This is a genomic window from Chryseobacterium nakagawai (assembly GCF_900637665.1).
Lineage (GTDB): Bacteria > Bacteroidota > Bacteroidia > Flavobacteriales > Weeksellaceae > Chryseobacterium > Chryseobacterium nakagawai.
In genome coordinates this window covers 1-115,343 of record NZ_LR134386.1, presented here as the reverse complement: position 1 = coordinate 115,343, position 115,343 = coordinate 1, and the positions used below count along the sequence as shown (strand labels likewise).

Below are 115,343 nucleotides of genomic sequence, written 5' to 3'. Positions count from 1 at the left end.
GGAAAGAAATTTGATTTCACTGAATTATACGAAGCAAGAAGTGAATTTCGTCAGGAAATCCTTGATATTATCGGAACAGACTTAAATGGCTATGTTTTAGATGATTGCGCGATAGATTATCTTGAGCAAACTTCCATAGATAAATTAGATAAGGACAATATCCTTGATTCTGAAGGGATTAAAAAAATCACAGAACTTACAGCAACGCAAAATATTAAAGCGAATCAGGTTCGTCGTGATGAAGAAAAAACCATTACAAAACAGAACGTAGAAGCTCGTGAGGCCATTCTGGAACTGGAAAAACAATTGGCAGAAAAACAGGAATCTCAGAAAAGGGAAGTGGCCAATATTAAAGCCCGTGAAAATGCCGAAATCTTAAAAGTAGAAGAAGAAGAACGTCTGAGATATGAAACCGTTCGTATTGCAACAGAAGAGAAATTGCAGATTGCAGAAGAAAATAAGCTTCGTCAGGTGGTGATTGCTGCTAAAAATAAAGAACGTGCAGATCTGGTAGAAACAGAAAGAGTATTAAAAGACAAAGCTTTAGAAGCTACAGAAAGAGAAAGAATTGTTTCTCTTGCACAGATTGAAAAAGAGAAAGCAATAGAACTCGAAAAGAAAAGTATTCAGGATGCCATCCGTGAGCGTCTGACCATGGAAAAAACAGTGGTGGAAGAACAGCAGGGAATTAAAGATCTTGAGGCCTTCAAAACAGCAGAAAGAAACAAACAGGTTGAAATTACGGTTGCTACTCAGGAAGCGGAGAAAAAACTGATCGAAGAAACAAGAGCGGCAGAATCGAGAAGATTAGCGGCCGAAAAGGATGCACAGAAATACGTTATTGAAGCTCAGGCAAAAAGAGATGCCGCAGAAAAAGAAGCGGAAGCTCGTAAGATCATTGCTGATGCTCAAGCTAAAGAAGAAGCTACTGTAGGTTTATCTGAAGCTCAGGTGATGCATGCAAAAGCAGACGCAGCTGAAAGACAAGGGATTGCAGAAGCCGTGGTGATTGAGAAAAAGGCAGAGGCTGTGAAAAAAGAAGGAATAGCACAGGCAGAAGTGATTAAAGAAAAAGCATTGGCAGAAGCTGCAGGAATCAATGAAAAAGCAGAAGCCATGAAGAAGCTGAACGACGCAGGAAAAGATCACGAAGAATTCCGTCTGAAACTGAATAAAGAAAAAGAAGTGGAACTGGCTGAAATTGCGATTCAAAAAGAGATTGCAGAAGCTCAGGCTCTGGTGTTGGCAGAAGCATTCAAAACAGCGAAGATTGATATCGTAGGAGGAGACAATACTTTCTTTGATAATGTAATCCGTCAGGTATCCGCAGGAAAAGGACTGGATAAATTCGTAAACCATAGTGAAAATGCACAGTTGGTGAGAGAAAACCTGTTGGGTGACGGTGAAAATATCATTGCTAAAGTAATGGGAATGGTAAACAAATACAATATTTCATCAGACGACATCAAAAACATGAGTATTGCTTCCCTGATCTTTAAACTAAACGGTGTTGCCAATCAACAGGAAAAAGGAATTCTGGAAAGAGCCCTTGATATGGCCAGACATATGGGGGTAGAACATAAACCGGTAAACAATAACCATGTTTAATATATAAAACAGTTAATCTATTGATAATCAATTTAAAAAATAGGTTGTCTGTTTGCATGACAAACCTTATAGGTTTTCAAAACCTATAAGGTTTCCATGAAGATAAAAGTAAAGCATGATAAGTTCTACACAAAGAGATGCTGCTCATCAGCAGTCATGACAACTTAACCCAACACTATGTCAGAACAACTTAATTCCGGAACCTACGAAATTATTCAGAATCGTCTGAATGAGCAGAAGAATGACCTTATAAAAAGGCTTTATCAGCTTAATGAAGACCGAAAAAATATATTCGGTGGAATAGATTTTTCGTTGATTGCCAATGAAAGAATTTCCACAGACCATAATTGTATAGCCAAAGATATCTATTCATTAGGAGATTATTTAATATTTGGTTCCAATGCTCATTTAGGCTTACAAACTGAAATTAATATTTCGGACGTTTTTTCCATCTATACCATTAATAATAACAGGTTTGAACCTCAGGATTATACCCTTATCAATGATGAGGTCTTTATTGATGAATTTAAAAACCTTTACAAATACTATAGAAATACATTCTTTGCAAGATTTAGCTTTACAGAGAACTATCTCTATATGGTTTTCCAGCTTTCGGAAAGCACTACAGACATTAAAGCATTCAAATGGCTGATCAAAGACAATAAGCTTGTTTATGTAGATTCAAGGAGTGCTTCAGAAACAGGATACCCGCCTCAGCATGGTTTTGCTTGGACAAAAGCGACAAGAGACATGCAGCGGTCTGGAAGATATCCACATATTTCTTTGGCTGATAAGGTTTTCGTGGAAAGTATTGGTGGAGATATTACCATTAAGGTTGAAGATAATACAGATACGGGAAAAGGAATCTATTCCGAAGATGTGATTCATAAAGATCAGAATCTTGATGATGCTGAAATCCATTTCTGTGACCTGGACAATCTTGTTTTGTTCAAAATTAAACCCTATCAGGAAACAGAACGCTATTTCATTTACAATCATAAAGAAAAGACCGTTTCAAGGGCTGATGCTCTTAAATATTCCGGATTGCTGCTCCCAGAAAACCAAGGAGTACTGTTTTCAAACGGGTATGCTCTCCAAACAGGAGGATTAAAGGTGATTTCACAGGATCAGAACAGGTTGTATTACCTTAAAACCGTTCCAGAACCTAACGGAGAGAACTTTTTATATGTTTTTTATGATGATAAAACAAATAATTATCAGCTGATTTCCTATAATATCATCACTCAAACGATAGAAACACCTATCCGATGCAATGGTTTCTCCCTTCTGAATGATGGAAAATTAATATACCTTCGAGAAAGTGTTGAAACAACCAAGCATCATCTTGCTCAAATCTGGCAGACTCCTTTCTCTAAAGAATTGATACCGAATGCTGAAAAAGCAGACAGCCTGATCTATAAAATCGGAAACAAAGATATTGTAAAGGTCATGGCAGAGAGCCAGGAACTTATTACGCTTTTGAATAAAAAAGATTCCTACAGCGGATTATACGATGATATTGTAAAGCTTTCCACCTTTATTCTGGATACCTATTATTTTTTGGGTGAAAATGAAGTTCAGAAGTTAGATCAGCCACTTAAAGAAATTCGAAAAATTGCCCATTCAGCGATCAATGAATATGAAAAAGTAGTTGAACAAAGGAAAACTACAGCAGAAGCTTTAGAAAAAATAAAACACACCTGTGATAAAATCCTTGATGATACTAAGCGGCTTCATTACTCTCAGCTCACAGAATATATTGATGCTCTTTCACAAATAAGAGCGCTAAGAGGAGAGGTTACAGGAGCAAGAGAATTGAAATATGCAGATATAAACTTATTAGATTCCCTTGAAAATGCACTTGCAGACCGCTATACTGAACTTTCCAATGCCTGTGTGGATTTTCTATTGCAGGAAGGTGCTTTATTGCCTTATGAGGAGAAAGCACAAAAGATTTCAGAGGATATTGTTTCATTACAAAAAGCTATTGATGCCAAAACTATCGATGAAAATATAAACACCTTATCTGGACAATTGGAGCTGTTGGTAGATATCGTCAATAATCTTAAGATTGAAGATACTTCCCAGTCTACCCAGATCATTGAAAACATATCTTTGATCTTTGCGCGATTGAATCAGGAAAGACTTGAGCTCAGCAAAAGGAAAAGAGAAATCTCGGGTAAAGAACTGGCTTCCGATTTTCAGGCACAAATTACCTTATTTGATCAGTCTGTGATTAATTTTCTGGAACTTTCTCAGACTCCGGAGAAATGTGATGAATATTTAACCAAACTTTCTATTCAATTGGAAGAGATGGAAACGAAATTCATTGATTTTGATGAGTTTATTCAGCAGATAGGAACCAAAAGAGAAGAAGTTTACGGACATTTCCAGAATAAAAGGGTACAGCTTACAGAATCAAGAAACAAGAGAACCCAAAGTCTCTTTGAGGCAGCCCAAAGAATCCTGAAATCCGTTCAGACCAAGGCAGAATCCTTTGACTCTGAAAATGAAATCAACGGTTATTTTGCTTCAGATCTGATGGTAGAGAAAGTAAGAGACCTTTCAAGACAATTAGCGGAATTAGAAGATTCAGCAAAATCTGAAGAGATACAAACTCTTTTAAAAACATGCCAACAGGAATCCGTAAGAAAGCTTAAGGATAAAAAAGAAATCTATGTAGACGGGGAAAGTATTATAGCATTAGGGGATTATAAGTTTGCAGTCAATCAACAGAAACTGGATCTTACCCTTGTCCTGAGAAATGCCCAATATTACTATCATCTTACCGGAACAAGCTTTTATGAACCCTTGAACTTCACTACAGCTGATGAATTCAAAGAAGTCTGGAACCAGGAATTTGTTTCAGAAAATACCAAGGTAAAACGGTTTGAATATCTTGCCTGGAATGTGTTTTCCAATCATAAAGAAATTGCCGCAGAGCCCCAGAACGAACAAGAAGTTCAGCAATTTACAGCAGAGCATTTTGGTGAAGGTTTGGTAAAGGGAATCCATGATAAAGATGCGCATATTATCGTCACCAGGCTTCAACAGATGCATAATGAACTGGGATTGATGCGGTTTACCGCTCAGGAAAGAGCTCTTTCACAGCTTTTTTGGTTTTTCCTGAATTCTGAAAGAAAAGAATATTACAGCAAACAGTTTGAAGCAACGGCTATCATTGCTCAATCCTTTGCCGTAAAACAAGGTTTTGAATACCTAAACAGGGAGTTGGCAGAAGAGATGAAATCTTTTGCATCATTGAATGGTATTTTTCCCGAGACAAAGTATATCAATGCAGCGGAATATCTGAAGCAGGAAGACAAAGAAAACTTCCTGGTCTCAGAAAAAGCAGGGGCTTTGTATGGTTTATTTTTAAAAGAGCTTAAAGAAAAAGGCAAAGATCTGGAGTTTTTTGCTCAGATAAAGGCTATGTATCAATATCCTTCAGCATGTTATTATATTGCAGAAGGAGCATTAAAAGCTTTTGATCCGGATGCAGAAAAAAATATCATAGATGAGGTGCTTGGATTTATCATTACCCAGAAGTTTGACCCGAAAAATATCAGATGTATTTCCTATGAAGCGGGGATTAAAGATTTGAAATCCCTTGAAAAAGATACAGAATACCCTTTGAATTATTTTGAATTTGTATCCAGATTGAGCCATTTCAATACAGTTACTGTTCCAAAATACAAAAGGCTTCAGGAATTGAAATACAGTTGGGTGAGTGATAAGAAAAAAGCACTGAAACTGGATACTTTCCAACCACAGATATTAAGTTCATTTGTCAGAAATAAACTGATCAACGATGTCTATTTTCCTTTGATTGGAGCTAATCTGTCAAAACAGTTGGGAACAGTGGGTTCGGATAAGAGAACAGACAGAATGGGAATGTTACTTCTGGTATCTCCTCCTGGGTATGGCAAGACCACCCTGATGGAATATATGGCAGAACGTATGGGACTGGTATTTATGAAGATCAACGGACCTTCTTTAGGACACGATATTGTTTCTACAGATCCGAATGAAGCTAGAAATGCAGGAGCAAGACAGGAATTGGAGAAACTAAATCTTGCTTTGGAAATGGGAGATAATGTGATGTTGTACCTTGATGATATTCAGCATTGTAACCCTGAGTTTCTGCAGAAATTCATTTCCCTTGCCGATGGTCAGAGAAAAATAGAAGGAATTTATAACGGAGAAAGTAAAACCTATGATTTGCGCTCGAAAAGATTCTGTCTGGTCATGGCAGGAAACCCATATACGGAAAGTGGAGAGAAATTTAAAATTCCGGATATGCTGGCAAACCGTTCAGATACTTATAATTTAGGCGAAATATCAGGTTCAAAAACAACCCTTTTTGATTTAAGTTTGATCGAAAACTCTCTGATGTCTAATGAATACCTTACAAGACTGACTCAACCAGGAATGGAAAACCTTTACGAGCTCTATGATTGTGTGGTAACAGATAATCCTGCAGACAACCTGAAAGGAAATTTCAGTTCTAATGAAATATCAGACTTCAGAGCAGTACTGAAAAATGCCATCAAGGTCAGAAATATGATTCTGAAGGTCAATAAAGAATATATTGCTTCAGCAGCAATGTCTAATGATTATAGAAATGAACCTCCGTTTAAACTTCAGGGATCGTATCGTAACATGAATAAGCTGATTACTCAGATTCAGCCTATTCTAAAGGAAAATGAAGTGATTCAGATAGTCTTGAACCATTATCAGAATGAATCCCAAACGCTGACAACTGGCGCAGAAGCGAATATGCTGAAGCTGAAAGAACTGATAGGGAATATCTCGGAAGAAGAAACAGTACGTTGGGAAGAGATCAAGAAGACCTTTGTAAAAAATAAAACCTTAAAAGGACTTGGAGAAAACGATAGAATGTCTCAGATTGTTGCACTCCTAGCACAGTTTGGAGATGGCCTTGAAGGGATAAAAGAGGTTTTGAGAAAAGAATAGTAAACCTTACTTTATCATAAAAGTAAAAACAGCACCCTGTATATATGGGGTGCTGTTTTATTACTATTTATTGACGAATAACTTTGGCGTTTTTATCGGATAACTTTTCCGAGAGCCATTGTTTCATTTTTTCTTCTTGCTCCTTTTCTTCTTTTTCAGATCGATAAAGGATTACGGTGCTTACATTGGCACTGTCTGTATTGGGGAAATTGGTTACTTTACCAATAGAAATATGGTTAAAATCCGGGAATAGAATATGTATTTCCTTAATAAGGCTTGAGTCTTTTACCGTGTATTTATCCAATTGTTGTCTTAATTGGTTGATGACAAGGTCTTTTTCAGACAATACATTATTCCGTTGCCCAATTTCGTTAAGTATTTCGGATTTAATATCGGTAGCATCCTGTTTAATAACCAATTTTGTATTGGCAATTCCGAGATCTTTAATTTTTTTATTAATGGTATCTAATTCACTTTTATTAAATTTTTTAGATAAAAAAGCCAATTCCACTGTTTTTGGAGAAGAATTATAGTTTAATTTTTTATAAATGAGAGTATACCCTTTCTGAGTAAATTCACTATTGATGAACTGATCAATATTTTGAGTAAACTTCTTCTGGTTCAAAAGATTATAAGCCAGATAAGAACTTGGCACAATCATAATAATGATCAAAGCCGTTATGCCATATCGTATCTGTCTTTCATACTTTCTGTCTACCAGTTCAATAGGTTCATACCTCAGATATTTAATAATAAGAAACGTTGCGATACAAATGAAAAAGCAGTTGATGGTATAAAGATAAAATGCTCCTGCAAAATAGCTCCAGTTTCCTATAGCAAGTCCGTATCCTGCCGTACAGAGAGGAGGCATTAATGCCGTAGCAATAGCAACTCCCGGTATTGGATTACCTTGTTTCACACGGGTGATGGCTATAACCCCTACAAGACCACCAAAAAAAGCAATAAGGACATCATAAATATTCGGAGATGTACGGGCTAATAGCTCAGATTGAGTTTCTTTAAAAGGACTTAAGGAGAAATAGATAAAAGATACCAATAAACTGACAATAGTTGCAATAAGAAGATTCTTAGCTGATCTTTTAAGTAAGTGAAAATTATAGGTACCTAAGGCAAAACCCGCTCCTACTATAGGTCCCATAAGAGGAGATATAAGCATTGCCCCAATGATGACTGCCGTAGAGTTTACATTGAGTCCCACGGACGCAATAACAATCGCACAGGCTAAAATCCATAGATTCGAACCCCGGAACGAGATATTATCGGTAATGTTCTCCAGAACTTTCCCTTTATCTTCTTCCCCGAAATGAAGATTAATAAATCTCAAAAATTTTCCCATCATTGTTTATTCACTTGTTTAGATTCAAAAATAAAAATACATATTTATAGATTATTTTACACGAAAGCTTTAAAAATTTTCATTGTAGCTGAGACTTGTTAGCTTATTATCTGTACCCATAATATTCTATTCTTCTGTATCTGTATCCAAACTGAGAGACTCCATAATTTTGTTAAGGTAAAGAAGAAATACTATGGAAACAATTGCACAACATCAGGAACAGCTTCAATATGCTGAAGTATATATTTCAGACATGTTAGCATTGAAAAACATATTTTTACAGACACAGAGTACTTCTAAGACGGCTTCCGATTTTGGAATTCCATTCCTTTTAGCAAAGAAAAAAAAAGAAATTGTCTTATTTGCCAGTCTTATCATTAATGAGAAAGGAGAAATAACATTTGTAGTATATGATAAGAAAGAAATAACTGAAATAGAAAAGAGATCCTTTTCTGTAAGAGTTGAAAACTACTTTAAAAGGAATACAGCCCCCAATTTCAGAAATCCCAAACAATTAAAAAGCAGCATCAAAAGTATGATGAGCTGGCTTGAACTTCAGTAGGACCTGAATAAAATTGTACATTTACTTAAAACTGTAATTCAATGTTGAAAGATGTTTTATACCTCAAAATAGCGAATTCTGTCACGGAGCAGATCAAAAGTGAGACCCTGCAATTTGGAGACAGGCTACCCTCGTTGAGGAGCGCCCAAAAACTTTACAATGTCAGCCTGAATACAGTAAAACAGGCTTATATGGAGCTGGAAAGCCGTTCTTTGGTTGAGTCCCGTCCTAAATACGGATATTATGTAAGCCAAACTTCGCAACGAAAGTTGGCATTGCCTTCTATCACCCAAATGAAAGTGTCAGAAGGGAAAAATACACCACAAGATCTTATTGATAAAGTGTTTGGAACGATTGGAGGAACAGACGTTACGCAGTTTGCATTGGGTATTCCCGGGAAAAGCCTTCTTCCGGTAGCCAAGATGAAAAAATGTATGATTGATGTGATAAAGCGGAAAGGGGATAGTGGAACCAACTATGAACCGGTACAGGGAAGCGAATTGCTTCGCCGTGAAATTGCCAAATGGTCTATCGTAATGGAAGGGAGAATTACAGAAGATGATCTGGTGATTACATCAGGAGCGATGAATGCTGTATACAATTGTTTAATGGCAGTAACACAGCCGGGAGATTTAGTAGCGGTGGAAAGTCCTGTTTATTTCGGAATCCTTCAGGCTATTCAGCTATTAGGATTGAGAGCTGTAGAAATTCCTACCCATCCCATTACAGGAGTAGATTTGGATGCCTTAAAAAAAGTGCTTCCCAATCTTTCAGCCTGTTGTTTTGTGGTGAATTATAATAATCCGCTGGGGTTTCAGATGCCGGATGAGAACAAGAAAGAACTGGTAAAAATGCTTACTGAGTATAATGTTCCTCTGGTGGAAGATGATGTTTATGGAAATATTTACTTCGGGGCTGGAAGACCTAAACCCTGTAAGTTTTATGATGAGGCGGGAATTGTAATGTGGACGGGATCGGTCTCTAAAACACTGGCTCCCGGATTTAGGGTAGGATGGGTAGCTCCCGGAAAATTTAAAGAAAAGATCATCCGTCAGAAATTGGTTCAAACGGTAAGTGGCCCTTCCTTATTTTCGGATGTGATTGCCGACTTCCTTGCTCATGGGCGTTACGATCATCATTTAAGGATGTTCAGGAAAAAGCTGTATGCTAATTATCTTCAGATTCAGAAGTCGGTAACACAGTATTTTCCGGATAATACAAAGATCTCAGAACCAAAAGGAGGGTTTATGTTGTGGCTGGAACTGGATAAAAGAATTTGTACCGAAGATTTATATGATGAAGCAGTCAGCCAGAAAGTAAACTTTGCCCCGGGAAGAATGTTTTCACAATACAATCAGTACCAAAACTGTATGCGATTAAATTATGCCCTCGAATGGACAGACCGTGTAGAAAGCGATCTCGAAAAACTGGGAAAAATGATAAAAAACAGAATATAATATACCTAAGCGATGAATGATATTAATAATGAAGTAAAAATTATAGGCTATGAACCTCAGTATAAGGAAGCCTTTAAAACTTTAAACGAAGAATGGATCAAAACATTCTTTGTTATGGAATCCAGTGATTTTAAATTGCTTGATAATCCTGAAGAGCATATTATTGACAAAGGCGGATATATTGCTTTTGCTTTGCTGGATGGTGAAGCTGTAGGTACCTGCGCCTTGGTAAGAGCTCAGGAAGAACCTCTTGCTTTTGAATTGTCAAAAATGGCGGTAAGCCCTAAAGCACAGGGAAAGAAAATCGGTTATCTGTTGGGTAATGCTCTTGTAGAAAAAGCTAAAGCTTTAAAAGCCGAGAAAGTATTCCTGGAAACAAACTCTATATTGGTTCCTGCCATAAAGTTATACGAAAAACTAGGGTTTAAACATACTGAAATTACCAATCCGGGCTATGATCGTGTAGATGTGCAGATGGAGATTGATCTTAAGTCATAGGCAAAAAAAATATTGGAACTCGGATCATCATATCCTTGTTCCAATATCAAAATTTAAATCTAATTGCTTTACTGTTTTATTTCTTGATAAAAGCTTTGGTCAGAGATTTTTTACTTCCTTTAAGTTTAATAAAATACATTCCTGAAGGAAGCCCTTCAATATTGATTTTCTCATCATAATTTCCGTGGGAAGACTTTAGGCTTTTTGTGGTAATAAGTGACCCTTTAGTATCTATAATTTCTGCTTTAATTTCCTTATCTCCAGATTGATATCGGATGCTTACATAAGTAGATGCAGGATTGGGATATATAATAAAATGATCTGTTGTTTCTTTTACTTCCTGAGTTGCCAAAGTTCCTTTTGAACATTCAGGGATTCTGTTTACACCATCAATTCCCCATGAAGACAGGACCGGAATACACAACCAGTTCAATACCGTTGGGAAATGATCTGTTTCTCTCGTTGTTGAGGTGTAATCATAGATTTTAAAACTATTTGAGGTATTAAGAGCATAAGTTGGAGATCCTGTGATCGTCATAGGATTGGCATTAGAGCTGGAATCAGTCAAGGAGTTTCCTGAAGTTTCATTACATGTCCAATTTGCCAATAACTGAGAATAATAAGGATGAGATGTTGTAATATCCTGGTTAGCCCAGTTCGCGATCACATCATTAGGAAGGGCAGATTTCCATATTCTTACGTCTTTGTAAGAAGCGGCAAGAGTCACTCCGTAAGTATTGGTTCCATCCTGATTTAATGTTAATGGAAGTACAGAATCTATATTTCCTATAGTACTCATTTTAGCAAAAGTTACGGGAACACCGTCCTCATATAAGGTAACAAGACCATCTCTGTCAAAGCTCGCTGCAATATGTTTCCATTTATTAGTTTCCAATTTTCCACCAATAAGGTCAATTCGGTTGGTACCATCTGCAATATTCATTTTAAAAGTTTGTCCGGAGTAGCCGGAGAAGATAATCCCTTTGTTCTTTCCATTGGCCCAGTTTTTATTTCCAATAAATACAGGATCACTGGAATAGGCTGCATTGGGCTTTATCCAAAATTCAATAGTGAAATCCTGATTGGCTCCAAAATTAAATGGAGTTTGGTTGGCGGGCTTTGCATAAGCTCCTGCAGGAAGAGTAAGCTGATTAAAAGTCTTATTGGATTCCAGAATAGTTTTACTGATCTGTTGAGGGGTAAAACCGGGATTAGAATAAATCGTGAAAATATCCCGTTCAGAAAGATTTCCGCCACCGTGGGAAGTATCTGTTGCGCCATGATCTGTTGTTAAAACAACCATCCAATCCTCATTATTGTAGGTGGATCTGTTTTTCATAGCATTCACAATCTCTCCAATGTAAGCATCCGTAGTCTGAATAGAAGAAACATACTGGGGAACAGCAGAAGAAAACCCATACGAATGACCAGCATGATCTACATCATCAAAATCTACGAAAAGGATATCAGGATTATCATTCTGTAAAGCATTTACGGCCGCATTTTTTACGGCAAGATCGCTTCCTAAGTTAGATTTTATATCTGCATTCTTTACAATTTTGTCGTTGATTGGAGCCCAATTGGCAAGGGAAATCGTTCTAAGGTTAGGATTATAATTTTCTGCTCTGGTTAGAAAATCAGGATAATTCACATAATTTGGGTTGGTAAAATTATTGTCCTGTACATTATGTTTAGTATGCCATACACCGGTAAGCATAGTACTCCAGCCATTTCCACTCCAGGTTGTGGCAGCACATAATCCATCAAGAGAATAAATAGACTGGCTGATGAGGTTTTGGATGTTAGGTGTGTTGGTAGACATCATGACATCTGCACGACAACCGTCAATACCAATAAAAAGAACTTTTTTGGTTTGGGCACCAAGGAAACAGCTTATTATAACTGCCATTGAGAATAGTTTTGTTTTCATGGGATAAAGCGTTTGAAAAGTAAAAGTTTACAAATAGTAATTTATTTTTTAATAATTGTAAAATTAGTTTACTATTTGTAAATATACGTGAACTGAAAATTAATTAATTGATAATTAAAAAAGTCATTTGAAATTGAAACGCGGATAACTTAAAACTGTTTACAACTATAAGTATATTAATGTTTTAATACTTAAGTTGTTTTTAAGTAAAATACTTTGTGTTAGAAGCTTGCTTAAGAATCAGGAGAATTTTGAAAGTTGATAAATACTCAATTTTATTCTAAACTTATAGATGAATTTTAGAGGTGAGATTCTTCGCTTCATTTCATTTCGCTCAGAATGACAGTGGGTCAATTGAAATATTGGGCAAAGCTACAGTCGAAAGCGTAATAATTCCCCTTCTCTGAAGGGGTGGTTTCAAAAAGACACAAATGCTCTCATTAGAAAACATTTGTGCCATAAGTATTAAAAAAGAAGTATCTAAATAATTCCCTCAGCTTCGGAAATCGTATTGAAAATATAATCAGGTTCAGCCTTTTCCAGCGCTGCTCTGTTTTGAGCTCCGGAAAGCACTGCGACAGTGAGTCCACAACCGGCATTTTTGCCCTCTTCAATATCGATCACGGAATCTCCGGCTTTTAAAACCTTTTCAGGTTCCAGGATATTAAATTTTTTCATAGCCAGATTGATCATTTCCGGACTCGGCCTGCTTTCTGAAACATCATCAGCGGTGATTAAGGCGTCAAAATGTATATTTTCTTTCCACTGCAGTTTATCCAAAAGCTGTTGAGCGATTTCATAGGTATAACCGGTATTCAGAACCACTTTTTTATGCTGAGCTTTCATTTTAAGGAGAAAATCTTCCGTTCCGTTGATAGGTTTTACCTCAAGATTCTGATAAGCATCCTTTAGTTTTCCAGAGAAGTTTTCAAAAATAGCAGCAGCATCTTCTTCATTTCCATTGATTTCTTTTAATAAGCTTGTAATAGCTTCCAGTTTTTCCATTCCGGCACAGGTGATAAGTACCTGTTCCAACTTAACTTCATAACCATATTCATTAACAGCTTTAGTTAGCGTTTTATACACTACATTATCTTCATTCACTGTAGTTCCGGCCATATCCAGAACCAATAATTCTATATTTTTCATTGAAATTTATGCGTAAATTTTTTCTATGTTAAACTTAGAGAAGCCTCCGCTTCCTGTCATTCCTTTTCCACCGATACCCGTTACAATATGAATGTTCGGAGAGGGACTGTGTTCAAAAATATCCTTTGTTTTGCATTGAGAATATACTCCAAACCATCTTCTCTGGATTTCATAAGTGGGAAGATCAATGATTTTCTTAGCTTCAAGAATCATAAATTCATCAATTTCCATATTAAGGTCAAAGCCAAGATCGTCTGCATTTTTAGCACTAGCGTATTCGTGGGAATCTCCAAGAATGATAGAACCGTCTAATGCCTGCTTGAACAGGATGTGAACTCCATATTTCTTTTCAAATGAATTCGGATCTTCTAACGATTTGATTTTCTGAAAAGAAGGACATTCACTAAAAGACTCATATCTTCTGATAGAAAGCCCTGTCAGAATGTTTCCCTGAAGAGAATAAATTCCCTGAGGCTTAGTTTGAAGCATTTGAAGCTTGCTTACTTCCAAATCACTTTCATTGAATACGTTAGGATATAATGTTTTGAACTCATGTCCACCACAAATAATGATCTTCGAAGCCATATATTCTTCTCCATCCGCAGTAATAGCGGTACATTTCTGATCGTCTTCATGCGTTTCAACAACCGTAGTATTGTAAATGATTTGTAAACCCATTTTTTCCTGTAAAAGCTTGTGAAGTTTTACAATCATATCTGCTGAATCCACAGAAAGCTCCTGAGGGAAGAATAATCCACCTTTACAGTAATCGGAACGAAGGCCGTCAAACTTCTTGATGCAGTCACTTTTGGAGAATAAAACTGATTCATAATCATTATTTCTGTTGATCTCGTACAGTTCTTCAATAAGCTGAAGTTCCTCATCATTGGATGCGATATAAACAGAGCCGTTTTGCCTGATCGTAAGATCAGCCTGATTATGAAGTTCATTATATATTGCGAGACTTTCTCTTCCGAAGTTTTGCCATTTAAGATCCATTCCGGAAGGAACTACCTGTCCGAAATTTCTTACCGTGGCACCCTGAGGAACAGAATTTCTTTCCAGTAAAGCTACTTTAAGATTTTTCTTCAGGGCATGATAAGCATGGAATGTTCCTAAAATCCCACCTCCCACAACGAGTAAATCAAATTTTGTTGTCATTGTACTATAATTTATAAGATTTTCGAAGTATCGAAATTGATGTATTGATTAGAATTTGAATTAGGTTTTGCTTTTTTTCTAAATGCCAGAAAAGCAATGATTGAAAGAATTAAAACACTGATAGTAATAATATAATTTAAACTAATATAAAAGCTAAGCCAGGAAGTCTGGGACGATCCAAAATTCTTATAAAGAAGGATCAAAACGCTCCCCAGGTATCCAAACGAATCTACAATATAGATCAGAAAGCCTACATTTCCTTTAATATCAAAGGCTGCAATCATTCTGTCAAAGTAAATTCCGTTAAAAGGAATATAACAGATATACATTCCAAAGCCGGAAACGGTCATCCATAAAAATGGAGATAATGTATTCTGTTGGAATAAATAAGTGGAAAGCCCTACAGTCAGAATTCCTGCAAAAAGAATGTAATGATAGTAAGCAAAAGCCTTTTTGTTATTTTTTACTTTCACCATGAAACTCATGATGAGAAGAACCATGATGGCAATCGGGATTTCTGTAAGGGTAAAAATAGAACTGTCAAAACTAAAATGAAGTCCATCCCAGATCTCACGGTTGAAATTATCTCTGAAATCTCTTAAAACAGTAAGACAGATGTAAAGAAAAATAATACAGACAATAGGAACGAAGAATTGCTGAATAAGCGCTTTCCTTTCCGTTCCGTTCAAAGGCTGTCTTTTGCTTTTAAGCATAACATCTTCCTCATTAGGCTTGGGGATTCTTTCTAAAAGGATTCCAAAAAGAAATAATGGAATAATAAAAATCAATCCTGCTGAGAAAGGCATCCAGAATTCTGAAACAGAAAAAGTATCCATCAAAAACTTTCCTACAGACTTGGTGAATCCTGAAGAAACCACAAAGCTTGAGCAAAGGAAAAGCCCGATGATTTCTGTTGTTTTACGGCCTTCAATATATGAAAAGACAATCCCCCAGATCATTCCCAACGGAATCCCGTTCAGAAACATAAAAAGAATGTTGTAAGGAGCAGGAACTACCGCAAATCCTAATAAGGAAAGCTCTGCGATGGCAATAAAAGAAAATAGATAAGTCAGTCTTTTCGTTGGTTTTAATTCGGATATAAATTTAATTCCAATAAACTTGGAAATAAAATATCCTACGGCCTGTGCGATGATAATCAGGATCTTATAATCCACTCCAAAATAGGAGAGCCCTTCAAAAGAAGCTACGGTAAAAGGTTTTCTGAAACCGTACATGCAGAAGTAGATACCAAAGGCAGCAAAGGCAGCCTTCAGTGTTACTAATGTTTTTGTATTGATCGTTCTGGCCATGGTGATGGTTTAGAAGTTTAATTTTATTCCAAGGTTACATCTTACTCCATAATATTCTACCTGTTCAGGACGGTCTTCACTTTTTCCGAAGTGGTAGATCAGAGGTTTATTCAGAATATTATTGATATCCATATATAGTCCCAGATTTTTGGTAAACTGATAAGATCCCCCAAAATCTAAGCTGCTGTATTTTCCATAGTAAGAATCATTGATGTCATCTTCAGCATATTCAACCGCATATTTTCCTTTATAATTGTAGGCCAGTCTGGCATTGAATCCCTTTTGCTCATAGAATAGCTGGATGTTATACAACTCTTTAGCCTGATAAGGAAGGGCAACTTTTCTTCCGCTTGGTTTTTCCATTTCTGAAGTCATAAACGTTGCGTTGACCTGAGCTCCGAAATATTTAAGAAAGCCTGGCAGGAAATCAAATCTTTTGGTAATACCCAATTCAAGACCTCCCAGCCATGCTGCACTACCGTTATTAGGAGCAGAAAACTGTACCCCGTTCATTCCATTATAGTTTCCAATAAAAGAATCCTGAAAAATGGGGTCTGTAATGGATTTATAAAAAACACCACCACTCAGAATCCCAACATTTGAAAAATAATATTCTCCCATCAGGTCAAAATTCAAAGAATAGGTAGGATTAAGGTTGGGATTTCCTCCTTTGAATGCATTATCAGCTTCAATATAAGTTCCGCCAGGAGTCAGATCTCCGAAGTTAGGCCTTGAAAAAGTTCTTGTTGCTGCAAAACGAAGATTGGTCTTATCATTTAAGGCATATTTCAGATGAATCATTGGGAGAACAGCCAGATAATTTTTAGTATGCTCAACTGGTGTTAGCACATCATCAACCACATTATATCCTTTTACTTTTGTATTGGTATTCGATAATCTGATTCCTCCTAAAAAGGTAATTTTATCATTCAGTTTGTAAGTGGCCATCCCGTATGCATCCGCATGTTTTTCAAAAACATCAAAGTTTCTTCCTAGTGCCTTATTGTATTCCAAAGCTTCGGAATCAGTGGTGTTGATCTTTAAATTTCCTTGATTATCATACCAGAACTGGTTCATTCCTCCTGTAGAAAGTACGGGTCCGAATGTATTTCCGATATGAGCATTCATTTCACTTAAATACTTTCTTCCGTTAGGCTGAGTCGTAATATATTGGGTGTAATCAGATAACAGAGGTGCCGTTCCGTTGCTCCAGTTGTAGAAAATATCAGAGAATTTAGCATTACGTTCCTTATCCCTGTATTTGAAACCATACTTTATCGTTAGGTTATCAGAAGCATTAATTTCATGATTAAAAGCTGCTACAATCTTATCTTTTTCTTCTACAAATACTTTATAAAATTCCAGATCAGTAAATCTCATCTGAGTAGCATCCATTTTAAAATCGGGATTGCTGTAGAAACCGAATAAAGCATCCGGATTTTTATAATCTAATTTTCCACCATCAGCTTTCCAGTAGGCTCTTGGCCCATTTCCACGGTCAGCTATATAATCTGGGTTGATGCCTACTCCAGATTGGGTATATTTAATGACATAATAAGAATTGTTCTGTTTATCAGGAATATTTCCATATTTAAACTGGTTATCATAATATGAAAGATCCCAATCAATTTTTCCTTTATTCAAATTATGAACTCCACCTAATGAAACAGAAGTAAGCTCTGTAATCAGTAAGTTGTGAATGTTTTGAAGCTCCACTCTTGCCGTATTATTGGCAGCACTGAACTTATCAAATCGTACTCTGTGTTTGTAATGGGTTTCATCATCAGATAATGTTCCATACATTCCCTTCAGATACAAAGTATTTTTTGGGGAAAGTACATATTCGAAAGCAGCATTAATTCCGGTAGTTTTTCTTACCCCGTTATAATCACGCAGTTCCATTCTGAAAACCCCTTCATCACCACTTCTTCTTGCTTCGAAATTATCCGTTGACCAGTTTCTGATGAAATGGGCAAAATTGAATAAATACCCGAATTTTTTATCCTTTGTTCTCCCTCCATACAAGAATCCAAGATTATAGACTCCTTTATCCGCTTTGGCATTGTAACCACTTCCTAATGTTGCTTTAAACTCCGTTTTCATAGGTGGAGTTTTCGTAATAAAGTTTACTCCGCCACCAATTCCGTCGGCTTCAATATCAGGAGTAAAAGATTTATTGACATGCACATAAGAGATCAGTTCTGTTGGAAAGAAGTCAAAAGCAGTAGCTCTGGAAGTCGTTTCCTCTTCTGCTGTAGGAAGTCTGTTTCCATTGATGGTGGTAGATGCCCAGAATGGAGGAAGTCCTCTTAGAGAAACAAATCTTCCCTCTCCTTGATCCCTTTCAATAGAAACTCCCTGGACGCGCTGTACGGTTTCCGCTGCATTTCTGTCCGGTAGTTTTCCGATTCCGTCAGAAGCAATGACATTGGTAATGTTAATTGCATTTTTCTGTAGATTTAAGGCTCTTGCCTCGGTATTCTTTAAAGTTCCGGTAACCACTACTTCATCAATATTCTTCCTCGGTTGAGATAGCTTTATGGTTCCAAGATCTGTAGTCTCGTCAGATTTTAAATTAACCGTAATATCCGTTGTAGCATAACCAATATAGCTAATTTGTAGGTTGTATTCACCTTCTTTGATATCATTGATTGTAAACTTTCCGTCAACATCCGTGGTTATGTTTTTGGATAAACCTTTTATTTTAACGGTCGCACCGGGGAGCGGCTGGTTGTCATCAAGAACAGTTCCTATAATTAACTGCTTTTGCGCTGAAACAAAAGTGATGAAACAGACAGAAGCAAGGGTAAGTATTTTCTCTAAATTTGTTTTCATTTTTACATATATTAAATTTTTTATGCAAATCACGCTAATAATTTTAATATATATAAATATTTTGTATTAAGTATTATTTAACAAATCAAGCCGGTTTATTACCCAAATTTTACTTTCCAAACATGTATCAAGAAGAAAAGCAAATAAATTGTGGTTTTTATAAGTGTTTTATTTTTAAGGTGTTATAGCTCTGTTGAGAACTGGTTTTCTGAATCAGTATTTTCTGTTGAAATGGAGTTTTTGATTAACATACCGTTCATTTTAAGCCAAAATAAGAAAACCAAAAGTTTACAAATAGTAAACTTTTTGATGGGATATAATTGTGTAGATACTGATAAAATATATTTTTTGCCATGAATGCTTGAATACAATCAACAATGCATAGCTCTAAAAACTATGTATCTGTGTGGTTGAAAAAAAATAACCACATAGGCGCATAGAATAAAATTATTCGTGTATTCGTGGCTAAAAATTCTGTGTAATATGAGGATCTAAGCAGTATAAAAATAAAGAACAAGCATCACGCAGCTTTCATTACTGATGCTTACTGGAACGTGCGGAAACTTTCCATTGAAGTATAGAGAATCGCCTTCTTTCATGATGACTTCTTCATTATCAATGATGTATTTTACTTCTCCTTTCAGAATATATTTGAATTCCCAGGCATCTGTAATAACTTTTTCCCTTTTAGAATTGGGTTCAAGAGTTAGCAATACTGCTTCAAATCCTAAAGAATGAAGACTTTTGCTGAAGATATGCATATATTTAAAGCCTTCAGCTTCAACCTCTTTTTCTATAACCTGCTGGCTTTCTTTAGGAACATAAATGAATTTTGCATTGGACTTTTTTTCCACTCCTTCAAAGAAGTAACTGGCATCAATATCCAGTGATTGAATCAGGTCCAGTAAAACAGGAAGCGAAGGAATTGTTCTTCCATTTTCAATACGGGAAACAAGACCGTTGCTTACATTGGCTCTAAAAGCCAGTTCGTTAATGGTCAGGTTGTTTTTTTTTCTAATATCCTTTAATCTCTTTCCGATTCCTATTAAAAAGTCATTCATGTTGTAGTCAATGAAAAGCAAAGGTAGTATTATTCTATATAGGTTGTATGGCAAAAAGAGGAATTCACAAAAAGGTAAAATTGTAAAAAAGTGAAAAAATAAAAACGTATGGCTCTCAAGCTGAGTAATTATGTTGTTTTTTTACGATGGTAAGAGTAAGCCTCGCTCAGCATAGAATATGGAGCCTATTGCTGAGTGAAACGCTTTTGCGAATATTTTATAAGCATCATTTTTAAGATTCTTTGCGTACATAGCGTTAAAAAAAACAATGAATAATCTTCAGCTCTACATTGTTCTAAAGAAACATCCAGCTTCCAGCCTCCCTCTTCCAGTCTAAAAAAAGCTTTTCCTTCCAATGCTTTTATCCCAATAAAATTTCACTATTTTTGTAAAACTCCTTATTTCATTTATGAAAAAAATAATTCTTATCGAAGACGAAACCAGTGTAGTATCTTTCATTAAAAAAGGACTTCAGGAAAACGGATATGAAATTTCTGTGGCTTTTGACGGCCGTACGGGGGTACAGCTGGTACAGGCTAATGATTTCGATTTGGTTATTTTAGATATTATGTTGCCGGAAATGAATGGATTAGATGTCTGTAAGGAGATCAGGAAAACCAATCAGAGTGTTCCGATTTTATTTTTAACAGCTTTAGGAACTTCTGAAAATATTGTGTTGGGATTAGAAAGTGGGGGCGATGATTATTTAGTAAAACCTTTCAAATTTATTGAGTTGGTTGCCCGTGTAAAATCTCTTCTGAGAAGAAGCCATAATAACGGCCCACAAGAAATTTCGGAACCAGAACCGGATAATGAACATGTATTTCAATTTTCAGATTTAACGGTCAATGATTATACGAAGAAGGTAACCCGCGCAGGAGAAGAAATTACATTGACTTCTACAGAATATAAATTGTTGGTGTATTTCCTTAATAACCCTGAAAAAGTAATTTCCAGAGCTGAAATCTTAGATGCGGTCTGGGGTGTAAATTATGAACTGGGAACCAATGTGGTAGACGTGTATGTGAATTATCTGAGGAAAAAATTGGACAGTCATGACGATAATAAGCTGATTCACACTGTGATAGGAATGGGTTATGTTCTGAAAAAAACATAAAGGATGTTTAACAAAGTGATTACAAATCAGACCAAAACGATGGTGCTTTTAATGTTGGTTTTTACCGTCATTATTTTATTGTTCAGTGGTTTGGTTTATTTTTCAATCGTTAATTTTTCCCATCAGAGGTTTTATGAACTCTTAAAAATTCGTACGGCCACTATTGTTCAGATAGAAAAGAGTAAAGATCATCTGGATCTTCCTGAAAATTATATTCTCAGCAATCTGAATGACGAGGAACTTCCGATGGAAAAAGATTATGTTTTTGCCGTTCCAACAGATTCTAATTTCAAAAAAATCTCTCAGGAAGTTCATATTCCCGATTATTTCTTTAAAAATGTTCTTAAAAAAGGAGAGGACAATTATAATGATAAGGAATTCTATTACATCGGGCAGAGCTTTAAATATGATGATAAAGATTATATTGCTATTGCTTCAGCCAAAAACCATTATGTAATTTATTACCTTGGATTTTTAAAAAGAACACTGCTTACCTGTATTGTGCTCTCTTTGTTTTTCAGTATGATATTCTCTTTTTATCTGTCTAAAACATTATTTAAGCCGATCCTGAAAATAACAGGAAAAGTAAAAGAGATTAGTTCAGAAAATCTTCATTTAAGACTAGAGCCACAGCCTGATAATAAAGAACTTAATGAATTAGTAGACACATTCAACGGGATGCTCAACCGTATTGAAACTTCTTTTGAAACCCAGAATCATTTGATCGGAAATGTTTCCCATGAATTACGAACTCCTCTTACTTCGATTATGGGAGAAGCCGATGTTGCTCTTTCTATAAGCAGAACACCCGAAGAATATAAAGAAACCCTTGAAATCATTCTGGATGAAGCGGAAAAGCTTGACAGAAAGATTAAAGCCTTATTGATGATCGCACAAACCGGGTTTGACGGTAAGATCCAGAAAATGGATAAAGTAAGAATGGATCAGCTACTTTGGGACGTTATTGAAACCCTGAGAAAAATTGATGCCAGAAATAATATCTATCTGGATATCAGTATGCTTCCCGATAATCCTAAAAAATTGAAAGTACAGGGGAATGAGCAGCTTCTACATCTTGCCGTTGCCAATATTATCAGTAACGGCTGTAAATATTCTAATTTCCAGCAGGTGAAAGTTTCCTTGGGAGCTACAGATGCAGACGTTTATATTATTGTAAAAGATAATGGGATTGGAATTCCTCAATCGGAGATGAACAAAATCTATGACCCGTTTTTCAGGGCATCCAATACTAATAATTATGAAGGTTATGGGATTGGACTTCCTCTGGCCAGAAACATTGTAAGAATGCATCACGGTGAATTGATCGTTACTTCCAGTGAGAACGAAGGAACTACCGTACAGATGCGCTTTCCCAATTTTTATAGTACACAAAAAGAGATTGTATAACTTTAAAGATTATAATCAGCAAAGAACTTACTCAAACCTTTATGTTTCTATGTGGTTTTATTTTTTTAACTACAATGGAACATAAAATGTTGTTCCTAAAAACATTTTAAAATCAATAATTGTTTGATAATGTGACTGTTAATTGGGTTTTTGGCTGGTTCTATTCCCAGTCATTTTTTCCCATATTAATACCCCTTAACAATTTTCTAATCTCATTTTAATCTCTTTAATGACATTTTAATTCCATTCCAAAGAACTTCTAATCTGACCGTTCTAGTTTTGTATCATCAAAAAAGATAAACACAATACAAAATAATAAGAACATGGCTAAAACAATTCTAATTGCAACAGATTACTCCCTTGAGTCATTAAACATATTAAAAAAAGTTCTGAGAGAAAAGGATGCTTCTGAAGATCAGAACCAATATAACATCCTCTTGGTTTCAGGATATGATTCAGGAGATTCTATCAGAGATCTTCTATTCAATACTAAGACAACAATTTTCAACAAGATCAGACCTGTAGAGTTCTGTGATGGCTATGAAATCATTAAGAATAAATATCCTCATTTAATTGATAGAATTATCTGTGATGTCTTTACAGGAAGCTTTCAGAGAACATTTAACCAATATGTGGAGGTAAATGCTATTGAAGAAGCTTACTATTCTGATTCTATTAAAAGTAAGGGTAAAGGAAAATTTGATCTTGTTCCTTATATCAAAAAATGCAAAGCGCTTCAATCCGGGGAAATTACCCTTGAGATTAAAGAAAGGCTTCCGGAAAGAGGAAGGCTGGCAGAGATCTTTGTAGAGGTCTAATCATCATCAACACAATCTAAAAAAATAAAAAATGTTAAGAAATTATAGTAACAGCAGAACATTGGGAGACAATATCAGGTTGGGGACGCTGACTGCCTTTACGGCGGGTACTATAAATATTGCATCCCTACTCATATTTCTCTCTTTTACATCCAACGTAACAGGTCACTATGCTATTTTGGCCGCAGAAATCAGTAAAGGAAACTGGTCTCAGGTGGCAATAATGGGCAGCTGGATATTTTTATTCTTCTTCGGAAGCTTCCTATCTAATTTCATTGTGATTAATTTTAACAAAAAAAGTAAGTATTTTGCCCATGCAATGCCTCTGGTACTGGAAATCATATGTTTGTTTGGAGTAGGAGTATATGGACAATTATATTATCAAAAGACATTGGCGGAAACAGAAATTTTAGTAGCAATAATGCTTTTCGCCACAGGGCTACAAAATGGTTTAACGGCAAGTATTTCCAACTTCTCCGTTAAAACAACCCACCTTACGGGAACAACAACCGATTTAGGAATTCTGGTGTCTATGTTTACTCAAAAGAAATACAGGAAAAATGGTGAATTAATTGGAAGAGCAAAACTGTTGATGAGTATTATGGTAGCTTATGTATTAGGAGCTGTATTCTCAGGATTAACTTATTATTATCTGGAATTTAGAGTATTCTATGTCATTAGTGCGTGTCTTATGATTGTGATTGGATATGATGCTTATAAAATTCATGTAAGACACTTCAATACAAAGTACAGATACAACAGAATTTATAAAAAACCGAATCTTTTGGCTTATCTGTATGAAAAGATCCACGGGATTCCTAAAAGTAAAGAGAATAGAAAACTGGTCTTTGAAGACTAGGATTAGATACCTGGTGCAGGGTAAATATCACTATTAATTTTTTGTATAAACTAGCTGGTTCAATCCTCTATTGGTATAAAAGCAATAGGGGATTGTTCTCTATGAAAAGATAATATCACAAACAGTTTGGAGCAGAATTTGCAGAAAGCTGTATTGTTGAAATGTTGATAATTAAATATTAATTCCCGATTTTAATGTTTTAATTCCCATTTTCATTGACTATTTTTGTAAGTTGATTTACGTTTTTATGTCAGATATTATTCAGCTTTTACCGGATCATGTAGCCAACCAAATTGCGGCAGGAGAGGTGGTGCAGAGACCTGCATCCATCGTGAAGGAACTTTTGGAGAACGCTATAGATGCAGATGCAACAAAGATTGAACTGATTATCAGGGATGCTGGGAAAAACCTTATCCAGGTCGTAGATGACGGAAAAGGAATGTCCGAAACAGATGCCAGACTTGCATTTGAAAGACATGCTACCTCCAAAATCAGAGGGACGGAAGATATCTTTAAGATCTCAACAAAAGGATTCCGCGGAGAAGCATTAGCTTCTATTGCTGCCGTTTCACAGGTGGAGCTGAGAACAAAGCAAAAGGAGGCTTCCATTGGAACCAACATATATATTGAAGGTGGAGTTTTCCAGTTTCAGGACCCTATACAGACTGCAGAAGGATCAAACTTCCTGGTAAAGAATCTTTTTTATAATGTTCCTGCCAGAAGAAAGTTCCTGAAAAATAATAATATTGAATTCAGACACGTTATTGATGAATTTCAGCGTGTTGCGCTGGCACATGAGGGATTAGAATTCTCATTGTTTCATGATGATGAAGCTGTTTTCAGATTAAGAAAAGGAAGCCAGATGCAGCGTATTGTAGATGTTTTCGGAAGAAAATTACAACCGCTTTTGATTCCTATCAAAGAGGATATTATCTGGTGTAAACTTCACGGATTTGTTGCCAAACCTGAAGGGGCTAAAAAAGCAAGAGGAGAACAGTTTCTTTTCGTAAACGGGAGATATTTCAAGAGTCCATATTTCAATAAAGCGGTGCAGGAAGCCTTTGAAGGTCTTCTTCAGCCTGGATATGTTCCATCGTTTTTCCTTTATCTGGAGCTTGATCCGGAGAAAATTGATGTCAATATTCATCCACAGAAAACAGAGGTGAAATTTGAAGATGAGCACCTTATTTTCGCTTTGCTGCGGTCCACAATTAAGAGATCACTGGGAATCTATAATGTTTCTCCAAGTCTTGATTTCGACAGAGATCCGGAACTGGATGAAATGATGAATAAACCTATTCCAAGCAAAGGAAACGGTGGTGGTGTTATAAAAATGCCAGAGATAATTGTAGATAGAGATTATAACCCTTTTTTAGAAGAAAAAAATGTGGTACATCCTGAAGAAATTCAGAATCTCACGGAAATGTATCATCAGAATATTACTGCAGAGCCTTCAAAGATCAATTTGTTTGAAGATGAAGACTTTGATGAAGATTTGATGAGATTGCCCAACGGGTATTGGTTATTCAATAAAGGAGATGTTACCCTGATGCTTGATTTGGGAAGAATGCACAGGTTGTTGGTTTCAGAAAATAATAAATCTACCAGGAAAACAAATGCAAATACAAACAGTCATGCCTTGCTGTTCTCTCTGGAGTATCATATGAATGAGATTGAAAAGAATAAATATGAATCCATCAAAAAATATCTTCCTGAGCTGGGGTTTGACATGAAAATTGCTCATGAAAGTGTACTGAGAATAGATTCACTTCCGGAAGGACTGAAAGAAACACAGGCGATGAAGTTCCTGGAAAACCTTTTCGAGATTCTTGATTATAAAACAGAAGGTGAATTTATGCAGTATTATCATAACCAATGGAGCAAAATGCATTCGAAGTCAAGATTTGACTTTATTTATAAAAAAGATGCGGAACAGGTTATCAAAGACTTTACAGCATTAGGCTTCCCTGAGTTTTTGCCAGATGGGAAGAGATGTTTCTATGAAGTTCCGTTTAATGATTTTAAAAACAAATTTTAAAAAATATGTTTAACAATATACCACCCATTACAAGGAATATTATCATTATCAATATTGTAGTCTACTTGATAGCGAATTTTTTATACTATCCAAGTTTATACAATACGCTTTCAGGGTTCTATCCTTTTTCTCCTAATTTTAAATCGTGGCAGATTATTACACATATGTTTATGCATGCTCCATTTAGGGAACCTGGCGGGTTTATGCATATTTTATTCAATATGTTTACATTATTCAGTTTTGGGCCGGTTTTAGAACAGGTTCTGGGCGAAAAAAAATATATATTATTATACTTTGCCAGTGGATTAGGATCGTTTTTCCTATTTAATTTATGGAATTTTGTAGAAGCACAGCAAATCATTTCGGCTTTACAAAGTTTGGGATTAAATACAGATGCTTATATATCTGGGGCAGGGGTACAGCTGTCAGGAAATGCTGATACTGTTCTAAAACAAAGAGATTTACTAGGGAGTTTAGATGCTATTTTAAAAACTCCAATGATGGGAGCTTCTGGCGCTATATTTGGTGTAGTTGCTGCCTTTGCAACACTGTATCCTGATGCAAAAATTGGAATTATGTTTATTCCAGTTCCGATTAAAGTAAAATATTTATTGCCAATTATTGTCGTTATTTCTATTTATTTGGGAGTTTCCGGGAATGGAGGTGGAATTGCTCACCTTGCACACGTTGGTGGTGCTTTAGTAGGCTGGCTTTTAGCTAGAAACTGGAAGAAGCATTTATATAGATTCAATTAATCATTTTCTGTGAAGATTTTCCGACTTATAGTACTGATCCTGCATATAGGAATCCTATGTCTATTGCTGGGTTCTCTATTGAATGCTTATGTCCTGCCTAAAATATTTCCGTGGTTTAATTTGCTGTCTTTAGGATTTCCTGTTCTTATTATCCTGTATATTATCTTAACCGTATTTTGGGTATTGAGCTGGAAAAAAAGAGCTTTTGTATTCATTTTGGTAGGATTAGCATTTGTTAATCCTGTAAAACGATGGGTTAATTTTTCCTCAGAGAAAAAAGAAAGTTCCAGTGCTATAAAAATTGTATCTTTTAATATAAAAGCTGGGCTTATGGGTAGGGACGAGGTATTAAATTATCTCAGAGCTCAAGATGCGGATGTTATTCTCTTACAGGAAGATGGAGGGATGGAATATCCAACACTTAAAGGCTACAATAGAACCAAATCTAATGGAATTTTAACGATTCTGACGAAGTATCATTTATCCAACGAAAAATTAATTTTTTCTGAAGATGAAAGTATGAACTTACAAAGTGGTCTTCAGGCAGATATTGAAATAAAAGGTAAGACGTATAGATTTGTAGACGTTTATCTTTATCCGTTTCAGTTTGAAAAAAAGATGGTTAAACTTGATGGAAATTCCGAAGATAATGAACAGAAAGTAAAGGGCGTTGTAAGAAAGCTTATTCCCACCTTTAAAAAACATCAGGATCAGGTAAGAAAAATTAGTGAAACGATAGAAAATTCACCATATCCGGTGATTGTTGCAGGAGACTTCAACTCTGTTCCTAATTCTTATGAGTACTATCACTTGTCAGACGGTCTTGAAGATGCATTTATGACAGCAGGAAAGGGGAGCGCAACCAGCTTTCATGATTATAAATTTCCGATCCGGATAGACTATGTTTTTTATTCAAAATCGTTGAAGGCTATTTCCTATGCTGTTGACCGTTCTGTCAGTATTTCAGATCATTATCCAGTTGTTTCGAGGATTTCTTTAAACGACAAATAATCATAAAAATAGTTAAAGTTTGGATGCTTGGTAGGGTTTTTGCTTAAAAAAATGGGTACCAAGAATGTTTTTTCATGAAGTCGAATCAGATATTACTATTTATACATATCGCTATTGCTGTTTTACTGCTGTGCACATTGGGGAATGCATGGGTTCCGCCTAATATTTTAGGGAACCTTAATTTACTTTCTCTTGGTTTTCCCTATCTGATATCTGCGCATATCCTTCTTACTTTGGTATGGATTTTCAAAAAAAATAAAATTGCTATCGCTTTTGCACTTGGAACATTACTTTTTTACAACCCAATCAGAAGATGGGTGAATTTTGTTCCTAAATCAGATAAAGAAAAGACCATAAGAGATATCAAAGTTCTTACTTTTAATGTAAAATATGGTGATTACGGATGGGATAAGGTGAAAAACTATATCAAAGAGCAAGATCCGGACATTATTCTGGTACAGGAAAAAGACACTAATCGTGCTTTAAGACAAGATCTTGTAAAATACCCTTCTGTAATCCTAAAAACAAAGCATAAAATTCTAAGACAGGCAGAGATCATAGAAGATAATTCAAGAGGAAACTCTTTCTATGCAGATGTTGACATCAATGGAAAGATTATCAGAATTGTCAATGTGTACCTGGAGCCTTTCAGACTTCAGAAAACAATGTTTACAAAGCTTGATGCTATGGGAATTGGAAATGTATCTAATCTTCTTTCTCATATGATTCCTACTTTTCAGGCTCATGAAGATCAGATTAAAAAGATCAGAAAAGCTATTGACTTTTCTCCTTATCCGGTAATTTTAGCCGGTGATTTTAATTCGGTCCCGAATTCATATGAATATTATAGCCTGGGAAAGGATCTTCAGGATGCCTTTTTAACGGCAGGAAAGGGAAGTGCTTCCAGTTTTCATGATTATAAGATTCCTTTAAGAATTGATTATATTTTCAGTTCAAAATCCATCATTCCACTAAGCTATAAAGTAGATCAGTCTGTGAAATTATCGGATCACTATCCTGTAATTGCAGAATTTCTGCTAAATTAGTTCCATGAAAAATTTATTGTCTGCCATTTTCATTTTTGTACTTCTTTTGACAGCTTGTTCAAAGAAAGAATCTCCAGGATTTGGAGCTGAGCAGGATTTGAAAATTCATTATGATACAATGGCTGTTGATTCTTTCTCCAATGGGGCTGTTACGGTAGATATTGCCCGTAAGATTAAAATGTCTTCGCCTCAGTATCTGGACTCTGTAAAGCAGGCTAAAAAAGCCCTGGCAGAAGAACAAAAACTGAAAGCAGAGCTGGAGAAAGAAAACAAAAAGAAAGAAGAGGATGAAAAGAAAAAAGCAGATGCTGAAAAACAGAAAAAAACTGCTGAAACTCCTCCTTCTACTAATACCAAAACAGAATAAATTCAAAAACATCTTTAAAAATATATAATATGAAAAAGCAAATTCTTGCAGCAATTGCGATCTCAGTATTCACAGTTGCCTGCACAAAATCAACATCAAAGACAGAACAGGTAGAAAATGCAGATGGATCTGTTACTACCACTACTACAACGGTTTCTGAAACATCTCCTCATATGGTTGATTCGGCAAAAGTTAACGAAGCCAAGGAAAAAGTTGATGCCAAATTAGATCAGGCTGGAGATAAGATTGATAATGCCGCTCAAAAAGCTAAAGACAAAATTGATGCTACTGCAGATAAGACAAAACAAGATCTTAATAAAGCAGGGCAGGATATCAAAAATGAGGCTAATAAAGTTGGAAAAGATATCAAAGCCGGAGCACAAGACGCCGGAAAAGATGCAAAAGACGCTGCCAGAAAAGGAGCTGCGAAAGTAGAAGACGCCGCTAAAAAATTAAAAGAAGATTTAAGTAAATAAAAAGAAACCCGCAGTTGATTTTAGCTGCGGGTTTTTTATTGAGTGGAAGTTAGAATAGGAAAGCTTGAAGTATCTCTAACGATTGTATCTAAGACTCTGTTTATGTTTTAATTACAAAGTATAGGTTGTATGAAAGTCTTTTGAGTTTCCATATGCCAGCCCCTGTCTTCCTATGTGCTATTTATTATTAAGTTCTAATAATGGATCTATATATTCCCGGTCGTTACTCAATCTTGGAACTTTATTTTGTCCACCAAGTTTTCCTCTGGATTCCAGCCAATGATAGAATAAGTTGTCCTTTGCAATATGAACAATAGGTCGTCTCAATGTCATATTATTGTATCTTTTCGCTTCATAATCCGAGTTAATTTTTTTCAAATGTTGGTCAAAAGCATCAATGAAGCTATCCAGGTTATCAGGATATTGGCTGAATTCAAAGATCCATTCATGGGCACCTCCTTCATTTTCTTTCATAAAAACCGGAGCCCCTGTGAAATCTGTAATCTGAGCCCCTGTTAGCTCACATGCTGTGGATAATGCAGATTCTACATTGGTAATCATTAATTCTTCTCCAAAAGCATTGATATAATGCTTCGTTCTTCCTGTTATTTTTATTCTGAATGGATTGATAGAAGTAAATACAACCGTATCACCAATCAAATATCTCCACAATCCGCCATTGGTAGTGATCACCATAGCATAGTTTTTCCCGATTTCCACATCTTCCAGACTTACAACTTTTGGATTGGAAAAGTGGAACTGATCCATAGGAATAAATTCATAGAATATACCATAATCAAGCATCAGAAGCATTTCATCACTGTTGGATCTGTCCTGTATTCCAAAGAATCCCTCCGAAGCATTGTATATTTCGTAGTAATTGATGTTTTTTCCGATGATCTTGCGGTATTGCTCCCTGTAGGGCTTAAAACTGATTCCACCGTGAAAAAACACCTCTAAATTAGGCCACAGCTCTGAAATATTATCTATACTGGTCTCGTTCAATACTCTTTGAAGAAGAACCAACATCCAGCTTGGTACTCCAAGGATGCTTCCTACATCTTCGTTTTTTACTTCAGAGGTAATCGCCCTAAGCTTGCTTTCCCATTCGCCCATCAAAGATACCTTCTTACTTGGGGTTGTTGTAATCTCTACCCAGAACGGAAGGTTGTCAATTAAAATCGCTGACAAGTCTCCAAATTTTGTATTAAAATCTGCATATAGCTCAGAACTTCCGCCTAAACGTAAATTTTTATAATTAAAAAGCTGGTTTTCCGGATGATTGTTGGCGTAAATGGAAACCATATCCTTTCCTGCCTTCATATGACAATATTCAAGGCTTTCTGCAGAGATAGGGATAAATTTGCTTTTAGCATTCGTTGTTCCGGAGGATTTAGCAAAATGCTTAATCAGCCCTGGCCAGCTTACGTCTTTTTGGCCTTGTCTTGCTTTTTCAATATAAGGCTCCATTTCTTCATAGGTAACAATAGGAACTTTATTTTTAAAGTCCTGATAGCTTGAGATAGAATTAAACCCGTACTGCTTTCCATATTCCGTATCTTCCGCATGAAACAGTTGGGAAAACAATATACCCTTCTGCGTTTCAATTGGATGATCCATGAAATTCTGTATCTGGTCTATCCTTTGACGGATGAACCAGTTGACTACGGTGTTAAAAAGTGCCTTGGTTGCCATTCCAACAAATATAATGATATTTGAATGTTTAGAGAATTTTTTGTGGGGTTAAATAAAAAAACCGCTACAAATTCTGTAACGGTTTAATATCTAGTTTATTGCTTCTTAGCAATACTCATCATAAGCGGCCTGAAGGTTTGCGGCAATTGCTCCTGCAGGATTTCCTTCAATATGGTGTCTTTCCAGCATATGAACTAATTCTCCATCTTTGAAAAGTGCTACACATGGAGAGCTTGGAGGGAATGGAGCAAGATGCTTTCTTGCTTCTACTACAGCCTCTGTATCAAAACCAGCAAATACAGTGGTTAAATGATCTGGCTTTTTATCTCCAGTTAAAGAGTACACTACTCCTGGTCTTGCAGCACCTGCAGCACATCCACATACGGAGTTAATGACCAATAATGTTGTTCCGGATTGTTTTAAAGCATCTTCTACCTGAGTAGGTGTTGTTAAATCCTGGAAACCTTTATCTGTAAGTTCAGCCTTCATAGGCATTACTAAATCTGTTGGATACATATATTTTGTTTTTTTATCAATGCAAAGTTAAACAATTCTTTACGTTTGTTCAATATATAATAACTATGAATGGATTAGGAATATAAAATTAACCTAATATTAATAATATAACAATATTCATAAAAATGTGAATTAAAATTAGGAATAATGAAATATTATTATTAAATTTGAAATGATTCTGAAAAACAAACGACCATGAAAAAAACATTTAAGGCTTTCCCTCAAGCAATCAATCACTTAATACTGTCTGAAATATGATCGTATTTCAACTCTTTTTTAAAGTTTTTTGAATCAAAAGGACAAATAGACTTTAATATCCAAAAATGAAGCCCGAGACTTAATAGTCCCGGGCTTCTTAATCAAATCGATATGCAAAGGTTGTATATCCTTAGTTATGGAATGAGATACGCATTTATGAGATTCGGAATCAATCTGAATCCAAAATACGGATCACATTAGGAAAGAAGCTTTTTAGCCATCTCAGAAATACTTTTTCCATCTGATTTTCCGGCTAATGCTTTTGAAGCGGCTCCCATAACCTTCCCTAAATCCTTAATAGATTCAGCTCCGGTTTCTGAAATAATGTTCTTAATTTCTGTTTCTAATTCTTCTGAAGAAAGCTGTTTCGGCAAAAACTTTTCAATGACTTTCATCTGAGCTTCTTCTACGTCAGCAAGATCCTGTCTTCCCTGGGCAGCAAACTGCTCAAAAGAATCTTTACGTTGCTTAATCATTCTCTGAAGAATAGCTATTTCCTGTTCTACGGAAACTTCAGCACCTCTAGCTTCTGTTTGCAAAAGAAGAATTTGAGATTTTACAGCACGAAGGGAATCCAGAGCAACTCTGTCTTTCTCTCTCATGGCTGTTTTTATTGCTTCACTTATTGTATTTTCTAAACTCATGGTTTCAAATTTAACAAGGTATCAATGTAACAGTTTACCAATAATTATCGGCATATATTGTTACATTGGTACATTTTTACATTGTTATATTAATTAGTCTACGTCTTTATTTAAAAATCTGTTTTCTCTGATCTGCATAGAACCATTGTTGTCAGACATATACGTGTTGATATTTTGGTCTGAAGCATTGGTGCCATCAATAGAGATGTTTTTTCTCTTGAAAGCAGGAATAGATTCGAATTCACTTGTGCTGTCAAAGCTTTGATAACGGGAATTGAATTCTTTTAATTTATTTCTTCTTTCAATTATTTTGTCTTGGTCGATCGTTTTGTTCACGAAAGTGAATTCAGATTCTTCTGTTTTTGGAGCTTCAATTTCTGTTTTATTTTCGAAAGCAGGTCTTGTTTCAACTTTTGGTTCTTCTTTTTGATAGAAGGTTTCCATTTTCTGAGCAGGTTCTGCTACAGCACTTGCTGGAGCATTAAATTCTGCCTTAGGCTGTCCATAATCTGATTTAGGTTCATTTCTGACAGGCTCATTAACGAAGAAGTTGAATTCAACCGGTTTCTCTTGTGAAGAAGAGTTGTTGAATACATTACCAGATGTTGGATCTTCCTTTTTATTGTCGAAATCGAATGAGAATGATTGAATTTCCAAATCATTTGGATCTTCTTCTTCTTCAATAGAAAGTAAGCTATATTCTTCCTGCTCATCTTCATTTCTCCATCCCTGTTCAGGTGTGTTGATCGTGCTTTCTTCTTTATCAAAGAATTTTATTTCTGTTCTGATCTCTTCTTCTTCAATAATCATTTTCTTTTCGGTAGAAGTCGCATTAAAAGGAGTGTCATGGTCTTCATCATCCAATCTGAAAAGATTTTTTCTACCAAAATCATGTGTTGCTTCAGTGGCAGAATCTCTTTCTTCTCTTGTTTTAAAGGGAGAAGATTTTGGTGTCTCTAAATTGTCATTAAGACTGATTCTGATCTTTTCTGTAGGGCCTGAGAATTTCTTATTGTCATTAGAGAATCCGGTAGCGATAACTAGTACACTTACAGCATCTCCTAATTCTTCATCAGCACCTACCCCGAAAATAATATCAGCAGTATTTCCTGCCTCTTTCTGGATATGATCCATAATGATACCGATTTCGTCCATAGTAACTTCTTCTGCACCACTTCTGATCAACAATAGTACGTTTTTAGCACCCGTAATTTTATTGTCATTCAATAGTGGAGAATCCAATGCCTTTCTTACGGCTTCTTCAGCTTTATTTTCACCTGAAGCAGAACCTGTAGACATCAGTGCAGTTCCTGAGTTTTGAAGTACAGATTTAGCATCTCTAAAGTCAATGTTTACATCAAAATAACCGGTAATAACTTCTGCCATACCTTTTGCAGCATTGGCTAATACTTCATCAGCTTTGGAGAATCCCTGTTTAAATCCAAGGTTTCCAAATTGCTGTCTCAATTTATCGTTGTTGATGACAATTAGTGAATCAACATTATTTTTTAATTTATCAAGTCCGTTTTCAGCCTGTTCCAACCTTCTTTTTCCTTCGAAGCTGAAAGGTACGGTAACAATACCTACGGTTAAGATTCCCATATCTTTTGCTACTTTAGCAATGACAGGAGCGGCTCCGGTACCTGTACCACCTCCCATTCCGGCAGTGATGAATACCATTTTAGTGTTTTGTCCCATGGCAGCCTTAATATCTTCAATACTTTCGATGGCTGATTTTTCTCCTACCTCAGGGTCAGCCCCTGCTCCTAAACCTTCAGTAATAGTAGTTCCTAATTGAACTTTATTAGCAACAGGGTTATTATCAAGGGTCTGAGCATCTGTATTACAAATCACGAAGTCAACCCCGTGGATTCCTTTTTCATACATGTGCTTTAGAGCATTGTTTCCTCCACCTCCTACACCGATTACTTTTATGATGGATGAATTTCCTTTTGGTAGGTCAAATGAAAATCCTTGTGTACCTATATTTTCCATAACTATACTTTTAATAATTATAATTGATAATTGACTGATGATAATTGATAAGGAAAAGATCGTTTATCGCTTATCATTCATCATTTATAATTTACTCTACTTCTTCAAAGAATTTTTTTACTTTTTCCATAAGCGACTGCCCAAAGGTCAACTTCGCTTTTCTGTTTTCCTGCTTTTGATCGGCAGCCAACTGTTCCTGAACTGGTGTTGCGGTATGTTGAACAGGTTGAACAGTTTCTGTTTGTACAGCGGCTGTTTCAGGCTTAGTTTGCTCTTTTACAACCTCTTCTATATCATCAACAGTCTGTTTTTTATCTCTGATCTTCAAACTTTCCATCAGTAACCCAATAGACGTAGCAAATTCAGGGCCTTTCAGGTACTGATTTTTATCGTTAGCAATATATTCATTTGCAAAACCGATTCTACTGTCAAAACCAGTGGTATAATTGGCTAGCTGTCTAAGGTGTTTAAGATTTGATCCACCACCTGTCAGAACGATTCCAGCAATCAGTTTTTTCTTTTGTTCAAAGGCTCCGTAGGCTTTAAGCTCGGTATTAACCATTTCTAAAACTTCTTCTACTCTTGCATTGATGATCTGAGCAAGGGTTTTTAAAGAGATTTCCTTATCTGGCCGCCCATGAAGACCCGGAATTGTTACAAAAGTACTGTCTTTTTCTAATTCTGGAACAGCCGAACCGAATTTTACTTTCAATTGTTCTGCATGTTTTTCAATAATGGAGCAGCCTTCTTTAATATCTTCCGTAATAATTCCGCCTCCGTAGGGAATTACGCAGGTATGACGGATGATATTGTCTTTGAAGATGGCAATATCTGTAGTTCCCCCTCCGATGTCTACAATGGCAACTCCCGCTTCTTTCTCTTCTTTGGTAAGAACAGCTTCAGAAGATGCTAATGGTTCTAAAGTAAGGGCTTCCATTTCTAATCCGGCTTCACGAACACATCTTGCAATATTTCTGATGCTGCCCATTTGCCCAACTACTACGTGGAAGTTAGCTTCTAAACGCTTTCCGTGCATTCCGACAGGTTCCTGAATTTCCCCTTCGGAATCCACTTTATATTCTTGTGGAAGTACATGGATAATTTCTTCTCCAGGAAGCATAACCAGTTTCTTGACCTGATCTTTTAACGCTTCAATATCATCATCTGTGATGAATTTATCTGGATGTTCACGCATAATATAATCGGAGTGCTGCAGAGAACGGATGTGTTTTCCTGCAATACCTACCGTAACTTTGCGGATAGGAACCCCAGCACTTGATTGTGCCTCGGATACTGCAGCCTTGATTGAATTAATAGTTTGTGAAATATTATTCACAATACCTTTATGAACACCAAGACTTTTAGCTTTTCCTACACCGAGAACTTCTATTTTCCCGTGTGCATTCCTTCTTCCGACAATCGCGACTATCTTTGTTGTCCCGATGTCCAGACCTACTGAATACTCTTGATTTTCCATTTTTATATCGATTTGATTTTTTCTACTTTTTCCATGCAGAACCAAGTCCTGCTTTGTGTTAAATGGCTCTTTTGAGACTTTTTTTATTCTATTTTCACCTTTGGTTTCGGCTTTGGCTTGGACTGTGCCGGGGCCGTTGTTTTTTTCTCTGTTTTCTTTACCTGCGTTTTAGGTTTTGTGCTCTCTTTCGGTTTTACCGGGATTGAGCTTGTTTTTTTTATTTCTGCAATCTTTGGCTTTGCATCTGCTTTTTTGGCCGCAGCGGTAAGCGCAGGAGCTTTTGCCATTTCTAATTTGCCTGCCTTCAGGATACTGTCATTTTCCTTGAAGTGAGGATTTAGAGTGGTTACAATCTGGTTCTGATATTTTACAGAAACCATGTTGTATTTTTGAGGATCCTGATAGACCAGGTATTTTTCCACAAAGGTTTTAAATCCTTTTACTTTAAAATCAATATTATCAAGATCTCCAATTTCTACTCTATAGTTTCCTTCGCTGGTCAGAAGATTATAGCTGTCTTTGCTTTTTGAAATTCCAATAAAAAATTTCTTGCTGAAGTCATCTTTATCAATTTTTCCAACCAGTTCTGCAAGTTTTTCATATTCATCTGACTGTACATTTCCTGTTACCAGCATACAAGGATGTGAATAGGTTCTTGAAATAGGAAATTCAATTCCTTTTTCGTCTACATAAAAGTCTTTTCCGTCTTTATTAAGTCTAAATATCGGAACTCTCTGTTTGATATCAAGATTCAATTTTCCATTTAAATTCAGATAGACATTGGCACTGTCTACAGCCGGAAGTGCATTGATCTTTTTTTCCAGAGCCGGAATGTTCAAATCTCCTACTTTTCCTGATGGGTTTTCCTTTCTTACAATTTCCCTGATGTCTTTTTCATCAACAAAGTAAACCGGAGTTTTTTCATTCATTTTTACAGAAATCTTATTATCTGTAATCTTTTGTCCACCGAATCTCTTCAATGAGAAACTCAGTAACAATCCAAGGATGATTACCGTGATAACAATTTTTAATATTCTGTACTTATTTTTCATACATTTTCTGTATTCATGTATTTATGTAAAATGTATTCATGAATACGTAAATACATTATTACTTTTTACAATTTATTTATCCATTCACAGATTGGGTCGTACAGAGTATCTATATTCCCGGCTCCTACGGTGAGAAGGATGTCAAAGTCTTTTTCTTTTATTTTTTCAAAAGCATCAGATAAAGTTGATACTTCTTTTTTGTCTAATGTTACTTTGTTCAACAACCAGCTTGAGGTAATTCCTTCAAAATTCTCCTGAAGTTCTCTTGCCGGATAAATGTCCAATAAGATCAATTCGTCTGCCTTACTCAGACTTTCTGCAAATCCGTCTGCAAAATCTCTTGTTCTGCTAAACAGGTGCGGCTGGAAGGCTACCAATAATTTTTTATTGGGGTAAAATGTTTTAATAGAGCTCATTACCGCATTAATTTCTGTAGGGTGGTGAGCATAATCATCAATATAAATTTTACCGTTTTCGTAAAAATGCTTGGTATATCTTCTTTTAATTCCTTTAAAGTTGGCAATTGCTTTTTTCAGCGTATCAAAATCTACGCCCAAATTATGCAAAATTGCCAATGCTACTGTAGCATTTTCCACATTATGGATTCCCGGGATTTCCCAAACAAAATCTTTTATTGTTCCTGTTGGAGTATGGAAGTCAAAATAAATCTTATCATGATCCATTCTCAGGTTATCCGAATAGTAATCAGCTTTTTCGTTTACAGCGTAAGTCTGATGGGCTCTTCCGATTTCAATTCCTTTTCTTACAAATAGTTGTTTATCTTCAGGAACTAGGGCTGCAAATTGTCTGAAGCCTTCTTCAATATGGCTTTTATCTCCATAAATATCCAGGTGGTCTGCATCCGTTGAAGTCACTACTGCCCAATCCGGAGAGAGGTTCAGGAAGCTTCTGTCATATTCATCTGCCTCCACCACTGAATAAGTGGAACCATTGTACAGAAAGTTTGACTTAAAGTTCTCAGAAATTCCTCCTAAAAAGCATGAGAACGGTAAGTTTGCTTCTTTGCATAGGTGAGAAACCAAGGTAGAAGTAGTTGTCTTCCCGTGGGTTCCAGCTACTGCGATACAGTCTGTATTTTCGGTAATTAAGCCTAGAACTTTTGCACGTTTCAACACTTCAAACTGATTTTGATTGAAGTAATCTAAAATTCCAAGTGTTTTGATGGCGGGAGTATAGATTACCAATGTGTTTTCTTTTTGAAGAGATGTTATTTTCTCATCAATAAGATCTTCGAAAACAATATCGATTCCTTCCTCCATAAGATTTTGAGTAAGCTTGGTATTGGTTTTATCGTAACCCAACACCTTTTTTCCGGATGCATGGAAATAACGCGCTAATGCACTCATTCCGATGCCTCCGATTCCAACGAAGTAAAAGTTTTGATATGTTTCTAAGTTCTTCATTATTTATTAAAAATTTTCATTTGTCATTGCATTGGCTACGCCAAATCTGTGATTTCCGGGGAACGAGAAATCTCAATAATTGAGATTCTTCACTTCACTACGTTTCGTATGACAAACCTTACATATTTATCTTATTATTTTAAATATCTCATCTACAATCTCTTTTGTAGCATCTGGCTTAGCAAAATACTCAAGATTGTCGGACATTTCTTTTCTTACGCTTTCATTTTCGCAGATTTCTGATAATGTATTCCAGAATTTTTCCTGCATTTCAGAGTCTTTTACCATTCTGGCTGCATTTTTTTCAACGAGATTCATGGCATTTTTGGTTTGATGGTCTTCCGCTGCGAAAGGGAAAGGAACCAACAATACCGGTTTTTGTGCTACAGCCAACTCTGAAATGGCAATGGCTCCGGCTCTTGAAACGATGATATCTGCCGCGGAATAGGCCAATTCCATGTCTTTGATAAATTCACGGATTTGGATATTGCTGGTGTCAATATCTTTTGTTTCTTCAATAATATCTTTATAATCAAGCTTTCCTGTCTGCCAAATCAGCTGATAATCTTTGTCAACAATTTGTTTTAAATGAGATTTCCATGCATTGTTTAATGTTCTGGAGCCTAAAGATCCACCTACCGATAAAATGGTAAGCTTATCTTTATTTAATCCCATTTTTTCTTTTGCCTGAGCCGTGCCCTGCATTCCTGAAATAATAACAGAACGGATCGGATTTCCAAGAAATTTTATCTTTTCTGCCGGAAAGCCTGCTACTTTAGGATAGGCTGTAAATATGGCTTTAGCTGCTTTGCTCAAAATCTTATTGGTGACTCCTGCATGAGCGTTCTGTTCCTGAATAAACACCGGAATGCCTAATTTGGTGGCTTCATATAAAGCGGGTCCACTTGCAAATCCTCCTGTTCCTATCGCAACATCCGGTTTAAATTCTTTGATGATCGCTTTTGATTTGTTTAAACTTTTTAGAATCTTGAAAGGGAGTCCTAAATTAGATAAAAGGTTTCCTCTGTCGATTCCGGCGATATCAATTCCTTCAATTTTGTAGCCTGCTTGTGGAACTTTTTCCATTTCCATTTTTCCGTTGGCTCCAATGAACAAAAATTCTGCATCAGGAAATCTTTTCTTGATCTCATCAGCGATGGCGAGGGCAGGGAAGATATGTCCTCCTGTTCCTCCGCCTGATAGTAATACTTTTAATTTTTTGTTCATTTTTATAATAGGACTTTGTCCAATTTTTGTTAAATCGTCCCTCCGGGACTTTTTTAGTTTATGCGATATCGTTTATTTCTGCTATACTTTGTTTTTTGCCCATTCCTTCTTCATCATAAATCTGAATTCTGGAGCTTATATTTAAGATAATTCCTAACTGTAAATAGGTTACCAGCATGGAGGTTCCTCCATAACTTATCAATGGTAATGGCTGTCCCGTTACCGGGATCAGATTAATGGCAACAGCAATATTTACTGATAGCTGTATAAAAATCATTACCCCGAGACTGAGCACCAGCAATGATCCAAAAAAGGCCGGCATTTTACTTGCTATCATCACAATCCGGATCATCATAATCAGATAGAGACTAATCAGGAAAGCTGCTCCAATTACTCCATATTCTTCTACAATAACTGCGAAGATAAAGTCGGAAGCAGATTGTGGCAGCATTTGTTTCAATGCACTTTTTCCAGGTCCCATTCCAGTAATTCCACCGTGTACGATAGCAGCTTTGGCCTGCATTACCTGATAATTCTTGGCTTTTACACTTTCATCATCTGTATCTGCCGATTTTGCTTTACTTGATGTAAATGTCTCAATACGGCTCATCCATGTATGAACACGGTTTCCGCCGATCATGTTGGTATTCAATGCAATCAAAAGGAAGAATACAATGGCTACAAATGAGGCTGAAATAAAGCCAGCAATGTATTTCCAATGAAGCTGTCCGACAATCAAAACAATTACTGAAACCATCAGAATCATTAAAGCGGTAGAACCGTTATCTTTCGCTACCAGTACAAAAACAAGAAGAATGGGTCCGAAAATATACATGATATTCTCTATTGGAAGCCTTTCTCTTGTGATCTTCTTGGTTAAGTATCTGCATAAATAGATAATCAACATCAGGAAGGCGAATGATGACGGCTGAAAGGAGATGGGTGTTCCCGGAATTTTTAACCATCTGGAAGCACTGGCTCCATCAATGGTTTGTCCGGTAAACATCGTAACAATCAACAAAACGATCATCAATCCCAGCAGGATACTGCTGAGCTTTCCGATGTATTCGTATTTTATAGTTCCTACAAGCCGCATAATGGCTAATCCCAAAACTACAAAGAACATATGTTTGATAACGTGACCTGTTGTGGTTCCGTTATTTACGATATATTCCAGGTTTGAACTTGCAGAGTAAACGGGGAAAATAGAAAAAATGGAGATCACAAGAATGACCATCCAAAGTACTTTATCGCCCTTTAGAAATTCAAATCTGGTTTCTGTATTCTGCTCGTCCATAATTAATGCTATTGGCTTCTGGCTAATGGCCATTGGCTTTTAATACCTGATCTTTAAACTGACGTCCTCTGTCTTCATAGCTTTTGAATAGATCAAAGCTTGCACAGCATGGGGAAAGTAGAACAGTATCTCCTTTTTTAGCTAGTGATTTTGAAATTTTCACAGCTTCTTCCATGCTTGATGTGTCATAGATGAACTCCTTTTTATCTTTGAAGAAATCTATAATTTTCTTATTATCAATCCCAAGACAAACGATGGCCTTTACTTTTCTTTTGACTAGATCTTCAATTTCGGTATAGTCATTTCCTTTATCTAATCCTCCCACAATCCATACGGTTGGGGTTTTCATACTTTCCAAAGCGTAGTAAGTTGCATTCACATTGGTTGCCTTACTGTCATTGATGTATTTTACACCGTCTGTTTCCGTTACGAATTCCAATCGGTGTTCTACAGCCTGGAAGGTCATTAATGAATGTCTTATACTTTCGTTGTTGATTTTCAGTATCTTACCTGCGATAGAGGCTGCTAAGCTATTAGCCACATTATGGTTTCCAAGTAGCGATAATTCTTCAACTTTCATTGAGAATTCATCCTTCATTTTTACCACAATCTGATCGTCGTTTACAAAACCTCCTTCGGGAAGTTGTTCCTTTGTGGAGAAAGGAATCATCTTCGCTTTTATTTCTAGCTTTTCAAGTAGATTTTTGCTCATTTCATCATCTTTGTTATAGATGAAGAAGTTATCATTTTCCTGATTTTCAGCTATTCTGAATTTCGCCAATGCATATTCTTCATAGTTGTAGTTGTACTGATCCAGGTGATCCTGAGACAGGTTCAACAACAAAGAAATGTAAGGTCTGAAGTTCTGAATATCATCCAACTGGAAAGAACTTACTTCCAGCACGTAATATTCATGATTTTCATCTGCAACCTGTTTTGCAAAGCTGTAGCCAATATTTCCTCCTAAACCTACATTTAATCCGTCATTTTTCAGGATATAATAGATTAGGGAAGTGGTGGTTGTTTTTCCGTTGCTTCCTGTAATGGCAATGATCTTAGCATCCGTAAACTCAGAAGCAAATTCAATTTCTGAGGAAAGTCTTATCCCCTTTTCATGAATTTTATGGATAATTTCTGCTTTTTTCGGGATTCCCGGGCTTTTTACGATCCAATCTGCATTTAAGATTCTCTCTTCATCGTGGTTTCCTTCTTCAAATTCAATTTCATTTTCAGTAAGAAACTGCTTATAGTTATCTTTAATGGCTCCTTTATCTGAAAGAAATACTTTCAGACCTTTTTTCTTAGCCAAATAAGCAGCCCCACATCCGCTTTCTCCTCCTCCTAAAACAACTATTTTCATATTATTTTGATTTAATGATTAAAAGACTCAGTCTTTTAATTTTTAAATTAAGGTTTATCTCATTTTTAAGGTGATCAGACAAACAATTGCCAATATTACTCCAATGATAATCATTCTGTTGACGATTTTACTCTCATGAAATCCGTCTTTCTGATAGTGGTGGTGCAATGGTGACATTTTGAATAGTCTATTGTTTTGAGCATATTCCAGCCCGTATTTTTTCTTTCTGTATTTGAAAACGATTACCTGAAGCATTACGGATAGGTTTTCTATCAAGAATATTCCACATAAAACAGGAATCAATAATTCTTTTCTTAAGATAATGGCTAAAACAGCAATTACTCCTCCTAGCATCAAACTTCCTGTATCTCCCATAAAAACCTGAGCAGGATAGGTATTGTACCAGAAAAATCCAATTACTGCTCCTACCATTGCGACTGCGAAAATGGTGGTTTCACCCATATTTGGAAGGAACATGATATTCAGATAGTCTGCAAAGATGATGTTCCCTGAAAGATAAGCGAAGAGGGCAAGGGTAAGCAGTATAATGGCACTGGTCCCTGCTGCGAGGCCGTCTATTCCATCAGTTATGTTGGCGCCATTCGAAACAGCTGTTACAATGAAAATTACGATAGGGATAAAGACAATCCATGCCCATTCGTGGGCATCTTTTTCATTCATCCAAAATAGGATACCGCTATAATCAAACTCATTGTTCTTTGCAAAAGGTACTGTAGAAACTGTGATTTTCTCTGTAGGCATGAAATTCTGCTCTACATTGTTTCTGTTTACTACTTTTGCATCAGCATATTTTCTCTTAACAGTAATGTCCGGGTGGAAATACATTGTAACTCCAACAATTAAGCCTAATCCTACCTGTCCTACAATCTTGAATTTGCCGCTTAGTCCATCTTTATTTTTCTTTATTTTCTTTAGATAATCATCCAGGAATCCGATGGCTCCCATCCAGAACATTGAAACCAACAGTAAGACAATATATACGTTGGTAATTCTTGTGAACAACAACACCGGAATAATGGTTGCCAAAATAATAATAAGCCCTCCCATGGTAGGAGTTCCTTCTTTTTGTTTCTGGCCATCCAATCCAAGGTCACGGACTAATTCACCCATTTGTTTTGTTCTTAGATAGTTGATTACTCTTTTTCCATAAACAAGAGCAATAACTAAAGAGAACAACACAGCCATTCCGGCACGAAAGGAGATGTATTTCAACAATCCTAAGCCCGGAACGTGAATTCCATGGTCGGTTAGATATTCGTATAGATAGTATAGCATGTTTCTGTTTTTTATTATTTAAAAATTTAATTTATTTAAAGATTTAAAGATTGGTTTTCTCAATATTTTCACTTAAATACTTAATAAAGTTTGATATGTTTGAAGAAATTTCTCTCGAAAGAGTAATGATTTCTTCTGCTTTATTTTTGTCACCTAATTTTAATCTTTTACTTACAATCAGCATACTCCTTACTTCAGCACAGCTGCCTTTTGCAATTTTTAAATATCTAATAAATTGTCTGTTATTGTTATATTCTGAGCCTTCTGCAATATTGTTGCTAATTGAAAAACTCGCTCTTTTTATCTGGTTATTAAATTCAAATTCTTTTTCAAAACTTTGACTTTGAAGAAATGAATAAACTTTTTCAATAAGATCTAAACTTTTGATATATACTGGGAAATTTTCAAAATTCTTTGTCATTATCAAATTATTAAATCTTTCAATGAATTCAATCTTTCAATTTACTTGGACATTAATTTCCAAAGCTCATTAATTACTTCTTTGTCATCAAAATGATGTTTCACACCATTTATCTCCTGATAATTTTCGTGACCTTTTCCGGCTACAAGAATAATATCTTTAGGTTCTGCGAACTTTATGGCCATTTTTATGGCTTCTTTTCTATCTGGAATTGAAGTGTATTTGCTGAAGTTCTGAGGTTCAACACCTGCTTCAATTTCCTTGATGATTTGTCCCGGATCTTCTGTTCTCGGGTTATCTGAAGTGATGATTGCCAAGGTTGATTTCTTGGTGGCAATATTCCCCATTTCAGATCTTTTAGAATGATCTCTGTCTCCTCCGCAGCCGAAAACGGTGATTAATCTTTCGTTTTTGGTTCTGATATCATTAATGCTGTCTAAAATGTTTTCTAAAGCATCCGGAGTATGTGCATAGTCTACGATAAAGAAAATTCCACCGTCTGATTTTAAAGTTTCAAATCTTCCGGAAACTCTTTTTAGCTTGCTGATAGCTTGTAGGATTTCGTCCTCTTCAAAACCAAGTTCTTTTGCAATTCCAAATACAAGCAATAGATTGTATACGTTGAATTTACCCGTCAGTGTTGTCCAGAATTCTTTTCCGTTGAAGTTTAGCAACATTCCGTTGAAATCCACTTCCAATAGTTTTCCGTGATAATCTGCCATTGTTTTCAAAGCATAAGACTTCTTTTTAGCCTTTGTGTTCTGAAGCATGACATTCCCATTTTTGTCATCTACATTGGTGATGGCAATGGCTGTATCTTCTAATTCATCAAAGAATCTTTTTTTTGTTTTTAAATATTCTTCAAATGTTTTGTGATAATCTAAATGATCATGGGTAATGTTTGTAAACCCGGCTATTTTAAAGTGTAGTCCCTCGATTCTGTTTTGAGCAATTCCGTGAGAACTTACTTCCATGAAAGCAAATTCACATCCTTTCTCAACTGCTTCAGCTAAAATTTTGTTGATGGTAATAACATCCGGAGTGGTATGAGTCGCTGGAATAATTTCTTCACCGATTCTGATTTCAACGGTTGATAATAAAGCAGAATCATATCCTAAATTTCTGAAAACATCAAAAAGCAGGGTGGAAACAGAGGTTTTCCCGTTTGTTCCTGTAACTCCTATCAGTTTCAGTTTTCTGGATGGATTTCCGTAGAAGTTCGAAGCAAGATGACCTAAAGCTTTAGCAGAATCTTTAACCTTAATATAGGTTACGTTTTCTGTCAGTGTTTCAGGAAATTCTTCACAAACAATCGTTGTTGCTCCTTTCTCAATAGAAGATGCAATGAATGAATGTCCATCCACCACTGTTCCCCTCATAGCAATGTAAAGAGAGTTTTCTGTAACCTTTCTGCTGTCGAACACCAGTTCGGATACTTCACGGTTGTTATCACCGTGGATTTCTATTACTGGGATTCTGTTTACTAATTCTGTTATTATCATTTTATATCAATAGGACTTTATCCTATTTGGGCTTAAGTCGTCCCTTTGGACTCTGTTTTTTAATTCTGTAGAGATAAATATATTCTCTGGTTCTTACTGATCGTTGTCCCTTCTAATGGGAATTGTTCTTTGATTCGGCCAACTCCTTTAAAATCGACACGGTATCCTAAGTTTTCCAATTGTGGGATGACATTTTTACCAATCAATCCTACTACATTGGGCATTTGCTTATCATTGACTGCTACTTTTACATTAGGTTCCACCATTTTGCTCAGGTTTACCTTTTTATCAACGAGCATTTCCTTTTCAATGTTTTGCGGTGTTTTCAGGAAGGTTTTTCCTGCTATTTCCTTAAACACCGGTGCTGCTACGGGGCCTCCATAAAACCCAATTGATGTATTGGGTTCGCTTACCATCACATAACATGTATATTTTGGAGCATCAGCCGGATAGAATCCTGCAAATGATGCACGGTATTTCATGGGTCCTGGAAGCCAATATTCAAATCTTGCGGTTCCTGTTTTTCCTGCCATTTTAAGGTTAGGAGTGAAGATGCTTCGTCCTGTTCCTTTTTCTACAGCCTTGGTTAATGCACTGGTCATCATTTTGATGGCCTTTTCAGATGCCATTTTGTTCACCATTACCTCAGGTTTTGCTTTGTACATCACCTTTCCGTCCTTCATGATCTTATCGATGAATAATGGCTTAAGCATTTTGCCTCCATTGGCTACTCCGTTGTAGAAGCTTGTAAGCTGTAACAGGTTAATGTTTGAAGAGTATCCATAAGAGATAGAAGCTAATGTGGCTGCATTCCATCTTTTATTTTCCGGAGTTACGATCTTTGGTTTTGTGATTCCTGGAAGTTCGATGTCCATTTTGTCAAATAATTTCCAACGTTTTAAGTGGTCCAGGAAAATCTGTGGTTTTTCAGCATAAAACTTTGTGATTAGTTTTGCTGTTCCCACGTTACTGGATTTGGCCAAAACATCACTGATGTCGTAAGTTCCACCACCATGGCCGTCAGAAATTCTTTGTTTTGCATATGTCCAAACCCCGTTTCCTACATTTACTGTTGTGTTTTCATCAATAAATCCATCATCCATTGCTGCTAGAAGTGAAATGGTTTTAAAGGTGGATCCCGGTTCGATGTTATCTTTTAACGCATAGTTATAAGAATCTTCATATTCTCCTGATTCTGTTCTTCTTAAGTTAACCAAGGCCCGTACCTTTCCGGTTTCCACTTCCATTACAATTACGGTTCCGTGTTTGGCTTCATAATGGATGAGCTGCTTCTCTAGTGCAGAGTGTGCAATGTCTTGAATTCTAAGGTCTAAGGTTGTATATACATCTTCTCCGTCAATGGGCTCCTGAACTTTCCAGAAGTCTATAGGCTTCCATTGGGAAGAGTTGATTCTTTGTTCTAATCTTTTTCCGTCTGTCCCGGTTAAATATTTTGAGAAAGCTCCTTCTAATCCGGATTTAAGTTCGCCGTTATCCATACCGATAGTTCCGGCTCCAATTTCTGAAGTAGCAAGTTCTCTTTTGTAATTTCTGTCTACAATGAAACCGCCTTTATTTTTACCCTTTTTAAAGATTGGGAAGTTTCGGATTCTATCATACTGGTCAAAATCAAGTCCTTTTACCAGAGTGTAATATTGGTTTTTCTTTTTCTTCTGTTCGTCAAATTTTTGTCTGAACTCTCCTCTGGATTTCCCAAACATTTTGCTTAGAGAATCGGTTAAAGCTCCAATGTTATTGCTGTAGATCGTATCTTTCATCGTTTTGAAATCAAGATAGATGTCATAGCGCATTACGGTTGTGGCTAAAATAGAACCATCAGAAGCAAATAAATTACCGCGGGCCGCCTTTAAAGTGGCTTCTCGATAGTTTTTGTTAATGTAATCATCTTTAATTTCCTGAACATTGGTATTCTGAAGGATAACAATCCTTGCCAAGAACATTACAAACACGCACAAAGCTACCACTGCAAAGAGGTAGCCCCATCGTAACGTTTTTTTACGTTTGTTGTCGTATTCATTTTGCTTTTGCATCTGTACTGTCCAGTTTTATTAGCAATTTATGAGGATGGTTTTCTAAGGTCATTAATGAGTCCCGTGCAACCTCTTTCCCCAGCTCTGATTCCATTTTTACCTTGATTAGCTTACTCTGGGCGTAAGCGTTTCTCGATTTATATTCTTCTGTTTCTTCCTTTAAGGCGTTTACAATTTTAATTTTCTTATTGACGAGATGGTTACTGTAAATCATAGCCATCATCAGGATAAACAACAAGAGAAAATACCTGTAATGTATTTTGATCTCATCACGATTCAGAAAGTTTCCTTTTATAATGTCTATAAAAGTGAGTCTTTTCTGTGGGCGATTTGTTGTTCTTTTTGCCAATTTAATTCAATCAATTTGCATTGTACTGGTTCACTTCGTTGTCAATTTTATTTTTCAATTCACTATTGACAGTTTATTCACCTTTAAACTTTTATTCCTGTTCTCATTTTAGCACTTCTTGCTCTTGAGTTTTCTTCAATCTCCTTATTGTCAGGAATGATTGCTTTGCTCTTCATCAATTCGAATGCCTTTTTATAATTTCCGTAGATATCTCTTTCCGGCTCTCCTTCAAACATTCCATTTTTTAGGAATCTTTTTACCAATCGGTCTTCTAAAGAGTGGTAAGAGATTACTACTAATCTTCCTTCCGGTTTTAAAATGTTGAAAGCCTGTACCAGCATTTCTTTCAATACTTCAAGTTCTTGGTTAACTTCTATTCTTACTGCCTGAAATAGCTGAGCATAGAACTTATTTACCTTATGAGGAGGAATGTAGCTGAAAAGCTTTTTCAAATCCTCTGTGGTATTTATACTTTTTGTTTTTCTATGATGAACAATTTCCCTTGCCAATTTTCTTGCTTCTCTTAATTCTCCATAGTAATAGAAAATATCTGCAAGTTCTTCCTCGCCATATTCATTAATCACTCTTTTAGCGTCAAGACCTTGCATAACATTCATTCGCATGTCTAAAGGAGCATTGCTTCTTGTAGAAAAACCTCTGTCTGCTTCATCAAACTGATGAGAAGAGACTCCCAAATCAGCCAAAACACCGTCAACCTGAGGAATACCATACATTAATAAAGAGTTTTCCAGAAATCTGAAATTCTGATTGACAAGTGTAAACCTGGGATCATCAATTGTATTTTTAAGCGCATCCAGATCCTGATCGAAGCTGAACAGTTTTCCTTTTTCAGAAAGTCTGGTCAAAATCTCTCTTGAGTGGCCACCACCTCCAAAGGTGCAGTCCACATAAATTCCGTCAGGATTCGTCACCAAATCATCTACACTCTGCTTCAACAAAACGGGGTTATGATACATGCTTAATTGTGTTTTTTATTAAATAAAATTTTTAATAACCTCTACAGTTATTCTTCGTCAAAAGAGCCCATCACATCTTCGGCAAGGCTCGCAAAATCAGTTTCATTGGTGGAGATTACCTGTTCGTAGGCTTCTTTATCCCAAATTTCGAAAAGTTCTCCTGCGCTGGTGATTACTACATCCTTCTGAAGATTTGAGAAAGTCATCAAGTCTTTGGAGATCTGTAGCCTTCCGGCATTATCCAATTCTACTGTTTTTACTCCTGCCGTAAACATTCGTATGAAATCAGCATTCTTTTTTATGAATCTGTTCAGTTTATTAATTTTGCCCATCAGTTTATCCCACGCATTCATTGGATAGACTTCCAGACAAGGTTGGAACACAGATCTTTTGACTACAAATGCCTTGTCTTCGAAGTTTTCCATCTGTTTGATTAAAGATGAAGGAACTTTTAAGCGGCCTTTGTCGTCAATTTTACACTCATATGTCCCAATGAAATTTTTCATTTGGGACAAATTTATATAATAATTTCCAAAATTTCCCACTTTTTCCCACTTTTTGACTCAATGTTAATAAGTTTTATTAAAGATTGAGTTCTAAGAATGTAATTGATTGATCTGTAGATGGTTGTTAAAACTGTTATTTAAGCCATAATAAAGGGGTTTTGAAAAAAAAAGTTAAAAAGAGGAATATTATATTATTTTTATCTTAAATTAGGATAATCAAAATATTTTTGAGGTTTAATTTGTATTTTTGCAAGGCTTTATTAAGGCATTATATGATATTTAGTACAAAAAAAGAAAAGAAATATTCCTATGTAGAGGCTGGGGAAGGACATCCATTAGTGCTGTTGCACGGGTTAATGGGTGGTTTGAGTAATTTCGATAAAATGGTAGATTTTTTTTCGGACAGAGGATTCAAAGTATATGTTCCTCAGTTGCCCATCTATGATTTGCCAGTACTCAATACGAATCTTACCACTATCGCGAAATATATCATCAAGTTTATAGAAAGTCATATTTCAGGACCTGTTACCATTGTTGGAAATTCAATGGGAGGACATGTAGGACTAATTTTGAGCTTGGCAAGACCTGATCTGGTAAAGAATCTGGTTCTGACCGGTAGTTCTGGCTTGTATGAAAGAACTTTCGGAGACAGTTTTCCAAGAAAGAATGACAGATCTTATATCAGAAAAAAAACAGAAGAGGTTTTTTATGACCCGAAGGTTGCTACTGAAGATCTTGTAGATGAAGTTTTTGCAGTGGTAAATGACAGAATGAAAGGAATAAAAACAGTAATGTTGGCAAGAAGTGCCATCAAGCACAATATGCTGAATGATCTTCCGAAGATTGTGACGCCAACATGTCTGATCTGGGGTAAACAGGACAATGTAACCCCGCCGGAAGTAGCTGAGGATATGCATAAGTTTATTCCTAATTCGGATTTATTCTGGATAGATCACTGTGGTCACGCCGCTATGATGGAAAAGCCTGATGAATTCAATGAAATCCTGTACAACTGGATAAAAGATAAAGTTTAAAAACATAATAAATAACCATTAAGAGCTTTTCTTAATGGTTTATTTTTCTAAAATATATTTCAAAATGGTTATTAAGACAGCAACATTTGTAAAAAGTAGTGGAAAATGGCAGGATTGTCCTGAACCGAATCTTCCTGAATATGCTTTTATTGGAAGATCTAATGTAGGAAAGTCTTCGCTGATCAACGCAATGATGAATCATAAGGATCTGGCTAAAACATCACAGACTCCTGGAAAAACACAGCTGATTAATCATTTTCTAATTAATGAAAACTGGTATCTTACAGATTTACCGGGATATGGATACGCAAAAGTTTCAAAGGTTTTACGAAAGGATTTTGAAAAGCTGATCACCAATTATATTCTGAACAGAAGAAATCTTGTGAACCTCTTTGTATTGGTAGATTCAAGGCACTCTCCTCAGAAGATTGACCTGGAATTTATCCAATGGTGTGGAGAAAGTGGTGTTCCATTTTCAATTGTGTTTACAAAAGCAGATAAGCTGAAACCTAATGTTGTCATTAAAAATGTTGAAGATTACAAAGCGGAGCTGCACAAAACATGGGAAGATCTTCCTGAATTATATGTTACTTCAGCTGAAAAGAAAGAAGGTGGAGATTTGATTTTAGACTTTATAGAAAAGACGAATGACTTTTTAACCCAAAATAGTGTAAGTTTCGATGAGTAATATTCTTTGGAAGATCAAGACTTTTGATGAATTTACGGTTCCTGAATTGTATGCTGTATTGAAGGCCCGCATTGATGTTTTCGTTATTGAGCAGAATTGTCCTTACCCTGATTTGGATAATTATGATCAGAAAGCTGTTCATATCTGGGCAGAAGAAAATGGAGATGTTCTCGCTTACTGTCGTATTTTTGATAAAGGGATAAAATATGATGAAACTTCTATTGGAAGGGTTCTTACAACGGAAAAAGGTAGAGGAAAAAGCTTAGGAAAACTATTGATCAAATATGCAGTTGAAACGATAGAAAATCGTTTTCATACTCCTGAAATCAGAATTTCAGCACAGGATTATCTGTTGAGATTTTATGGTGATTTTGGTTTTGAGGATACTGGAAAAAAGTATCTGGAAGATGATATCCCACATACGGAAATGATTAGAAAATAAATAAAGAAAGGTATCTCAGATGAGATACCTTTTTCAATGGTTATATGTTGAGTGTTTTTTTGATTATTTGAAAATCATGGTTATTAGCTTTGTATTTTAATTACAGCCAGCACAATAAGAACGGTTTACATACTTTTTACTGTTTCCGGAATAATAATAACAACCTCCTTTTTTACCAACATACAGCTGATTTCCGCTATAAGTACATCCTCTACTTTTTGAGCTTAAATAGGATCTAGTTGAAGAGTAGCTGGATCTAGGCGATTTACTTTTTCTGCTTGACTTTGTTTTTCCTTTTCTGGGATTTTTGGAAAGAAGCTCTTTTGCGGAAGTAATGTTGAGTGTGGAAGCAGAAAAGTTGACAGGTAATAATAATCCAAGACCTAGAAGCCCTGTGAAAAATAATTTTTTCATAGTATTTGTTTTTTGTTATATAGAAAGATTTTCATGGTTATTAAATGATTTCTATTGTAAATTATATTGAGAAAGGTGTTTAATAGTTTTCTAATGTTTTATGGAGTTCTTCTCTAAAATTATATATTTCATCAAGGTTACTGAGTAGTACTTTCTCGCCAGAATCTTTACCATTGTGGAATGTTTCAATATATTTATTCACTGTATTGAAGTGCAGCCTACAAAGGGGTTTTCTGTTATTATCATCCAATAAAATTCCAAAATAAGATAAAGTGTCTCTGTAAGCTATACGTGTTGAAGGAATTTTTTCTCTCATAATTGCTTTTACAATTTGAAAGCCTTCAAGTTCTTCCTCAGTAGTCACAATTCTTGAATCATTATTCTCATCAATTGGCTGTGGTGCTTTTATATCATCATCCTGCTTCTCAATTTGTTCGTTAATACTTAGAGCAGACTTAAGTCTGAAACTTATAGATTCATTGATGGAAGTTGTTAATGCTTTTTTAGTATACTCTTTAAAGGAAACCAGTCTGCTGGCAGTAATAGGTTTGTCAAAGAATCTGTTCACTAAAAGCTTTACGATTTCATCAGAAGGGGTTTCTATTTCTTTTTCAAATTCCTTTCTTATAGCTTTAATGTATTTTAGAGCTTCAGCAGAATCCAAAATACTTTCAAGATTATAATCTTTCTTGGTAAAACTTTCAAGGATTTTAATAGAACTGTCTTTTAAGTCTTCAATATTTATGGTGAAAAATGGCTTTTCATCCATGATATTAGGTTTTTCAAGATCTGTATAAAAATTATAAATAATACCATTGGTAAGAACCCCAAACCTTGTTTTGGAAACATGATAATATCTATGAAGCTGAGAGTTATGAGCATCAGCATTCTCTTTCCAATGCTTACATTCAATGATGAAGATAGGTTCGTCATTATTTTTAATCACATAGTCTACCTTTTCTCCTTTTTTTGTTCCAATATCACAAATGTGTTCTGGAATAACCTCTGTAGGATTAAAGATGTCGTATCCTAAAATTTGTATAAAAGGCATTACAAATGCATTTTTAGTAGCTTCTTCAGTAGCAATCTGGTCTTTTAATGTTATGACTTTTTGTTGTAGTTGTTCAAGTTTAATCTTCAGATCCATGGTATTATTTTTAAAGGGTTTCATCTATTATTTCTGCTTCAGGGGCATTGTTTTTTACTGAAGCTATTCCATTTCCCATTGCTGTTTTAGAGCTATATAACTGGCTTTTGCCAATGATTTCTCCATTTCGAGCCTTCAAAACAAAATAGTTTTTATCATTTACTGAAACTTTTCTTTCATATCTTGAGTCTTCTTGAGAATTGAGTTTTACAGATTCTATACCTTTAAGGCAAGATGCTTTTTGAACATAGCCTTCACTGGTTAGAATAATTTCCCCATTTGCGGCTTTCAGATTGAATTGATATTCTTTATTTACTCTTTTGTTGATTACAAATTTTCCCATGATTTTTTTTATTTATGGGTCAAAAATAGAACCCTTTAAAATCCAATCCTTACGGGAACCCGTAAAAACAAATAACCTTTCAAAATTTTGAAAGGTTATATAAAATTGAGATAATTTTTAGTCTAAATAATCCCTAAATCTTTACAGAAAGCAACAAGCTGTTCGTTATTGGTAATTTCAAGCTCTTCTTTCAGGCTATTCAGTTTCTTTTCGACACTGCTCAGGCTATTGGGCCGGATGTTATTATTTTGGAGATACACAGGAATATTTTTTTGAAGAACCCCTTGCGATAGGAGAGAAACAAGGGTGATGTCATATTCTGAAAACTCATAGCTGTTTAGTTTTTTCACTTCCTGTTTAAGGTCAAGTGAGAGATAATTGTTTCCTTCATATACTGATGCGATAGCTTTTTTTAAATCTTTGGCATCATTTCTGGCCTTACGGACAAAACCATTAATTCCATATTCTGTAAAAAGAGAATTGATAGTACCGGATTTGTGTTCAGAAGAAAAAACAATGATTTTCAAAGCAGGCTGTAGTTCTTTTATGGCTTTAATGAGTTCTTTGCCGTCCTTAATCTTTTGCTCATGATGGTCTTCTTCAAAGGAAAGATCAGTAATTAATAAGTCATAGAAGTCGGCTTCCCGAATTGATTTTTGAATTTTTGCTACTGCATCATCACAATAATAAACATAGTCTGCATTTGAAATATTGAGGTCTTCTAGTGTTCTCTGTACAGAAATACTGCTGCTTTCGTGGTCTTCGGCTATTAAAATTTTTTTGAACATTTCTTTTTCATTTTATGATGTGGGGAATGAAATATTGACTTTCAACCCTTTTTCTGTTGTATTGTCAAAAGTAATTGTCCCCTTTATTTTTTCAATACGGGAAACCGTATTTGATAATCCATTTCCATGAATTATTTCTCCTGGAATCCCAATTCCATTGTCTTTATACTGAATGTGTATTTGGTTATTATTTTTTTCAAATTTAAAAGCCACAAGATTAGCTTGGCTGTGTTTTTTCATATTGACCAACAGTTCGCGGATAACTTGAAAAACTTCATTTTGTACGGTTCCACTTACATCATTCCATATATTTTGACTGTTCCCGGTAAGAAAAGGTTTTATATGATCGTTTTTAAAGGAATCAATAAGGTTGAATATTCTTTCAGCAAATTCTACAGTATCTTTAGTCTCCGGCTTTTCATAGGATATGTCTCTGGATTTTTCATACACAAATTCCAGTTCATCAAGAGCCTTCTCTTTATCAAAATTTTCCTGATTTTCAATTTTGGTCATTACCTGATAAATCCCGTTGGCTACTACATCATGTACTTTTTTGGAGAGTCTGAGCTCGTTTTCTTTTATCTTTAATTCGTTTTCCTGTTGAACTCTTTTTTTTCTTCTTTTATACCATACAATACCACTAATAAGTAACAGAGATAAAGCTCCTAAGATAATATTCTGTTGTAGAAGTTGTACTTCTTTTTCTGCTTTCTGTAATTTTAATGACTGATTTTCTAAATTCTTTTTTTCTACATCATACCTTATGGTTGCAAATTGATTTTTTGCTTTGTTTCGAGAAATTTGAACGCTGTCATTTAGTTTCTGAAAATCTTCAAAATAGGCCAAATTATTGTTGGGTGTTAGACTAATTATTTTTTGTAATGCCTGAAGCTGATCTTCAATACTATTATTTTTTTTAGCCGCATTTAACATTTGCTCAGCAAAATAAAGGGCCTTTTTTTTATCTGAATGAAAATAAAAAATAGATAAAGTAGCATAACTCGAATTTTCTCCGATACTGTTGTTTGCTCTTTTTCTTATCTCAAGAGCTTTATAAAATTCTGGGAGGGGATTATAATTTTTATTATCAAAATTTTTAGCTCTTGCTAAATTATTAATAACCATAGCATATTTCAAACTGTCTGTTGTGGGCAATGCAAGCTGTATATTTTTGATGGCTTCTTTATAGTCTTTTAACGTTATTTGTGCTGTTCCAAGATTATTGAGGATCATATACCTGTACTCTTTGTCAGATGTATATTGAAGAGCTTTTTTATAATACGTGATACAATCTTCAAATTCATAAAGATAAGAGGAGCAGATGGCCATGCTGTTATAATTTGAAGCGAATGTTTGACGGCTTATGCTATCTTCTTTTTTTCCCAGATATCGATCAGCTTCAAGTGAGGTTTCGATACTTCCATAGTAATCTCCTTTATTTTCCTGAAGTATTGCCATATTTACTAGTGCTTTGGCAGCACCCACAGAATCTTTTGTAGTCAGATAAGCATTTTTTGCCAAGTTGAAATAATAGAATGAAGAACCTGTAGTATCGGTTTTGGCTTTTTCATAATAAGTCTTGGCTATTCCATTCTCCGCCTCAGTCTGTTTGTCGCTGCATGAGAATAGTAGAGTAGCAAGAGCTATGATAAGGAGTTTTTTCATGGATTACTTTGTGGTATACAAAGTAAAAAAAAAGAACAGATTACACAATCTGTTCTTTCGTATTTATTAAGACTACATCCCTGGAGGAGGAAGTTGGCCTGTATTGCCCCCTGTATTACCTCCGTTTCCATGTCCATTTCCGTCACCTGTTTCAGCTTCAGGGTCTTCTTTGACACTTAGCGTTATGATATTTGACTTTTGATTATCATTATTGTGTGATGTATTTGTATTGTTGGTAAATGCTAAAAGTAGCATCATTATAAACTGGATCATTTCCTTAAAAATTTTTTTCGTTTGAAATTGTTTTTCTTCCTCCTGAGATATTTTTATCTCAGGCAGTACACTGTTAAAATTTCGAAGCGCTTCTAAATTTTTTGGGAAGTGAACCTTCAAAAACGGAGGAGAAACATCTGCTTCCCAACCCGGAGTTTTCCTCCGTTTTATCTGGTGATTTTGAAATCAGTTTTGTAAATTTGTTTTTGTAATGTTTTGTATTTCACTGATTTTCTGAAGCAAAGATGCGACAAAGGGTGACGCATGTGTTAGTCACGTTTTGGACATTGATGGACACGAAATGGACAATGAAGGCTTTATGGGAATCCGTAATGTGGTATGATGGATAATCGCCTATTTTGTAAAGACTCAAAAAACTATATATGTCCAAGAAAAAACTACTAATCCATGAGGTGTTCAATAAAGCTCGGGAAGATTTTCCTGGGGAAAGCACAAAGAGCGGTTGGGCTTCCGAATTGTCTGATTATTTTGAGAAGAATATGAACTTCATGATTAATGAAAAGACATTTACAAGATATTATGATGCTTGTATACGTGATGATAAAGATATCAACATAAAGGATATGCTTATCCTAAGTAAGCTTAGCGAGTATGTTGGTTATAAGGATTTTATTGATTTCTCCAGAACGTTTGTTAAAAAAGATGAAGAGAGCAATAAGACTACTATAAAGATAAAGGTAGATGAAGATGAAGAGTCATTATCTGAAAAGCTGTCCAACATCATTATCAACATCACGAATGAGCAGCATTTTAAAATGCCGCAGTTTGTCAAACAAAATGGGTTGGGTATTGCTGGAGTTTTTTTGGTTATAAGTGTTCTGATTGGGAATAATTACACCTCAAAAAGTAAAAATAATAATGCTCCCTTAAGTTTTTTTGGAACATCTGCTGATGAGAAAAGTTGTATGTTTTGGGAAGGGAGTGAGTATAAACTGATAGATTGTGAAGATAAAAACCCTCAACGAAGTCTTATTCCTAAAGATACCGTTCAGCTAAAGTATTTTAAACGGATTACAAGAAAAGATACGCTTACTGTGGATAATGCCTTAGGTAGTACTTGGTACTCAAAGTTTAATGGGAATGTTGAGTTTTTTACTATGGATGGAATAGATCCGGCTACTGGACGTGAGCTGAGAGCTTCTACAGCATATATTATTGGGAAATATGCAGGGTATTAAACAATAAAAAAGCGGAATAGAGAATATTCCGCTTTTATATAGTCTTTATTTTTTTGGTGGAGGTGGAGTTTGTCCTGTTTCTCCTCCGGTATCCTCTATTGATCCACTTGATTCGGATGCTGAACTTTGTGATATTATTAATGAATTATTCGGTACTACTGCATGGGTTGTGCTATTAGGAAATGCAAAGCCAAATAGCATTAAAATAAATTGAATCATGTTTTATGGTTATAGTTGTTTTTAATTTCTATTCTGCATTCAGCATCCCCAACTCTCCAAAATATTTTTTAAACTTCTGGATTTTAGGTCCAACCACTGCACTACAATATGGTTGTGTAGGGTTTTCATTATAATACCCTTGATGATATTGTTCTGCAGGCCAGAATTTTTCAAATGGAGCCAGTTCAGTTACGTAAGTTCCAGACCATCTTCCTGATTCCTGAGATGCTTTGATGGCTTGTTCTGCTTTTTGTTTTTCAGTCTCATCTTTATAATAAATAACTGAACGGTATTGTGTTCCAATGTCATTTCCCTGTCTGTTAAGCTGAGTAGGATCGTGTAGGAAGAAGAAAACATCCATAAGTTGTTCATAAGAAATTATGGATGGATTATAAGTGATTTGTACTACCTCTGCATGACCTGTTTCTCCGGTACACACTTCCTGGTAGGTTGGGTTTTCTTTATGACCACCGGAATACCCTGATATAGCAGCTTCAACACCTTTTAATAAGTTGAAGCAACTTTCTACACACCAGAAGCATCCACCACCGAAAACGATGGTTTCTAAATTATTGTTATCCATTTTTTGATAATTATTATTGTTTAACGGCATTTTTTTTATCTTAAAGACCGCGGAAAATGCTAATCAAAAGTAAGAAAAACTTCATGGATTTTGATACGGATCTCATGAATTGTTTTCATAGATAATGCTAATGATAAAAGAGAATGGCTGGGCTGTACAGAATATTTATTTTTTTGCAACGAATGCATTAATAAACTTATTCGTGAATTCGTTGTAAAATAAAAAAGCGATCTCACATTGAGATCGCTTTAAATATTATAAGTGTATTAGTTATTTTTCCCAAACCAAAGCACTTGCTCCCAAAATAGCAGCATCGGCTTCATCCAGTTCACTGAATACTAATTTTACTTTATTTCTGAAGATCGGAAGAAGGTTTCTTTCCATATGAAGTTTAGCAGGTTTTAAGATAAAATCTCCGGCTTTGATCACTCCACCGAATAGCAAAATAGCTTGAGGTGAAGAGAACATCACAAAATTGGCTAACGCTTCCCCCAACTTTTGCCCAGTATATCTGAAAACTTCAATAGCAATCGGGTCTTCTTTCATCGCACATTCATATACGGTTTTAGAATTGATCTCGTCTTCAGGATATTGGTTCAGCATAGATTCCGGGAATTCGGCTCTCATTTTCTTAGCCGTGATGGTAATTCCTGTTGCTGAAGCATAAGCTTCCAGGCTTCCTTCAGATCCTGTACTCCAGTGCTTTCTTCCGCCCGGTTTTACAATAGTGTGTCCCAATTCTCCAGCAAAACCGTCATGGCCATAGATTAGATTTCCGTTGGCGATAATTCCGCTTCCTACTCCTGTTCCCAGGGTAATCATGATAAAATCCTTCATGCCGCGTGCTGCCCCGAAAAGCATTTCCCCCAAAGCTGCTGCATTGGCATCATTGGTTACTGTACATGGCAAATTGAATTTTGCGGTCATCAGTTCAGCAAAAGGAATTACTCCTTTCCATGGCAGATTGGGTGCTAATTCTATTGTTCCTTTATAATAGTTGGCATTGGGAGCCCCTACACCAATTCCGTCGAAGTGCTTTTCAGCACCATGTTTTTCCATTAAAGGGCGTACATGTTCATATAAAGCGTCGATAAAATCTTCTACTTTATCATAGGCATCGGTTTTAAGGTTTCCTTTATCCAGAACTTCTCCACGGTGGTTTACAATTCCGAATTTGGTATTGGTTCCGCCGATGTCAACTCCAAGGGCAACCTGTTTTGATAAATCTATTAATGACATTTCTATTATTAAATTCTAAGGGCTAAAATTATAAAAAAGATTGTATTAATAGCTTATTAACCTTATATTATTTAAAAGATTAAGCTTTTTTTACCGGTTTTTTCTTTCTTCGACCCCACCAGATCATAAAACCTGTTACAGGAAGAGAAGCACAGATAAGACTTACAATAAAAGCAATAATCTTTGTAGGAAGCCCTAAAATAGCCCCTACGTGGATATCGTAATTGGCGCCTACTACCTTTTCTCCAAAGTTTTTATCTTTTGGATCATGAGTATGCAGCAATTCTCCTGAGTTTTCGTCAAAAATAAGACTGCTGCTTTTGTGATATGAATAGGTAAGGTGTTTTACATAGACCTCAAAATTAGGGTGCTCATGATCATCCATATGCTCATGTCCAAGATCGATAGCAAAACCATAAGATTCAGGGTATTTTTCTTTAACTGTATTGATAATTTTATCCAGAGTATTTTCAGTTCTTAGTTCAATTGGAGCTTTTGTTTTGATATGCGAGAAATCAGGATATTGGGTTTCCCCTCCGGAAAATATCACATAAATCATCGCCTGAACTACAAAGAATGCGTAAAACAAACCGGTAATCGAAAAGATAAGGGCAAAGATTGAAGCATAAAAGCCCAATACGTTATGAAGATCGTAGTTCTTTCTTTTCCAGCTTTTAATATTCTTCCATTTAAAAGAAAAACGTTGTTTTCTTGCTGCTTTATTTTTAGGCCACCATAAAACGATTCCTGTAATGAGCATAATGATAAAGATAATCACAGGTATTCCCACTACATAAGTTCCCCAATCCTGCTTCAGAAGGTAGCTCCAGTGGATCATTTTGACAATATTGAAGAATCCGTTCTTTTCATCATACACTCTCAGTACTTTTCCCGTGTAAGGGTTTACATAAGCTTGCTTATAGATCGGAAATTCATCAAAATAATTCCAGGCATCCGTATTATGCTCATACCAGAAGAACATATAGGACATTTTCTTATCCATAGGAATATTGACCCAATGGATTGGGTATTTTTCTTTTACCTGCTCGGCAACAGCCTTTTCCATAACACGGATGGGAAGAATCTGTTTTTGATCAATATTCTGTTCATTGTGGTAGATCACATCCTTTCGGGTGTAGTTTTCCACCTCATCCTTAAACACATATAATGCTCCGGTAATAGAGATAATAAAGATTAAAAATCCAATGACGAGCCCAAACCATAAATGGAGCTTAGCAGACCATTTCTTAAAAAATCCAGGTTGTTTCTTCTTATGGTGATGATTTTTCTTCATATAATCGTTAAAGTTCTGCAAAGATAAACTTTACTTTTTATTTAGATTAATTAAAATTTATATTCAATAATGAAAGTTCCTCTCATCCCCAGTGCATTAACGAATTCACTGTCTCTTGCTGTCCACCACGCGATAGCAGGTTGGTATTTTTTATTGAATATGTTCTCGATACCTAAAGATAGCTTCCAGTTGCGGTTGACTTCATAGCTTGACTTGAAATTGAAAACCGTATATTCCGGGACATACCCTTCACCATAAGAATATAATCCGGTTTTGATATTTGGAGTAAATCTGTTTTGAGTAAATGAATGAAGCATATCCAACCCTACAGATAATGCAGGAACAGGTTTTGCCTGAATGTAGGCAAGCACCTTAGGTGCTGAGATTCTACTGTTGTTGATCTTGGTAGAATAATCTCCGTCATCTTTTACAGAGGTAATTCCTTCCATCCAGCTGTAGCTTCCACCAAACTGGATCCATTTTGTTGGGGTAAAGTGTAAAAATCCTTCCACTCCATATACTATTTCCGGTGACCTCTGGATCATCAGAGCTCTGTCAGGACTCTGTACGAATGAGGCTCCCAGTTTTGAAGTACTTACATAAGAAGTCAGCTCATAATTAAGCCAGCTGGAAAGCTGTCCTGTGGCTCCCAGTTCGTAATTGTTGACAATAATGGGTTTTGTTTCAAGACTTTTAATGGTTTCTGACGTTGAGGTTCTTAAGATTCTTCCCAATTCATTGATAGAGTAGGCCTGTGAAAAACTTGCAAAAAGATTGATATAAGGTTCAATATTGTAACGGATTCCAATATTTCCTACTAAAGCATTATAGTTAAGTTTTCCTCCTTCTACAGGAATGCTTTTGGTAAATGTTCCGTCACTTTTAATTACAGAGAGGGTATTAAAATCATCTACATTCACTTTGATGTTTTCATAACGAAGTCCCGCCTTGATGGTCAATTTTTTAAACAGGTCAACTTTTGCCAATAAGAAAGGGGCGATATTGGTCATGCTCATATTGGGAGTCCAGAATCTGCCATCTTCCAATTTTTGTACGGTTTGATCGTTCAGAATATCCACTCCATAGATGATTTCTCCCTGAGAGTTCGCAGAATTCCAAAGCTGGGTATCAAAATTGAATCGGGCACCTGCTTTTTTAGAAAGAACATTAGACTGACCCCCATTGAAAAAAGTATCACTGTATCCGTAAACGGTTTTAAAATCCTGATAATAAAGATTTACGTTTAACGCAGTTCCTGCAAACAGGTTCTTATTATCATAACTTACCCTGATATTGTGGTTTTTTGGCGTTCCCTGAGGAGTTGTTTCCAATCCTTTTCCCAATCCTTCACCAATCGTAGGCTTCGTACCATACTTTCCTGTACTTAGACCCAGATTAAGATCTGATCTTGAGGAATAGCCAATATAAGATGCTTCAATTCTTTGATTATCATTAATGTTATAGCCCAGTTTCAACAAACCATTGTAATTGTCCATTTTCGCAGTACTGTAAGTAGGGCTTAGGAAAACGCCGTCAGCGTCTTTCATATACCCTGTTCTTTCATATGCTAATGAAAGGGTGTAATCAAATCTGTTCATCTTACCGGATAAAAGCTGGCTGGCTCTTACTCCTAATGTTCCTCCGTAAGGCTGTCCGGTAAAACCAATCTGTGATATTCCGGAAATCTTTTGATCTGTTTTATTTCTTTTTGTGATATAATTGATAATCCCTCCGTCAGCACCATTTCCGTAGATTGATGATGCTCCTTTAATAACTTCAACTCTTTCAATGGCTGAAGGATCTATGGATCTCAGATCTCTTGCACCGTTTCGTAATGGAGTAGACTGTGGAATTCCGTCAATTAATACTAATACCTGGCGACCTCTTAAGGTCTGTCCGGTGTTGGAAGTCTGTCCGGAATTGGTCCCTAAACTGGGAACGGTATATTGTAGGATGCTTGTAATATCAGAATTAACTGTTAATTGAGACTGAATCTGCTTTTCTCCAACTATTGTAATTGAGCTAGGAACCTCTTTGATGTTCTCCTTTTTTCTGGAAGCCGTCATCACAACCTCATCCACATTTTGGGTTTTTAAAGAATCTTTTACCTGTCCAAAAACGATTGTAGTTCCCAGACTGGCAGCTGATAAAATTGCTTTTTTCATTATATTTTCTTTCCTTGTTTCTTTCTTTTTCCCCACCAGACCAAAAATCCGGTTACAGGGAGTGAGGTGCAGATAAGTCCTGCGATAAACCAGATGATTTTTCCAAACAGTCCGAAATAAGATCCGGTGTGGACATCATAATTGGCATTCGCATATTTTTCTGCGGCTTTGAGTTTGTGATGAGGCTTATTGGCTAGTAGTTTTCCTGAGTATTTATCGAAAGTAAGCAGGTTTCTTTCACTGAATCTTCCATCCTGACCATACACAGTAACCGGAAGATTTTTGAGCTCCTTTCCTTTTTTATTTTTTCCATTTAAAGTAATTCTGAAACTGGATGATCCTGCATATAGTTTTTCTGTCTGGAAGGCTGCAATATCAAAAACTTCATTATTCTTTACCATCAGTGAATCCGGAGATTTGATTTCCTTTTCTTTTGGCTGCTCCCAATAACCGGATAGGGTAAGATTAAAAGTGTTTTTTACATAAGGATAGGCAAAGTAAATTCCTGTTACACTCATTATTAAGGCAATAAATGAGGCATAGAATCCTAATACATTATGAAGATCATAATTTTTGCGTTTCCAGTTTTTTACATTTTCCCAGTTGAACCAGAACCTTCCTTTTCTTGCATTTTTATTTTTTGGCCACCATAGAATAATTCCGGTTATCAGCATGATAATAAATAGTACTGTTGGAATTCCCGTTACATAAGGGCCCCATTCTGAATTCAGTAAAAGTCCCCAATGGATATACTTCAGAATATTAAATACATCATACTTTTCATTGTAAACAGCAAGAATTTCTCCGGTATACTGATTGACATACACCTGCTTATTGATAAGAACCTGTTGAAAATAGTTCCATCCTTTCTTACTCTTATCATAGTATAAAAAGCGATAGGATTTACTTTTATCCAAAGGGATTTCAACTGAGCTCACAGGATATTTCTCGTTAAGCTCCAGACTTACTTTTTCACGAAGAATTTCGATGGATAAGGGTTTTTTATTGATTTCATTCTGTTTTACATAGATGGCTTCTTTACGAAGGCTATTTTGTACTTCATCTTTAAAAACGTACAAAGTCCCTGTAAGAGAGACTATGAATACAATGATACCAACTGACAAACCAAACCACAAATGCAGTTTGGCAGACCATTTCTTCGTTGGAGAAATTTTCTTTTTATGGTGTTGCTTTTTTCTCATAGTAAAAAGTTAACCCCATTTGGGGCTAACCTTTATTTAGTATTAAAATTTGTATCCGATTGATATTCTGAAGTTTCTAGGGGCATCTGCCTGGTAATAATAATAGCCTGCATATGGTGAACCTGAGTATAAATATCTGTTGAAGATATTAAATACATTCAGGTTAACTCTGAATTTTGAATTTTCCCATGAAGCTCCCGCATCAAACTTTACATAATCTGCCATCTGCAGAGTGTTTGGGCTTCCCCAATCCCAACTACTTCTATCAGCCATATACGTTCCGCCGAAGCTTAATCCAAAGCCTTCAAGAATATTATTGCTAAATGTATAATTAAGCCATCCGTTTGCAGTATGTTTTGCATAACCAGGAACCCTGTCTCCTTTTTGCGCTCTGGCAGTAGTTTCCGTAAATTTATTCTCAGTGAATGCATAGTTAAAGATAGCATTGAAACCCTTTACGATTTCCCCTTTAAGATCAAATTCTACTCCCTGAACTCTTGTTTTTCCTAATAGAATAGAATATTTTCCATTCGGATTATCAGTAAGGTTGGGATCTCCTGTAATTTCATTATTTTTATTGATATTATATATTGAAAGCGTTGTGTTCCATTTCCCGGCAAACCAGTCTTTCTTGAAACCAACTTCAATATTGTCACCTGTTAAAGGAGAAGCTGTTGTCCCATTTCTGAATAATCCAGCTTGTGGGACAAATGACTGATCATACAAGGCGTACGCAGACATATTTTGATTAATTGAATAGCTTAAACCAATACGAGGTGTAATTCTGTTGGCTTCAGATTTTACTCCATAATTAACTTCTTTTACATTAGTGTAACGAGCGGCTAATGTAAGTCTTAATGCATCATCAAAGAATCCTAATTCATCTTGTAAGTATAAACCAGTATATCTTTGATCTATGGTGCTTCCAGATCCAGCTCTTACAGAGAGAGGTTTGGTTTTATCAAAAGGCTTGTATGCTGCGGTGTTATTAGGTCCTGAATAAGATTGGTTATTAAGAGTGTTAATGTCATAATTGCTGGTATCTATATTATACCAGTATTTATAGTCTTTTTCTGTATTATTTACCGGATCATAGTCACCATTGGCGTTGTACATATCTAAATTGTAACCCTGTGACCAATCTGCCATATATTTTTTGCTTCCCAAATCAAGACCAGCTAAGATCTTGTGAGAAACAGGTCCTGTTTTTACAAGTCCATTTAAGAAAACCTGACCAAATTTCATTGTATTATCAGCTTCCCAATAATTCAAACGACGAATCATATAATTACCTTCAAACATACTTGGCCAAAGATCACTTCCCATTGTATATTCATTCACATAAGTCAATTGAGAAGTTAATTTCCAATTTTCATTAAATTTATGTTGTAAATTAACGTTGATGGTATTGTTATCAACTTTTGTTGGGTCAATACCAGGATCTGTAAGCGTATAGTTAACTGGCTTTGCTTTATATCCTTGAAAACTGAATACATAAGCAGAACCTACTTCAGACATTTTTGCCTTTTGATAAATATATTCCGCTGTTAAAGTAGTTTTATCACTAAGATCTACTTTAATCGAAGGATTGATAATATATCGATCATTAAATTCATAGTCTCTGAAGCTATTTTTGTTCTGCGCCATTAAGTTCAGCCTGAATGCTACTTTGTCAGTGACCTTAGTATCAATATCTGCTTCACCTCTGTACATATTGAAACTTCCTAGGGTTACTCTTGCCGTTCCGTTCAGAGCGTTTCCTGTAGGTTTTTTAGTAACAATGTTATAAATACCGCTTGGTTCTCCATTAGACATTAGGAATCCGGATGGACCTTTGATAAATTCAATATGATCTACGTAGCTCATATCTTCACTTAATGGGCCCCAGGTTGAAGTTACGTTTACACCGTTCATGAAAGCGGCAGCTCTGGATCCTCTCATATTCACTCTGGTATACATATCTCCCCAGTGCTCTAACCTTTGAGCTCCGGCAACGTTTCTTAGTACACCATCACTTAAAGTTGTAACCTGTTGATCTTCTAGAGCTTTGTTGGTGATAATGGAGATGTTCTGAGGTATTTTAATAAGGGCTTCATCCAGACGAAGAGACGAAGATCCCTGTTTTTCTACATATTTCTTATAATATCTTCCGTTAACCACTACTTCTTCAATATTGTTAGATTTAATAGTGTCCTTTTCTTGTGCAAAACTTAACATTGATGTTAGTAATGCAGCTCCTACCGTCAGTTTTTTCATTGTTTGTAAGGGGAGTAATTTTTATTGTAGAGTTTAAAATTTATAAGTGAAACTTCCCAAAGCGTTGATAAGTGTCTGAGGATTCGCTGTTGTAAATCCTACCCAATAATGCTGGTTTGTAAAATTATCAACCTTTACCCCGATTCTGAACTTTTTAGTATCATAAAAAGCACTTGCATTAAGTACTAAATAGCTAGGAAGGATAAAAACATCTTTTCCTCCTGTAATATTTTTATTGGCATCCAGAATATTATTATTCAAAATTGCATTAGCGTTAGCATAATTTCCGCCCAGACCAAATCCAAAACCTTTTAAGCTTCCTTCCAGAATCTGATAACTTGCATAGATACTTGCTAACCAAGGTGAACCTGCAGTTCCAGGTCTTCTTCCTTTTGTTGCCGGATCAGACTCTAAATATTTTGAATCATTGTAGCTAATACCTCCTACTAGTGATAATCCTTTTAATAAATAGGCATTTACTTCTAATTCTACCCCTTCACTTTTCAGTTGACCGGCTTGCGTTTGAAGAGCATTTATTCCTGAATATCCTGTTGTAACTAAAGAATTTTTTACTTTGATATTGTAATAGCTTAATGTTGCATTTACTCTACCTTTGAAAATGCTTCCTTTAAAACCACCTTCAAACTGGTTAGCTCTTTCCGGATCTGACAGAATAGGATCTACACCAGCATCTGTAAATATGTATCCGTTACTTTTGAAACTGTTCTGATAATTTCCGAAAACAGAGAATTTATCTTTTATAATTTGATAAACTACCCCAAATTTAGGTGAAAATGCAGATTGATTATATGGTTTTATATCATTGATCCACAGTTTTCCGCCTTTGAAATTATTACTTTCATATCGAACAGAAGCCATAATATTTAATCCATCGATTGGCGTAAATACATTGGAAATATAACCGCTATAGGTATTCTGATCATCAATCTGATCATAAGTGCTTTTTGGTAGGTTTTGATATGCCTGAGCTAGCGTATCAGAATTAAATGTACCTGCATAATCATAGCCGCTTGTAGGAACGTCAGGATTTAAAAAGCCTTGTGTAAAATACACATAATGCAGTCTGTTTTTAATAGACATATAATCGAACCCAACCACAGTTCTGTTACGCATATCGTTACCAAACTTATAGTCGAAATTAAAGTTCTGCTGAATCTGGAAATAGGTTTTTTTGCTGTTATCTGTTGACTGATCTGCTCTTTTTACATACAAATTATTGTCTGCCGGGTTTACAGTCACAGCAAAATACGGATTGTAACCGTTTGAGAAAGTATAGGCCGTGCTTACATTTGTTGAAGATTTGATATGCTCGTCAATCTGATAATTAATCTGCCCCAAAATGTTTCTTACTTTTGATGTCGTATAAAGACCTTTTCCTGTGTACGACTGCTTGTAATCTAATCCTAATTTTTCCACATCCTTCATATTATCAACATTGGTATATGGATCTCCCGCATAGCCCGGATTCTTTTTAAGATAGAAGAAAGACTGCTCAGGATTTGCTCTTGTATCAAACATTTCATAATCCAGGCTTAGGCTCAACTTATCATTAACTTTATATAGCAATGAAGGAGCAAAAGCAGTATATGAATTTTTAGCATCAGTTTTCTGGAAAGTTCCGCTGTTTGTATAGGCCGCATTTAAACGGAACATTAATTTTTTATCATTAGTTACAGGCGTATTAATATCAGTCTGTGCTCTGTAATAATTGTAACTTCCTCCAATTAATGAAATGTTTCCTTCGAATTTATCATAAGGTTTTTTGGTAACTCTGTTAATTACTCCCCCGTAAGAGGTAACATTACTACCAAATAATGTTCCGGATGGTCCTTTCAATACTTCAAGCTTTTCTACATTTACAGCGTCAATAGAAGTTGTAACCGGAGCAACCAGACCATTCCTTAAAGAGTTGTTGGAGGTAAAACCTCTTAAAGAGATATATGCTCCACCATCTCCCGCTCTGTTTGTGGCACTCCACATTTTTTGAATACCTGTTACATTTCTGTAAGCATCATCTACAGAATATATCATTTGATTTTCAAAAAATATTTTATCTACAGTAGAATAGGATTGAGGATTCTCAATAGCCTTTAAGGGCATTTTATTGGTATATTCCGAGTCTTTTTTCAAAATGGAATTAATAATAACCTCTTCTATATTTTTAGAATGTATGCTGTCTTTTTTCTGTGCCAGAGCAAGAGTGCCTGATAGGAAAGCTGCACCTAAAATTAATTTCTTCATTTCAGTAAGTTTATTTTAAATAGTGTTTTATAATCAAAAATAAAGGGATAGAAAGTGTTAGCCACCCTAGTACATCCCATAAACCATCACCCAGTAATGCTGCGATTAATCCGAATAGGGATATGAAAGCAAGTAGGATAGGCATTCCCCAAAGTTTTAGAAAGTTATTTTTCATCTTCCTGTATTTTTGGGTGTCATTAATTTCATTTGCTGTTTTTCAGACTTTCTTCTGGCGATCCATAAATAAAGACCCGTGATGAGAACAAGAATTGTAAAAACATCAAAAACGGTCCATACAACCTTCAGTATCATACCTCCATAATTTCCAAAATGTAGAGGCTCAGAAATAAAAAGTGCATTAACATACCATGGCATATCCCTGGAATCTGTTACAGTTCCGGTTTTTGCATCTATTAGTACAGGTTTTAAAAGTTTTGAAGTAAGTTCAGTATTTCCACGCATAAAAACTGCGTAATGGTGTTTACTTGTGAAATCAGTGCCTGGGTAAGCAATTATAGATACTTTCATATCTTTAATCGTATTTTCTGCTGCTTTCTTAGCATCTTCCAATGAACTGAAGTGTCCGGTCAATGGCTTCTGATTCTTATAAGGAGCGGTCATTTCTGCCAGCTGGCCTTGTTGCCAAAGACCAACAATTACATCAGAAAGAGTATTGATTACACCTGTAAATCCTACGACAACCATCCACGCAGTAATGGCAATCCCCAATAAGTTATGAGTATCCAGCCATTTAAGTCTCTTGGATTTATTTTTACGGACCATTCCAAAGTCGTACTTTTTCATAATTGGCCCATAAAGAACGATTCCTGAAACAATGGATATTATGAAAAGCATTCCCATTAATCCTAAAAAAAGTTTCCCCGGTATACCAAGAAACATATCTGTATGGAGTTTTAAAATGATATTCATTAAACCGTCCGTCCTGGGAGCTCCTAAAACTTCGCCGGTATATTCATTCAAAACTAAGTATTTACTTTTTTCGTAAGGAGCATTGGGCTGATCAACAATATCAAAAAGAACTTTGTTTTTTTCATTTTCATCCCAGAAGACAAATCTAGCCTTCTCTCCCGGATATTTGGACTCAGCAATTTTTACAAGTTTATCTAAGCTCAGTTTTTCATGATTTTGAGCTAAGGCTTCTTTGTTGTCTTCTAAAAGATGTTCAATTTCTTCGTGAAAGATCAACGGTAAACCTGTTACACAGAGATACAGTAGAAAAACGGTACAGATAAGGCTTGTCCATTTATGCCAATTAAACCAGCGTTTAGCAGTTTTTAGCTTCATGAAGCAGTCAATATTTTTTGCAAATATATTGTTTTTAACTATTCTAAATAAATAATAAGATTGATATTTATCATACAATTATTATACAATCAATAACAAAAAACCGCTCTAGCCAATGCTAGAGCGGTTTTTTAATAATATTGTTAATTATTTCTTATGCAGGAATTTCTCCTTTGTATAAGAAAGAAATAATCTCTTTGTTTAATTTTTCCATCATTTCACTGAATAAGTGGAAAGATTCCTGTTTGTAAATTACAAGTGGATCTTTCTGCTCATATACAGCTCCCTGAGAAGATCTTCTTAAATCATCCATTTCACGAAGGTGAAGCTTCCAGTTTTCATCAATGATAGATAAAGTGATGTTCTTTTCAAAATCATTGATTAAGCTTTCACACTGAGTATCGTAAGCTTCTTTAAGATCTGCCACGATAGTCATTGTTTTGTGTCCATCTGTAAAAGGAACCTGAATCATTTTAAACATAGAACCCTGGTTTTGATAAACATTCTCAATGATTGGGAATGATTTCTCCTTCAATAGGTTCAGCTTCATTTGATAATCCTCCTGTGCCGCTTTAAATAAGATATTCGTTAGATCCTGAATACTTTTGTTATTAAAATCATTTTGAGAAACCGGAGATTCCATTGTAAATGTTTTAATGATTTCATATTCAAAATCTTTATAATTTCCTGTAGCTTTCCCTTTCGCAACGATAGAGTTCGCTACATCGAAAATCATGTTCGTGATGTCATATTTCAAGTGATCTCCAAATAGAGCGTTCTTTCTTCTCTTGTAGATAACGTCACGTTGTTTGTTCATTACGTCATCATATTCAAGAAGTCTCTTTCTTGTTCCGAAGTTGTTCTCTTCTACTTTTTTCTGAGCTCTTTCAATAGACTTACTGATCATAGAATGCTGAATAACTTCACCTTCTTTATGACCCATTCTATCCATCATTTTAGCGATTCTTTCAGAACCGAATAGACGCATTAAGTTGTCTTCAAGAGATACATAGAACTGAGAACTTCCCGGATCTCCCTGACGACCAGCTCTACCTCTTAACTGTCTGTCAACACGTCTTGAATCATGTCTTTCAGTACCAATAATAGCTAGACCTCCTGCATCTTTTACTTCTTTAGATAATTTAATATCCGTACCACGTCCTGCCATGTTCGTTGCAATGGTTACAACTCCCGGTTGACCAGCTCCTGCAACAATCTCTGCTTCTTTTTTGTGAAGCTTAGCGTTCAATACCTGGTGTGGAATTTTTCTTAACTGAAGTGCTTTTGAAAGCAATTGTGAAATTTCAACAGAAGTTGTACCTACCAGTACAGGTCTTTTCTCTGCAGTTAACTTTTCAATTTCTTCAATGACAGCGTTATATTTTTCTCTGTTAGTTTTGAAAACTAAATCTTGTTTGTCATGTCTTAAGATAGGACGGTTGGTTGGAATAACCACAACATCTAATTTGTAGATCTCCCAAAGCTCACCAGCCTCTGTTTCAGCAGTACCTGTCATCCCCGCAAGCTTGTTATACATACGGAAATAGTTCTGAAGCGTAATGGTTGCGAAAGTTTGAGTAGCAGCCTCAATTTTCACATTTTCCTTCGCTTCAATCGCCTGGTGAAGACCATCAGAATAGCGTCTTCCTTCCATGATACGACCTGTCTGCTCGTCAACAATTTTTACCTCACCATCAATCACTACATACTCATCATCCTTTTCAAATAATGTATATGCTTTCAATAGCTGGCTCATCGTGTGAACTCTTTCAGATTTTTCAGCAAAATCACTGAATAATCTTTCTTTAGCTTCAAATTCCTCTTCTTTAGATAAGTTTTTAGCCTCTACTTCAGCAATTTCAGTTCCGATATCCGGGAGTACGAAAAAGTTTGGATCAGAGTTTCCTTGAGACATGTATTCAACACCTTTGTCTGTAAGGTCTACCTGATTGTTTTTCTCTTCAATAACGAAGTAAAGATCTTTATCTACGATCGGCATGTCACGGTTGTTGTCTTGCATATATTGAGACTCAACTTTCTGAAGCAATGCTCTGTTACCGCTTTCCGATAAGAATTTGATGAGTTGTCTGTTTTTAGGAAGACCTCTGTATGCCTGAAGCAATTTAAATCCTCCTTCTTTAGTGTTTCCGGCTGCGATTAATTTTTTCGCTTCATTAAAGATGGCAGAAACTGTTTTTTTCTGAACTTCAACGATTCTGTCGATAGAAGGTTTAAGAACATCAAATTCCTGTCTGTCTCCCTGAGGAACCGGACCTGAAATAATCAATGGAGTTCTTGCATCATCTACCAATACAGAATCCACCTCATCCACAATAGCAAAGTTTAATTCTCTTTGTACCAGTTCTGAAGGTGAAGTTACCATGTTATCTCTCAAATAATCGAAGCCGAACTCATTGTTCGTTCCATAAGTAATATCTGAGTTGTATGCTTTTCTTCTTCCGTCTGAGTTCGGTTGGTGGTTATCGATACAATCGATAGACATTCCATGGAACTGATAAAGAGGTCCCATCCAAGCGGAGTCTCTTTTTGCAAGGTAGTCATTCACGGTTACCACGTGAACCCCTCTTTCCGGAAGTGAATTTAAGTAAATAGGTAATGTTCCTACCAAAGTTTTACCTTCACCGGTTGCCATTTCTGCAATTTTACCACTGTGAAGAATGATACCTCCGATAAACTGAACATCATAGTGGACCATATCCCAAACTACTGGAGTTCCGGCAGCGTCCCATGAGTTTTTCCAAACAGCTTGGTCTCCCTGAATGCTTACGAAATCTTTCCCTGCAGCAGCCAACTCTCTATCCCAGTCACTTGCTGTTACACGGATTTCACCGTTCTGAGCCCATCTTCTTGCCGTTTCTTTGATCAATGCAAAGGCTTCCGGAAGAACCTGGATAAGAACTTTCTCTTCAATTTCGTATGATTCTTTCTTTAAAGACTCAATATTTGAGAAAAGAGCTTCTTTCTCGTCAACATTGGTTGAATTTTTTATCTGCTCTTTAATCTGTTCTATTTGAGCTGTGATTTTGCTGGTTGCAGATTTAATATTTGCTTTAAACTCAGCAGTCTTTTGTCTCAAACCATCATCCGACAATTGTTGGATGTTTGGTTCTACAGCCTTGATTTTTGTTACAACTTTTTTTACTTCTTTTAGGTCCTGCGCTTTTTTGTCTCCCAAAAACCCTTTAAGAACTTTGTTTAAAAAACTCATAAATTTTTTGCTTTATGCTTAATGCAAGATGCTTTAAGCGTTTTAATGACACGCTAAGCGTGTAGTTAATATATAAAAAGGGCAAAAAAGCTCTAAGCAAGTAGCCTAAAGCTTATCGCTTTATTAATATTCGTCCTCGTTCCAAAGGAAATCCTCGTCTGTTGGATAATCGCTCCAAACCTCCTCGATAGATTCATATATCTCTCCTTCGTCTTCAATAGCCTGAAGGTTTTCTACTACTTCCATAGGTGCACCAGTTCTGATTGCATAGTCAATAAGCTCTGCTTTTGTCATTGGCCAAGGTGCGTCACTTAGATAGGAAGCTAATTCTAATGTCCAGTACATAATTTTCTAATTTTTTGCAAAAGTATAAAAATAGGTTGTATAATAAACTTTTTTATACTTGATTTTCAATTCTTTTTATAATTTTTTCTTGTAAATGACTGTTACCAACTGCATGGCAGTATGTCAGTAATTTACTATTGTCGTTTTCTCAAAAACCATTCCACAAATTTTTTTATGCCATTTTGGAAGTCTGTGTCAGGTTTATATCCTATTAAAGTCTTTGCTTTGGCAATATCCGCATTGGTTTTTGTGACATCTCCAGGTTGCATTGGCAGAATTTTTCTGTTGGCTGTCATATTCAGGGCATCTTCTATAGTTGCTACCATTTCTGTTAAAGTGACGACTTCGTTTTCTCCTAAATTAAGAACTTCATAAACATTAGAATTGTTTTCCAGATACAGCACAGATTTGGTTATTCCATCAATAATATCATCAATATAGGTATAATCTCTGGCAGTTGTTCCATCACCATAAAAAGGAATTTCTAGACCATTTGAAATGAGCTTTGTAAACTTATGTATGGCAAGGTCTGGGCGCTGTCTTGGTCCATATACGGTGAAAAATCTTAGGTGAATCATATCAATCTGATACAGGTTATGATAAACATGTCCCAAAATTTCTCCACACTTTTTCGTTGCTGCATAAGGAGAAATCGGATAGTCTACATTATCTGTTTCCGCAAAAGGATTTTTTTCATTATTTCCATAAACGCTTGATGAAGAAGCACAGATGAATTTTTTAATATTAAAATCCTTGCAAAGTTCCCAAAGGTTCATCGTTCCACGGACGTTTACTTCTTCATATTCTAAAGGTTTTTCAATAGAGGGACGAACTCCAGCTAATGCCGCCAGATGAATCACCATATCAATGGAATGGTTTCTGAAAATACTTTCAAGCCCTTTTTTATCTCTGATATCCTGATAGTAAAGAGAATATTGATCAGATTGAGAAAGGGAAATCAAACGTTGAATATCAGCTTCCTTATCAGAAAATTCAAAATCCGAAATTTGATCAATAGACTCTAAAGTATTTTTAATTTTGATCTGATAGCTATAGAAATCATCAAAATTGTCAATGTTTATGACAGAATGTCCATTTCTTAATAATTGTTCAACTAAATGGGAACCGATGAACCCGCTACCGCCTGTTACAAGATAAATCATCAATGGTTTTTTATGAATACAAAAATATAAATTTTACTTTTTGAAAAATATAATCATTAAATTTACGTAAAAAAGTAATATAAATATAATATGCAGTTTCAAGGGCAAATTTTAAAAATGATAAGCTACGATGCTAAACCCATCCAGTATTATTTGAATCTTTCAGGAGATCTGATTCATATTAATGAGTTATTGGGGAAAGAACTAAGCATTAAGCATGTAGGGTTTCAATGTGTAAACTGTGGTGAAAATAAACCTATTTATAGAATGGGTTTCTGTAAAAGCTGCTTTTTTGAAAGTCCTTACGCCAGTGATACCATCATTCGCCCGGAGCTTTCTACAGCTCATTTAGGAGTGGCGGAACGTGATCTTGAAGTAGAAAAAGAAATTCAGCTACAGCCTCATACAGTGTATCTGGCCTATACCGGAGATGTAAAAGTAGGGGTGACGAGAAATACTCAGATTCCTACAAGATGGATTGATCAGGGTGCCACTTTTGCTTTGCCTATTGCAAGAACTGAAAACCGTTATGAAGCGGGAATGATAGAAGTTGCATTGAAAGAACATTTAGCAGATAAAACAAACTGGAGAAAAATGCTTCAGGATGATTTTGAAGGAGAGATAGATCTTGCAGACTTCAGACAAAAGATCAAAGAATATTTTCCTGAGGATTTTCAGAAGTTCTACAGTGAAGGAGAAGAACTTTGGGCATTTGATTATCCATTTGAAAAACCGGAGAAAGTCACTTCATTTACTTTAGATAAGAAGCCGGAATTTACCGGAAGGCTTACAGGAATAAAAGGACAGTATCTTGGATTTGAAGGCGGAAATTTTATCAATGTAAGAGGGCATGAAGGATATGTGATAGAGCTGGAAATCAAAAATTAATCTCATCATAAGTTATTCAACCAAATCACAAATATGAAAAAGTGGGTTAAAAGATTATTAATCAGTTTCGGGATCCTGGCAGGATTACTTCTTGCTGCAAATTTCGGACTGAATTTCTGGCTTAAAACCCAACTTCCCGAATACATAAAAAAAAATACAGACTACAAGGTTTCTTATAAAAGTCTGGATGTGGATCTAAGTACAGGAAATATTCTTGCGACAGGGATTTCTGTTAATTCCAAGAATCCGCAAAATACCAATGTTATTGGGCTTCAGGGAACGATTGATACACTAAAAGTCAACCGTTTTGGAATTTATGATGCTATTTTTAATAAAATAATAAGTTCTTCCGATCTGTTGTTGGCAAAACCGAACCTGAATATTATTCTAGCAAAACCTGTTGATCAGAAAACAGGTAAAAAAAGAAATCCGTTTTTATTTGAAAATATAAGGATCAATCATGGTAAGGTAGCTGTTTTTAAGCATACCAAACAAAAGTTTTTGTCTGTAGAGCAGCTTGATCTGTTGGTTGAAAATCTACAGATGACAGAAGAATCTGTGGAAAATAAGCTTCCCATTGTTTTTGACCGGTACAGTATTAAAGGGCAAAGATTCTTTTTCAGGCCGGATAATGTATATGCCATTACGATTCGTTCCATCAACACGGCAGACGGGCAAATGTCCGTTGACGAATTTAAATTGATTCCATTGCTATCTTTTACTCAGTTTAAAAAGTTTTATCCTCAAAAAACTCAACTATTTGAATTTGTCATCCCAAAAATGGAGTTTAAAGATGTGGTTTTACAGAAAAATAGAACTTCTCTTGCCGATGCAGTATTTCAAAACCCAGTTTTTAAGGCTTATAATACAGGGGTGAAAAATATGAAGAAGGAAAGGAAGCAATCTGACTTTGAGGTTAATCTGGGGAATATAAAGCTTAAAAATGCTGTAACTCAAATTAATAAACCTGACGGAAGCAGGCTTTTATCTGTCGGGAATCTAAACCTAAATATCAGTCAGTTGGTTTTCAACAAGGAAACCTCTGAACAGGTAATTCCGATTGGATATAAGGATTTTACATTCTCTGGAAAAGATATTGTCTACACTGATCATCAGAATATTGCTATTGGAAGTGTTGCTTTGAAGCCAACCAATGGAGAAATCAAAGATCTTTCACTGACACCAGGCTCGCTGTCCAAGGAAAGAACGACAATGGATCTGAAAACCAGTCATATTGCATTTAATATTAATAAGCTGGAATTCATTAATAAAAAGCTGAACCTGGATATTAAAGACGTTCTGGTTGAAAATGCGAATGGAGTTATAAATGCAGGAGAAAGTAAACCAAAGAAAAATACAAATCCTGGTATTATACAGTCTGTCATTATAAGAAAAGTATCCTTTAAGAATTCAAACCTTATTTACGATAAAGGCAAAGAGCCACTGGCTTTTAATGATCTGAATGCTACTGTAAACGGTATTGAAATAGAGCCGAAGTCGAATAATGAAGGTCTTTCCTTTAAGGTAAAAGACTATTTTCTGACCACCCGTAATTTTGCTTACAAAACTCAATTCTATAATATCAGTCTTGGACTTTTGAAGCTGAATAAGAATAAAATACAGATCAATAACTTTGCGATGAAGCCTCTTGTTTCGAGAAACCAGTTTATCAAAATGATCCCTGTGGAGAGGGATCTATATGATATTAAGGCTGGGCAGGTGACTGCTGAGGGTGATTGGGAGCTATTTTCACCACATAAGTATATTAATGCTTCTCATGTGGTGATTCAGTCTGCAGATGCTAATATTTTCAGGAGTAAAATACCGAAAGACGATCCGAAAATTAAAGCACTGTATTCCAAAATGCTTCGTTCCATTAAAATTCCTATGAATATCAATACGCTGGATCTGAAGAATTCCGTTTTGGTATACGAAGAAGATACTCCTGAAAGTATGGGGCCAGGAAAACTCACATTCAGTAATTTTAATATGAATGTTAAAAATCTGAACTCTGCAAAAGCAAAAGGAAAGCCTACCAAGGTTGATATCAATATTCACTGTTCATTCATGAATGTATCACCACTTTCTGTAAACTGGGGGTTTGATGTTGCGGATCAGCATGATAATTTTACAATTTCAGGAAAGACCTCCAATCTTCCGGCAAATGGAATCAATCCGTTTATCAGACCTTACCTGCATGTGACTGCTACTTCGGGAACTATTCAGGAAATGCTGTTTAATTTTAAAGGAAATCCGGCCGGATTACACGGAACATTTAACTTAAAACATAAAGACCTGAAAATTGCTGTTCTGAACAAAAATAATCATGAAAAGAAAGGCTTTTTAACAGCGGTGGCTAATGTATTTATAAAATCAAATTCCGGCAGTTTCCCTGAGGCAGTAACGGTTGAAAATGTGGAGCGCGATCCTACGAAATCATTCTTTAATCTTTTCTGGAAGGGAATTGAGCAAGGTTTGAAGAAAACACTTATTGGAAAGAATGTTGAAAAAACAGAACAGAAAGTAAAAAATGCCGTTTCTTCAGTGAAGGAAATGAAGAAATCTGTAAAAGATATTAAAGAGGAAATTAAATATAAAAAAAATACTTCTCAGCCTCAGGAGGAAAAAAAGGAGAAGAAAGGCTTCTTAAATGGTATTTTTAAAAAGAAAGATAATGCTGGAGAGAAATAATTTTTTAAACCATTAAAGTGTAATATTCAATTGACTTTTGTGGTTGATGGAAAATCAATTTTAACTTAAACGCCTTCAATGGTTCAAAAAATCAATATTGAAGTTTACTACTTAAAAATTGAATTCGTCACTTTCAAGAATTCGAATATTTCTCAGAAACTCATCAAATTCAGCACCAGGATAATTGCTGTCTGCTCCATAAGAATCAATAATCATCCCTCGGTTCCCGGCATCATCCTTCACAACATATAATACAGCATTATCGTCAGGATTACTATCACCTTCAAAACGATAGGTTTTTAAAATAATCAATTCAGATGGAGTATAGATTTTTTCAGAATTTTCGAATTTCATTTCGCAGTTTTCATTCATTCTGAATTCTCTCTGTATACCTCTCTCAGAGAGTTTTTTCATAACCTGACTTAAAGTGGTCATTTGATCGGTGTTTTCTGGATTTTCCATAATAATATTTTTGTTGGTAAGTACAATAATTAAACCATTACTTTTCTAAAGATAAGAAAAATAACTGATTACAATTTTCTTAAAAATACAGGTTAATGTTAACAAAATTTATAATTCAGAAGAACAAAATGGGTACACTTTTTGCAATATCAAAAACAATAAATCAAAGAAAATATGAAAAAAGAAGTTGGAGTTTTACTGGCAGGGGGAGTTGGTCTTTTGGCAGTATTAAGTTTAATAAGTATCAAGAAAATATTGACTAAAAAAGATAAAAAATATAGTGATAATTATTCAGATTATCACAGACACTTTGATGAAAAGAACCACGACGACGAAACACACGGAGTGGAATTTTACGCGCTGAAGTAGTAAAAAAATATATTAAATTATGTTTAAATCCAACGCTTTTGAAAGTGTTGGATTTTTTGTGGAAAACTTTAATGTTAAAGTTCATTATTATATAAAAAATCCATTCTAATTTTACATCAGAATGTCAAACGAAAATTTCATAAAAGGTCAGGGAGCTCAGCGAAACGTTATCAATCGTTTCGACAGGTATACCTATGAACCTGAGGATGAGGATTTCGAAACCATAAAGACATCCTTTACCGAAGTCTTTCCAAAAACTATTGTAAATCAGGTGAAAAGTGAGGATCTTCCAATGGAATATTCTATGAATCCCTACCAGGGTTGTGAACATGGTTGTTCCTATTGCTTTGCCAGACCTACCCATGAATATTGGGGATATAGTGCAGGGATTGATTTTGAAAGAAAGATCATGGTAAAAAAAAATGCTCCTGAACTGCTGGAGAAATTTTTTCAGAAAAGAGGATATAAAGCAGCCCCTATTTTGCTTTCTGGAAACACCGATTGTTATCAGCCCGCTGAAAGGCAATTTGAAATTACCAGAAAACTCCTACAGGTTTGTCTTGACTATAGACACCCTGTCAATATTCTGACAAAAAATGCTTTGGTATTGAGGGATTTGGATATCTTAAAACCAATGGCGGAACAGAACCTGGTTTCTGTATCATTAAGTATTCCTACCATTAATGAAGAATTGAGAAGGAAAATGGAGCCTAGAACCAGTTCTGCCCCTAATAAACTAAAGGCTATTGAAATTCTTACCGAAAATAAAATTCCTGTTCATGTAATGATAGCGCCCATTATTCCTGGACTAAATAGTGATGAACCTTTGAATATTTTAAAATCAATTTCTGATGCCGGAGCATTGGGATTTGGATATACATTAGTTAGATTAAATGATACTGTAGAGCCTGTTTTTGTTAATTGGATTGAATCTCATTTCCCGGACAGAGCGCAGAAAGTATTGAATCTGATCCGCTCTATGCGTGGAGGAAAATTAGGTGATAAAAGGTATTTTGAGAGACAGAGAGGAGAGGGAAATATTGCTGAAATGATTCATACAACCTTTAAAATAGGAAGGAAAAAATTTTTTGAAGGAAAAGAGTTTCCCAAATTGTCGACAACTAATTTTACAGGAACAAAAGATCAACAGCTAAGACTGTTTGATTAAGTTAAATTAAAAAAACGCTCCGAAGAGCGTTTTTTGTTTTTAATAAATAATAGGCTGCTCACCGTCAGGACAAAAGAATTCTACTCTGCATAATTCTCTATACTGTTTGCCGTCACTACACCCATAAAAACATTCTCCGGGATAAGGGAAACTTATTCCTCCGGAAATTGTCTTCAATTTGTTTTTACTTAATTTCTTTAAATTTTTCATATTGCATGATTTTGGTTTAAATAAAGATATGAAAATATTTATAAGTATTTGTATACTAGTGTTTTATTTTTGTTGTAGCTGAATATGAGACAATAAAAAAGCCGCTTTAACAAAGCGGCTTTTTACATCTTGCTAAATTTCCTTACATTGTTTCTCCACCTGTAACGGGGCATTTAAAATCATCACTGCAATCTGCACAAATCACAGTTCCGTTGCAATAGTACATACAGAATTCTGGTACAGGCAATTGAGCTCCTCCAGAAATACCTTTCAATTGGTCTTTTCTTAGTTTTTTTAAATTTTTCATATGGATTTAATTAAAAATTTGATAGCATAACAAAATTAAATAAAATATTTTCAATTATATGAAATGTAATGAGAGAAAAATGAAAATTATTTAAAAAAAATTTTTATAATGTGATTCTTATATTTAAATATTTGATTATTAAAGAAATAAAAATTAATTTTAGAGGAGCGATATCCGAAAAGCTTATAGAGTAGGAAAAACTAAATACCAAAAACTATGAAAAATTTCAAAAAAATTTCAAGAGAAGATCAAAAGACAATGATTACGGGAGGTGTAGGACCTGCCTATTGTTTTGAAGGGGAAGGTCCGGGTACAGGTGGTTGCGCATCAGGATATATCTGTTCAGGAGGGAAGTGTGTGCCTTATGGTGGTGGCCCTGGTGGTGGTGAAAATCCAGGTGGTGGCAGTAGCTATACCTGTATTTGCCCATGGGGGACTTTCACACAGGATACTCCTTGTCCGGAGTTTTACTGTATAACAGGATAAAAAAAATAGTCAGTAATTTAATTACTGACTATTTTTTATTATGTTTATTTCTTAATCAAACCTAATTCTATCAATCTTTCATGTAAGAATTCTCCAGCTGTTGTGTCTTCGTATAACTTGGGATTGTTTTCGTCTACACAGTTGTCAAGAGCATTTAATGACATAGCACTGATAGGGTGCATAAAGAAAGGAATTGAGAATCTTGAAGTACTCCACAATTCTCTTGGTGGGTTTACCACTCTATGAATGGTAGATTTCAACTTGTTGTTGGTATGTCTTGAAAGCATATCTCCAACATTAATCATTAACTCATCCGGTTCTGCGATCGCATCGATCCATTCTCCGTTGTGGTTTTGAACCTGAAGACCTTTTCCTTGTGCTCCCATTAAAAGGGTGATCAGGTTAATGTCTCCGTGGGCAGCTGCTCTTACTGCATCATCCGGTTCTTCAGTGATTGGTGGATAGTGAATAGGTCTTAAGATTGAGTTTCCTTCAGCGATTTTATCGTCAAAATAAAACTCATCTAAGCCAAGGTGTAGTGATAACGCTCTTAGAACATATTGTCCTGTTTTTTCAAGCATTTGGAACGCCTCTTTACCTACTTCGTTGAATTTCGGAAGTTCATCAACGATTACATTGTCAGGATACTCAGCTTTGTATTTTGAATCCTCAGACAAATACTGTCCAAAGTGCCAAAACTCTTTTAAGTCTCCTTTTTTGAAACCTTTTGCAGTTTCTTTACCGAATCCTACATACCCTCTCTGGCCACCAATTCCCGGAATCTCATACTTCTGTTTCGTTTCCACTGGCTGGTCAAAAAAGTTTTTTACCTCTCCATATAAATCTTCTACAAGGTTGTCATCAAGAAAATGGCCTTTTAAGGCTACAAAACCAATTTCTTCATAAGCTTTTCCGATTTCATTTACAAATTTCTGTTTGCGTTCCGGGTTACCCGAAAGGAAATCACGCAGGTCTACACTAGGTATTTTATCCATTTTTAGAAATTTACGAATAGCAAAATTACATTTTTTTTAATTTAAATGATTTTAAAATCATTATTTATAAGTTAAATTTGCTGTATGAAAAAATATTCTTCTAAGAGAAGTATCCAAATACTTGCACATCTTCTTCAGCAGTACGGAATTGCAGATGTTGTAATTTCACCGGGATCAAGGAATGCTCCTTTGGCGATTCATTTTTCAGAAATAGACCGCTTTAATTGTTACAGTATTGTAGACGAAAGAAGTGCTGCCTTCGTAGCAATGGGGATGGCTAAAAGTGAGAAAAAACCAGTCGCAATTACCTGTACCAGCGGATCTGCAGTAGTTAATTATTATCCGGCGGTTACGGAAGCTTTTTATCAAAACATTCCCCTTTTGGTACTGACAGCTGACCGACCGACTGATTTTATTGATATTTTTGATGGGCAGACGATCAGGCAGAAGGATGTTTTTCATCAGCATTCTTACGGAGACTTCCAATTGCTGGAAGACAGCAAAGAAAATGCAGAAGATATTAATTTTGATACCATTAAAAAGGCTATTGAGCTTTGCTTTGAAAAGCAAGGACCTGTACATATTAATATTCCTTTGGAAGAGCCATTGTATGACTTGGTATCAGAACTTCCAACTTTTCCAACAGTTGAAAAAACAATCAAGCATAAAGAGTATGACATCCCATCCAACCTAATTGCAGATTGGCATACATCTCAGAGGATTATGCTGTTAGTGGGAACAAGAGATTACAGCCCGGAGTTGGAAAATCAGTTGACGCAATTGGTTAAAAACCATTCTGTAGTTGTACTGAGCGAAGCAAATTCCAATTTGTATCATGAGAAGTTTTTCAGGCACATAGACCGTTATATCTTCAATTTTACAGAAGAAGACTACAAAACCTATGCTCCAGACCTGTTAATTACGATAGGACAGAATGTGGTTTCCAAAAAAGTAAAACAGTTTCTGAGAAGTGCAAGACCAAAGCAACACTGGCATCTGGATGAAGTTTGGCAACCAGATACGTATTTCTCATTGACAGAGAAAATAGAGGTAAAACCGGAGATGTTCTTTTCTAAATTATTAAAGTTCATTAACCTGGAGCCAAGACCTTATTTTAACTTGTGGGATGTTTTAAGAGATAAAAAAGATGCCAAGCACCAGCAATTTTTAAATACGGTAGAGTTTTCAGATTTTTATTTCTTTAATAAAGCGGCACAAACTGTTCCTGAAAATTATAACATCCATTTCAGCAATTCGTCCGGGATCAGATATGCACAGTTGTTCGATTTTGGCAAAAGAAAAATGTACTGCAACAGAGGAACCAGCGGAATTGATGGTTCAACATCTACTGCAATGGGGTTTGCTATTAAAAATGCCAATCCAACTTTGCTTATTACCGGTGATTTAAGCTTCTTTTATGATATCAATGGTCTTTGGAACCAATATATTCCTCCTTTTGTAAGAATAATGATCTTCAACAACGGAGAAGGGAATATTTTCAAGATTATTCCGGGACCTGGAAATGCCAACCCGAATACGTTAGACGAATTTATTGCTACCAAACACCGTAAAAATGCTGAGCATTTAGCCAAGCATTTCGGCTTCTCTTACATTAAGGTGGAAGATGAACTGACGTTGGACAGAGTATTGGAGAACTTCTTCAAACCTGATGCGCAGCCAAAGATCCTGGAAGTAAATACTTATGGGAAAAACAGTGCTGACATTCAGAAAGCTTACTTTAATTTCATGAAAGAAAACTAAAGATCAAGATATTCTTCATTTCCTGGCAGATTCATAATTCTGTCAATAGGATAGATAAACATATCATCAAAGTCGTTTAAAGCATTGATGAGTTGAAAGTGGCTGAACTGCTTTATATTTTGTAGAGTAATTTCAGCCTCTTTTATTTTCTTATTTTTCAAAAGATGTTGTCTTTGTACTCCATTCAACAGATAAGAGTTTGGGGTAAACCAGTCTTTACCCTTTAAAAATAAAAGGTTGGAAAAAGAAGTGTCGGTGATATGGTTATTTTTCACAATGATGATTTCCTCCGCTTTGGATTTCATCTTCATTTTATCTAATTCTTTGCGGTCTTCAAATTTGAATGAGTAATCGAAGCTATTGTTTTCTACCAGTTGAAAATCCTGAATTTCGGGGATTGCATAAGGAATCATTTGAGTACGAATTCTTTTGTCCAAATCATAGGAAATTCTTAATTTAAAAAGTCCGTCTTCATCGTGCTCCAGATTTTTGTAGATTTTGGCCAGATCAATAGATCCCTCTTTTCCAAAATGAGAGAATGTTTGATTAACACGTTTTTGATGGAGTTCTAAGAGAAAAACCTCCTGATCTTCTACCTTAATGCTTTCAATGAATTGGGACATAGATTTTATTTTTCATTTCCTGATATTCGTCTTCTAATTTACTCATGTGCGTTATACCGCCTCCGCTTTTGAAATAGAGCCTATTATCCTCTTTTTCAATAAAACGTATCATCACACAGCTGTCGACATTTTGACCATCGAACCAGCCACAAACTCCTGTGTAGTACCCTCTATCATAGCCTTCTGCCTCCAGAATTATTTCCAGCGTTTTAGGTTTGGGTGCACCTAAAATAGATCCTGCAGGGAGCAATTTTTGCATAATGCTTCCTAATTTTCCGTTAAATTCAGGTTTTAACATTCCTGAAATTTCTGAGCTCATAGCATATAAATCTTTCTGCCGCGTTTTGAGGAAGTCAATATGCTGAAACTGATCTACACATACGTCATCTGCTACCATGCTCAGATCATTACGGAGCAAATCTACTACCGTATAATGCTCAGCTTTTTCCTTCGGATCATTCTTTAGGATTTCTGCTGCATTTTCTATGGAAGCATCAATCGTGCCTTTCATAGGATAAGTCAAAATTTTCCCGTCAATAATCTTTACAAAAGTTTCAGGAGAAAAAAATACAAAAAAATCTTTATAAAAAACCTTATACTTAGCCTCAGAGTGATAAAAAATTTCTTCAAGGCTTAAATTGGTCTCAATTTCAGTTCTTCGGGTATAGTTTACCAGATAGGAATTTCCGAGACGAATATTTTTCTGAACTTTATCAAAGCCGGTTGTAAAGTTTTCCAGAGTTTCCGGAAAGGATTTCCATTCTACTTTTTTATCAATTTTTTGTGCCTTTTTTACATTTGAAAACGTTTGAAAATCAATTAATAAACCTGATTTTTCGATCTCATTTTCTTTATAGAGTTCTACATTCTCTGAAAGAAAATCGATAACAAAGAAATAGGGAACTTTCTGAAGAGAAAGTTCGTCCATTTCCATAAATTTTTGATGATTCACTGAAAACATTCGGCAAAAATAATTATTGATGTTTACTTTTGCATAAAATTTTTTATGATGCAGAGTAAATATCCTCAGAAACCGGGAATTGATTTTATATTGAAGCAGGCTTTTTTCTATTGGAATAAAACACTGGTTTTTCAGTTGATGTTTTCAATGATATTTTTTGGAATCTTTCTTACCTCTCTGTTCTTCTTCGGAGACAGGTATGGAATATGGGAGCAGAATCAGGTGCTCACAGAAGCTTTGAAAGAAGGAACAAAGGCCTATATGGAAAAGATAGGACAATTAAGTGCTACGGAAAACTATCAGATGTTTACCCTTGCCATCTGGGCAACTACAGCATTTTTGTATCCCCTGAATCTTGGAATGTTTCAGATCTTCAGAAAACTGGATCTTAACGAAAAAATGGAATTGGGAGATTTGTTTGTAGGCTATAACGGAATTAACTTTTTTAAGTATCTGGGATATTATCTTTTCTGGTTTATGATTTACAGGTTTACAGTTCCTACGATTCTTTTGGCCATTATCTGGGTAGCTGTGACGGTATTTGTAGCACCCTTGATGTTTTTTACCAATAAAAGGATATTTGAAGCAATTTCCTTAAATTTTAAAGCCCTTAGAATGTATTTTGTAGAAATCATGGTATGTGTGTTTGTTGCTGTTTTGTTTAAATACCTGGGGTTCAGTTTGTTTTTAATCGGAGGACTTTTTACATTTCCTTTCTGGAATGCCATGATTTATTCTTTATATAAAACAATATTTTCAGAAAAAAGCTAAAATTCAGTTAGGTTTAATGTGTTTTTTATCAAAAAAAGTTAAATTTGATAAAATCATTAAATATTTAAACTATGTCTGAATTTAACGAATTTGATCAGCAAGGTTCTGTTCCCAATAGGGAAACGGGATCAATCATTTCACATGCCTTTGAGATGTATAAAGGAGTTTTTGGGTACGCTATTGTTGCCATGATAGTTTATATCGTTGGAGGAATTATTATCCAAAGTCTTACCGGTTTCAATTCTGCAGCCATCATGGAAGAAATGAAAACTTCAGGTGATTACGGAAATTTTAGATATTGGGAAACTCCTGGATTCTCAATGTATATGACATTTTCCAGCCTTTTTTTACTGTTATTGACTCCACTGTATGTAGGTTTGATCTATATGGTGAATAAATTCAATACCAAAAATCCGATTGAGTTCTCCGATCTCTTCATTGGATACCGCCAGAATTTTGTGAATATATTAATCTATAGCTTCATTTCAGGGATTATTTCTTCTGTTGCGTTGACGCTTTGCTTTCTTCCGTTTATTTTTATTTATCCGTTTCTGTTATTAGGATATCCTATCTTATTATTTGAAAATTCTTCAGCTATTGATGCTCTAAGTAAGTCATTCAATATTGCAAAAGAGAATTACGGAACATTATTAGGAGTAAGTTTCCTTGGGCTTTTAATCTCACTGGCAGGTATTATTTTATGTGGAATCGGGTTTATCCTAACAGCACCATTCATCATGGTCGTAATGTATTCTGCATACTGTGCCTTTGTTGGCAAGCCAAGACAAATCACGTACACTAAACAATAAAATAACAATTGATGAATAAAGACAATCAAATAAGCAGTGTTGCCATAAAGCAGATTTCTTTGCTCGCCATTATTTTGGTGTTGGCAGGTTTAATCTGCTTTAATCTTGCATTGTTTATTCCATCAGTTTTAGGAGCTATTACCATTTATGTGGTTTGCAGAAAGTATAATTTCTATCTTCAGGAAGAAAAAAAGTGGAAATCTTCTCTTGCTGCCTTCGTATTAATGTTTGCGAGTCTTATCATACTGATTCTGCCTATTTATTTCATTGCAGATCTGATTATTGATAAATTAGGGAACGCACAGGCTTATATGGACAAATTCAATGTGTTTTTAGATAAAATACATTCCTATATCCAAACCAAAACAGGTTTTGATATTTTGAGTCAGGAAAATATGGATAAGCTGAAAAGTTTTGTAGGGAAATTTTCTACCTCAGCATTGAGTGGGACATTCAATACCCTGACAGTAATAATGTCCATGTACTTTATCCTGTATTTTATGTTGGAAAAGCCGAGATTATTTGAGAGAATTCTAACAAATTCAGCGCCTTTAAAGCGCTCAAATATTTCATTGCTGGGCGAGAAACTAAGGAAACTCATCATGGCCAATGCTATTGGTATTCCTGTAGTGGCAATTGGTCAGGGGATTGTTTCGCTTATTGGATATCTGATATTTGGAGCTCCTGGAGCGGTATTGTTATTTGCTCTGACAGCAGCTTCTTCTGTTATACCGGTTGTAGGAACGGCTATTGTGTATGTGCCGGTCTGTATATTTATGATTGCAGAAGGGAACACAGCACAAGGGCTTGGTCTTGCAATTTATTGTGTAGTGGTAGTAGGGCTTACAGATAATCTGCTTCGTTTCACACTTTTAAAGAAACTCGAAAATATCCATCCTCTGAATACGGTATTTGGAATTATCATGGGTATGAACCTGTTTGGGTTTATGGGACTTATTTTTGGCCCTATTCTGATCTCATTTACCCTTCTTTTGATACAGGTATACAGAAATGAATTTTCAGATGAGAATGCGCCTCCTGATCTGGAATTACCCAACAATCAGGATGAAATAAAAAATAAATTGATTTAATTGTATAAAAGTGGAGGGAATAAATCCGGAAATATTAAAAGAAATCTGTGTTTTTAAAATGCCATTTGGCAAATACGAAGGAACAGTCTTGATTGATCTTCCGATAAGTTATCTGGAATGGTTCAATAAAAACGGAATGCCTAAAGGTAAATTGGGCATGCAGTTGTCAACTGTTTATGAAATTAAACTAAATGGTTTGATGGATCTGTTAGCTCCGATCAGAGCTTCCGTAAGAAACGGATTATAAAAAAGTTCTGTTTTATGATATACAATCGGCGGCTTCGAAGAAGCCGCCGATTATATTTTATGAATTATGCTAAGCCTTTAAAGCTGAAATTTCATCTCTCAGCTTAGCCGCTTTAATAAAATCAAGATTTTTAGCTGCAGCTTCCATTTCTTTTTGCTTCTGTTCAATAATCTTTTCAACTTCGTCACTGGCATAAGTAGCTTTAACTTCAGCAACCTTTTGAAGAATTTCTTTTTGGGTATATTTTTCATCTGGAAAATCTTTGCTTCTACCCACAAGATTCTCAGATATTTTTTTATTCAGTGCTTTGGGTACCATGCCGTTATCTTCATTGTACTTCATCTGTTTTGCACGGCGGTATTCGGTTTCATCCAATGTTGCCTGCATAGATTTGGTGATCTTATCAGCATACATAATGGCTTTTCCGTTGATATTTCTCGCAGCACGCCCTACGGTCTGAATCATGGATCTTCTGCTTCTCAACATTCCTTCCTTATCAGCATCTAAAATAGCAACTAATGAAACTTCCGGTAAATCCAAACCTTCTCTTAATAAGTTGACCCCAATCAAAACATCAAAAAGCCCTAAACGTAAGTCCTGCATAATCTGGATACGTTCCAGCGTTTCAACATCGGAATGAATATATCTTGTCCTGATCCCGAATTTGGTGAAGTATTTGGTGAGCTCTTCCGCCATTTTTTTGGTTAAGGTGGTCACCAGAACTCTTTCATCAGCATCAGCTCTTTTCTGTATTTCTTCCATTAAATCATCAATCTGATTTAAACTTGGTCTTACTTCAATAATAGGATCAAGAAGTCCTGTAGGACGGATGATCTGTTCAATATAAGCACCGCCTGTCTTTTCCAGTTCATAATCTGCTGGAGTTGCAGAAACATAGACTACCTGATTTTGAATGGCTTCAAATTCTTCAAATTTTAAAGGCCTGTTATCCATAGCGGCAGGAAGTCTGAATCCATATTCTACTAATGCTTCTTTTCTGCTTCGGTCACCACCATACATAGCATGAACCTGCGGAACTGTTACATGGCTTTCATCAATAACCATTAAGAAATCCTTTGGGAAATAATCGATCAGGCAGAAAGGTCTTGTTCCCGGAAGTCTGCCGTCAAGATATCGGGAATAGTTCTCAATTCCTGAACAATATCCAAGCTCCTTGATCATTTCCAGATCCAGTTCTGTTCTTTCCTGAAGTCTTTTGGCTTCTAGTGGTTTTCCTATAGAGCTGAAGAAATCTACCTGTTTTACCATGTCATCCTGAATATCTTTGATCGCTCCATTTAGTGTTTCCTTTGATGTAACAAAAAGGTTCGCCGGGTAGATCTGTATTTGATCAAAATTATCTTCTACATTTCCGCTAACGGGATCAAAACTTTGAATTTTTTCGATTTCATCTCCAAAAAACTGGATTCTGATCGCATTATCTGCATAAGCAGGGAAAACATCAATAACATCCCCTTTTACGCGAAATGTTCCTCTTTGGAATTCATTTAATGTTCTCGCATATAAAGCATTAACTAAAGAGTGTAGAAGTGCTGTTCTCGTAACTTTTTCACCAATAGCAATGGAAATTAAAGATTTATGAAATTCCGTTGGGTTCCCAATACCGTAAATACATGAAACGGAAGCTACGATAAGAACATCTCTTCTCCCTGAAAGAAGGCTTGCTGTAGCAGAAAGACGTAATTTTTCAACTTCTTCATTGATACTCAGGTCTTTTTCAATATAAGTTCCGGTTGTGGCAATATAAGCTTCCGGCTGATAGTAGTCATAGTAACTGACAAAGTACTCCACTGCATTTTCAGGAAAGAATTCTTTAAACTCCATGAAAAGCTGTGCCGCCAGGGTTTTATTATGAGCAAGAACGAGGGTGGGACGTTGAACATTTTGAACAAGATTAGCAACCGTAAAGGTTTTCCCGGATCCTGTTACCCCAAGAAGAGTCTGGTATTTTTCACCAATCTCTATTCCTGCAGTTAATTTATCAATGGCTTGGGGCTGATCCCCGGTGGGTTTGTATTCTGATTGAAGCTTGAAATCCATAAGAAAGAATGTATAGAACAAAAATACGAAAGAAATTATTAGGCGTGATAAAGTTTTGATGATGAATATTTTCCACATTAGTTCTTTTTATTCACACTATGTATTATAGTTGTTGTCTGAAAGTTTGAATAAGCTATTTTATGGCATTATTTTTCCATTCATTTTCGAACACCTAATCATAATAGTATGAAAATCAATCAATTTTATATTCCAATGCTTAGTCTTTTTCTGACTTTATCTTCGTGTAAAAAGAATAATGCACATGCCCAACAAACCGGAAATGAAGGGAGTGTAGAGACAGAAAAACCCAATTCTGAATATCAGCCTGCATTTAAAGGACAAACACGGATAAAGGCCGTAAAAACAAATACCGCTTACAATGTGGAGATATTGAATAAAGACCTTGGGAAGCCATGGGGAATTATTAATTTACCGGATGGAAGGTTCCTCATCACAGATAAACGAGGATCTATGAATGTTGTATCAAAAGATGGAAAACAGGTCTCCAATATAGAAGGCTTTCCAAAGGTAGACTCTAAAGGACAAGGGGGAATGCTGGATGTAGCGTTGGATCCTGATTTTAAAGCCAATTCTACTATTTATTTTAGTTTTTCAGAGCCATTCGGAAAAGGAAACCTTACCTCTGTAGCGAAAGGAAAATTATCAGATGATTTTAAATCAATTTCAGATGTAAAAGTGATTTTCCGCGCAGAACCTTCTTATGATGGAGATAAACACTATGGAAGCAGGCTTGTTTTTGATAAAGATGGAAATTTATTTGTCAGTACCGGAGAAAGATCTGATAAAGAAACAAGGGTCTATGCTCAGAAAACAGATAATTATTTAGGAAAGATCATTAAGATCACCAAAGACGGATTGCCAGCCCCAGGAAATCCATTTATAGGAAAGCAAGGATATAAACCTGAAATTTATGCTTATGGAGTCCGTAATCCTCAAGGTTTAGCTATTGACCCAAACGGAAACCTTTGGGATGTGGAAATGGGCCCAAGAGGAGGTGATGAAATTAATCTTATTCAGCCAGGAAAGAATTATGGATGGGGAGATGTAACCTATGGGATTGAATATTCCGGGGCTAAAGTAGGAAAGGGTATTACCCAGAAAGAAGGTACTGAACAGCCAGTTTATTATTGGGATCCGGTAATTTCTCCAAGCGGAGTTACTTTCTATACCGGAAATATAGAAGAATGGAAAGGAAACCTTTTCATTGGATGTCTGAGTGGTGAGCATATTAACAGGATTGTGATGAAAGATAATAAAGTGGTAGGAGAGGAACGCCTTTTGGCAGACCAAAGTGAACGATTCAGAGATGTACTGGACGGAATGGATGGAAATCTCTACGCCGTCACAGATAGTGGAAAGCTTTATAGAATTTCAAAGAAATAAAAAAGACTGCTGAAAATCTTCAGCAGTCTTTTTTATAAGGAAGGAAAGGTTGCATGAGAAAAGGTTATTAGTTTAGGTAGAAGTCTTACCTTCTTTCAGTTACGAACCTTTTAAAACTTAAAATTAAGTCTGGCAAAAACCTGTCTCCCTGCAAATCCCATCTGTACCGGGTCAAAAATTCCACCCGCTTCTGTATTTCCTTCAGTTACCTGTGTTTTTTGTAGGGTTGGATATCTGTTGAATATATTTTTGCTGCCCAGAGTAAAGTTGAGGCTCTTTGAAAACTCATATCCAAAAGAGAGGTCAGTGGTTACTTTTGCGTTGTAGATCTGCTCAGCCTTATCATATCCAATTAAAGTAACCTTATCAAATCTTACCAGCTGAAGGTTTGCATTGAACTTGTTGATCTTATAGTTGAGGTTGAGGTTGATCTTTGTTTTAGGAGCAGAAGCCAGAATAAAGGCTCTTTCCCTGGTACTTAAATAGACGTCTTCTTTCCCTTGTAATTGTGGTGAAGTATTCACTTTGGTGATTTCCATATCATTATAGTTTCCAGCCAATGTAGCGGTTAATTTTCCTGAGCCCAAACTTTCATTATAACTTAGAATAAGATCAATTCCTTTAGTTCGGGTATCAATTGCATTGGAGAAGAACTGTGCCTGGTCAATATAAGGATAATCGGCTTGAACATCTCCTGGTAAATCATCTCTTGAGAAATTTCCTGTCAAAACAATTCGGTTTTTTACACTGATATAATAACCATCAATAGTTGCGGTGAACTTACCAGTATTAAAAGTAAATCCAGCACTTCCATTAACGGAGGTTTCCTGTTTCAGCTGTTCAATACCTAATCTACTGGCAAGATCACTATCATTTGAAGCCAATTGAATGGTCACCAATTTACCACCCTGGAAATTGGTGAACTGCTGACTGTAATACTTCTGAGCAAGAGAAGGAGCCCTGAATCCTGTAGAGACAGATCCACGAAAGGCAAATTGTGGGGTAATTGCATATCGTGTAGCAAATTTACCATTGAGGGTACTTCCAAAGTCATTATAGTTTTCAAACCTTCCTGCTACACTTATCATCCAGTCTTTGGTAATGTCCAGTTCAGTATCTACATAAGCGGCAAAGTTATTTCTGTTTTTACCAATATCTGTAGCATAACCAGGGAATCCTTGTGAACCTCCTGGTCTTATGTTATCGCTTGGATCAGCAAGAGGATTAGTCACTAATAAATTGTCAGGAGTATTTGAGGTTACAGGATTTCCATTAATATCATACATTGTATAGGAAGCCTCTTCTCCTTTTATGATATTGAATTTTTCATATCTGAATTCCGATCCGAACGCAATATTCAGCCCCTCAAGCACTTTAAATTGCCTTACCGCATTAAATCCGGTTGTATTTTGCAATAATGAATGTCCACCAGCATAAAATTGAGTAGGAGACTTAGGGCCTAATGTAGCGTTAACAGTATTGGTAATTTCATAAGTAAATCTATTATTTCCAAAGGCGTTATAAAAGTCTACATCCCAGTTAGCCACTTTGAATTTTAAACCATTATCAAAGGTGAAATCACTAATGCTGGTATCCTCAATGGGATCAAACCCCATTGGATAGATTTCAGGGATATTACCATTAGCTTCAGGAGTTCTTGTCCATGCATAGGCTTTCGTATTTCTGTGGGAAAAGCCTTGACGGGAGTAGAACTTCAGTCCATCGGTTAATGGAAGTTCAATATTTCCGAAAAAATAGACATTTTGAGCTTTAGCATCTCCAAAGCGCTGTCTTGGAGCATTGTACATTTCAGGATTGGCATTTCTGATTGCGTAGTCTTTGTTGATAAATTCAGCAGTGAAGTTACCAAAACCTCCCTTGTTCCCTATTTTCGTTCCCAGGTTTCCGCTGAAATCAAATGTAATCCCATCAACTTTATGATCGGAAACAACATCATTATTTCCCGGACTTTTAAAAAGATTCATTCCATAAAAAGCATTTCCTTCAAAACCTTTATCCCGATCATTAAGGATAACATTAATGACTCCGGCGATCGCATCCGAACCATATTGAGCTGAAGCCCCGTCACGCAGCACTTCAACCCGTTTAATTGCTCCGATAGGAATGGTATTCATATCGTATCCCGTATTTCCTCTTCCTTTGGTTCCAAAAAGATTAATCAGGGAAGATTGATGGTATCTTTTTCCATTAAGGAGTAAAAGAGTCTGATCCGGGCCGAGTCCTCTTAATGTAGCCGGATCTACTGCGTCGGCACCATCCGATCCGGATTGTTTATTAGAATTAAAGGAAGGGGCAGAGAACTGTAAAAGTTGGTTTACTTCTACCTGGCCCGTCGCCTGGCTTACCTGTTTGATATCGATAACATCAATAGGAACAGGAGTATTAATGACTGTTCTTTTTTTGTTTCGGCTTCCAGTAATGGCTACTTCATCTATTTTTGATTCCTTTGTCAGCGTATCTTTTACCTGCTGAGCATAAGATAGAGAAGATGCCGTAAGAAAAATGATGCTTATGTATTTTATCTTCATATTGATAATTTTGAGTGGTGGTTAACTCAAAATTATCAATATTTATTTGTAAATCAATACTTAAATTAAATATTTGTTATGAATGTCTTAATTTAACATTGTTTATGTTAAATGAAAGTAAAATAATAATTAAAATATTTGATTTAATTAAAATTTTCAACATTAAAAGCTGGTAATGATTCTGTTAATACCTTCTTCCAGAATTTCTTTGGAAGTAGAAAAACATATTCTGATGTGCCCTTCAGCTCCTTTTCCAAACCATCTTTCCGAACCGGGAACAATGGCTACTTTTCCTTGTTGTAAAACATGTTGGGCAAACTGATCGCTGGACATTCCATTTTCAATCTTCGGAAATAATACAAAAGTAGCTTCGGGAAGAGTAGGGGTTACAAGCCCTGAACCATTCAGAAGCTGGAAAGCCAGGTTTCTGTTCTGCTGTAAGTGGTTTAAGAACTCTTTATACCAAGGTTTGGCCTTTTCCAATGCAACACTTCCTGCAATTTGTGATAGAGTGGAAACACCTTCTATCGTAGAATTGAAATTGGATTTTTCTATAAAATCTTCCAGAATTTCCTGATCATTACATAGAACAGCGCCTATTCTCAATCCTGCAATTCCAAACGATTTTGAGAATCCATATACAGTGAAGCTTTTTCTTTGGGCTGCTTCAGAAACTGATGAGTACGTGTGAAAATCTCTCTCGTCATAAATAATATCACTCCAGATTTCATCACTCATTACCCATAAATCGTGAGCTGAAGCAATCTCTGAAACCTTCTTCAGTACCTCCTTGGAATATACTTTACCAAGTGGGTTGTGTGGGTTACAGATACTTATCAGTTTAGTGTGGGGATTTATTAAAGAAACCAATTTTTCGAAATCAATTTCTCCTGTTTTAGTATTTACGGGGCATAGTTTTACAGTTCCACCGGCTGTTTCTACAGATTTTTTAAATAAAAAATCTACGGGATCCAAGATAATCGCTTCATCCCCAGGTTGTAAAACATATTTAGCAATTAAGAACATTCCCTGTGCGGCACTGTTAACAGCTAAAACATTTTCAGGAGAAAAACTACCGTGTTTTTCCTGATTAAAATGATCTGCAACACTTTTTTTAAATTCAGGAAGTCCTGAAAACGGGCCATAGTTCAGATAGCCGTCTTTTATATATTCAATAATTCCCTGTTCTATTTCAGGAGCTGTTCTAAAGTCCGGATCAGCTGCTGTTAAAGGGATAATTCCGTCTTCCAGGGTAGCCCATCTTCCGTTATAGGCTTTTCTTTTTAAGGCTTCAAAGTTGATGTCGTTATTGGTGAACATTTTTTATTTGTAAGATATGGGTAAAATATTGTCTGTATGTTGATCAATCGGGAGAAGAAACTGGTTCAATAATATTCTGCCATTATTGATGTGGATTTCTATTTCAGGCTTTCTCTCCGCTTCATATTTACGGAATGCTTCTGAAATAGAAGGTTCTTCTACTAAATATTTAGTCAAGGTATGAGAATCTTTTAATGCTGAGGTCACTCCCTGACTTGTAAAAGGGATAAGTGGGTGTGCTGCATCTCCAATGAATACGATGTTATCTTTATAAAAGGGGTTTAGCTCTTCCAGTTCGTACACGCACCATAAATGTACATTTTCGTAATTCGATTGTTGTATAATGGATGAAACTAAAGGATGCCAGTCTGCAAAAAGTTCAAGCATATACTTTTTCAGGTTCTCTGACGGGTGTTCATTGACTTTATATTTTTCGTTGTCAAACTGAGAGTACCAAAGGATGGTATCATGAGAAAGCTTAAGAATTCCAAAAGTAAGTCCACCCTGATCGTGATGGAATTTCATGAAATCATTTTCAATAGAAGCTGCGATGTCTTTATTTTTAATAATATTAACGACCTCATTTTCTCTTACCTGTCTCATTTTTTCATCCTTAAAAAGGTTTCTTCTGATTCTGCTTCTGGAACCGTCAGAAACAATTGCTATTTCAGCATCTATAGTTGCTCCATCAGAATGCTTCAGTTTTCCTTTTTCTTTATCAGAAGGAATTACTGTGGCATTATAGGTTATTTTCTCAGAAGAGATATTTTTTGACAGAAGCTGGATGAGCGAATGTCTTGAAATGGCAAATACATTGTTGAGGTCCTTTTCTGCCAATTTTTTTCCTGTATGGGAATATTGGACATATTTTTTCAGAAAGCTTCCATGTTGAAAAAGAAGAGCAGGATCTATGATCTGGGTTAGATACTCAATACCTTCCTGTGGGATAAGAAAGCCATGTCCCGCCAGGTCTTCTTTTTTTCTTCTTTCGTAAATGTGATAATCAATATTGTATTTTTCGAGATAATTCGCCATGCTTAAGCCGGAAATACCAGCGCCCACGACAGCAATTTTGTTCATGTTCGGAATAATGGTTTTTTCAGGTTGGTGTTTAAATACTTTTCGGTCTGTTTTTGTGGTACAAAAGTAAATTAAAATCATTCATTATTTTTAAAAAATAAATTAAATTGATTCTGAGTTTTTGAGAAATTAGATGAAAAGCATAAAAAATATAAGGAGATATACGTGAGGTTTTGGGGAAAGTATTTGTGGAATAATTGAACAACAAAAAAAGCCGAAAATCAATTCCGGCTTTGTTTTTATACTTATGCTTTTTCAAGCTGAACAGTAAAATGTCTTAATATTTCTGGCTCCCATGTAATTTTATATCCTTTCGCAATTTCTTCACGTCTTTCATATACGTTCTTTATGGCGGCAGCAATATAATCCATATGATTATTAGTATATGTTCTTCTAGGGATCGCAAGACGTACCAATTCCAATTTTGGATAACGGTTTTGTCTCGTTTCAGGATCTCTGTCTGCCAATAAAGTTCCGATTTCTACGGTTCTGATTCCTGCTTCTTTATAGATTTCAAGACCTAAAGTCTGGGCCGGATACTCCTCACGGGAAACATTAGGAAGGAAATTTAAAGAATCAATAAACACGGCATGCCCTCCGATGGGTTTCTGAACCGGGATCCCATACTCAATAAGTTTGTTTCCAAGATATTCAACCTGGGAAATTCTGCTTTCGAGATAAGCAAACTCTGTAGCCTCATTTAGACCTACCGCCAAAGCTGCCATATCTCTTCCGGCCATTCCTCCATAAGTAATGAATCCTTCATAGATGATGGTGAAATTTGATGCTTTTCTGAATATTTCTTCGTTATTTAAAGCGATAAACCCTCCAATATTTACTAATCCATCTTTTTTAGAACTCATTGTCATTCCTTCACCATAAGAGAAGATCTCTTTACAGATTTCTTTGATGCTTCTGTTTTCCTGGCCTTGTTCTCTTTTCTTAATGAAGTAAGCGTTCTCTGCAAATCTTGCGGAATCAAAGAATACAGGAATTCCATATTGATCGGAAAGAGCTTTTACTGCTTTCATATTTTCCAGAGAGACAGGCTGTCCTCCGGAAGAATTGCAGGTAATTGTAATCAGACAGAAAGGGATATTTTCCTTAGGATTGCTTTTATAAACTTCTTCAAGTTTTTCAAGGTTGATATTTCCTTTGAAAGGATGAAGGTCATTGATATCAAAAGCTTCATCAATTGTACAGTCGATGGCATGTGCTTTTCTGAACTCAATATGTCCTTTTGTCGTATCGAAATGAGAATTTCCAGGTACTACATCACCTTCTTTCACTAAAACAGAGAACAGTACATTTTCAGCAGCTCTTCCCTGGTGGGTAGGTAATAAGTATTTGAATCCTGTAATTTTTTCAACAGTATTCTGGAGTTGCTCAAAAGAACGGGATCCTGCATAGCTTTCATCTCCGGTCATCAATGCAGCCCATTGTTTGTCAGACATTGCTCCGGTTCCGGAATCCGTTAAAAGATCGATATAAACATGTGAAGATTTTAGGTTGAAGAGATTGTAATTTGCTTCTTTAAGCCATTGTTCTCTTTCAGCTCTTGTGGATTGGTGGATTTCTTCCACCATTTTAATGCGGAAAGGTTCCGCGTACGGTAAATTCATGGGTTGGTATGTTTTTAAATTGTGTGTAAAAGAAAATGTGTTTGAAAATAATTTTCAAATTCATCAATGTACATCTAAAGAAGAATAGGTATTATTCCGGTGCTTTAAATATATTCTCATCAGAATGAAAACCGGCAACACCGCCACTTACTGCAAATTTCATAGCAGAAGCAGCAGTCATTCCTACTACAGGTTTGATGTTTTTTTCTTCAGTAACAATTACCCAGCCCGAAATGGCATAAGAATGGGGTAAATATACCGCAACGTAATTATGCTTGTCAACGTCCGACATTTCTTTTTGAGTTAAAAAGCCGATTCTCCAGATTTCCGGATTCTCATTCGTTTTTACCCATACAGGATCGTTGAATTTTTTCTTGTCACCCACAAAAGAGGACATGACGTCCTTGGTAGGAGTGTAAATATGTTTTACTCCCGGTGTTTTTTCCAGTAAGCTATCCATGGTGTCAAAAAAGAATTTTCCCACCACAAATTTATTTCCAAGATAGCCTAAAATAGCAGTAAGTAATATGATTGAAACGAAAACAAGCCCCGGAACCTGTTTTGCAAGTGAAGGAACAAGATTGTCTATTGCACTTACAATATACCAGATTACAAAAATTGTCAGTCCAATTGGTCCAATAATAACCAGCCCCTGAAAAAAGTTTTTCAGAAATAGATTGGCAATACTTTCAAAGCTTGGTTTCTTCAACGTTTATTCTTTACTGTTTATATTTTTAACCGTGAATGGTTTCTTTATTTCCGTAGGATTTAATGATATTGGCTTCATATTCTAGCCAGGCTTCCCATCGTTCATTTACCTTTTCAGGATCTCCAAGTTGCCTTGCAAATCCAATGAAAGTGGTATAATGATTGGCTTCAGAGATCATGAGTTCTTTGTAGAAGACTTTAAGTTCTTCGTCTTTGATGTTTTCAGTAAGAACCTTGAACCTTTCACAGCTTCTGGCCTCAATCATGGCTGCAAAAAGCATTTTGTCTACAATAAGATCCTCTCTGCTTCCTTGGATGATAAATTTGGCAAGTTCATTTACATAATCATCCTTTCTGGCTCTTCCAAATTGATACCCGCGCTTTTTAATGATCTCATGAACCTGATTGAAATGATCAAGTTCTTCTTGGGCAATGGCAAGAAGTTCTGTAACAATCTCCGGATATTCAGGAAGCATTGTGATTAGACCAATGGCATTGGTCGCCGCTTTTTGTTCGCACCATGCATGATCCGTTAAAATTTCTTCGATGTTTCCTTCTGCAATGTTTGCCCACCTTGGATCGGTTGGGAGTTTCAACTTAAACATGTTTTAAATTTTTGTAAATTTAAAACAAATTAGGCATATTCAGTACTTTTGATGAGGTAGAATTTATATTCTGTTAGGTTTTGTTTAACGAGGCGCTTGTTTTATGCCGTATTTATAAATGGCAAAGCTCTTGGATTATTATTTTTTTCTTAAATTTCTATCTAGTAACGAAACTAATAATCAGATAATCATTCGAATGAATATAAGGAGACCGTTCTGTTTGTCAATAGGGTATTTATTGCTTTTTATAGGTATAGGAAAGATACAGGCACAAGAGACAAAAGATTCACTGGAAATTGTAGTAAAGCCTTATGCGAGTCTTCGTGGACATTTAGCGGTATATGATCATAAACTGGAACTTCAGGAAAATGCCTCTAGAATTGGATTGGAAGTGAATATTAAAAAACATGACTTTGGGCTTATTGCTGGTGGCGAAATTCAGTTAAATATGTTTAAAGGGGGAACTTCTTTTAATGTAGATGGAAATTTGTCAGGAGGTTTTTTCAATGTAGAGTCTGCCCAGAAACAACAGGTTTTTGGTAACCGTCTCGGGTATTTAGGATTAGATTTCGGAAAATTCGGAACCCTTACCATCGGAAAGCAATGGAGTGTTTATCGTGATGTTACTGCTTATACAGACCGTTTTAATGTTTTTGGAGCACGGGCATCCGCAACATTTATCGGAGGAACAGATGGTGGAGAAACAGGAACCGGGCGCGCAGATCAGGCAGTTATTTATCGAAATCATTTCGGCCCATTCTATATTGGTGGGCAGATTCAGGCCAGAGGGGGAAATAATGCTAAGTTTATTGATGGATTCGGAGCTTCTCTTCAATATGAGATAAAAGAAGGTTTTTTTGCAGGAGCTGCTTATAACAGAGCTTTACTTAGTGACGATCTTGTCAATGCCGGAAGAATTATTGGGCTAACTGGGCAACCTACTTATTTTTCTTTAGGAACTAAATATATTGGACCCATCATCGATTTTAGTATTGTTGGAGTAGTACAGAAAAATGGAGATTTTTCTCAAGGTTCTTACCTAGACCCTGCGATGGGATCATTACCTCTTACAACCGTTTTCAATGCCAAAGGAGTAGAAGTCTTCGGGAAATATAAATTCCAGAAGTTCTCTGTTTTAGTAGGATATAATCTTTACGTTCCGGATCTAAAGGATATATCAGAACAATATCACCTGGATCCCGGATTCAAAAAGAATGATATAATTGTAGGACTTTCCTATTCTCCCTTCAGATTTGCTCAAATTTATAGCGAACAAAGACTTTCTATGGGAAAAACAGCAGCAGGAGAAAGAGAAAAAAGTGTTTTCACCTTAGGTCTCAGAATTGATCTCTCAGGAAACTTTAGTAAGAAAATTAGTCTTTAACCGCTGTTTTCTTTCTTAAAAACTCAAGAATATTCCATCCCAATGCATCTACTTTTTTCAAACCTGCAGAAATAACGAATGCTAGAATAATATTAATGACATAAATGGTAACCATTAAAAGCCACCACGACATATTTTCTTTCAGAGGAACCACCAGAAAATAAACTAAGGATGAGCTTATCCCCTGTGCAAAATAGAAGAAGATAGCATTTTTACCTATATAAGTGATGAGATTTTCTTTAGTGACTTTTAATCTGTTATAAAGAACGAATAAGGTAACTAATGAAAACTGGGCCCAAATAATATAAGGAATCTGTGGCGGAAATTTATTCTTATTGATCTTATAGAAAATTTCATTTCCGTAATACCAGAACATCCATATTAAAGCTACTGCTACAAGGGTATATAGAACAGGAACAATTTTAGTGGGAATCTTTTTTCCACGCATTCTGTTTCCAATTAAGAATACTGTCATATAAAAGGCTACATAGCCCACTTGCCCTGTTGGGTAATACTCCGGGAAGATGTTGAATAATAAAGTGAGGCCTATACAAAGCCCAATGAACCAATTGATATGCCTTGGGAAAAATCTTAAGATTAATACTCCTAAAACAGTAAGAATATAATAGACTTTAAGATACCAAAAGCTTCCCATTACTACGGGGAAAGTATCAGCATTGGTATATTGATGAAGATACCAGTTGCCCAGGTTCTGCCATTGAGGGATGGTTGAAATACTGGTTGTGGAATATTTTGATCCAAATGTTGAATAAAAACTCTGCAGCCACTGCAGAGAAAAGAATGAAAGGCCAAATACTTTAAAGAAATAATCCAAAAAGAACAGAAAAGTCACAAAGATCATATAAGTGATCTGTAATTTGAGCAGTCTATAGAACGTTTTCTCAATATTAGTTCCTGAAGTGATTCCGCTTAATGCATAAAATAAAGCGACATCAAAAACAAGGGAAAAGACCCTTACTTCTGCAGGAATATAAAACTGCCCCGACCAGAAAGCTGTATGGATAAAGATAATGGATAGGGTAGCCAATCCTTTGGCGAAGTCAATATAGAGATCTCTGTTCATTATGATAGATATGGGGTCAAAAGTAAATAAACTTCTGTTATTTTTCAAATCAAATAAAAAGAGGCAGAACCTGATGGTCTGCCTCCTTTCTTAAATATGCTAAAAATGAATGTTTCTTTATTGAAGATGCTTAAATTCTTCCGCTGAAATTTCTCCGGACTGAATTTTTCTTAATTCATCTATATATTGGCTCATATAGGCATCAATTTCTGGGTTTACCTTGTTTTTAGCCATTTTGTAAGTTCCATTAAGAACTCCCTGATAATAATAGAAGAAATTGTAATCAAAGTTGGATGCATTAAGGTCATACTGTCCTAAAAGGAAACCTAAACGGACAGCTGATCTTCTCTGTGCAGGAGTACCATGGTGCCCCGGACTATTGGTTTGATAATCTCCAATGCTTTGAGCAAATTCGTAAGCAGCGGCAATTTCAGAGAAATTTGTTTTGTTATAACCATTTGGTCTTCTTAGGTAATATCCTGCGAAACCGTCAGCTTCAAGTTCATTAGGTCTTGCCGTATTTTCATTAACTGAAGGAAGTCCAAAGATATACTGTAGCTGATGTCCATACTCATGAGCAAGAATCATCGCATTGACAATATCACCGCCTTTTGCTTTTGCATCATAATAGATGGCGTATCCATAATAGATCTTTCCTGTAGAATAGGAAATTGCATTGTACGTTGAATTGAAATTGGATGCATCGTTCACAAAACGCAGAGTAGGATTGCTTCTTCCCCATAAACTTGCAATTTTAGTCATTTGAGCATTCATAAAATTGGTGTCTGTGGCATTCTGAAGTCCGGTCATTAAAACAGAGTTAGCACTCCAATTATTGTCTACATAAGAACAATTTTTTTCAACGGCTCCGGGTTGTTCAATTTTTGCACTAAGGCTTTCCTGTTGAGGAAGAACTGTCTCTTCCATTTTGTCATCACTACATGCTGTCAGGAATGATGCAGCAATAGCACCTGCTAGAAAGCAGAGGTTAAAGTTTCTTTTCATATAATTATTTAGTTGGTAAAACGAAGGTAAGAAATTATCTTTTATGTATGAGCACTTTAGTAATAAAAATTATTCAAAACATAGTGAATATATTTTTTCAATAAAAAACATTGCTTTGATTGTAAGGTGATTAGAAATTAATTTGTATATTTGCACCTCGAAATAACTAAAAATTTATAAACAATGTTTGCAATTGTAGAAATAGCAGGGCTTCAATACAAAGTTGAGCAAGACCAGAAGTTGTTTGTGAACCGTTTAAAAGGAGATAAAGGAGGAAAAGTTTCTTTCGATAAAGTTCTTCTTACTGTAAACGGAGCAATCACTGTAGGCGCCCCAGCTGTAAGCGGAATCACTGTGGAAGCAGAGATCCTAGACCACGTAAAAGCTGATAAAGTAATCGTTTTCAAAAAGAAAAGAAGAAAAGGTTACAAAGTTAAAAATGGTCACAGACAATCTTTAACTCAAATCATAATCACTGGTATTACAGGATTTGAAGGCGGAGCTAAAAAAGCAGCTAAAAAAGAAACTGTAAAGTCTGAAGTTCTTTCTGACAACGCAACTGTTAACTTTAGTGAAGATCACGAGTTGAACTATCACTTAAAGAAAAACAACTTGTCTCAGTCTAAAGAGAACAGAGAAACTTTAATTACTTTAGGTAAAGCAGTTAAAGTTGAATTAGAAAAGAAGATCCTTACTCATGAAGAAGTAGATGCTGCTATCATTAAGAATATTGATCAATTTAAAGCACTTAACAAATAATCCAGTAATAAAATGGCACACAAGAAAGGAGTCGGTAGTTCCAAGAACGGTAGAGAGTCTCACTCTAAAAGATTAGGGGTGAAGATTTTCGGAGGACAAGCTGCTATTGCAGGAAACATCCTTGTTAGACAAAGAGGTACTCAGCACCACCCAGGTGATAACGTGGGAATCGGTAAAGATCACACTTTGTTTGCATTAGTAGATGGTAAAGTAGTTTTCAGAAAGAAAGCAAACAACAGATCTTTCGTATCTGTAGAACCAAACGCGTAATTGTAAGCGTTTTATAAAAATTAAAGCCTCAGCATTTTGCTGAGGCTTTTTTTGTTTTCTTATCTAAAAGTTAATTTTATTATAAATAATCTACAGATGGTGAAATATTTATATATTTGCTGCATCTCAAATAACAAATCAGATGCGGAAGCCGAAAAGCTTATAGAGTAGGCAACAAATTAAAACTAAATACTATGAAAAATTTAAAAAAATTATCAAAAAGACAGCTGAAGACAATTGCTGGTGGTGAGACATGTCCAATTCCAGCTTCATGGTGCAGCGAATGGTGTGGTTGGAGTGCATGGCAAAAAGCTCATTGTGCCAATGCGGTTATTGATATGCCTTGCGACTGCTAGTCTATTTCATACAAACAGTCAAAAAATTGACATAGAATCTATGAAGAATTTAAAAAGACTTACAAAGAAGAGCCTGAAAAATATTAACGGAGGTTCAGAATATTGCCCTCCTGTAACAGATGATTGTTTCAATTGTTGCAGATGGGCACCACGGCAGAGGCAACGTTGTTTACTTGAAGTGCTATGTATGCCTTGCGATGAATAAATAAAAATAAAGCTGGAAGCATTGTTTCTGAAAAGCAGTGTTTTTAAATTTATCTGCTTCAGCAAATTCTAGAGGAGCTCTAGAAAAAAAATATATATAGAATAGACAATTAATTAAAACTAGATACTATGAAAAATCTGAAAAAATTAACAAAAAAGAATCTGAAAGAAATTAATGGTGGAGCCGGAAATTGCCCTCCTGTAGCAAGTTCTTGTAATGCGTGGTGCCGTTGGACTGCATGGCAGAAGTTACATTGCCCAAGTAATATCTTTGAAGAGCCTTGTGAGTGTATCTAATATAAACTATGCAGGCATGAGAAATTATAAAAAAATTACCAAGAAGCAATTGAAATCAATCATTGCAGGAAATGACTATATGTGTCCTGATTTTTTGGCAACAACATGTGCTCAATGGTGTGGGCTTACTCCTTGGCAGCAGCAATACTGCCCAAATGCAGTAGAAGAAATTATGCCTTGCCAGTGTTAATTTTTAAAGAATAATAAAGTAAATCGGGCGGCTTCGAAGAAGCCGCCCGATTCTTTATATCATATTATTTACTTAGAATCCTACCTGAATTCCGGCCTTAACGCCAAACTTTGAAATATCAGGTCTGTCAAGATAATTTCCTCTCCAGTTAAAATCTACTCTGAATAATCTTAAGTTTCCAATACCAATGTTTTCAATACCAAATCCATATTCATAGTAAATATGTTCACTTGGAGCAGAGTATTTAAAACCTTCCACATTAATTGCTTTGGATGCATCGCTCAAAGTCCCGTAAGCTGCTCGTATAAAAGCTACTTCTCTAAACTTTAGCTTTTTGATTAAAGGAATATAAGACAATATTTTACCATTAAAATGGTGTTCCAAATGAAGAGTCGTATAAGCATCGGCTACAAATTCATAATAATTAAGCTGTGAGAACGTATTCGGAACCAAACCATAAGAAAGGTTAGCGGGAATAATATTCTGTAAAGCCAAAGGAACTGTATTGAAATTTTTTCCGGCTTCAAAACTCACAACAGTTTTCCCTAATGTTCCGATCAAAAACGGTTTGTAGAACATAAACTGCAGCTTATCATAGTTGAAATCAGCATTGAATAAACCTTCAATACCTCTTGTGTACCTTAGTACAATAGTAGGAGCCAGGTTTCTCGCCTGATACCTGTCAATTCCGGTTTGGGAAAATCTTGCACCCGGTTTAGCGATCAAACTAATGGTAACATGAGAATCATTTACTGTTTTTCTTAGTTGACCATCCGGCTGATAATACATAAGGTTAAATTTTTCCGGAATGGCAGACTTTATACTTTGCATAACTCCATCAACTCTTATCTGTATGTTTTTCCAGGGTTCAATAGCAGCAAAAACACTTGTCTGATTTACAGAACTTAAAGAAATATTCTCTCCTCTCGCAAAAAACGTACTTGAAGATAAAGAGCGTGATGCCACTCCATCACCAGATGTAAGCTGTCCTCCTAGCTGAACAATGTCTCTGCTGGTTCCGGCTCCAATCATAAATCGATTAAGCCTGTTGAACATATATCGTGCTTCAGCTCCATATTTTACCTGATGGTCTTTAAATCCGTAAGCAGTATAGAATTGAACTCTCCAAGGGTCATTCAAACCAAAATAAGATCTTGCCCCGATTCTGATTCTGTCTCCTTCCACTTCATTTCTTCCATATATAGAGAAAATAGGTCCGAAGTCCACTCCTTTAAAAGCATTATAATAACGAGAACCAAGAGTTTCAAACAATTTTACCATACGATTGAACTTAGGCGTTTGTTGTAATTGATCCAACATTTTATATACACCCTGTTCAGATTTAGATAAAGTATCAGGCCTTGCCTTTGTCCAATAAGTCTCGTCTTTATCCGTGAACTTGTCCTCATATTCTTCTTCTTTTCGCTTGAAAACTTTCGGATCAAGAGGAATATTGAATTCATAGTTAGAATAATCAACCGATTTTCTGGCAATAATACTCTTAGATCCTTTCTTCTTTGAAAAAGGACTCATCTCAACCTCCGTAACCAATTTCTTAGGAAGGAATGTTGTTTCATCCGGATTATCATATTCCAGTTGAGTATAAACGCTATTGACAAAATTAACATTGATTTTTTGTGTTGATCTTAAAGTCGCTCCCAGAACAGCATAAGTATCTGTATCTATATAAAGATTTCCCTGAAATGCCAGCACATCCTTACGCTTAGGCTGATATCTTATTTGAAAAGCCTTTTCTCCATGAATAGAAATGGTATCTACAAGATTATAATCATAAGTTCCGAATCCATCTGTTCCTGCCGGACTCTGAAATCCAATATCAAAGTAATTTAAAATATTATCATAAATATTGATATCCCTGTAAAGGTTCTTTGCAGAAACAGTAATGACCTGATTATCTTGAAATCCTGAGGTTTTTTGAGCAACCAAAGTTCTTTTACTGTCTTTGTCTGGTTTATTCTTACCATAGTTTTCATAAACAGCCTCATTTAGGAATATAGGAAGACCAAGTCTTCCACTGGCAGTAGAATCTGCGTAATCAAAAATAAAATCCAGTTTATTGAAGATTTTCTTCTTCATAAAGGCGCTGTCTATATTATTAAGGTCAAATTGAGTCTTTTCATATTCTTTGTAAAAATAAGTATCAAACTTTTCCAGACCATTATTTCTTTTTTGAGCCCAAACTTTTTGCATAATAGCATAAGCCGGGTTTTCCTTTTTGTTTTTGTATTTGGGTTTTCCAGCCTGGATCACCACTTCCTGGATATTGCTTACCTTGGCCTGAGAAAGCTGAACAAAAATGTTCTCCGCATTTTCAGGAGTAACGTCAATGGTTTCTATAGTATAGTTCTTTTTGGCAAATCTTAACCTTTGAATAATACTGTCAGACTGAACACTGAAACTTCCGGAAGTTGTTGTAAGGATTGGAGCCTTGCTATCGTTAATAAAAATATCAACTTTGTTTACCTCTTTATTGTTTTTGGTATCAACAATCTTTCCGCTGGCCCTGTTTTGAGCATATGCGAAGCTGGTAATGGTCAGGAAAAAAAATAAAAAATAGTGTTTTTTGGAGTTGTTGTTTAACATCATTCGTTTCTTCAGGCAATTAGCACAAACAAAAAGTATGCAGTTTTTTAAAAAATATATAAAAAAATAAAATGTTCTTACATTTCTATGTAAAACGGCAAATTTAACAAAAATAGTACTATTATTTGAGAAAAAATTATTTCTATGTTTATTGTCTTAAGAGATAAGGATCAATTGATTAATGACAACGTAAAAAGTCACTGTATTTATGACTTATATCCACTGAAATTCTCGTTTTTAAGATATAATAGATTAAAAAATCTTTAACGACTCCAGCAAAAAAATGAATTTTTTCAAATTTGATCTTGCTTTTAATTATCCTAATCAATTAAAATTATTCCATAAAATTTTTCAGGAGCTATTTCCCGCTATCCACTCCTACTCCTCACGCCTTTACCCTCCAACGCTCACGCCCTCTACCTTTCCAAACCCTGTTGCGGGGTAACCGTTACTATCGGGGCTAGGGTAGTGGACATATATTATAAATAATGAGTAATAAGTAATAGAGGATGTTTTTTATAAAAACCTGTCTTCTTATATAAGTATACATTAATATCGCCTGAAGTCTTTGCCATTGGTGATGTTTAATCTTCTATTCCGGTAAGGACTCTCAAAAAAGCTACCTATTCCTTTAAGAAGATCGAGTGGCTCTTTCAATTAGATATACCAGAAAGCTATTCACAATACAACCAGCACTATCATCTGTGAAAATCCGTGTCATCTGTGGGAAATAAAAAAAACACTGCGTTTTTTCATAAAACAATCTTAGAGAATAATTATCATATCCTTCAGTCTCTTTATTTATCTATTTCCTCCGCACCATTCTTATCATCCTGTAAGGATCTCAACAGCGCATTATCAAAATAAACCTCTATCTATAATATCCAACGTACAGATTTTCATCAATAGGAGCCCACTCAAATAAATTAAGCACCTTTCCATTGGCTTTAGCCCAAACCTATTTTAAAATAATTCTGAAAACTTACCCCATGTATTATATATAATATATACCTTCCATTACTTATTACTTATCATTATATAGATGGTATATCATATAGAAACACACCCATTTCTCCCCAACTCTCATACCCTCGAACTCTTTCCTTCCAATCCCCAAACAAATGTTTAAAATTTTTCTCTCATAGTACCAGCGCTTTAAGAGTAAAATATTACCCGAATATGAATTTTATGTTAAATAAACTTGCGGGTAATGGATGAAGTTTCTATCTTTGCCCCACTGAAAAACGAAAGGGATTCGGTAAGCGCAGAGGAGCTTTTAGATAAGCATAAACATTATATTCTACGAGAGACAGGCGAAAAAAAAACTTTTAATTTTTAGGATTTAAAAGTTGCGAGTTAAAATAAAGTTTGTATCTTTGCAGTCCCAATTAAGGGAGCGCAGGAGTAGAGAGATTGAGGGTTAGGAAAGAGATTAAGGTTACTTAAAAAAACTTTAAAATTTTCTTTCGAAACATTTGGTCAGATGAAAATAAAGTTTTACTTTTGCACTCGCAAATACGGAGCGACACTGACAGAGAGATTGCTTCGTTAAAAAGCGAAAGATATAAAGATCATTGACATACAATATAACAACCAAGTAAGGAAAAACTAAAGCGTTAAAAAACTTTGAGTGAGTCAGACAAACATACAATGGAGAGTTTGATCCTGGCTCAGGATGAACGCTAGCGGGAGGCCTAACACATGCAAGCCGAGCGGTAGAGGTCTTTCGGGATCTTGAGAGCGGCGTACGGGTGCGGAACACGTGTGCAACCTGCCTTTATCTGGGGGATAGCCTTTCGAAAGGAAGATTAATACCCCATAATATGTTGAATGGCATCATTCGATATTGAAAACTCCGGTGGATAGAGATGGGCACGCGCAAGATTAGATAGTTGGTGAGGTAACGGCTCACCAAGTCTGCGATCTTTAGGGGGCCTGAGAGGGTGATCCCCCACACTGGTACTGAGACACGGACCAGACTCCTACGGGAGGCAGCAGTGAGGAATATTGGACAATGGGTGAGAGCCTGATCCAGCCATCCCGCGTGAAGGACGACGGCCCTATGGGTTGTAAACTTCTTTTGTATAGGGATAAACCTAGATACGTGTATCTAGCTGAAGGTACTATACGAATAAGCACCGGCTAACTCCGTGCCAGCAGCCGCGGTAATACGGAGGGTGCAAGCGTTATCCGGATTTATTGGGTTTAAAGGGTCCGTAGGCGGATGTGTAAGTCAGTGGTGAAATCTCACAGCTTAACTGTGAAACTGCCATTGATACTGCATGTCTTGAGTGTTGTTGAAGTAGCTGGAATAAGTAGTGTAGCGGTGAAATGCATAGATATTACTTAGAACACCAATTGCGAAGGCAGGTTACTAAGCAACAACTGACGCTGATGGACGAAAGCGTGGGGAGCGAACAGGATTAGATACCCTGGTAGTCCACGCCGTAAACGATGCTAACTCGTTTTTGGGTTTTCGGATTCAGAGACTAAGCGAAAGTGATAAGTTAGCCACCTGGGGAGTACGTTCGCAAGAATGAAACTCAAAGGAATTGACGGGGGCCCGCACAAGCGGTGGATTATGTGGTTTAATTCGATGATACGCGAGGAACCTTACCAAGGCTTAAATGGGAAATGACAGGTTTAGAAATAGACTTTTCTTCGGACATTTTTCAAGGTGCTGCATGGTTGTCGTCAGCTCGTGCCGTGAGGTGTTAGGTTAAGTCCTGCAACGAGCGCAACCCCTGTCACTAGTTGCCATCATTAAGTTGGGGACTCTAGTGAGACTGCCTACGCAAGTAGAGAGGAAGGTGGGGATGACGTCAAATCATCACGGCCCTTACGCCTTGGGCCACACACGTAATACAATGGCCAGTACAGAGGGCAGCTACACAGCGATGTGATGCAAATCTCGAAAGCTGGTCTCAGTTCGGATTGGAGTCTGCAACTCGACTCTATGAAGCTGGAATCGCTAGTAATCGCGCATCAGCCATGGCGCGGTGAATACGTTCCCGGGCCTTGTACACACCGCCCGTCAAGCCATGGAAGTCTGGGGTACCTGAAGTCGGTGACCGTAACAGGAGCTGCCTAGGGTAAAACAGGTAACTAGGGCTAAGTCGTAACAAGGTAGCCGTACCGGAAGGTGCGGCTGGAACATCTCATTTTAGAGCGTCTTTTAGACGATAAACAAAATTAGTATCTTCGGATACAAGTACTTATTCAAAGTAAAGCTTTAGTTTTTTGTTTGGTTGATTATATTAAAAATACAAAACCCACTAGAAATTAGTAAAGGGATTGAGAGAGACAAGGATGAAGATAGGATGGTCAGTTAAATCTGATATCTGTTATCTGAAATCTGTTAGTCTAACAGACAGTCTCGTAGCTCAGCTGGTTAGAGCGCTACACTGATAATGTAGAGGTCGGCAGTTCGAGCCTGCCCGAGACTACTAATTAAAAAGACGGGAAGATATAAGACATCAGATGTCAGACAATAAAGTCTGTAATCTGAGATCTAAAATCTGAAGTCTACTAGAGGGGAATTAGCTCAGCTGGCTAGAGCGCCTGCCTTGCACGCAGGAGGTCAAGGGTTCGACTCCCTTATTCTCCACAGTTTTGGAAGACTGATTTAAAAGTTACGGATAGAGCCAAAAACAATATTCGTTCATCAGTTGGACAAGAAGAATTTAAGATCATTGACATTAACGGTAAAGACATCACAAAGAGATAACCGAGCACTTTCGAGTGCCGAGTTTATAAAAATATCGATAAATTTAATTTATCAAAAAATACTGAACTAATTTAATATTAGGAAAGAAATCGTTAAGGGCGTATGGCGGATGCCTAGGCTTTCAGAGGCGAAGAAGGACGTGGTAAGCTGCGAAAAGCTGCGGGGATTGGCACACACGAATTGATCCGCAGATGTCCGAATGGGGCAACCCGTCTGGTTGAAGACCAGTCACTCTAAATTTATTTAGAGAGCAAACCCGGAGAACTGAAACATCTAAGTACCCGGAGGAAAAGAAATCGAAGAGATTCCGTAAGTAGTGGCGAGCGAAAGCGGATTAGCCCAAAAGCTAATTTATGTTTAATAGAATGTTCTGGAAAGAACGGCCGTAGAGGGTGATAGCCCCGTATATGAAAGGCATATTTAAGTGATAAATGAGTAGGGCGGGACACGTGAAATCCTGTCTGAATATGGGGGGACCATCCTCCAAGGCTAAATACTCCTGAAAGACCGATAGTGAACAAGTACTGTGAAGGAAAGGTGAAAAGCACTTCGAATAGAAGGGTGAAATAGAACCTGAAACCGTACGCCTACAAGCGGTCGGAGCAGCATTAAGCTGTGACGGCGTGCCTTTTGCATAATGAGCCTACGAGTTAATTTTACTAGCGAGGTTAAGGACTTCAGGTCCGGAGCCGGAGCGAAAGCGAGTCTGAATAGGGCGGATAGTTAGTAGGATTAGACGCGAAACCTTGTGATCTACCCATGGGCAGGTTGAAGCTCTGGTAACACAGAGTGGAGGACCGAACCGGTTGACGTTGAAAAGTCTTCGGATGACCTGTGGGTAGGGGTGAAAGGCCAATCAAACTGGGAGATAGCTCGTACTCTCCGAAATGCATTTAGGTGCAGCGTCGTATATAAGTTTATTAGAGGTAGAGCTACTGATTGGATGCGGGGGTTTCATCGCCTACCAATTCCTGACAAACTCCGAATGCTAATAAATGTTCTACGGCAGTGAGGGCATGGGTGCTAAGGTCCATGTCCGAGAGGGAAAGAACCCAGACCAACAGCTAAGGTCCCAAAATATATGTTAAGTTGAAGCAACGCGGTTGGACTGCATTGACAGCTAGGATGTTGGCTTGGAAGCAGCCATTCATTTAAAGAGTGCGTAACAGCTCACTAGTCGAGCGGTCCGGCATGGATAATAATCGGGCATAAACATATTACCGAAGCTATGGATTTGTATTTTAGATACATCTGGTAGGAGAGCATTCTATTTGCGCCGAAGCAGTACTGTGAGGTATTGTGGAGCGGATAGAAAAGAAAATGTAGGCATAAGTAACGATAAAGCGGGCGAGAAACCCGCTCACCGAAAGACTAAGGTTTCCTCAGCCATGCTAATCAGCTGAGGGTTAGTCGGGACCTAACGCGAACCCGAACGGGGAAGTGGATGGACAATGGGTTAATATTCCCATACTTGCTCACACTAAAAAGGGGACGGAGTGCCGTACTTACTGGAGACTGACGGAATAGTCAAGGCCTAGCCTTCGGGCGAAGCTGCTGTAGGGAAAGTGCTTCCAAGAAAAGCCGAAGTGAAGCAACCCGTACCAAAACCGACACAGGTAGTCGAGGAGAGAATCCTAAGGTGCTAGAGTGAATCATGGTTAAGGAACTAGGCAAAATAGTCTCGTAACTTCGGGAGAAGAGACGCCATCAGCAATGGTGGCCGCAGTAAAGAGGCCCAGGCGACTGTTTATCAAAAACACAGGACTCTGCAAAATCGAAAGATGCAGTATAGGGTCTGACACCTGCCCGGTGCTGGAAGGTTAAGGAAGGTGCTTAGGGTTAAACCGAAGGCATTGACTGAAGCCCCAGTAAACGGCGGCCGTAACTATAACGGTCCTAAGGTAGCGAAATTCCTTGTCGGGTAAGTTCCGACCTGCACGAATGGTGTAACGATCTGGGCACTGTCTCAACCATGAGCTCTGTGAAATTGTAGTATCGGTGAAGATGCCGATTACCCGCAATGGGACGAAAAGACCCTGTGAACCTTTACTATAACTTCGTATTGACTTTGAGTAAGTAATGTGTAGGATAGGTGGGAGGCTATGAAGTGGGCACGCTAGTGTCTGTGGAGCCGACGTTGAAATACCACCCTTTACTTACTTGGAGCCTAACTTCTTTTAGAAGGACATTGCGTGGTGGGTAGTTTGACTGGGGTGGTCGCCTCCAAAAGAGTAACGGAGGCTTTCAAAGGTACCCTCAGCACGCTTGGTAACCGTGCGTAGAGTGTAATGGCATAAGGGTGCTTGACTGTGAGACCAACAAGTCGATCAGGTGCGAAAGCAGGACATAGTGATCCGGTGGTTCCGTATGGAAGGGCCATCGCTCATAGGATAAAAGGTACTCCGGGGATAACAGGCTAGTCTCCCCCAAGAGCTCACATCGACGGGGAGGTTCGGCACCTCGATGTCGGCTCGTCACATCCTGGGGCTGGAGAAGGTCCCAAGGGTTGGGCTGTTCGCCCATTAAAGTGGCACGCGAGCTGGGTTCAGAACGTCGTGAGACAGTTCGGTCTCTATCTATTGCGGGCGTTAGATGTTTGAGAGGGCTTGATTCTAGTACGAGAGGACCGAATTGAACAAACCTCTGGTGTATCAGTTGTACCGCCAGGTGCACTGCTGAGTAGCTACGTTTGGAAGAGATAAGCACTGAAAGCATATAAGTGCGAAACTCGCCTCAAGATGAGACATCTTTTAAGGGTCGTGGGAGATGACCACGTTGATAGGCTATAGGTGTAAAGACAGTAATGTCATAGCCGAGTAGTACTAATTACCCGTAGATTTATAGCCTGATATGGCGCACGAAAGTGCAGCAAGGTTAGCTCTTTGTGAAAGTTTTTATCGATTAAAACAGATGTCAGATATAAGACATCAGATAACAGACTTAAAGTCTGAGATCTGAAATCTATCCTCTGATATCTTATATAAAGCCTTTAGGGTGGTTTTAGCGGTGGGGCTCACCTGTTCCCATTCCGAACACAGAAGTTAAGCCCACCAGCGCCGATGGTACTGCTAACGCGGGAGAGTAGGCCGCCGCCAGTTTTTATTTTATTTTTAAAAGTCTCATACAGTAATGTATGAGACTTTTTTTTGTTATATACTCAAATCCAAAACACAA

The 115,343-nt window shown here is 36.2% G+C and carries 95 protein-coding genes, 2 tRNA genes and 3 rRNA genes (1 of these 100 running past the window's edge); 42 read left to right on the top strand and 58 right to left on the bottom strand.

The window, feature by feature from the left end:
- On the top strand, positions 1-1,608 hold the 3' portion of the coding sequence (locus tag EL260_RS00480) for an SPFH domain-containing protein (protein WP_123858351.1). Its footprint begins 414 nt before the window's first position; 1,608 of the gene's 2,022 nt are visible here — the last part of the coding sequence; the start codon falls outside the window, past its left edge; its stop codon occupies positions 1,606-1,608.
- Between the two features lie 177 nt (positions 1,609-1,785).
- A complete protein-coding gene (locus EL260_RS00475) occupies positions 1,786-6,585 on the top strand; it encodes a DNA repair ATPase (protein ID WP_123858350.1) in 4,800 nt (1,599 codons plus the stop codon).
- Positions 6,586-6,652: 67 nt separating this feature from the next.
- On the opposite strand, the gene EL260_RS00470 is transcribed toward EL260_RS00475, so the two are convergent.
- Positions 6,653-7,945 (bottom strand): DUF389 domain-containing protein, encoded by a 1,293-nt coding sequence (locus tag EL260_RS00470; protein WP_123858349.1) that lies wholly within the window; start codon positions 7,943-7,945, stop codon positions 6,653-6,655.
- A gap of 190 nt (positions 7,946-8,135) precedes the next feature.
- Here EL260_RS00470 and EL260_RS00465 point away from each other — a divergent pair, with 190 nt between their 5' ends.
- The 3 genes from EL260_RS00465 to EL260_RS00455 are packed head-to-tail and all read left to right on the top strand — an operon-like array spanning position 8,136 to position 10,459.
- The gene (locus tag EL260_RS00465; RefSeq protein WP_123858348.1) at positions 8,136-8,504 is read left to right on the top strand and encodes a hypothetical protein; all 369 of its coding nucleotides are present in this window, start codon (positions 8,136-8,138) and stop codon (positions 8,502-8,504) included.
- Between the two features lie 41 nt (positions 8,505-8,545).
- On the top strand, positions 8,546-9,961 hold the full coding sequence (locus EL260_RS00460; protein ID WP_123858347.1) for an aminotransferase-like domain-containing protein: 1,416 nt from the start codon (positions 8,546-8,548) through the stop codon (positions 9,959-9,961).
- 12 nt (positions 9,962-9,973) lie between these two features.
- The gene (locus EL260_RS00455; RefSeq protein ID WP_123858346.1) at positions 9,974-10,459 is read left to right on the top strand and encodes a GNAT family N-acetyltransferase; all 486 of its coding nucleotides are present in this window, start codon (positions 9,974-9,976) and stop codon (positions 10,457-10,459) included.
- A 76-nt stretch (positions 10,460-10,535) separates the two neighbouring features.
- On the opposite strand, the gene EL260_RS00450 is transcribed toward EL260_RS00455, so the two are convergent.
- The 6 genes from EL260_RS00450 to EL260_RS00425 form a co-directional block, all read right to left on the bottom strand.
- Positions 10,536-12,368: an alkaline phosphatase family protein gene (locus EL260_RS00450; RefSeq protein WP_228445248.1), complete on the bottom strand. Its 1,833-nt coding sequence runs from the start codon at positions 12,366-12,368 to the stop codon at positions 10,536-10,538.
- A gap of 501 nt (positions 12,369-12,869) precedes the next feature.
- On the bottom strand, positions 12,870-13,538 hold the full coding sequence (locus EL260_RS00445) for an HAD-IA family hydrolase (RefSeq protein WP_123858344.1): 669 nt from the start codon (positions 13,536-13,538) through the stop codon (positions 12,870-12,872).
- Positions 13,539-13,544: 6 nt separating this feature from the next.
- A complete protein-coding gene (locus tag EL260_RS00440) occupies positions 13,545-14,699 on the bottom strand; it encodes a TIGR03364 family FAD-dependent oxidoreductase (protein ID WP_123858343.1) in 1,155 nt (384 codons plus the stop codon).
- Positions 14,700-14,710: 11 nt separating this feature from the next.
- Positions 14,711-16,009, bottom strand: coding sequence for a DUF5690 family protein (locus EL260_RS00435; RefSeq protein WP_123858342.1), 1,299 nt, complete (start codon positions 16,007-16,009; stop codon positions 14,711-14,713).
- Positions 16,010-16,018: 9 nt separating this feature from the next.
- On the bottom strand, positions 16,019-18,844 hold the full coding sequence (locus EL260_RS00430) for a TonB-dependent receptor (protein ID WP_123858341.1): 2,826 nt from the start codon (positions 18,842-18,844) through the stop codon (positions 16,019-16,021).
- A gap of 491 nt (positions 18,845-19,335) precedes the next feature.
- Positions 19,336-19,905: a helix-turn-helix domain-containing protein gene (locus EL260_RS00425; RefSeq protein WP_045492263.1), complete on the bottom strand. Its 570-nt coding sequence runs from the start codon at positions 19,903-19,905 to the stop codon at positions 19,336-19,338.
- A gap of 409 nt (positions 19,906-20,314) precedes the next feature.
- Between EL260_RS00425 and EL260_RS00420 the strand changes: the two genes are divergently transcribed.
- The 10 genes from EL260_RS00420 (at position 20,315) to EL260_RS00375 (ending at position 29,799) form a co-directional block, all read left to right on the top strand.
- Positions 20,315-21,022, top strand: a complete 708-nt coding sequence (locus tag EL260_RS00420; protein WP_123858340.1) for a response regulator transcription factor — start codon at positions 20,315-20,317, stop codon at positions 21,020-21,022.
- Positions 21,023-21,025: 3 nt separating this feature from the next.
- Positions 21,026-22,429 (top strand): sensor histidine kinase, encoded by a 1,404-nt coding sequence (locus EL260_RS00415; protein WP_123858339.1) that lies wholly within the window; start codon positions 21,026-21,028, stop codon positions 22,427-22,429.
- 323 nt (positions 22,430-22,752) lie between these two features.
- Positions 22,753-23,247, top strand: a complete 495-nt coding sequence (locus EL260_RS00410; protein WP_123858338.1) for a hypothetical protein — start codon at positions 22,753-22,755, stop codon at positions 23,245-23,247.
- Positions 23,248-23,278: 31 nt separating this feature from the next.
- A complete protein-coding gene (locus tag EL260_RS00405) occupies positions 23,279-24,106 on the top strand; it encodes a YoaK family protein (RefSeq protein ID WP_123858337.1) in 828 nt (275 codons plus the stop codon).
- Between the two features lie 247 nt (positions 24,107-24,353).
- Entirely contained in the window at positions 24,354-26,144 is a 1,791-nt protein-coding gene (gene mutL, locus EL260_RS00400; protein WP_123858336.1) for a DNA mismatch repair endonuclease MutL, read from the top strand.
- Positions 26,145-26,149: 5 nt separating this feature from the next.
- Positions 26,150-26,899 (top strand): rhomboid family intramembrane serine protease, encoded by a 750-nt coding sequence (locus EL260_RS00395; protein WP_123858335.1) that lies wholly within the window; start codon positions 26,150-26,152, stop codon positions 26,897-26,899.
- A 9-nt stretch (positions 26,900-26,908) separates the two neighbouring features.
- Complete coding sequence (locus EL260_RS00390; RefSeq protein WP_164466584.1) at positions 26,909-27,910, top strand: endonuclease/exonuclease/phosphatase family protein; 1,002 nt, start codon at positions 26,909-26,911, stop codon at positions 27,908-27,910.
- Between the two features lie 74 nt (positions 27,911-27,984).
- Positions 27,985-28,956: an endonuclease/exonuclease/phosphatase family protein gene (locus EL260_RS00385; RefSeq protein ID WP_123858334.1), complete on the top strand. Its 972-nt coding sequence runs from the start codon at positions 27,985-27,987 to the stop codon at positions 28,954-28,956.
- Between the two features lie 4 nt (positions 28,957-28,960).
- Entirely contained in the window at positions 28,961-29,323 is a 363-nt protein-coding gene (locus EL260_RS00380; protein WP_123858333.1) for a hypothetical protein, read from the top strand.
- 29 nt (positions 29,324-29,352) lie between these two features.
- Entirely contained in the window at positions 29,353-29,799 is a 447-nt protein-coding gene (locus EL260_RS00375; RefSeq protein ID WP_123858332.1) for a hypothetical protein, read from the top strand.
- Between the two features lie 177 nt (positions 29,800-29,976).
- Here the strand turns inward: EL260_RS00375 and EL260_RS00370 are convergent, their stop codons facing one another.
- The 17 genes from EL260_RS00370 to mraZ form a co-directional block, all read right to left on the bottom strand.
- Complete coding sequence (locus EL260_RS00370) at positions 29,977-31,494, bottom strand: GH3 auxin-responsive promoter family protein (protein ID WP_123858331.1); 1,518 nt, start codon at positions 31,492-31,494, stop codon at positions 29,977-29,979.
- Positions 31,495-31,599: 105 nt separating this feature from the next.
- Positions 31,600-32,010, bottom strand: coding sequence for a BrxA/BrxB family bacilliredoxin (locus EL260_RS00365; RefSeq protein WP_079243608.1), 411 nt, complete (start codon positions 32,008-32,010; stop codon positions 31,600-31,602).
- A gap of 455 nt (positions 32,011-32,465) precedes the next feature.
- A complete protein-coding gene (locus EL260_RS00360) occupies positions 32,466-32,912 on the bottom strand; it encodes a GatB/YqeY domain-containing protein (RefSeq protein ID WP_123858330.1) in 447 nt (148 codons plus the stop codon).
- 93 nt (positions 32,913-33,005) lie between these two features.
- Complete coding sequence (ftsZ, locus tag EL260_RS00355) at positions 33,006-34,907, bottom strand: cell division protein FtsZ (RefSeq protein WP_123858329.1); 1,902 nt, start codon at positions 34,905-34,907, stop codon at positions 33,006-33,008.
- Positions 34,908-34,998: 91 nt separating this feature from the next.
- The gene (ftsA, locus tag EL260_RS00350) at positions 34,999-36,384 is read right to left on the bottom strand and encodes a cell division protein FtsA (RefSeq protein ID WP_123858328.1); all 1,386 of its coding nucleotides are present in this window, start codon (positions 36,382-36,384) and stop codon (positions 34,999-35,001) included.
- Between the two features lie 83 nt (positions 36,385-36,467).
- Positions 36,468-37,436 (bottom strand): cell division protein FtsQ/DivIB, encoded by a 969-nt coding sequence (locus tag EL260_RS00345; RefSeq protein WP_123858327.1) that lies wholly within the window; start codon positions 37,434-37,436, stop codon positions 36,468-36,470.
- A 65-nt stretch (positions 37,437-37,501) separates the two neighbouring features.
- A complete protein-coding gene (gene murC / locus EL260_RS00340) occupies positions 37,502-38,860 on the bottom strand; it encodes a UDP-N-acetylmuramate--L-alanine ligase (protein WP_123858326.1) in 1,359 nt (452 codons plus the stop codon).
- A gap of 126 nt (positions 38,861-38,986) precedes the next feature.
- On the bottom strand, positions 38,987-40,087 hold the full coding sequence (gene murG / locus EL260_RS00335) for an undecaprenyldiphospho-muramoylpentapeptide beta-N-acetylglucosaminyltransferase (RefSeq protein WP_123858325.1): 1,101 nt from the start codon (positions 40,085-40,087) through the stop codon (positions 38,987-38,989).
- 58 nt (positions 40,088-40,145) lie between these two features.
- Entirely contained in the window at positions 40,146-41,384 is a 1,239-nt protein-coding gene (locus EL260_RS00330; protein ID WP_123858324.1) for an FtsW/RodA/SpoVE family cell cycle protein, read from the bottom strand.
- A gap of 22 nt (positions 41,385-41,406) precedes the next feature.
- Complete coding sequence (gene murD / locus EL260_RS00325; protein ID WP_123858323.1) at positions 41,407-42,744, bottom strand: UDP-N-acetylmuramoyl-L-alanine--D-glutamate ligase; 1,338 nt, start codon at positions 42,742-42,744, stop codon at positions 41,407-41,409.
- A 54-nt stretch (positions 42,745-42,798) separates the two neighbouring features.
- Positions 42,799-44,040 (bottom strand): phospho-N-acetylmuramoyl-pentapeptide-transferase, encoded by a 1,242-nt coding sequence (gene mraY, locus EL260_RS00320; protein ID WP_123858322.1) that lies wholly within the window; start codon positions 44,038-44,040, stop codon positions 42,799-42,801.
- A gap of 43 nt (positions 44,041-44,083) precedes the next feature.
- The gene (locus EL260_RS00315) at positions 44,084-44,461 is read right to left on the bottom strand and encodes a four helix bundle protein (RefSeq protein WP_123858321.1); all 378 of its coding nucleotides are present in this window, start codon (positions 44,459-44,461) and stop codon (positions 44,084-44,086) included.
- Positions 44,462-44,502: 41 nt separating this feature from the next.
- A complete protein-coding gene (locus EL260_RS00310; protein WP_123858320.1) occupies positions 44,503-45,963 on the bottom strand; it encodes a UDP-N-acetylmuramoyl-L-alanyl-D-glutamate--2,6-diaminopimelate ligase in 1,461 nt (486 codons plus the stop codon).
- A 59-nt stretch (positions 45,964-46,022) separates the two neighbouring features.
- Positions 46,023-48,014, bottom strand: a complete 1,992-nt coding sequence (locus EL260_RS00305) for a penicillin-binding transpeptidase domain-containing protein (protein ID WP_123858319.1) — start codon at positions 48,012-48,014, stop codon at positions 46,023-46,025.
- Positions 47,998-48,363, bottom strand: a complete 366-nt coding sequence (locus EL260_RS00300) for an FtsL-like putative cell division protein (RefSeq protein WP_123858318.1) — start codon at positions 48,361-48,363, stop codon at positions 47,998-48,000. Before EL260_RS00300 ends, EL260_RS00305 begins: the two co-directional genes overlap by 17 nt.
- 83 nt (positions 48,364-48,446) lie before the next feature.
- Positions 48,447-49,340, bottom strand: a complete 894-nt coding sequence (gene rsmH, locus EL260_RS00295) for a 16S rRNA (cytosine(1402)-N(4))-methyltransferase RsmH (RefSeq protein WP_123858317.1) — start codon at positions 49,338-49,340, stop codon at positions 48,447-48,449.
- A 47-nt stretch (positions 49,341-49,387) separates the two neighbouring features.
- Positions 49,388-49,846 (bottom strand): division/cell wall cluster transcriptional repressor MraZ, encoded by a 459-nt coding sequence (mraZ, locus tag EL260_RS00290; RefSeq protein ID WP_123858316.1) that lies wholly within the window; start codon positions 49,844-49,846, stop codon positions 49,388-49,390.
- Between the two features lie 272 nt (positions 49,847-50,118).
- Here mraZ and EL260_RS00285 point away from each other — a divergent pair, with 272 nt between their 5' ends.
- The 3 genes from EL260_RS00285 to EL260_RS00275 all read left to right on the top strand — a co-directional run bounded on the left by EL260_RS00285 (position 50,119) and on the right by EL260_RS00275 (position 52,010).
- Entirely contained in the window at positions 50,119-50,880 is a 762-nt protein-coding gene (locus EL260_RS00285) for an alpha/beta fold hydrolase (RefSeq protein WP_123858315.1), read from the top strand.
- 64 nt (positions 50,881-50,944) lie between these two features.
- Positions 50,945-51,568, top strand: a complete 624-nt coding sequence (gene yihA, locus EL260_RS00280) for a ribosome biogenesis GTP-binding protein YihA/YsxC (protein ID WP_123858314.1) — start codon at positions 50,945-50,947, stop codon at positions 51,566-51,568.
- Positions 51,561-52,010, top strand: a complete 450-nt coding sequence (locus EL260_RS00275; RefSeq protein ID WP_123858313.1) for a GNAT family N-acetyltransferase — start codon at positions 51,561-51,563, stop codon at positions 52,008-52,010. The genes yihA and EL260_RS00275 overlap by 8 nt, the downstream gene beginning before the upstream one ends.
- 96 nt (positions 52,011-52,106) lie before the next feature.
- Here the strand turns inward: EL260_RS00275 and EL260_RS00270 are convergent, their stop codons facing one another.
- From EL260_RS00270 to EL260_RS00245, 6 genes are all read right to left on the bottom strand, one after another.
- Complete coding sequence (locus tag EL260_RS00270; protein ID WP_123858312.1) at positions 52,107-52,424, bottom strand: hypothetical protein; 318 nt, start codon at positions 52,422-52,424, stop codon at positions 52,107-52,109.
- Positions 52,425-52,503: 79 nt separating this feature from the next.
- A complete protein-coding gene (locus tag EL260_RS00265; protein WP_123858311.1) occupies positions 52,504-53,571 on the bottom strand; it encodes a type I restriction endonuclease in 1,068 nt (355 codons plus the stop codon).
- A gap of 10 nt (positions 53,572-53,581) precedes the next feature.
- Entirely contained in the window at positions 53,582-53,914 is a 333-nt protein-coding gene (locus EL260_RS00260; RefSeq protein WP_123858310.1) for a YegP family protein, read from the bottom strand.
- Positions 53,915-54,036: 122 nt separating this feature from the next.
- On the bottom strand, positions 54,037-54,702 hold the full coding sequence (locus tag EL260_RS00255) for a response regulator (RefSeq protein ID WP_123858309.1): 666 nt from the start codon (positions 54,700-54,702) through the stop codon (positions 54,037-54,039).
- 12 nt (positions 54,703-54,714) lie between these two features.
- Positions 54,715-56,367, bottom strand: a complete 1,653-nt coding sequence (locus EL260_RS00250; RefSeq protein ID WP_123858308.1) for a tetratricopeptide repeat-containing sensor histidine kinase — start codon at positions 56,365-56,367, stop codon at positions 54,715-54,717.
- Positions 56,368-56,439: 72 nt separating this feature from the next.
- The gene (locus EL260_RS00245) at positions 56,440-56,640 is read right to left on the bottom strand and encodes a hypothetical protein (protein WP_123858307.1); all 201 of its coding nucleotides are present in this window, start codon (positions 56,638-56,640) and stop codon (positions 56,440-56,442) included.
- Positions 56,641-57,023: 383 nt separating this feature from the next.
- On the opposite strand from EL260_RS00245, the gene EL260_RS00240 reads away from it, so the two are divergent.
- On the top strand, positions 57,024-57,839 hold the full coding sequence (locus EL260_RS00240; RefSeq protein ID WP_123858306.1) for a hypothetical protein: 816 nt from the start codon (positions 57,024-57,026) through the stop codon (positions 57,837-57,839).
- Positions 57,840-58,086: 247 nt separating this feature from the next.
- On the opposite strand, the gene msrA is transcribed toward EL260_RS00240, so the two are convergent.
- From msrA to EL260_RS00185, 12 genes are all read right to left on the bottom strand, one after another.
- Positions 58,087-58,641: a peptide-methionine (S)-S-oxide reductase MsrA gene (gene msrA, locus EL260_RS00235; RefSeq protein WP_123858305.1), complete on the bottom strand. Its 555-nt coding sequence runs from the start codon at positions 58,639-58,641 to the stop codon at positions 58,087-58,089.
- Between the two features lie 270 nt (positions 58,642-58,911).
- Positions 58,912-59,880, bottom strand: coding sequence for an ROK family protein (locus tag EL260_RS00230; protein ID WP_123858304.1), 969 nt, complete (start codon positions 59,878-59,880; stop codon positions 58,912-58,914).
- A gap of 79 nt (positions 59,881-59,959) precedes the next feature.
- Positions 59,960-61,174, bottom strand: a complete 1,215-nt coding sequence (locus EL260_RS00225) for a PepSY-associated TM helix domain-containing protein (RefSeq protein ID WP_123858303.1) — start codon at positions 61,172-61,174, stop codon at positions 59,960-59,962.
- 50 nt (positions 61,175-61,224) lie between these two features.
- Complete coding sequence (locus EL260_RS00220) at positions 61,225-63,339, bottom strand: TonB-dependent receptor (RefSeq protein ID WP_123858302.1); 2,115 nt, start codon at positions 63,337-63,339, stop codon at positions 61,225-61,227.
- Positions 63,339-64,541: a PepSY-associated TM helix domain-containing protein gene (locus EL260_RS00215; protein WP_123858301.1), complete on the bottom strand. Its 1,203-nt coding sequence runs from the start codon at positions 64,539-64,541 to the stop codon at positions 63,339-63,341. The genes EL260_RS00220 and EL260_RS00215 overlap by 1 nt, the downstream gene beginning before the upstream one ends.
- 42 nt (positions 64,542-64,583) lie before the next feature.
- Positions 64,584-66,797 carry a TonB-dependent siderophore receptor gene (locus EL260_RS00210; protein ID WP_123858300.1) on the bottom strand — a complete coding sequence of 738 codons (2,214 nt, stop codon included), beginning with the start codon at positions 66,795-66,797 and terminating at the stop codon, positions 64,584-64,586.
- 33 nt (positions 66,798-66,830) lie between these two features.
- Positions 66,831-69,059, bottom strand: a complete 2,229-nt coding sequence (locus tag EL260_RS00205) for a TonB-dependent siderophore receptor (protein ID WP_123858299.1) — start codon at positions 69,057-69,059, stop codon at positions 66,831-66,833.
- Positions 69,060-69,069: 10 nt separating this feature from the next.
- Positions 69,070-69,234, bottom strand: a complete 165-nt coding sequence (locus tag EL260_RS25860) for a hypothetical protein (RefSeq protein ID WP_164466583.1) — start codon at positions 69,232-69,234, stop codon at positions 69,070-69,072.
- Entirely contained in the window at positions 69,231-70,364 is a 1,134-nt protein-coding gene (locus tag EL260_RS00200) for a PepSY-associated TM helix domain-containing protein (RefSeq protein ID WP_123858298.1), read from the bottom strand. The genes EL260_RS25860 and EL260_RS00200 overlap by 4 nt, the downstream gene beginning before the upstream one ends.
- Positions 70,365-70,518: 154 nt before the next feature.
- Positions 70,519-73,593: a preprotein translocase subunit SecA gene (secA, locus tag EL260_RS00195; protein ID WP_123858297.1), complete on the bottom strand. Its 3,075-nt coding sequence runs from the start codon at positions 73,591-73,593 to the stop codon at positions 70,519-70,521.
- Between the two features lie 123 nt (positions 73,594-73,716).
- Positions 73,717-73,938, bottom strand: a complete 222-nt coding sequence (locus tag EL260_RS00190; RefSeq protein WP_002662059.1) for a DUF2795 domain-containing protein — start codon at positions 73,936-73,938, stop codon at positions 73,717-73,719.
- 134 nt (positions 73,939-74,072) lie between these two features.
- A complete protein-coding gene (locus EL260_RS00185; protein WP_123858296.1) occupies positions 74,073-75,101 on the bottom strand; it encodes a GDP-mannose 4,6-dehydratase in 1,029 nt (342 codons plus the stop codon).
- Positions 75,102-75,191: 90 nt separating this feature from the next.
- Here EL260_RS00185 and EL260_RS00180 point away from each other — a divergent pair, with 90 nt between their 5' ends.
- Entirely contained in the window at positions 75,192-75,989 is a 798-nt protein-coding gene (locus EL260_RS00180; protein ID WP_123858295.1) for a DUF2797 domain-containing protein, read from the top strand.
- 33 nt (positions 75,990-76,022) lie between these two features.
- Positions 76,023-78,680, top strand: a complete 2,658-nt coding sequence (locus tag EL260_RS00175; protein WP_123858294.1) for an AsmA family protein — start codon at positions 76,023-76,025, stop codon at positions 78,678-78,680.
- Between the two features lie 111 nt (positions 78,681-78,791).
- Here the strand turns inward: EL260_RS00175 and EL260_RS00170 are convergent, their stop codons facing one another.
- Entirely contained in the window at positions 78,792-79,142 is a 351-nt protein-coding gene (locus tag EL260_RS00170) for a hypothetical protein (RefSeq protein ID WP_123858293.1), read from the bottom strand.
- 174 nt (positions 79,143-79,316) lie between these two features.
- On the opposite strand from EL260_RS00170, the gene EL260_RS00165 reads away from it, so the two are divergent.
- Positions 79,317-79,511: a hypothetical protein gene (locus tag EL260_RS00165; RefSeq protein ID WP_045492359.1), complete on the top strand. Its 195-nt coding sequence runs from the start codon at positions 79,317-79,319 to the stop codon at positions 79,509-79,511.
- Between the two features lie 121 nt (positions 79,512-79,632).
- On the top strand, positions 79,633-80,679 hold the full coding sequence (locus EL260_RS00160; protein ID WP_123858292.1) for a PA0069 family radical SAM protein: 1,047 nt from the start codon (positions 79,633-79,635) through the stop codon (positions 80,677-80,679).
- A 39-nt stretch (positions 80,680-80,718) separates the two neighbouring features.
- On the opposite strand, the gene EL260_RS00155 is transcribed toward EL260_RS00160, so the two are convergent.
- The gene (locus EL260_RS00155; RefSeq protein WP_123858291.1) at positions 80,719-80,889 is read right to left on the bottom strand and encodes a bacteriocin-like protein; all 171 of its coding nucleotides are present in this window, start codon (positions 80,887-80,889) and stop codon (positions 80,719-80,721) included.
- 142 nt (positions 80,890-81,031) lie between these two features.
- Entirely contained in the window at positions 81,032-81,196 is a 165-nt protein-coding gene (locus EL260_RS25395) for a bacteriocin-like protein (protein WP_164464428.1), read from the bottom strand.
- A gap of 216 nt (positions 81,197-81,412) precedes the next feature.
- Between EL260_RS25395 and EL260_RS00150 the strand changes: the two genes are divergently transcribed.
- Positions 81,413-81,682 (top strand): bacteriocin-like protein, encoded by a 270-nt coding sequence (locus EL260_RS00150; RefSeq protein ID WP_123858290.1) that lies wholly within the window; start codon positions 81,413-81,415, stop codon positions 81,680-81,682.
- Between the two features lie 44 nt (positions 81,683-81,726).
- Here the strand turns inward: EL260_RS00150 and EL260_RS00145 are convergent, their stop codons facing one another.
- Complete coding sequence (locus EL260_RS00145; protein WP_123858289.1) at positions 81,727-82,677, bottom strand: isopenicillin N synthase family dioxygenase; 951 nt, start codon at positions 82,675-82,677, stop codon at positions 81,727-81,729.
- An 84-nt stretch (positions 82,678-82,761) separates the two neighbouring features.
- Here EL260_RS00145 and menD point away from each other — a divergent pair, with 84 nt between their 5' ends.
- On the top strand, positions 82,762-84,438 hold the full coding sequence (menD, locus tag EL260_RS00140; protein WP_123858288.1) for a 2-succinyl-5-enolpyruvyl-6-hydroxy-3-cyclohexene-1-carboxylic-acid synthase: 1,677 nt from the start codon (positions 82,762-82,764) through the stop codon (positions 84,436-84,438).
- Here menD and EL260_RS00135 read toward each other — a convergent pair.
- Positions 84,435-85,061, bottom strand: coding sequence for an aminotransferase class IV (locus tag EL260_RS00135; RefSeq protein WP_123858287.1), 627 nt, complete (start codon positions 85,059-85,061; stop codon positions 84,435-84,437). The genes menD and EL260_RS00135 overlap by 4 nt on opposite strands.
- Complete coding sequence (locus EL260_RS00130; protein WP_123858286.1) at positions 85,045-86,022, bottom strand: aminodeoxychorismate synthase component I; 978 nt, start codon at positions 86,020-86,022, stop codon at positions 85,045-85,047. Before EL260_RS00130 ends, EL260_RS00135 begins: the two co-directional genes overlap by 17 nt.
- Before the next feature lie 45 nt (positions 86,023-86,067).
- On the opposite strand from EL260_RS00130, the gene EL260_RS00125 reads away from it, so the two are divergent.
- From EL260_RS00125 to EL260_RS00110, 4 genes are all read left to right on the top strand, one after another.
- The gene (locus EL260_RS00125) at positions 86,068-86,793 is read left to right on the top strand and encodes a hypothetical protein (RefSeq protein ID WP_123858285.1); all 726 of its coding nucleotides are present in this window, start codon (positions 86,068-86,070) and stop codon (positions 86,791-86,793) included.
- Positions 86,794-86,864: 71 nt separating this feature from the next.
- Positions 86,865-87,602: a beta-carotene 15,15'-monooxygenase gene (locus EL260_RS00120; RefSeq protein WP_123858284.1), complete on the top strand. Its 738-nt coding sequence runs from the start codon at positions 86,865-86,867 to the stop codon at positions 87,600-87,602.
- A gap of 11 nt (positions 87,603-87,613) precedes the next feature.
- Entirely contained in the window at positions 87,614-88,693 is a 1,080-nt protein-coding gene (locus tag EL260_RS00115) for an AI-2E family transporter (protein WP_123858283.1), read from the top strand.
- Between the two features lie 19 nt (positions 88,694-88,712).
- Positions 88,713-88,940 (top strand): DUF3820 family protein, encoded by a 228-nt coding sequence (locus EL260_RS00110; protein ID WP_123860621.1) that lies wholly within the window; start codon positions 88,713-88,715, stop codon positions 88,938-88,940.
- Positions 88,941-89,009: 69 nt separating this feature from the next.
- On the opposite strand, the gene uvrB is transcribed toward EL260_RS00110, so the two are convergent.
- The gene (gene uvrB / locus EL260_RS00105; RefSeq protein ID WP_123858282.1) at positions 89,010-91,001 is read right to left on the bottom strand and encodes an excinuclease ABC subunit UvrB; all 1,992 of its coding nucleotides are present in this window, start codon (positions 90,999-91,001) and stop codon (positions 89,010-89,012) included.
- Between the two features lie 186 nt (positions 91,002-91,187).
- Here uvrB and EL260_RS00100 point away from each other — a divergent pair, with 186 nt between their 5' ends.
- On the top strand, positions 91,188-92,405 hold the full coding sequence (locus tag EL260_RS00100) for a PQQ-dependent sugar dehydrogenase (RefSeq protein WP_123858281.1): 1,218 nt from the start codon (positions 91,188-91,190) through the stop codon (positions 92,403-92,405).
- 110 nt (positions 92,406-92,515) lie between these two features.
- Here EL260_RS00100 and EL260_RS00095 read toward each other — a convergent pair whose 3' ends face one another.
- The 6 genes from EL260_RS00095 to miaE all read right to left on the bottom strand — a co-directional run bounded on the left by EL260_RS00095 (position 92,516) and on the right by miaE (position 100,289).
- Positions 92,516-94,954: a TonB-dependent receptor plug domain-containing protein gene (locus tag EL260_RS00095; protein WP_123858280.1), complete on the bottom strand. Its 2,439-nt coding sequence runs from the start codon at positions 94,952-94,954 to the stop codon at positions 92,516-92,518.
- Positions 94,955-95,116: 162 nt separating this feature from the next.
- Positions 95,117-96,274 (bottom strand): pyridoxal phosphate-dependent aminotransferase, encoded by a 1,158-nt coding sequence (locus EL260_RS00090; RefSeq protein ID WP_123858279.1) that lies wholly within the window; start codon positions 96,272-96,274, stop codon positions 95,117-95,119.
- A 3-nt stretch (positions 96,275-96,277) separates the two neighbouring features.
- A complete protein-coding gene (locus EL260_RS00085) occupies positions 96,278-97,435 on the bottom strand; it encodes an FAD-dependent monooxygenase (protein ID WP_228445245.1) in 1,158 nt (385 codons plus the stop codon).
- 164 nt (positions 97,436-97,599) lie between these two features.
- Positions 97,600-98,976, bottom strand: a complete 1,377-nt coding sequence (locus tag EL260_RS00080) for a tryptophanase (RefSeq protein ID WP_123858278.1) — start codon at positions 98,974-98,976, stop codon at positions 97,600-97,602.
- A gap of 91 nt (positions 98,977-99,067) precedes the next feature.
- Positions 99,068-99,685 (bottom strand): DUF502 domain-containing protein, encoded by a 618-nt coding sequence (locus EL260_RS00075; protein WP_123858277.1) that lies wholly within the window; start codon positions 99,683-99,685, stop codon positions 99,068-99,070.
- A 25-nt stretch (positions 99,686-99,710) separates the two neighbouring features.
- Positions 99,711-100,289 (bottom strand): tRNA-(ms[2]io[6]A)-hydroxylase, encoded by a 579-nt coding sequence (gene miaE / locus EL260_RS00070; RefSeq protein ID WP_123858276.1) that lies wholly within the window; start codon positions 100,287-100,289, stop codon positions 99,711-99,713.
- Positions 100,290-100,485: 196 nt separating this feature from the next.
- On the opposite strand from miaE, the gene EL260_RS00065 reads away from it, so the two are divergent.
- Entirely contained in the window at positions 100,486-101,673 is a 1,188-nt protein-coding gene (locus EL260_RS00065) for a porin (RefSeq protein WP_123858275.1), read from the top strand.
- Here the strand turns inward: EL260_RS00065 and EL260_RS00060 are convergent.
- Both EL260_RS00060 and EL260_RS00055 read right to left on the bottom strand, forming a co-directional pair.
- Positions 101,663-102,757 carry an acyltransferase family protein gene (locus EL260_RS00060; RefSeq protein WP_123858274.1) on the bottom strand — a complete coding sequence of 365 codons (1,095 nt, stop codon included), beginning with the start codon at positions 102,755-102,757 and terminating at the stop codon, positions 101,663-101,665. The genes EL260_RS00065 and EL260_RS00060 overlap by 11 nt on opposite strands.
- 117 nt (positions 102,758-102,874) lie before the next feature.
- The gene (locus EL260_RS00055) at positions 102,875-103,762 is read right to left on the bottom strand and encodes a neutral zinc metallopeptidase (protein WP_123858273.1); all 888 of its coding nucleotides are present in this window, start codon (positions 103,760-103,762) and stop codon (positions 102,875-102,877) included.
- A gap of 183 nt (positions 103,763-103,945) precedes the next feature.
- Here EL260_RS00055 and rplU point away from each other — a divergent pair, with 183 nt between their 5' ends.
- The 6 genes from rplU to EL260_RS25385 all read left to right on the top strand — a co-directional run bounded on the left by rplU (position 103,946) and on the right by EL260_RS25385 (position 105,838).
- Positions 103,946-104,521 (top strand): 50S ribosomal protein L21, encoded by a 576-nt coding sequence (rplU, locus tag EL260_RS00050; RefSeq protein WP_123858272.1) that lies wholly within the window; start codon positions 103,946-103,948, stop codon positions 104,519-104,521.
- Between the two features lie 12 nt (positions 104,522-104,533).
- Positions 104,534-104,791 carry a 50S ribosomal protein L27 gene (rpmA, locus tag EL260_RS00045; RefSeq protein WP_123858271.1) on the top strand — a complete coding sequence of 86 codons (258 nt, stop codon included), beginning with the start codon at positions 104,534-104,536 and terminating at the stop codon, positions 104,789-104,791.
- Positions 104,792-104,928: 137 nt separating this feature from the next.
- The gene (locus EL260_RS00040; protein ID WP_228445616.1) at positions 104,929-105,147 is read left to right on the top strand and encodes a bacteriocin-like protein; all 219 of its coding nucleotides are present in this window, start codon (positions 104,929-104,931) and stop codon (positions 105,145-105,147) included.
- Positions 105,116-105,352, top strand: a complete 237-nt coding sequence (locus EL260_RS26240; protein WP_449506075.1) for a bacteriocin-like protein — start codon at positions 105,116-105,118, stop codon at positions 105,350-105,352. Before EL260_RS00040 ends, EL260_RS26240 begins: the two co-directional genes overlap by 32 nt.
- 128 nt (positions 105,353-105,480) lie before the next feature.
- The gene (locus tag EL260_RS25390) at positions 105,481-105,648 is read left to right on the top strand and encodes a bacteriocin-like protein (RefSeq protein ID WP_164466582.1); all 168 of its coding nucleotides are present in this window, start codon (positions 105,481-105,483) and stop codon (positions 105,646-105,648) included.
- 16 nt (positions 105,649-105,664) lie between these two features.
- Positions 105,665-105,838, top strand: coding sequence for a hypothetical protein (locus EL260_RS25385; RefSeq protein ID WP_164466581.1), 174 nt, complete (start codon positions 105,665-105,667; stop codon positions 105,836-105,838).
- Positions 105,839-105,910: 72 nt separating this feature from the next.
- On the opposite strand, the gene EL260_RS00035 is transcribed toward EL260_RS25385, so the two are convergent.
- Positions 105,911-108,445, bottom strand: coding sequence for a DUF5686 family protein (locus EL260_RS00035; RefSeq protein WP_228445243.1), 2,535 nt, complete (start codon positions 108,443-108,445; stop codon positions 105,911-105,913).
- A gap of 1,644 nt (positions 108,446-110,089) precedes the next feature.
- On the opposite strand from EL260_RS00035, the gene EL260_RS00030 reads away from it, so the two are divergent.
- From EL260_RS00030 to rrf, 5 genes are all read left to right on the top strand, one after another.
- Positions 110,090-111,606 (top strand): 16S ribosomal RNA (locus EL260_RS00030).
- A gap of 208 nt (positions 111,607-111,814) precedes the next feature.
- A tRNA-Ile gene (locus tag EL260_RS00025) sits at positions 111,815-111,888 on the top strand.
- 87 nt (positions 111,889-111,975) lie between these two features.
- A tRNA-Ala gene (locus EL260_RS00020) sits at positions 111,976-112,049 on the top strand.
- Positions 112,050-112,251: 202 nt separating this feature from the next.
- A 23S ribosomal RNA gene (locus tag EL260_RS00015) occupies positions 112,252-115,015 on the top strand.
- 144 nt (positions 115,016-115,159) lie between these two features.
- Positions 115,160-115,267: ribosomal RNA gene (rrf, locus tag EL260_RS00010) — 5S ribosomal RNA — on the top strand.
- Together the 16S, 23S and 5S rRNA genes with 2 tRNA genes alongside form the textbook arrangement of a ribosomal RNA operon.
- Positions 115,268-115,343: the final 76 nt, after the last annotated feature.

Excerpts from the sequence above, each read along its gene's own strand:
- secA (WP_123858297.1), bottom strand. The coding sequence starts at position 73,593 with ATGAGTTTTTTAAACAAAGTTCTTAAAGGGTTTTTGGGAGACAAAAAA.
- yihA (WP_123858314.1), top strand. The coding sequence starts at position 50,945 with ATGGTTATTAAGACAGCAACATTTGTAAAAAGTAGTGGAAAATGGCAG.
- EL260_RS00155 (WP_123858291.1), bottom strand. The coding sequence starts at position 80,889 with ATGAAAAATTTAAAGAAATTAAGTAAAAACAAATTGAAGACAATTTCC.
- EL260_RS00060 (WP_123858274.1), bottom strand. The coding sequence starts at position 102,757 with ATGAACAGAGATCTCTATATTGACTTCGCCAAAGGATTGGCTACCCTA.
- EL260_RS00240 (WP_123858306.1), top strand. The coding sequence starts at position 57,024 with ATGTCCAAGAAAAAACTACTAATCCATGAGGTGTTCAATAAAGCTCGG.
- ftsA (WP_123858328.1), bottom strand. The coding sequence starts at position 36,384 with ATGGAAAATCAAGAGTATTCAGTAGGTCTGGACATCGGGACAACAAAG.
- EL260_RS00100 (WP_123858281.1), top strand. The coding sequence starts at position 91,188 with ATGAAAATCAATCAATTTTATATTCCAATGCTTAGTCTTTTTCTGACT.
- EL260_RS00095 (WP_123858280.1), bottom strand. The coding sequence starts at position 94,954 with ATGAAGATAAAATACATAAGCATCATTTTTCTTACGGCATCTTCTCTA.
- EL260_RS00365 (WP_079243608.1), bottom strand. The coding sequence starts at position 32,010 with ATGTATCCAACAGATTTAGTAATGCCTATGAAGGCTGAACTTACAGAT.
- EL260_RS00185 (WP_123858296.1), bottom strand. The coding sequence starts at position 75,101 with ATGATTTATCTTGTAACAGGCGGTAGCGGGTTCATCGGTTCCCATTTA.
- EL260_RS00250 (WP_123858308.1), bottom strand. The coding sequence starts at position 56,367 with ATGAAAAAACTCCTTATCATAGCTCTTGCTACTCTACTATTCTCATGC.
- EL260_RS00315 (WP_123858321.1), bottom strand. The coding sequence starts at position 44,461 with ATGACAAAGAATTTTGAAAATTTCCCAGTATATATCAAAAGTTTAGAT.
- EL260_RS00430 (WP_123858341.1), bottom strand. The coding sequence starts at position 18,844 with ATGAAAACAAATTTAGAGAAAATACTTACCCTTGCTTCTGTCTGTTTC.
- EL260_RS00080 (WP_123858278.1), bottom strand. The coding sequence starts at position 98,976 with ATGAATTTACCGTACGCGGAACCTTTCCGCATTAAAATGGTGGAAGAA.
- EL260_RS00410 (WP_123858338.1), top strand. The coding sequence starts at position 22,753 with ATGGCTAAAACAATTCTAATTGCAACAGATTACTCCCTTGAGTCATTA.
- EL260_RS00435 (WP_123858342.1), bottom strand. The coding sequence starts at position 16,009 with ATGGCCAGAACGATCAATACAAAAACATTAGTAACACTGAAGGCTGCC.
- EL260_RS00270 (WP_123858312.1), bottom strand. The coding sequence starts at position 52,424 with ATGAAAAAATTATTTTTCACAGGGCTTCTAGGTCTTGGATTATTATTA.
- mutL (WP_123858336.1), top strand. The coding sequence starts at position 24,354 with ATGTCAGATATTATTCAGCTTTTACCGGATCATGTAGCCAACCAAATT.
- EL260_RS00180 (WP_123858295.1), top strand. The coding sequence starts at position 75,192 with ATGCAGTTTCAAGGGCAAATTTTAAAAATGATAAGCTACGATGCTAAA.
- murD (WP_123858323.1), bottom strand. The coding sequence starts at position 42,744 with ATGAAAATAGTTGTTTTAGGAGGAGGAGAAAGCGGATGTGGGGCTGCT.
- EL260_RS00425 (WP_045492263.1), bottom strand. The coding sequence starts at position 19,905 with ATGAATGACTTTTTAATAGGAATCGGAAAGAGATTAAAGGATATTAGA.
- EL260_RS00310 (WP_123858320.1), bottom strand. The coding sequence starts at position 45,963 with ATGATAATAACAGAATTAGTAAACAGAATCCCAGTAATAGAAATCCAC.
- EL260_RS00230 (WP_123858304.1), bottom strand. The coding sequence starts at position 59,880 with ATGTCATTAATAGATTTATCAAAACAGGTTGCCCTTGGAGTTGACATC.
- EL260_RS00200 (WP_123858298.1), bottom strand. The coding sequence starts at position 70,364 with ATGAAGCTAAAAACTGCTAAACGCTGGTTTAATTGGCATAAATGGACA.
- murG (WP_123858325.1), bottom strand. The coding sequence starts at position 40,087 with ATGAACAAAAAATTAAAAGTATTACTATCAGGCGGAGGAACAGGAGGA.
- EL260_RS00125 (WP_123858285.1), top strand. The coding sequence starts at position 86,068 with ATGATGCAGAGTAAATATCCTCAGAAACCGGGAATTGATTTTATATTG.
- EL260_RS00445 (WP_123858344.1), bottom strand. The coding sequence starts at position 13,538 with ATGAAAAATATAGAATTATTGGTTCTGGATATGGCCGGAACTACAGTG.
- EL260_RS00120 (WP_123858284.1), top strand. The coding sequence starts at position 86,865 with ATGTCTGAATTTAACGAATTTGATCAGCAAGGTTCTGTTCCCAATAGG.
- EL260_RS00420 (WP_123858340.1), top strand. The coding sequence starts at position 20,315 with ATGAAAAAAATAATTCTTATCGAAGACGAAACCAGTGTAGTATCTTTC.
- EL260_RS00220 (WP_123858302.1), bottom strand. The coding sequence starts at position 63,339 with ATGAAAAAAGCAATTTTATCAGCTGCCAGTCTGGGAACTACAATCGTT.
- ftsZ (WP_123858329.1), bottom strand. The coding sequence starts at position 34,907 with ATGGAAAATATAGGTACACAAGGATTTTCATTTGACCTACCAAAAGGA.
- EL260_RS00225 (WP_123858303.1), bottom strand. The coding sequence starts at position 61,174 with ATGAAGAAAAATCATCACCATAAGAAGAAACAACCTGGATTTTTTAAG.
- EL260_RS00145 (WP_123858289.1), bottom strand. The coding sequence starts at position 82,677 with ATGGATAAAATACCTAGTGTAGACCTGCGTGATTTCCTTTCGGGTAAC.
- EL260_RS00360 (WP_123858330.1), bottom strand. The coding sequence starts at position 32,912 with ATGAGTTTAGAAAATACAATAAGTGAAGCAATAAAAACAGCCATGAGA.
- EL260_RS00205 (WP_123858299.1), bottom strand. The coding sequence starts at position 69,059 with ATGAAGAAATTAATTTTAGGTGCAGCTTTCCTATCAGGCACTCTTGCT.
- EL260_RS00380 (WP_123858333.1), top strand. The coding sequence starts at position 28,961 with ATGAAAAATTTATTGTCTGCCATTTTCATTTTTGTACTTCTTTTGACA.
- EL260_RS00260 (WP_123858310.1), bottom strand. The coding sequence starts at position 53,914 with ATGGGAAAATTTGTAATCAACAAAAGAGTAAATAAAGAATATCAATTC.
- EL260_RS00460 (WP_123858347.1), top strand. The coding sequence starts at position 8,546 with ATGTTGAAAGATGTTTTATACCTCAAAATAGCGAATTCTGTCACGGAG.
- EL260_RS00455 (WP_123858346.1), top strand. The coding sequence starts at position 9,974 with ATGAATGATATTAATAATGAAGTAAAAATTATAGGCTATGAACCTCAG.
- EL260_RS00440 (WP_123858343.1), bottom strand. The coding sequence starts at position 14,699 with ATGACAACAAAATTTGATTTACTCGTTGTGGGAGGTGGGATTTTAGGA.
- EL260_RS00085 (WP_228445245.1), bottom strand. The coding sequence starts at position 97,435 with ATGATTTTAATTTACTTTTGTACCACAAAAACAGACCGAAAAGTATTT.
- EL260_RS00305 (WP_123858319.1), bottom strand. The coding sequence starts at position 48,014 with ATGCAAAAGCAAAATGAATACGACAACAAACGTAAAAAAACGTTACGA.
- EL260_RS00375 (WP_123858332.1), top strand. The coding sequence starts at position 29,353 with ATGAAAAAGCAAATTCTTGCAGCAATTGCGATCTCAGTATTCACAGTT.
- EL260_RS00450 (WP_228445248.1), bottom strand. The coding sequence starts at position 12,368 with ATGGCAGTTATAATAAGCTGTTTCCTTGGTGCCCAAACCAAAAAAGTT.
- miaE (WP_123858276.1), bottom strand. The coding sequence starts at position 100,289 with ATGTTTAAGTTGAAACTCCCAACCGATCCAAGGTGGGCAAACATTGCA.
- EL260_RS26240 (WP_449506075.1), top strand. The coding sequence starts at position 105,116 with ATGCGGTTATTGATATGCCTTGCGACTGCTAGTCTATTTCATACAAAC.
- rplU (WP_123858272.1), top strand. The coding sequence starts at position 103,946 with ATGTTTGCAATTGTAGAAATAGCAGGGCTTCAATACAAAGTTGAGCAA.
- EL260_RS00165 (WP_045492359.1), top strand. The coding sequence starts at position 79,317 with ATGAAAAAAGAAGTTGGAGTTTTACTGGCAGGGGGAGTTGGTCTTTTG.
- EL260_RS00135 (WP_123858287.1), bottom strand. The coding sequence starts at position 85,061 with ATGTCCCAATTCATTGAAAGCATTAAGGTAGAAGATCAGGAGGTTTTT.
- EL260_RS25860 (WP_164466583.1), bottom strand. The coding sequence starts at position 69,234 with ATGAAAAATAACTTTCTAAAACTTTGGGGAATGCCTATCCTACTTGCT.
- EL260_RS00345 (WP_123858327.1), bottom strand. The coding sequence starts at position 37,436 with ATGAAAAATAAGTACAGAATATTAAAAATTGTTATCACGGTAATCATC.
- uvrB (WP_123858282.1), bottom strand. The coding sequence starts at position 91,001 with ATGGATTTCAAGCTTCAATCAGAATACAAACCCACCGGGGATCAGCCC.
- rpmA (WP_123858271.1), top strand. The coding sequence starts at position 104,534 with ATGGCACACAAGAAAGGAGTCGGTAGTTCCAAGAACGGTAGAGAGTCT.
- EL260_RS25395 (WP_164464428.1), bottom strand. The coding sequence starts at position 81,196 with ATGAAAAATTTAAAAAAACTAAGAAAAGACCAATTGAAAGGTATTTCT.
- rsmH (WP_123858317.1), bottom strand. The coding sequence starts at position 49,340 with ATGTATCATAACCCCGTTTTGTTGAAGCAGAGTGTAGATGATTTGGTG.
- EL260_RS00370 (WP_123858331.1), bottom strand. The coding sequence starts at position 31,494 with ATGGCAACCAAGGCACTTTTTAACACCGTAGTCAACTGGTTCATCCGT.
- mraY (WP_123858322.1), bottom strand. The coding sequence starts at position 44,040 with ATGCTATACTATCTATACGAATATCTAACCGACCATGGAATTCACGTT.
- EL260_RS00055 (WP_123858273.1), bottom strand. The coding sequence starts at position 103,762 with ATGAAAAGAAACTTTAACCTCTGCTTTCTAGCAGGTGCTATTGCTGCA.
- EL260_RS00465 (WP_123858348.1), top strand. The coding sequence starts at position 8,136 with ATGGAAACAATTGCACAACATCAGGAACAGCTTCAATATGCTGAAGTA.
- EL260_RS00285 (WP_123858315.1), top strand. The coding sequence starts at position 50,119 with ATGATATTTAGTACAAAAAAAGAAAAGAAATATTCCTATGTAGAGGCT.
- EL260_RS00475 (WP_123858350.1), top strand. The coding sequence starts at position 1,786 with ATGTCAGAACAACTTAATTCCGGAACCTACGAAATTATTCAGAATCGT.
- EL260_RS00130 (WP_123858286.1), bottom strand. The coding sequence starts at position 86,022 with ATGTTTTCAGTGAATCATCAAAAATTTATGGAAATGGACGAACTTTCT.
- EL260_RS00255 (WP_123858309.1), bottom strand. The coding sequence starts at position 54,702 with ATGTTCAAAAAAATTTTAATAGCCGAAGACCACGAAAGCAGCAGTATT.
- EL260_RS00470 (WP_123858349.1), bottom strand. The coding sequence starts at position 7,945 with ATGATGGGAAAATTTTTGAGATTTATTAATCTTCATTTCGGGGAAGAA.
- EL260_RS00215 (WP_123858301.1), bottom strand. The coding sequence starts at position 64,541 with ATGAGAAAAAAGCAACACCATAAAAAGAAAATTTCTCCAACGAAGAAA.
- EL260_RS00150 (WP_123858290.1), top strand. The coding sequence starts at position 81,413 with ATGAAAAATTTCAAAAAAATTTCAAGAGAAGATCAAAAGACAATGATT.
- EL260_RS00395 (WP_123858335.1), top strand. The coding sequence starts at position 26,150 with ATGTTTAACAATATACCACCCATTACAAGGAATATTATCATTATCAAT.
- EL260_RS25390 (WP_164466582.1), top strand. The coding sequence starts at position 105,481 with ATGAAAAATCTGAAAAAATTAACAAAAAAGAATCTGAAAGAAATTAAT.
- EL260_RS00190 (WP_002662059.1), bottom strand. The coding sequence starts at position 73,938 with ATGTACTGGACATTAGAATTAGCTTCCTATCTAAGTGACGCACCTTGG.
- EL260_RS00035 (WP_228445243.1), bottom strand. The coding sequence starts at position 108,445 with ATGATGTTAAACAACAACTCCAAAAAACACTATTTTTTATTTTTTTTC.
- EL260_RS00275 (WP_123858313.1), top strand. The coding sequence starts at position 51,561 with ATGAGTAATATTCTTTGGAAGATCAAGACTTTTGATGAATTTACGGTT.
- mraZ (WP_123858316.1), bottom strand. The coding sequence starts at position 49,846 with ATGAAAAATTTCATTGGGACATATGAGTGTAAAATTGACGACAAAGGC.
- EL260_RS00415 (WP_123858339.1), top strand. The coding sequence starts at position 21,026 with ATGTTTAACAAAGTGATTACAAATCAGACCAAAACGATGGTGCTTTTA.
- EL260_RS00175 (WP_123858294.1), top strand. The coding sequence starts at position 76,023 with ATGAAAAAGTGGGTTAAAAGATTATTAATCAGTTTCGGGATCCTGGCA.
- EL260_RS25385 (WP_164466581.1), top strand. The coding sequence starts at position 105,665 with ATGAGAAATTATAAAAAAATTACCAAGAAGCAATTGAAATCAATCATT.
- EL260_RS00245 (WP_123858307.1), bottom strand. The coding sequence starts at position 56,640 with ATGATCCAGTTTATAATGATGCTACTTTTAGCATTTACCAACAATACA.
- EL260_RS00385 (WP_123858334.1), top strand. The coding sequence starts at position 27,985 with ATGAAGTCGAATCAGATATTACTATTTATACATATCGCTATTGCTGTT.
- murC (WP_123858326.1), bottom strand. The coding sequence starts at position 38,860 with ATGAAGAACTTAGAAACATATCAAAACTTTTACTTCGTTGGAATCGGA.
- EL260_RS00330 (WP_123858324.1), bottom strand. The coding sequence starts at position 41,384 with ATGGACGAGCAGAATACAGAAACCAGATTTGAATTTCTAAAGGGCGAT.
- EL260_RS00115 (WP_123858283.1), top strand. The coding sequence starts at position 87,614 with ATGAATAAAGACAATCAAATAAGCAGTGTTGCCATAAAGCAGATTTCT.
- EL260_RS00090 (WP_123858279.1), bottom strand. The coding sequence starts at position 96,274 with ATGTTCACCAATAACGACATCAACTTTGAAGCCTTAAAAAGAAAAGCC.
- EL260_RS00160 (WP_123858292.1), top strand. The coding sequence starts at position 79,633 with ATGTCAAACGAAAATTTCATAAAAGGTCAGGGAGCTCAGCGAAACGTT.
- EL260_RS00065 (WP_123858275.1), top strand. The coding sequence starts at position 100,486 with ATGAATATAAGGAGACCGTTCTGTTTGTCAATAGGGTATTTATTGCTT.
- EL260_RS00210 (WP_123858300.1), bottom strand. The coding sequence starts at position 66,797 with ATGAAAAAACTGACGGTAGGAGCTGCATTACTAACATCAATGTTAAGT.
- EL260_RS00170 (WP_123858293.1), bottom strand. The coding sequence starts at position 79,142 with ATGGAAAATCCAGAAAACACCGATCAAATGACCACTTTAAGTCAGGTT.
- msrA (WP_123858305.1), bottom strand. The coding sequence starts at position 58,641 with ATGGATAACAATAATTTAGAAACCATCGTTTTCGGTGGTGGATGCTTC.
- EL260_RS00405 (WP_123858337.1), top strand. The coding sequence starts at position 23,279 with ATGTTAAGAAATTATAGTAACAGCAGAACATTGGGAGACAATATCAGG.
- EL260_RS00265 (WP_123858311.1), bottom strand. The coding sequence starts at position 53,571 with ATGGATCTGAAGATTAAACTTGAACAACTACAACAAAAAGTCATAACA.
- menD (WP_123858288.1), top strand. The coding sequence starts at position 82,762 with ATGAAAAAATATTCTTCTAAGAGAAGTATCCAAATACTTGCACATCTT.